Raw genomic sequence first — 115,343 nt, 5'->3', positions numbered from 1 at the left:
GCGGCTGCTGGACACCTGCGGAACGGGCGGATCGGGTATCCACAAGACTAATATTTCCACCACTTCAGCCATTATTGCCGCCGCCGCTTCGGTGCGCGTTGCCAAACACGGCAATCGTTCCGCTTCCGGCAGAACGGGCAGCGCCGATGTACTGGAAGCGCTCGGCGTTAACATTCATCTGGATGCGGAGCAGGCCAAGCGGTGTCTGGACGAGATCGGCATCTGCTTCCTCTTCGCGCAGCTCTACCATCCGTCTATGAAGCACGCCGCCGGCCCCCGCAAGGAGCTGGGCGTGCGGACGGTATTCAACGTGCTTGGTCCCCTGACGAACCCGGCCAGAGCGGACCGGCAACTTCTAGGGGTATACGATAGGGAGAAGACCGGGACACTCGCCACAGTCCTGAAGGAACTGGGCCTGAAGCGTGCGCTCGTTGTCAGCAGTCACGAAGGTCTGGACGAGATCAGCATTTCCGGACCGACCGCTGTGGCGGAGCTGCGGGATGGCGAGGTCACGACCTATGACATTACCCCGGAGCAGCTGGGGCTTTCACGCCATCCGCTTGAAGCCATTCTAGGCGGCGGCCCCGCAGAGAATGCGGCAATTATCCGTGCGGTGCTGGACGGCGCGAAGACGCCGTACCGGGATATTGTGCTTGCTAATTCCGGAGCCTGCATCTATGTTGCCGGTCTCGCCGATACACTTGCCGAAGGTGTACGGAAGGCGGCGGAAACGATTGATTCGGGCGCAGCGGCCCGCAAGCTGGAGCAGCTTATTGCTATTACGGAGGAGCTAAAACATGTATCTAGATAAAATCGTAGCCACAAAGATTATAGAGGTTGAGCTGCTCGCCCAATCCTTTTCCCTCTCCGAAGCGGAGCGACAAATCGCCGGTCTGCCGCAGACGCGCGGCTTCCGCAAGGCGCTCACACTCGGGCGGAAACGTGATATGGGGCTGATCGCCGAGGTGAAAAAGGCGTCCCCCTCCAAGGGGCTGATCCGCGCAAATTTCGATCCGGTGCAGATTGCCAAGGCTTACGAGACTGGCGGAGCGGACTGCCTCTCCGTCTTGACCGACAGCCAGTATTTCCAGGGCAGCGGCGAATATTTGCGGCAAGTCCGTGAAGCGGTGGCTCTGCCGCTCTTACGCAAGGATTTCATCATCGATGAGAAGCAAATCTATGAAGCGCGGCTGCTCGGCGCGGATGCCGTGCTGCTGATCGCTGCCATTCTGACGCCAGCCGCGCTGTCCTCACTATCGGACACGGCCGCCGGACTCGGACTTGACGTACTGATTGAGGTCCATGACCGCGGCGAATTGGAAGCCGTGCTGGATACCGGCAGAGCGGAGCTTCCCCATGTGCTGCTCGGCATCAATAACCGCAACCTGCACACGTTCGAAACCGCGCTGGCAACAACGGCCGAGCTTGCGGCGCTCGCTCCGAAAGGGGTTCCCCTGATCAGCGAGAGCGGAATCGCGGGGCCGGAGGATATCGCTTATCTACAGACGACCGGGGCTGAGGGTGTGCTGGTCGGAGAATATTTTATGAGACAGCAGGATGTGGAAAAGGCGGTCGGCAAGCTGCTCGGTCCTGTTCTGCGGGGCAAGGACCAGGTGCGCAATGGCTGAGGCAATAGTAAAAATCTGTGGACTTCAGGACGTTGAAGTGCTAAAATCTATGGTACACTTGCCGGTTGATTATATCGGCCTTGTCTTTGCTCCGAGCCGCAGGAAGGTGTCGCCGGAGCAGGCTTCGGGTCTGATATCCGTTCTGGCTGATTGGAGAACGGGCCAGGCTCCTATTGCCGCCGGGGTATTTGTTGACCCGGACATGGATGAATTATATAAGATTCTTTCCGCCGCGCCGCTTGGTGTTATTCAGCTGCACGGGACCGAAAGTCCGTCATTTTGCCGGGGGGTCAAAGAGGCCTTTCCGGGCGTTCAGGTATGGAAGGCTCTATCTGTGGCGGCTCAAAGCGGCAAGGTGAACCATGAACTGGCGCTTGAAAGCTATGCCGGAACGATTGACGCCGTTCTGCTCGATACGTACGACCCCGTGCAGCGTGGAGGTTCCGGACGAACCTTTGCCTGGGAACAGATCCCGGATTACCACAAGCGGGCAAGGGCGATCGGTGTGTCGCTGTTTGTGGCGGGGGGACTTTCTCCGGACAATGTCGGCGGTCTTATAACGGCTTACGGGCCGGATGGAGTAGACGTGTCAAGCGGCGTGGAAAGTGACGGAGTGAAAGATATAGCCAAAATCACAGCTTTTGTGGAAAGGGTGAAGCAATCATGATACAGGTGCCGGACCGGCATGGACGTTTCGGAGCTTTCGGGGGACGCTTCGTACCTGAAACCTTAATGAATGCATTGATAGAGCTGGAGGAGGCTTATAACAAGTTCTCGGCCGATCCGAAGTTTCAGGAGCAGGTCGATTATTTGCTTAAGCAGTATTCCGGACGCGAGACACCGCTGTACTACGCCGAACGGCTCAGCGCGCAGCTGGGCGGAGCGAAAATATATTTGAAGCGCGAGGACCTGAACCATACCGGAGCCCATAAGATCAATAACGCGATCGGCCAGGCCATTCTCGCCAAGATGATGGGCAAGAAGAAGGTCATTGCCGAGACGGGGGCAGGCCAGCACGGCGTCGCAACCGCAACGGTCGCCGCGCTGCTGGGTATGGAATGCAAGGTATTCATGGGCGAGGAAGATACCCGACGCCAGCAGCTTAACGTATTTCGGATGAAGCTGCTGGGTGCCGAGGTTATTCCCGTTACATCCGGATCACGGACGCTTAAGGACGCCGGCAACGAGGCGCTGCGCTACTGGGTCAGCAACGTAAACGATACTTTCTACGTTCTTGGCTCAGCTGTCGGTCCGCATCCATACCCGATGATGGTCCGCAATTTCCAGCGGGTTATCGGAGATGAGACGCGGCGGCAAATTCTGGAGGCCGAAGGAAAACTTCCGGATCTGCTGGTGGCCGCTGTCGGCGGCGGCAGCAATGCCATCGGAATGTTCTATCCTTTCCTTGAAGACGAGACAGTGGGTATGGTCGGCGTTGAAGCCGCAGGCAAAGGGGTTGATACGCCTTATCATGCCGCAACGATGAGCAAAGGAAGCCACGGTGTATTCCAGGGCTCGATGAGCTACCTGCTTCAGGATGAATACGGTCAAGTCATTGAGGCCCATTCCATCTCCGCAGGGCTCGATTATCCCGGAGTCGGACCGGAGCATTCCTATCTAAAAGATATCGAGCGCGTTAAATATGTCCCCATTACGGATCAGGAAGCGCTCGACGCTCTTAAGCTGCTGTGCGTGACGGAAGGCATTATTCCCGCCCTGGAATCGGCTCATGCCGTGGCACAGGTTGCGAAGATTGCGCCAACGCTCTCCAAGGACGATATCATCGTGATCTGTCTATCAGGCAGGGGCGACAAAGATGTGGAATCGATTATGGCTTACACGGAAGGGGAAGGGCTGAAATGACGACCGAAACGACGAACCGCATGGATTTGACATTCCGGCGGCTGAAGGAACAGGGTCGGGCGGCGCTGATTCCGTTTCTGACCGTAGGCGATCCCGATCTGGAGACCAGCCTTGCCATTATTGCCGAACTGGAAGCGGCTGGAGCGGACATTGTTGAACTGGGCGTTCCTTACTCCGATCCATTGGCCGACGGCCCTGTGATCCAGCGCGCATCATCACGGGCGCTGCGTGGGAATATACACCTGCGGACCTGCATGGAAACGGCGCTTAAGGCGCGTGAGTCTGGAAGCGAGCTGCCGTTTATTCTCTTTACCTACTACAATCCCGTGCTGCAGATGGGACTCGATACGTTTTTTGCCGAATTGAACCGGCATGAGATCAGCGGGTTGATCATTCCGGATTTGCCGGTCGAGGAGTCGGAAGAAATGCGCACCCGCAGCCGTGATGCGGGCATTAACCTGATTCCTCTTGTTGCGCCAACCTCCAGCGAGCGCATCGCGAAGATCGTTTCCGGCGCGAGCGGCTTCGTATACTGCGTATCCTCTCTTGGAGTAACAGGGGAGCGTGCTTCTTTCCATGAAGGCGTGGACCGGTTCATTGAATCCGTCCGTCAGGCGACCGATCTTCCGGTAGCCGTCGGATTTGGCATCTCCACTCCCGAGCAGGTCGCCAGATTCGCTAAAATCTGCGATGGCGTAGTCGTCGGGAGCGCTATTGTACGCAAGATCGAGGAAGTGATTATTCTTCTCGAAGATCCGGCGAAGCGCGCAGAAGGACTGTTGCAAATCCGCGATTTTGTGGCACAATTAAGACCATAGTTTTTAACACCGATAGATTATTACCGAGAGAGAGGATCGTTCATGAAGCCGAAACCCCATATCGTTGGCCTACCGGTTTACAAGCCCGGCAAGCCTATTGAAGAAGTGAAGAAGGAATACGGTCTTGAAGAGGTGATCAAGCTGGCCTCCAATGAGAATCCGTACGGTTCTTCACCAAGCGCAAAAGCCGCCATACAGGCGGAACTGGACAATCTTAGCCTGTATCCCGACGGCTCCGCCGCCGAATTGACTGCCTCACTGGCTTCCCGCCTAGGGGTAAGCAGCGATAATATCATTTTCGGCTGCGGATCGGACGAGATTATTGCGCTTATCGCCCGTGCCTTTTTCCTGCCTGGCGACGAGACGATTATGGCCGACCAGACCTTCTCCGTCTACAAGAGCAACGCAGATATCGAAGGCGCGGTGAGCATCGAGGTGCCGCTGGTTCAAGGCACCCATGATTTGGATGGAATGCTCGCCCGCATTACAGATAAGACAAAAGTGATCTGGATATGCAACCCGAATAATCCAACGGGTACGATTGTGTCCGGACCGGCGCTGACAGCCTTCCTGGACGCGGTCCCGGACCGCGTAATGGTCGTGCTTGACGAAGCCTATTGCGAGTATGTGACCGACCCGTCCTACTCCGACGGTGTCAAGCTCCTGGATCGCTATCCCAACCTAGTCGTGCTGCGTACCTTCTCCAAGATTTACGGGCTCGCGGCGCTGCGGATCGGATACGGGGTCGCCAGACCCGAAATTATTAAGCTTATTAATCAGGTGCGAGAGCCGTTCAATACTTCCCGTCTTGCACAGGCTGCCGCGGTTGCGGCTCTGGGAGACCAGGACTATGTGGAAGAATGCCGACGCCTGAACAGCGCCGGTCTGGTGCAGCTTCAGGGTGAATTCAAGCGCCTTGGGCTGGAATACTTCCCGGCGCACGGGAATTTCATTATGGTTGATGTCCGCATGTCTGCGCTTGACATTTTCGAGCTGCTGCTGCGCAAAGGCGTTATCGTGAGAGCCGGACACCGCCTTTATCCTACCTACATCCGGGTTACCATTGGCTCGCAGGAGCAGAACCAGGTCTTTATCGAGGCTTTGGAGGCCGCGCTCAAAGAGCAGGGAGTTCGGGCATAGCACGGACTGCGCAAGGAATTTACAGAAGGCGAGTTGTTTAAAGACATGACGACTAAGATTGCAATATTCGGCGTCGGGTTGATCGGCGGTTCCCTGGCTCTATGCTTTAAGGGCAGAGAAGGGCTGCATGTGGTGGGATACGCTCATCGCCCGGAGTCGGCTGCCAAATATGTAAGCAGAGGCGTAGTCGACAGCGCGACGCTGTCTTTTGAAGAGGCGGCGCTGGACGCCGACTTTATTTTTCTGTGCGTCCCGGTTGGGATGCTGGAAGATTATTTGCACAGGCTGAGCAAGCTGCCGCTTAAGAAAGGCTGCATTATTACGGATGTGGGCAGCACCAAAGAGAGCATTGCCGCCTGCGCGGCTTCGATTGACCTGCCTGACGTTCATTTTATCGGCGGTCATCCGATGGCCGGCTCGGAACGCTCCGGTGTGGAGGCTGCCTCGTCGCTGCTGTTCGAGAATGCCTATTATGTGCTCACTCCGCCGCCGGATATCCCGGAAGAGGCGTATGAGGCCCTTAAGACGCTGTTGGTACATACGAGAGCGCAGATCGTCCGGCTGGAGCCTCAGCGGCATGACGAGATTGTCGGAGCGATCAGCCATTTGCCTCATATTATCGCCGTAGCGCTCGTGAATCAGGTTCACGGGTACGACTCAGCCGATTCGCTGTACAGCACGCTGGCTGCGGGAGGATTCCGTGATATTACGCGGATTGCGTCCAGCGAGCCCGTTATTTGGCGGGATATTTTGCTGAACAACCGCTCGGTTATGCTGGGGCTGCTGAAGGACTGGAACGAAGAGATTTCTGCTTTCGTGCAAATGCTGGAGAACGGGGACGGAGAAGGCATTGAGGAAGCGTTCCAGGAAGCGGGCGGATTCCGCAGCAAGCTCCCTGACCGGCGCAAGGGCATGATTACTCCGCTGTTCGATCTGCATATCGACGTTCCCGATCATCCCGGCATCATCGGACGAATCGCAACGGAGCTGGGCGATCAGGGCATCAACCTGAGCAATGTGCAGATTATTGAGAGCCGGGAGGACGTTCCTGGTATTATGCGACTGTCTTTCCGCCAGGAAAGCGATATGGAACGCGCCAAAGTGCTGCTGCAGCGGCATGACTACACGGTTTACGTATAACGCTTAAGTAAGGCCGGGCAGACGCCCGGCTTTTTTATATCTTGCAATATACCTGAGAAAAAAGATGAGGGTGTCGTCTTGCTTGCCACGGCTGGCGGGTGTCGATGTCGCAGATCCATGCAAGGCTCAGCTGTTAAGCCAACGCTGAAAAAAGGGCAAAAAAAGACCGCTTTCAGAAAGCGGTCGCTGCTCATGCAGAGCAGAAGTCTTTTGGATAGGAGTGGAGAGAAACCATACTGTACTTTTATTATATGTATCCGTTTACATTTTGTCAACGCTTTCAACAAAAAAAGTTTTTGTGCGATATTCGGGATGCTTCACATCTGCCCGCATGCAGCCGATAAATCTAGAGTGCAGGAGACGGCTGAATGACCTCCTATCGAAACAAAAGTTCGTGAAGGAAAAATATGGACTTGCGGCATAAGTCTATTTATGTCATTGGAAACCGAATTGTGGTACAATAGGAAAAGTATTTTTATAGAGTTGCCAGCTGTAACCAAATGTCCGAAATTCCGTAGTTTATCGTTGGCCTAAATGAATATACATAGAAACTGGTATGAAAATCAGATTTTTTTCAGAAAGACCGCAACTTTTTTGGTCCTGTTCGGTAATAATGGGTACGAACGGGATATAACGCGCTATGGCGAGGAGGCAACGCCCACCATGACGGATTCCCAGTTAATCCAGCAGATCAAGCAAGGAAATACAGAACTTTATTCAGAACTCATGCGACGCTATCAACGCAAAATACTGGCATTTGTCTATCATATGTTGAAAAATTCCCAGATGGAGCTAATCGCCGAAGATCTCTGTTCGGAAACGTTCTACAAGGCCTTCCGCAGTCTTCATTCCTTTCGTGAGGTAGATGCGTCTTTCTCCACATGGCTCTACACCATCGCGCGCAATACCGTGCTAAGCGAGCTTCGCAAGAACCGTGGGGGCAATGTATCCCTTGAAGAAAGCGGCTATACACCGGTCGCGCCGCTGGAAGTGGCTCCGGAGCAGGCCGTGCTGCGCAATGAACGGATGAACCTTGTGCGTAAAGCCATCAACAATCTTCCGGAAAAACAGCGGTCCGCGCTGATTTTACGGGAGTACGACCAAATGGATTATCAGGAAATCGCAACCATCCTTGATCAGAGCGTCAGCTCGGTCAAATCGCTGCTGTTCCGTGCGAGAAGCAGCGTTAAGCTTCAGCTTGAATCCTATTTTTACGAACCCGCTTACGAACATCAGCTTGAGAGGATGAAAAGCCAATGAACTGCAGAGAAGCGCAGAATCTAATTCCGCTTCTTTGGGATGCTCCTCCCGGTAAACCGGAGCGAATAAGTCTAATGCAGCACATCTCCGGCTGCTCCTACTGTACAGCCGAATGGGAGATGTGGGAAGAAAGCAGCCGAATGATCCATGACATGAAGTCTGAGGTGAGTGAGGAACGCGCCGAGGCCGTTAACGCCCGGGTGATGGAACGGATTTATTTGGAAAGCCCCTGGCTGATGCCGGGGGACGGCAGGTCAGCAGGCAAGCCAGGTATCTTCCGGCGGCGGATCAGCTTGTGGATCGCCTGTTTTCTGGCGGTGTTCCTATGTAGCTTCCTTTACTACACAATGGTGCAGACACCGGATAACACCACCATGGCGCAGAGTGGAATTGTACCGACCGGGATTGCCGGTTCGTCAGAAGACTGGCAGTCTGTCTATCCGGTCACTTCCGGAGGCAGCCAGATTATCGAGCCACTTGTCGTTAGCATGGGGCCAACCCATCCGCAATACTGGATGGTGCTGTCGATGCTGGGAGTAGGCTTGTCCATATTTTCGCTTACCCGGCTGAACCGGTACCGCAGACATTGAAAGAGCTCTCTTAGACAGTTAAGAGGGCTCTTTTGCTGTCTTAAAACGTGCAAAATTGGAGACATTTAAGCTCATCCATGTTACAGTAAGAAAAAATATAAGGAAAAGGATGGGAGTTTACTTATGTTGATGGGCTTGATACGCCATGGCCAAACAGATTGGAACGCAGCCGGCAGGATTCAAGGACAAAGTGATATCCCGCTTAACGGCGAAGGCCGCAGACAGGCTGAGCTGCTGGCAGAGCGGCTTCTGCGCGAGCCATACCGCTGGGATTACTGCATTACAAGCAACCTTTCCCGTGCGGAAGAAACGGGGAGAATTATAGCCGGGAGACTCGGGCTTCCGCTCCTTGAGGCAGACGAGCGTATCAGAGAACGCGCATACGGACAGGTAGAGGGGCTTACAGCCGCTGAGCGTGAAGCAAGATGGGGAAAGAATTGGGATCAGCAGGAATTCGGTCAAGAGAAGGATGAACAGCTTCAGGTGCGGGGACTTGCTTTTATGCAGGACTTATCCGCGAAGCATCCGGACCGGAATGTGCTCGTTGTGTCGCACGGGGGATTTCTCGCCCAGCTCTATATCGCGCTTTATAAGGATAAATACACGCAGCGGATCGGTAATCTTTCCCTTACGATTCTGGAGAAGAAAGACAAGGAATGGAACCCGCTCCTCTATAACTGTACCCGGCATATCCTGCAAAATCAGCGTTAACCCGATCGCCTTCGGGTTATTTTTTTTGCGAAAAATGGAATAAAAAAAGCCATACATCCCATAATGGTATTAAAACGGCGAGGCGATGAAGATGAATCTGGCGGATATGCTCAGCTTTGCGGACATGAGTCAGCTGACGGCCATAGCAGGTCGTTACCGGTGCGAATGCAAGCAAAATTCCAAGCATGACCTTATTCAGACCCTGCTTATAACGCTTGGAAGCAAAGACTTTATGGAAGCGCAAGTGAGGGAATGCACACTAGACGATTTGCGGTTTCTGAATACCTTGCTGTTTGATGAAAGAAGCTATCTTACTCTTGAGGATTTGCTTGCCGCAGCGAGGGCATCGTCATTCGAGACCCAGCCTGGAAAAAACGGAGGGTTCCGTGATACGGTAACCCGGTTCAAAAACGGAGGGTGGCTCTTTAACGGGGCATCTCAGCATACCAGGTACTTGTTTCAAGTTCCGAAAGATCTTAAGGAGCGCTTCCGTGAGCGGATGGCGGCAAGGATTAAGGAAGGGCTGGAAATAAGCGGGGAACCCGACTTGTACAGAGAGGAAGGCGAACTAGCCGCCGCCGATTTGCTGACCCTTCTGCGTTTTGTCTTGGAGAACGAGCCGGAATTGAATCTGGAAGGCGCTATGTACAGAAGAAGCCAGCAGCAGCTGATGAACGGCCTGCATATTTCCGAACCGCTTCTGACAAAAGGAGGCTGGAGGTTCGGATACGGCAGAGCCTGTGAGCATTACCCGCCAAGACTGGCTCTCCTGTACGATTATGCGCGCCACCGGCGATGGATTGCGGAAGAAGGGCAGAGGCTTAAATTGACGAGCACGGGCGCGGCGGTTCTGGAGGAAGCAAAATACGAATCCCTGTTGCAGATTTTCTCCTTTTGGTTAAGACTTTATAAAGGCGCAATTCCAAATCTTCCATCACTCGTATATTGGATCAGCGTCAGCGCGTACGACTGGGTGACAGTTAAATCTTTAAAAAATGCGCTGGGCTGGCTCATTAAGCCGTTTTATTACGACGATGCGGATTCGATTTTGGAAAAACGCATTCTGCGTATGATGCTGCATCTGGGAATGCTCAGAGTGGGAGAAGCGGCAGAAGGCCCTGTAATCAAAATGACCACATGGGGTATGGAAAGAGCACAATCCCAGCAGCTTCTCCTTTAGACAAATAGGGGGCTGTGATGGATTGCCGCTTCTGCTTGAGGACGATATATCGGTCGGACACGGAGCAATCGTCCATGGCTGCAGGATAGGTAAAGGAACATTAATAGGAATGGGCGCTACCATGTTGAACGGAGCAGAGATTGGTGAATATGCTTTAGTAGGAGCCGGTTCGATTGTAACCGAAACCAAAAAAAATCCCCCCTACACCCTTTCCCTCGGATCTCCGGCCAAGGTAGTACGGGAATTGACGGACCGGGATCTGCTCCGGATGGCGCGCACGTCTGCCAGTTATGTGGAGAAAGGGAAAGAATACGGATTAACATAAACAGCGGAGGTGTATTCGAATGGACAAAATGAAGGCTACCTATGAGGTGATGTTAGGGCTCGCGGCAGAAATGGTGTGGGACGAAGCGCTGCGCAAGCGCCGGTGCGCCATCTTGTACCGTGAGATTGACACGGCGCTGGCAATCGGCGACGAGGAAGCATTCCGAAACCTGACAGAAGAACTGAAGAGTTTAGCATAAATGAGGTGCGCTTAACGGCGCATCTTTTTTTGTGAAAAGATTCTCGCTTAAAGAATATCCGAAAGTGGGGAGCGCTAGAATGAAGTTCAGCGATTTCGATAGCGGGAGCTGGGAAGAGAATGGCCATTATTATGATACTTGTCTTATTCCGTTCACAGGATTGACAGGACAGGAATCGCCGCCCCAGGCGGTGGAAAGATTGGAGAAGCTGCGCGATTATATCGATAGGATCGAACGTCCATTCAGGGGACGGATCGTAGTATACCCGGCGGTGCAGTATGATAATGATAATAAAGCGCACATAATAAATGAAATATGTCATAATGTCAAATCCAGTAATTTCCGGTATGCCATAGTGTTGGATGCCGGGGGGACATTGACTGCCGGGGATGTTTTCGAAAGCGATTTACTCATTGCTATCAAAGGGTTTTTCGACGATAATAGCGTTAGGGGGATTGCGCTTGCAACGCAAGAAATACAGGAAATGTGGCAAAAAGATATGAATCGAAAATGTGACTAGAAATCGACAATTAATTATGAAGACAGCTTTTGTTTATCCCTCGCTGCCGACGATTTCATTGACGGGTTTTGGAAGCTAAGCTATGATTAAGCTGAATGGATATAAATGTGATTTGAGTCATTGTAAACGCTTGATTGCTTCCTCCGGCGCTTTCCCAAATCCGAAACAGGGGGGTAAACGCAAAATGAGCAGCTATAACAAGCATCAGGAAAAACCGACCGAGAAACCGCCCAGCCGTAATGAGATGTCCCGCAGACAATTTCTGACTTATACGCTCGGAGGAGCCACCGCTTTTATGGGAGCTGGAGCCCTTCTGCCCATGATCCGTTTCGCCGTGGACCCGATACTACATAAGAAAGGCGGGGGAGATTTCATCAAGGTGGCGGAAGAATCCAAGATAACGGATGAGCCCCAGGAGTTCACGTTTGAGCTGAAGCAGCAGGATGGGTGGTACGCCAGCACAGCGACGCTTACCGCGTGGATCCGCAAGAACGAACGGGGAGAAATTTATGCGCTTTCACCGATCTGCAAGCATCTGGGCTGTACGGTCGGATGGAATAACAACAAGGCCACTCCGGATGAATATCACTGTCCCTGCCACGGCGCGCGTTATACCAAAGCGGGCAAGAATTTGGCCGTTGCGCCTAAGCCGCTCGATCAGTACAAGACGAAAATCGAAAATGGCTGGGTATACCTCGGCGATATCGTGCCGAATACCGAGGCCGCCAAGGAGGCGTAACTGCCGATGTTTAAAAATATCTATAACTGGATTGACGAACGTCTGGATATTACGCCGATTTGGAGAGATGTGGCAGATCACGAGGTTCCTGAGCATGTAAACCCTGCGCATCACTTTTCCGCATTCGTTTACTGCTTTGGCGGATTGACCTTTTTCATAACCGTTATTCAAATTCTGTCCGGCATGTTCCTGACAATGTACTACGTTCCCGACATTATCAACGCTTACGCCAGCGTCGAATACCTGCAGACCAAAGTCGCCTTCGGGCAAATTGTCCGCGGTATGCACCATTGGGGGGCCAGCCTTGTTATTGTCATGATGTTCCTGCATACGATGCGGGTGTTCTTCACCGGTTCGTACAAGGCGCCGCGCGAGATGAACTGGGTTGTCGGTATGCTTATTTTTTTCGTGATGCTGGGTCTAGGACTTACCGGATACTTGCTGCCCTGGGACAACAAGGCTTACTTCGCCACAAAAGTCACGCTGGAGATCGCCAATTCGACACCCGTATTGGGTCCGGTGCTGAAGGAACTGATGCAGGGCGGCGACATTGTCGGCGCGGAGACACTGACGAGATTCTTCGCTCTCCATGTATTCTTCCTCCCGGCGCTGCTGCTTATACTGCTCGTTGGACATTTCATCATGATCCGCAGACAAGGCATTTCCGGCCCTCTGTAAACGCATCCAAAGAGAGGAGGACATATGGTGGCTCATGAAGACAACTCCAAGGAAAAAATAGTCTATGTCGGCGATTCGCGCGTCAGGCGGGGAAGCGGCTTTATCCCTCCTTCCGACTATACGGCCTACCCTGGGAAATCGGAGGCGTTCATCCCGAACTTCCTCCTTAAGGAATGGATGGTCGGCGTCGTGGTGCTCGTAGGCATTCTGGTGCTGACGATCTCGGAGCCCGCGCCGCTTGGCTTTCCCGCCAACGCTGGCGCGACGGTCATCCCGGTTCCCGACTGGTATTTCCTGTTCTTGTACCAATATCTAAAGCTTCCCTATGCTTCCGGAGACTATATCGTGCTTGGGACGCTTGGGGTTACTGGCGTAGCCTTCGGTTCCCTGCTGCTGGCTCCTTTTTTGGATACAGGAAGAGAACGCAGATTTTACCGCAGACCGATCGCTTCCTCGCTGATGTTTCTGTCGCTCGCGGCGATTTTCTACCTGACGAACACAGCCTGGACGGAGCACAAGCGTGAAATGGCGGCTACCGGCCAGGTACCTGAAGATGTGCAGCGTGAGGAAAAAGCTGCCGAGAACCGCGCAAAGGGGCTTCCTACCGGCAGCGCCGCGCAGTCAAAAGAGATAGCCATCGTAGACAAGGATGATCCGGCTATGGCAGCCTTTCAGAAAGCCGGATGCGTGGCCTGCCACGCTGCCGATCTGAAGGGTGGGGCCGGACCGTCTCTACGGGGTGTCGGCGACACTCACGGTAAAGAAGCTATTCTGACTATTATTAAAGAAGGTTACAATAATAAGATGCCGCCTATGTACGATACAGCCATTAACGCTGGGTTAACCGATCAGGATATCGACCATTTAGCGGAGTGGCTTGCGAAACAAAAATCCGGACAGTAAAATAAAGGTAACATCGCATAACCTGATCGAATGGCTGCGGTCAGGTTTTTGTATGCTCTAGGGGAGGCCGATCGTGTCGATTGTTGGAATGAAATTGGACAAACTGCTCAAACACCGGGCCATAATTTGGCTGCTGCTGGCAGTCAATATCCCGGGAACGATTTACGGATACATATGGTACGGCAATCAATTGGTCTATACGGCGGCTAATTACCCAAACTGGCTTTTGCCTTTCGTGCCTGACAGCCCTACGGCAAGCTTGTTCTTCACCTTGGCGCTTATTTTGCTGCTCTATCCGCCGAGGACAACGGCAGGAATTACGGTGAGAGCCTTGATAGAGGCGCTCGCGGTTGTTACTTCCGTTAAATACGGCATATGGGCGGTATCCATCATTGCAGCGGGAGGCTATCAGGGAGGATCGATCGTTTGGCAGGATTGGATGCTGATGACTTCACACGCAGGAATGGCTGTGGAGGCACTGCTTTATGCTCGGTTTTTCGTTTGCCGGAAGATGCTTCCGCTGGCTCTGCTGTGGACCCTTCTTAACGATACGGTCGATTATTCTTACGGCGTTTATCCTTGGCTTCCAAGGGTGCTAACGGACGATGTTCCGCAGGTACGGACCTTTACCTTTCTGCTGACCCTCGTCAGCGCGGCGGCCGCTTGGCTCGCGTCTAAGGGCGTTCACTCAAGACGGGCTCAATAAATAACGTTCTAATCCTTGTCCCTGCGCATACACATAAGGCAGGAGGGAGGGATGTCCCATGCGGCACGGGAGGAATTGGATATTCATTACGCTGGTCGTACTGGTCTGGACGGCTGGATGGGATGCTTCAAGCGTGTCGGGTTACAGCGAGGCCGCTGTCGGCCGGGCGGATTCCGGCCAGGCTCAATCGCCGGAGGTGAGAATGCAATCGCCGGTTACCGCCGAAGCGAATGCTTTGAAGCTGGAGCAGCAGGCGGAGACGCTGTACGGTTACGTAACGGAAGGGAACATCAATAAGGCCAGGGAAACGACGGATGCAATTTCCAGACTGTTCGTGCTGTCTTCATTCGATGGGCTCACATCCGTGGAAGGAGTCAATGCGCTCTCGGGGGCGATTATCGATATGAAAGCGGCCGTAGCGGGAGTGAGCGTGCAGCAGGAGCGTTGGGAGACGGCTGCAGCTAGGCTGCGTCTTGCCGCCAACAGCTTGGCTCATCCCCGTCAGCCGATGTGGCTTCAATATTACAAGCTGATCCGCGAGGACTTGAACGATATGGAACAAAGCGCTGCCGGAAGCGATCTGACAGGCTGGAAAACGGCGGTTTCCCATATTGAGGAGCGTTACGATACGATCCGGCCCGCCATTATTATTGCCCGGAAGCCGGAAGAAGTGAACCGGTTCGATGCTTGGCTGTCCTATGCCGCCGGGCTTGTGTCAGGAAGCCGGCCGCCGGGACGGGAAGAGCTCATGAATGCCGTCTCACAAGGCAGGGAGGCCGCGAGAGTAATGTTCGGGAAGGAAAGGGATGAACCGGCGCTGTCACTTCCGCTCGCACCACGGGAATACGGCCTGGCGGGATGGCTGGGTGCGGGATTTATCCTGGCTGCGCTGGCCTACACCGCTTATAGGAAATATAGAGGCGAGAGAAGCCGCTGGCAGCTTTTCTGAAAATGGATTTCTAAAGGAATGCAAAATATAAAAGAGCGGCCATATGGCTGCTCTTTCCCCTTTTTATAACAGATCTGTTGCATGATTCAGATTTCCCGGAAGCCCTCTCCCTGAACGTCGTGCACATCGCTAATAATGACAAATGCCCGAGGATCAACGGATTTGACCAGCCGGCTTAATTGCCGGATTTCCTGCCGGGAAACAATGCAATATACCATATGCTTCGCCTGTTTCGAATAAGCGCCGATTGAAGGGATGAGGGTAACGCCCCGCTCCATTTCATTAGTAATCAGGTCGGCGATTTCCTGTCCGAAGTCGCTTATAATCGTAAACGCTTTGGCGGCGTACGCGCCTTCCTGGATAAAATCGATCACCCGGGAAGCGATGAATACAGCGACTAGCGTATACAAAATTTTCTCTCTCGGAATGTAGATAAGAGATAATCCGATAATAACAACATCAGTTACCAGGATGACCTGTCCCATGCTCCAGCCGAAACGGCGGCCGCATATGCGGGCCACAATGTCGACGCCGCCGGTCGTGCCGCCGAAACGGAAGACGATGCCTAATCCAAGGCCAAGGGTTACTCCCGCATAAAGAGAGGCCAGAATAAAGTCATGCTCCGTCTGAAAGGGTTCGAACCATCCTAGGGAAATCATCCGCTCGAAGAGCCACAGGAAGAACGACAGCGAGCCGATGCCGACGCCGGTATAAGCAATTTGCCTTGCGCCAAGTTCTTTCCAGCCCAGCAGAAACAGCGGAAGATTAAGCAGCAGGGTGGTAAGGAATACCGGAATACCGAAGCCGTAATTCAGCAGAATGGTAATACCGGTAATTCCTCCTTCCATGAGCTGATTGGGAATAATGAAATAAAGTAGTCCGAAAGCGTATACGGCAGTTCCCAGCATGATCGGAGCGACCGTCTTGATAATCGAAGTCAGTTTAACAGTGTTCATGGATTCCTCCGTTATGCCGTTTATTACGGCAGTTTTTCTTCCTTTACGGGAAAGTATACCTATTATCAGGGGATGAGATAATCAAAAAAGATTTGTCTTCAAAACGTCTTTACGATAACATAGGGGCAAACGAAAAGGCAATACGCGGCAGACCGAAAGGAGCGCCTTCAGGAAATGGAGAAAAGTCTCGCCGAAATACAGCGGGAAGTGGACGCTTATATAGCACAGTTCAAAGAGGGTTATTTCAGTCCGCTTTCTATGCTTGCGCGCATGTCCGAGGAAGTGGGAGAGCTGGCGCGGGAAGTCAATCATTCCTTCGGGGAGAAGCCCAAAAAGGCGGATGAGCCGGAAAATTCCATCGAACTGGAACTGGGCGATATTCTGTTTATCACCGTCTGCTTTGCCAATTCGCTCGGCATCGATTTGACGGAAGCCATGAACAAGGTCATGCATAAATTTAATACCCGGGACGCGGACCGCTGGACGAAAAAAAACACCGATTAGGCCCAGACGCATATGATGAAACATATGACGGGGGGTGGTACGCATGAGTCCCGGTGATTATGTTAAAGAAGCGTACCGCTGTATTTTGCGAAGCGATTTCGAAGAAGCGATAGTGTGCTTCGAAGCTGCGATTGCGGCCAATCCGAACGATCCGGAGGTCAGATATCGCTGCTCAATCACTTACGCACGCAGCGGGAAGCTGGAAAAGGCGGCCGAACATGCCAGAGCCGCAGTGAAGTTAGACGGCGCCAAGCCGGATTACCGTCTGCATTTGCAGCACCTGCAAGCTATGCTGCATGTACAGGTAGCCAAGCGGTTGCTTGAGGAGGCTGTCGGCTCCATGAGCAATCCCTACCGGCCGGTCACATTGCTGAAGGAAGCTGTGAAGCTTGACCCGCTTTATGGGGATGCTTATGTATGGCTGGCTATTGCCTACAGTAGAGTGAACGATCCTTTGGCGGCGATCGCGGCCATGAAAGAAGTCATTTTGCTTCATCCGGACGATGAAGGCTTGAAGGAATTGATGAAGGATCTTCAGATATCGCTGCAGAAGTACGTGCAGTAATCATTATGTAAGAAAGCGGGGGCCATATCTAATATGAAAAATAAAATCAGAGTCGTAGTTTCAGGAGCCGGCGGCCGGATGGGCAGGGAAGTCGTTAAGCTGGTTCTGCAGGATGAAGAGCTGACGCTTGCCGCCGCAGTGGACCATTCGCTGCATGATATCGATGCAGGCCTGCTGGTTGGGCTCCCGGAAGCGGGAATATCGGTAACGAGGGATCTCGAAGCCGCGCTGTCTGCCGGCGCGGATGTGCTGGTCGATTTTACGATACCGCAGTCTGCTTATTCCAACACGGCTGCGGCGATCAAATATGGTGTGAGGCCGGTTATCGGTACGACCGGCTTTACGCCCGAGCAGATTGAAGAATTGGACAAGCAGTGCCAGGAACAGGGAATAGGCGGATTGATCGCCCCGAATTTCTCAATTGGAGCGATCCTGATGATGAAGTTTGCGGCGCAGGCGGCAAAATACTTTCCTAATTTGGAGATTATTGAGTATCATGGAGACCAGAAGCTGGATGCGCCCTCAGGCACAGCCATCAAGACGGCTGAGTTGATTGCCGAGGCTCGCGAGGAACTGCGGCAGGGCAACCCGCAGGAGGAGGAAACCATCGAAGGCGCTCGTGGCGGCTACTATAACGGTTTTCGGATCCACAGCGTGCGGCTCCCGGGTGTATTTGCGCAGCAGGAGGTTGTCTTCGGCAGCTTCGGCCAGACGCTGAAGATCCGCCACGATTCCTATGAGCGTGCGGGGTATATGCCCGGGGTCAAGCTGGGGATCGAAAAAGTCATGGGATATACCGGAATAATATACGGGTTTGATCACTTTATCGAATAAACGGGGGAGAAACCGATGAAGATTGCATTTATTGCGCATGACCGGAAGAAAGATGAAATGGTTAATTTTGTAACCGCTTATGAGCATGTGTTTCAGGGGCATGAAATGTACTCGACCGGCACGACCGGGCAGCGTATTATGGAAGCGACCAGCTTAAACATTCACCGCTTCATGTCGGGCCCTCTCGGGGGCGACCAGCAGATCGGCGCTCTTGTTGCGCAGGACGAGCTGGATTTGATTATTTTTCTGCGCGATCCGCTGATGGCTCAGCCGCATGAACCGGATATTTCGGCTCTGCTGCGGTTATGTGACGTGTACGGGATTCCGGTGGCGACCAATATCGCGACTGCGGAAATTCTGGTCAAGGCGATCGACCGCGGCGATTTCGCCTGGCGGGACCTGGTGCATAAGTACAAGCCTGGTATTGAAGAATGAAGCTCGATATTCTCGTATTCGGCGCCCACGCCGACGATGCGGAGATCGGTATGGCCGGAACGATTGCCAAGCAAACGGCGGCCGGCTTTAAGGTCGGGCTTTGCGATCTGACCGCAGCGGAAATGTCTTCCAACGGTACGGTGGAGAGCCGCAAAGAGGAAGCCGCCCGGGCTGCAGGCGTGCTCGGCGCTTCATCGCGCACCAATTTGGGGCTGCCCGACCGGGGACTGCGCCTGACGGGGGATCAGCTTGAGGCGGTAACGGCGGAGATCCGCCGCTGCTCGCCGGATATCGTGTTCGCTCCCTATTGGGAAGACCGCCATCCCGACCATGTGGCCTGCAGCAGGCTCGTGGAGGAGGCGGTTTTTAATGCGAAGCTTCGCCGGTATATGCCGTCGCTGAAGGCGGTGAAGGCGCCGCAGCTTTACTTTTACTTCATCAACGATTTGGGGCGTACGGATCTTGTAGTTGATGTAACCGATAAATACGGACTCAAGGAATCCGCCTTGTCCTGCTATATTTCCCAATTTCAGAAGCTGCCGGGAGAAGATATCGTGGCGACACCGCTGAACGATGGCTATATCGAGCGGGTCCGTTCCAGAGATATGCTGGTAGGACAGCGCAGAGGATTTTCTTATGCCGAGGGCTTTGCTTCAAAAGTTCCGTATGCCGTTGATTTATTCAAGGGATAAGATGGAAACGAGGCGGGCGTCCGCACAAGCGGATGCACACGCACCAATCAGCAAATAAATAAAGGAGACGGACATATGGACCGGTTGTTGAAAATAGGCATTACCTGTTATCCGTCTCTCGGCGGTTCCGGCGTAGTGGCCACTGAACTGGGGAAGCTGCTGGCTGAAAAGGGCCATGAGGTTCATTTTATTACTCACAGCGTTCCGTTCCGTCTGGGGACGTTTCAGAAAAATATATTCTATCACGAGGTCGAAGTTAACGACTACTACGTGTTCAGGTATCCGCCCTATGATCTTGCCCTGGCGACAAAGATGGCCCAGGTAGCCAAGATGGAGAAGCTGGATCTGCTTCATGTCCACTATGCGGTTCCGCATGCCGTCTGCGCCTTTTTGGCCAAGCAAATGGTGGGCGGGCATGTCAAAGTGGTGACGACGCTTCACGGGACAGATATAACGGTGCTGGGCCAGGACGAATCGCTGAAGGATCTGATCCGGCTTGGCATCAATGAAAGCGACGCGGTAACGGCGGTGTCGCAGGATCTTATCAATGAGACGCGCCGGGTGCTTGATATTACGGACGAGATCGATCTGACCTACAATTTTGTAGACAAGCGGGTATATTATCCGAGAGATGTTTCTGATCTAAGAGGGGATTTTGCGTCTCCAAATGAAAAAATTTTGATGCATATTTCCAATTTCAGGCCGGTCAAGCGTGTTGGAGATGTGGTGGATATTTTTGCCAGAGTCGCCAAGGAAGTTCCGGCTCGTCTTCTGCTTGTCGGAGAGGGGCCTGAGCTTCCGAAGATTCAGGCTAAGATCGCGGAAATGGGAATAGAGGACAAGGTGCGGTTTCTTGGCAAGCAGGATGAAATCGCCCAGGTGATTTCGCTTGCGGATGTGCTGCTGCTTCCTTCGGAGAAAGAGAGCTTCGGGCTTGTAGCCCTGGAAGCGATGGCCTGCGGCGTGCCGACGGTCGGATCGCAGGCGGGGGGAATACCCGAATTGGTGCTGCATGGCGAGACCGGATTTCTGGGGCCGATCGGCGATACGGCAACCATGGCGGAGTACGCTGTCCGGCTGCTGTCGGACGAGGCTCTTGCACAGAGGTTCCGCAAAGCATGCCTGGAGCGTGCGAGAGAGGATTTCTGTAAGGATGCCATTACCGATCAATACGAAAGTATCTATTACCGTGTACTGGACCGCAGGGTGACGAAAGCGGTCCGATAAGAATGGAGCCGTGTCATTATGAATTGGAAAATGGCCGATCCTCTGATGGCCGAAGCTGCCGGGCGAATCATTATTCGCCTGACCGATGCCGGGCATGAAGCCTACTGGGTAGGCGGCTGTATCCGGGACGAGCTGCTGGGGCGCCCCGTTCACGATATGGATATCACCACCTCAGCCAAGCCGGAGTCGGTCATGTCGCTCTTTCCAAGATGCGTGCCCACAGGCCTGCAGCATGGAACGGTTACAGTGCTGGAGGACGATTTACCGTTTGAAGTGACTACATACCGAACCGAGAGCGGCTATGCCGATCACCGGCGACCTGAGACGGTTACTTTTGTTATGGAGGTCAAGGAGGATCTTCGCCGCCGGGACTTTACGATCAATGCGATCTGTCTCGGTCTTGACGGAAGATTGATCGATCCGTTCGGAGGGGCGGAGGATCTGCGCCGCCGGCTGATCCGCTGCGTAGGCAAGGCGGAAGACCGCTTTGACGAGGACGCGCTCCGCATGCTCCGCTGCATCCGCTTCGCGTCCACTCTGGGCTTCGGCGTCGCGAAGAACACCTGGCGCGGTCTGCTGCGCCGCCGGGACGGGCTGGCGCATATCGCCGTGGAGCGCGTCTATGCTGAGCTGACGCGCATCGTGGAAGGCCCCCGGCCGCTGACGGGCCTTGCGATGCTGGCGCGCAGCGGGCTGCTCGCGCGCGGCAAGGCCCCGTTCCCCTGGACCGGAGAAGACCTGGCGGCCGCGGCGACAGGTCTTACCGGCATCGGGGAACTGGGGAGCGCCCTCCTGCGGTGGGCGCTGCTGCTCCATGCCCTGGGGGCGACGGCCGATGCGGCCGACGGCTTGATGCGGGCATGGACGTTCCCGGGGGCGACGCGGCGCGGCGTCGCCCAGGTGCTGCGGGTCCGCGAGGCGTGGACCGCAGCGGCGGCGGAGGCGGGGCCGGGAGATGGCCCCGCGGACTTCCGGCGGCGGTTCCTCGCCGCCGTGTTGGCCTTCGGCGCGGAAGCCGCCGAAGGGTGGCTGGCGCTGCTGGCCGCCATGCCGGGCGGCGGCCCGGGCGCCGGGCTTGTTCCGTCCGCCCGGCGGTGGCTGGACGAGATGCCTGTGCGCGGGCTGGCCGATCTGGCGGTGACGGGCGGGGATTTAGCGTCCGCCCTGGACCGCCGTCCGGGGCCTTGGCTGGGTGAGCTGCTTCAGGCTTTGCTGTTGGCGGCTGCGTCCGGCGTCTTGCCTAATGACAGGACTGCTCTGATTAACGAAGCGAAAAGGATGAATCACCATGAGCAATGATAAAATAACGGCCGCAACTGCCGGAGCGGACGTACTTAGAGATACGAACTGGGCCGGAAGACTGCGTCGTTTGGATACGGTGGTGTCTACCCAGGAGGAGGCCAAGCTGCTCGCGGAGAAGGGCGTTCCCGAAGGGACCGCCGTCATGGCCGAGGAGCAGACTGGCGGACGGGGAACAAGGGGCCGGAGATGGCATTCTCCAAAAGGCAAGGGGATCTGGATGAGCGTTGTTTTGCGTCCGGCCATTCCGTTGCAGTCGACGCCCCAGTTGACGCTTCTGGCAGGCGTCGCGGTCTGCTCCGCCATCCGTAAGTTAACCGGTGTGGAAGCGGGCATCAAATGGCCGAACGATCTTCTGGCCCGCGGCAGGAAGCTGTGCGGCATTTTGCTGGAATCGAACGTCGGACCGGGAGGTCTGCAGTATGCTATCGCCGGGATTGGCATCAGCGCCAATTTGTCGGAGGAAGATTATCCGGCTGAGCTTCGCAATAATGCGACATCGCTGCTGATTGAGGGCGGCATGCCGGTTGACCGCGAGCAATTAGCCGCAGAGGTGCTTAGGGAACTGGATTACCACTATAAGCTGTACATGGATCAAGGCCTGAAACCGATCGCAAGGTTGTGGGAGGAGCAGTCGGTTACCCTTGGCAGAAGGATTGGGCTCAAGACGCCCCAGGGCTGGCTAGAAGGGACGGCCGTAGGCCTCGGCGAAGACGGCGGTCTGCTGCTTCGCGCGGATAACGGATCGGTGACGAGTGTCTGCTCCGGCGAGATCACGCTGATTTAAAATACCATACCTTGTCACATTTATATCGTGTAATTATCCAGCGGATTTGTTATACTGTTCGCAAGAGGCGGTATCTGCTGAAACAGAACTGCACTCTTGGCGTAGTAAAGCTGCTTTTGTTTATACCTTCATAACTGTATGGAACGGTTACGTTGGATTCTGCTCTGAGCCGCAAGGACCGAGACAGAAGGGACGATCGCGAGTGACTCTTTTTTGCCCTTCGGACCTTTTTAGCGGATACGCTAAAAGGTTTTTTTGTTTGCGCTGAAGTAAGCGCGGTGACTCGCAAAAGGGGAAAAGGGAATGGCTGACAAACAAGCACTGAACATTGTGAAAATGAAAAAAATGAAGGCGGAAGGCGTGCCGCTGAGCATGCTGACCGCATATGACTATCCTTCGGCCGCCTTGGCCGAAGAGGCCGGCGTCGATATGATCCTGGTCGGCGACTCGCTCGGCAATGTTGTTCTTGGATACAACTCGACTCTGCCTGTCACCATCGACGATATGGTGTACCATACGCGGGCGGTCGCCAGGGGAGCGGAGCATACGTTCATTGTGGCGGATATGCCGTTCATGACGTATCACGGCGGCATCGACGAGACCCTGAAGAATGTGCGCCGGCTAATGCAGGAGGGACATGCCCATGCAGTTAAGATGGAGGGCGGGCTTGAAATATGCGCAGCCGTATCTTCCATCGTCTCCGCGGGAGTGCCTGTGCTGGGCCACATCGGGCTTACACCGCAGTCGGTAAACACCATTGGCGGATACCGGGTGCAGGGCAAGGATCCCCAGGATGCGCAGCGGCTTATGGAAGAAGCCAAGGCGCTTGAGAAGGCGGGCGCCTTTGGCATCGTGCTGGAACTGGTGACCGAGGAAGTGGCTGAAGCGATCACTAAGGAGCTTGCCATTCCGACGATTGGAATCGGAGCGGGACGCTATTGCGACGGACAGGTGCTCGTATTTCACGATGTGCTGCGGTATGCTTCGCCTTACAGGGAGAAGCGGTTTGTTAAGGCGTATGCCGACGTCGGGGGTATTATCCGCGACGCGCTCGGACAATATGTACAGGAAGTCAAACAGCGCGCTTTTCCGGAACAGCGCCATGCGTTCGGTGCGGATGAGAGTGTGCTGGAATCATTATACGGTGCGGCCGGAAAAGGAGCGAGATCATAATGAGAGTCGTTAGAACGGTAGAGCAGCTTCGGGAAGCAATCGGGTTTATGCGGCGTACCGGACAGGGGCCTGTCGGGCTGGTTCCGACGATGGGTTATCTGCATGATGGCCATGCAAGCCTGCTGCGGCGGGCGGGAGAAATGTGCGGTACTGTCGTCATGAGTATTTTTGTCAATCCGATTCAATTCGGACCGAACGAGGATTATGAAGCCTATCCGCGCGACGAACAGCGGGATTTGGAACTTGCGGAACGCGAGGGTGCCGATATCGTGTTTATTCCGACGGTAGAGGTGATGTATCCCCGCCCAATCCGCAGTAAAATCACGGTGTCCTCGCTTACGACGAGATTATGCGGCGCCTCGCGTCCGGGCCATTTTGACGGAGTGACGACGGTAGTCGCCAAGCTGTTTAATCTGGTCCAGCCTGAATATGCTTTTTTCGGACTGAAAGACGCGCAGCAGGTGGCAGTGCTTCGGCAAATGGTGGATGACCTGAACATGAATGTGGAGATCATCCCCTGCCCTATCGTACGTGAAGGCGACGGGCTAGCCCTCAGCTCCCGCAACGTCTATTTATCGGCCGAAGAGCGCCGTCAGGCGCTGGTGCTGTCCCGCTCGCTTCAGGAGGCCCGCAAAGCGTTAGAGGAAGGACGGGCGGCCACGACCGATGAAGTCCGGGAGCTGCTGACATCCGTCATTTCCGGCTCGCCGCTTGCTGACATTGATTACGCGGAAGTCTTGACATTTCCGGAGCTTGAGCCGCTTGAAGGTAACTTCCCGCTTACGAGAGCCGAAGGGGAGATCATAATGGCGCTGGCCGTCCGGTTCGGCCGTACGCGCCTGATCGACAATGTCATCTTTACGCCGAAGGAGGTCGCAGCGCTTGTATAGACATATGATGAAATCAAAAATCCACCGGGCGACGGTCACCGAAGCCAACCTGAATTATGTCGGCAGCATCACCATTGACGAGGATCTGATGGAAGCCGCAGACCTGCTGGAGAACGAGAAGGTGCAGATTGTGGACAACAACAACGGTTCGCGTCTGGAAACCTACGTCATACCGGGTCCGCGGGGCAGCGGCGTCATTTGTCTGAACGGTGCGGCGGCGCGGCTTGTTCAGCCCGGCGATACGGTCATAATTATTTCCTATGCGATGCTGTCCCGGGAAGAGCTTGAAGAGCATAAGCCCACGGTGGTGTTTGTGGACGAGAACAACCGTCCCGTTAAGCTTGACAATAAGGAGCTTCACGCGACGATTGCCTGATTTGGGTATCGGTCCCTGGAACCATGTAATGACTGCCACGCATGAAAGGCCGGCTCCGGGCGAACAATGAAGTCAGGCAAGCTGCACTGATCTCATTTTCGCAAGGAGGGATGGCTCCTATGTTTCAACAGATGTTTGCCGAAATGAACGAAATGCTCTCCGATATTGCCAGACAGCTGCCGGAGGCTCAGGGAGTAAGGCGGCATGAGCTTTTAAGCAAATACCGTATGCTTCGCAAGATGAGCGACGAAGCGCTGGATGAATGGCTCGCTTTTGCGGAAGCGCTCAGTCTGTTTCGCCAGAAAGTGGAGCTTACTGAGGTGCCGGAGCCGGAGACGCCGCTTAGCGGGGAAGACTCCGGAATTGAGATGGAGAATTTTGCGCGCGGTCAAGGGTATTACAAGCTGTTGATGTTTCCGAAATGCATCGAGCAGTTCAGCGTCGTCATTTCCCGGTATCCCAATAATCTGGCCGCACGTCTGTATCTGGCCATGTCCCATCTTCATCAGGGCGAAGCGCCCGCGGCGCGGGTTCACTTGGAACATATGCTGCCCCTGGTTCAGAGCCGCAAGCTGAAGGCGCATTTGTATAACGCTGTTGGCTGCATTGCGGCGTCGGGCCGCCGGTTCGATGAAGCGAAGGAACTGTTCGGGCTGGCGCTGAAATACGATCCGGCACTGCCTGAGCCAGACGCCAATCTGGAGGTCTGCAGGCGCGGCAGAGGCGAGCTTCAGTTCGGATTTCAGCTGGTTTCGCTATTATAATCGGGCGTTTAATTTGGTGCGATGCAGCTGCTGCTTTCCGGCGGTGTGCATCGCCTTTTTTCGCAACTTCTGTTATGCTGATTAAGAGTCTCGAATGAAAGGGTTTAGAATACATCATGAAATTTGCCGTGCTTGATTTTGAAACGACGGGAACCCAGTCCGTAGGTGAAATTATCCAGGTCGGACTTGCCATTATAGAAGAAGACCGGTCCATTTCGCGTGTGTACGGCTCCTACGTCAAGCCCGGAGGACCGATACCCCCTTTTATTACCGGCTTAACCGGCATTAAAGACAGCGATGTGCAGGACGCGCCCGAACTCGAAGAGATGATGATGGAACTGGTGCCTCTTCTGGATGATGTCGTGCTTGTTGGGCATAACGTCGCTTTCGATTTTCATTTTCTTCAGAGCGCTCTGGACCGGTGCGGTTATTTGCCGTTTCAGGGCCGTATTCTCGATACGATCGATTTTGTAAAAATCTGCTTTCCATCGCTCACCTCCTATCAGCTTGGAACCATCAGCTCCCATTTCGGACTTCTGCATGAACGTCCGCATCAGGCGGACAGCGATGCGCTGGCAACAGCGCACGTACTGCTGAAATGTCTGGATGAGCTCTACAGCCTTCCTCTGCTTACGGTGCAGCGGCTGACCGAGCTGTTTTCCGGTGAAGACAGCGATCTGAGCTGGTTTTTTGAGGGCTTGCTGAGCGAGCGCGAGCTGGAAACCTTCCAGCCCGAAGGTGATCTTAAGTTTTACCGCCAGCTTGCGTTAGCCGTGGGCGATTGGACGGAGCTGGCTCCTCCGCGCGAGGACGGCGACAATCCGGTGGAGCATATGTCGTTTGAGGCTTACTTGAACGAGATTACCGAGCGGCTGCGGAGCATCCTGCCCCAGTACGAAAGCCGGCAGGCTCAGGAAATTATGTTCGGCGAAGTGATCAAGGCGCTGGAAGAAGAGAGGCATCTGCTGATCGAGGCTGGAACAGGAACCGGCAAGTCGCTAGGCTATTTGCTTCCAGCTATTTACCAGAGCGTCCGCACGGGGCAAAAGGTAATGGTCAGCACTCATACGATCAATCTTCAAGATCAGCTCCGTGAGCGCGATGTTCCACTCTTGACCGCAGCCGTTCCTTTTCCGTTCAAGGCTGCTGTCTTCAAGGGTAGGGGACACTATTTGTGTCTGCGCAAGTTTGAACATAAAATAAATAAAAAGGATTACGCATCCCCGAGAGAGGATACTCTAACATCGGCGCAAATGATTGTGTGGCTCACGCAGACCGAATCGGGCGACGACGAAGAGCTGAATTTAAGCGGCCGGGGCGGCGATTTCTGGGAAACGGTGGCGAGCGACACGGACTCCTGCCTGGGACGGTCTTGCCCATGGTTCCGCAAATGCTATTACCATCGCGCCAAGCATGAGGCGGGCAACGCCGACGTGGTCATTACGAACCACTCGAAGCTGTTTGCCGACATGAAAGCGGGCCATCAGCTGCTTCCTGCCTATGAGTACCTTGTGATTGACGAGGCGCATCAATTGGAGGAAGTGGCCGGCAAGCACCTGGGCATGCATATGAAGCATTTTACCGTCTCGCATACGCTGAACCGCTTGTACAAAGACAGCCGCACCGGCCAACTGCCTGCTCTCCGGCAGATCCTCCAAAGCTCGGGCAGTGAGCAGGCCACCGAGTGGAGCGGGATCATCGACCGGCTGTACCCCGACCTCCTTACCGTAAAAGAGGCGTGGGATCTGCTCAGCGATAGGCTGTATGCACTGATACCCGAACGGTCCGACTCAGCGGCGGGAGAAGCGGGACAATTGGTGCATCGTCTTCTACCCGCCAAGAAGCCCAAAGGCTGGGAAGAGCTTGTTTCACTGGAAAGTACACTAAACTTGTCTTTAAGTGATATTATCCGCAAAGGCGATAAAATGCTTTCCGAAATGCGTGACCAGGAAGGCCAGTCCTCGGCCGACAGCCTTGTAACCGATGTTGGCGGGCTATTCAAGGATTTGGCTGATATCCGCGAGCAGGTACGTTTTTTTATGGGCATGAATGACGAAAATGTTGTATATTGGCTGGAGGCAAATGGAAATTACCGCAGCAAATCACTGCAGCTGTATGCCGTGCCCGTCGATGTCAGCGCGCAGCTCAAGGAGCTTTTCTTTGATAAGAAAAAAAGCGCCGTCCTGACGTCGGCAACCTTGTCCGTCGATAAATCGTTCCAGTATATGATCGACAATCTGGGTTTAAACGAAGCCCAGGAGGAAGGAAAGCTATCGACCGTACTGCTTCCTTCTCCCTTTAGGTACCGGGATCAGGCGCTGCTGGTCATTCCGCGGGATTTTCCAAGTGTGAAGGGAACCGTCGGCGACGCCCGGTTTGTCGATACGCTCGTTCATTCCCTGGCTGAAGCCGCAGTGACGACTCGCGGGCGCATGCTTGTGCTGTTCACGTCGTATAAGATGCTCCGGCAGGTATACGACCCTCTGAAGGAGGCACTCGCCTCCGAGGATATAGCGGTGCTGGGACAAGGCGTTGAAGGAGGCAGCCGAAGCAAGCTGCTCCGCCGGTTCCAGGAGAATTCCTCTTCTGTCCTGCTGGGAACGAGCAGCTTCTGGGAAGGAGTCGATATTCCCGGCGACGCACTAACATGTCTGGCAATCGTCAGACTGCCTTTTCAGCCGCCTAATCATCCGCTCGCGGAAGCGAAGGCCGAACTGCTGCAGGCACAGAAGAAGAACCCCTTCATGAAACTGTCCGTGCCTCAGGCCGTCATCCGTTTCAAGCAGGGCTTCGGCCGCCTTGTACGGACCGCACAGGATCGTGGCATTGTTATTGTTTATGATACCAGAGTAATCGAATCTTATTACGGAAAGTATTTCCTGTATTCCTTACCGGGACCTAAAATGGAGCATATGGCGACGGAACAAATGGTCCCCCGCATCGCCGAATGGCTGAAGCAAGACGGCGTATCCTAAGCGGGATGCTCGATTGGCCATTGTACAACATAGGCCAATCATTGTCTTTGCTTTTAAGGTATTCGATCGGCCATTGTACAACATAGGCCGATCTGCCGATTTTAATCTTTATGCGGGTTATACTGTAAGTAGATTCCGCCAATTGTCAAGCGTGTCCCGTCAGGGACGAAAAGCGATCCTTCATCCGCCTGATCAAGGTCCAAGCCCAACTTTCGCTAACGCCAATTTGCCGTTAGCGGGTGTCCAGAGGGCGGCAGCCCTTGGGGCCCTCCCTTTTAGGGAGGGTTTGGGAGGGTCCTATTAAAATGTAGGAGGAGAACTCATGAAATCGGACAAAATATCTGAAGCCGTCGTGCGCAGATTGCCTGTGTATCTGCGTTTTTTGAACGACCTGCAAAAACGCGAAATCGCCACTGTTTCTTCTCAAGAACTCGGACAGCGACTGGATTTAAATCCTGCGCAAATCCGCAAGGATTTGGCCTATTTTGGCGACTTTGGCAGGAAGGGCATTGGTTATGACGTACCTTACCTGATCGAAAAAATCCGTCACATCCTGAAGCTGGACCAGCAGATTAATGTTGTTCTGGTAGGAGCCGGGAATCTGGGTCAGGCGCTGTCCAATTACAATATTTATCTAAAAGACACAATGAAAATTACGGCCGTCTTTGATTCCTACCCGCCGAAGATCGGGACCAAGATCAATACGTTGACCGTTCAGCCTATGGAAGAGCTTGCAAGCACCGTACGTGAGCAGGGCATTCGCATAGGCATTATTACTGTGCCCGAGCAGGAGGCGCAAAAAGTAGCGGATATTCTCATTGGAGCAGGCATTGAAGCCATTCTGAATTTCGCTCCGGTTATTCTGAAGACACCGCCCGAGATTCGCGTGCATGCGGCGGACTTTACGACCGACCTGCAAAGTTTGGCTTACTATCTGCATGAAGGAAAGGACGAAGAAGAGCATGGGTACTAAATGGATGATCCGAAACGGAAAATTTGCCGTGCCTGGCGCGGATAAGCCTGTTCTTGAAGGATATATGGTAATTGATAACGATTTGATTACGTACATAGGGGAAGAACCGCCCGTTCTTGAAGAAGACGTGCCTGTCTTTGAAGGCAACCGCCTGCTGTTCCTACCGGGGCTTGTCAATACGCATGGGCACGCGGCGATGTCGCTGCTGCGCGGTTATGGAGACGATCTGGCCCTTCAAGTATGGCTTCAGGAAAAAATGTGGCCAATGGAAGGGAAATTCACCGGAGACGATGTCTACTGGGGAACCGCACTCTCGGTGCTGGAAATGCTAAAGGGCGGAACAACGACGTTTCTCGATATGTATGATCATATGGACCGGGTGGCTGAGGTAGCGGAAGCATCCGGAATACGCGCAGTCCTGATGCGCGGCGTCATCGGGCTGTGCCCGGCTGAGGTGCAGAATCAGAAGCTTGCGGAAGCGGTTGCTTTTGCAAAAAAATGGCATAACGCGGCGAGCGGGCGGATTACCGCCATGATATCGCCTCATTCGCCGTATACTTGTCCTCCGGATTATATCGAGAAATTCGTTCAGGCGGCGCATGACCTTGACCTGCCTATTCATACGCATATGTCGGAAACACGGCGGGAAGTGGAACAAAATGAAGCGGATTATGGCCTTCGGCCCGTTGCCCATCTGGAGAAGCTCGGGATGTTCACCCGGCCGTCGCTTGTGGCGCACGCCGTCCATCTGAACGATGAGGAAATCGAAATTCTTGCGCGTAATCAGGTTGGCGTCTCGCATAATCCGGGCAGCAATCTGAAGCTGGCAAGCGGCGTGGCGCGCGTTCCCGAACTGCTGAAGGCCGGTGTTACGGTATCGCTCGGAACGGATGGCGCGGCAAGCAACAACAACCTGGATATGTTCGAGGAAATGCGCCTGGCCGCACTGATTCATAAAGGAGTGTCCGGTGATCCGACGGCGGTTCCCGCAGGCGAGGCCCTCCGTATAGCTACGGAGTATGGCGCAAAGTCTGTATTCCTTAATCAAGTGGGCAGGCTCGCCCCGGGAATGAAAGCCGATTTTATCGCCATCGATATCGACCAGCCCCATCTGCTGCCGCATACGGACCTGATATCTCATACGGTATACTCGGCTAGCGCGAAGGACGTAGAGCATGTATGGGTCGATGGCAAGCAGATCATTAAGCACGGGGAATGCCTGACCTTGGACGAAGAGGCGATCCGCCGCAAGGCGCAGGAAGCATTCGAGGGACTGCTGAATCGGTAAATTTATAGAGCTTTCGCTGACAGCCTGTACGACTACTGGAACAAAGGAAACAAGAGCCTCGTCACTTTGGGACGGCGTTATTGTTTCTTCCTAGAAGGAGAGCTGCACGTTGAGAAAAAGGAGAAAATGGATTTTATACGGGGTGTTTCTGGCCCTGCTCCTTCTGTTCGGATTGTATCAATTTTTTGCCTACGTGCTGAAGGACCAATGGAGCGAGCGCAGTGCAGCCGAAGCTGCGGCGATTAGCGGGGCGGGCCTAACCGAGATCGAGAAAGCGCAGAAATCGGTATGGGACGAGAACTCCATTTATTGGGTGATTACCGGCAAAAACAAGGCCGGCTCCGATGTGATGGTGTGGGTGCGTTTTACTGTTGACGGCAAGCCGGCTCAAGGAGAGAACGCCGTGCATACGCAAGAACTGTCTCAGGGAGTCTCCGAGGAAAAAATGCGGCAGATTATCGCAGCCCAGGTTCCTGGTATCAAGATCGAACGTTTGCTTCCCGGAGCGTATAACGGCGAGTACGCCTGGCAGCTTTTTTATAAAGACGGGGACCGCTATTATTACCGGTTCTACCGCTTCTCGGACGGTGAGCAGATCGGCGACGGCTACAGCCTTCCGAACCGTTAACGAGGTGTAATACGAAGAACCAGCCACAACCTTGAGAGAGTGGCTGGTTCTTTTTTTATATGATAGGGAGAAATTAGAAGGTAAAATTTTAAATATTATTCACATTTGATTCGTTCTAGTATATACACCTATGATATACTACTAGTTGTATCGAGGCATGACAAAAAACATGCCGGTCTCGGATGGAACTAGGCACGCTACTTGGAAAGCAATAAAGTTTGACATCATTAGAGAGGAGGACGTTGTTTGAAACTTCGTCTAATGCCTGTATTGTTGACTGCACTGCTGTCTGCTGCGCTTCTGTTCGGCGGGTGGTTTTTGTACCGTGAGTTTGCCGTTCAAGAACCGCTTGAACAGATGGTTAGCAGTTATGAGGGTGTTAAGCAGTCCCATATTTCTATTAACCGCAATGAAGTAACTTTGAAACTCGATTTGCAGCCGGGCACGAAGCTTCGTGAACTGGTTCAATATATAAACTCTGAAGGCAAGTCCATAATCGGAGACCGGACCGTCAAGCTTGATGTGGAGGAGCATTCGAGCCAGGAGCTGGACGATTATTGGGATCAAGCGCTGTTTTCTGTAGCTGAGGCGATGGAGAGCCGCAAATATACGGTTATTCCGGAGACGCTGAAAGAGCTGTCCGCCCAGTATAAGAATGTTGCCGTTACAACGGAAATAGACGACAAGAATGTGTATGTGAGTTTGTCGGACGGCAAAAAGAGCAAATTTATTATTTTGCCGCGCGAGCCTGAAACGATGGGGGTATGGAACAATGCCTAAATGGAGCAAAGAAGTATTGATCGGATTTGTGCCGGTGCTGCTGATTTTTCTGGCTTTTCTGGGTATTAATATCGTGCCTGTTATCGTCGCGGCCGCCATGGTCGGCGCCCTGCTGGTTATCACCCATATGCGCGGCGGCATCGCCGTTAACGCGGGTGCGGAGAAGAAGCGTAAAAAGAACGGTCCGGCCAAACTGACGTTTGAAGAAATCGGCGGCCAGGATAGCGCAAAGCAAGAACTGCGCGAGGCGCTCGATTTTCTTATCCGGCATGAAGAAATCAGCAAGTTCGGGATTCGTCCGCTCAAAGGGATTCTTCTTACCGGTCCTCCCGGGACAGGCAAGACGCTGATGGCGAAGGCTGCGGCCCATTACACGAACTCGGTATTCGTGGCGGCCTCCGGCAGTGAGTTTGTAGAAATGTATGTCGGCGTCGGCGCCGGACGCATCCGCGATTTGTTCAAGGACGCCCGCACCCGTGCCGTTAAGGAGAACCGGGAGAGTGCCATTATTTTCATCGACGAAATCGACGTGATCGGCGGCAAGCGCGAAGGCGGGCAGCAGCGGGAGTACGATCAGACCCTGAACCAGCTGCTTACCGAGATGGACGGCATTTATAACTCGGAAACTCCGCGCATTCTGTTGATCGCCGCTACGAATCGTAAGGAAATGCTTGATCCGGCACTTCTGCGTCCCGGGCGCTTTGACCGTCATATTCAAGTCGATATGCCCGACAAAAAAGGCCGCAAGTCGATACTTGAGCTGCACGCCAAGAACAAGCCGCTTCACCCCGATGTCAATTTGGATAAAATTGCGGAGGAAGCTTACGGCTTCTCCGGAGCCCAGCTCGAAAGCGTGATGAACGAAGCCGCCATCTATATGATGCGCGATAATTTGACCCAAGTTGAGGAACGCCATTTGGCAATGGCGATAGACAAGGTCATGATGGGCGAGAAGACGGACCGCGAGACGAACCAGGAAGAGAAGAAGCGGGTAGCGATTCATGAGCTGGGACATGCCATTATGGCCGAGCTTCTGCGTCCGGGCAGCGTTAGTCAGGTAACCCTCACTCCGCGCGGTCAGGCGCTCGGCTATGTGCGGCATAACCCGCAGCAGGAGCAGTATCTGTATACGAAAGACTATCTTGAGGAGCAGATTATGATTGCGCTCGGCGGAGCGGCTGCCGAAGAAATGTATTACGGCGGACGGAGCACAGGCTCCCGAGGCGACTTCGATCAGGCCCTCGGTATTGTGGAAATGATGATGAAATCCGGTCTTACTTCCCTTGGAATCGCCAAGCTGGAAATGGTAACAACGGAAGAACTGATGAAAGAGAATAGTAAAATTTTGGACGAACTGATGGAGCGAACCCGTTCGCTTTTGGAAAATAAACGAAATGTTTTCGATTATTCCCTGGATATCCTGATGAAGGAAGAAGCGCTTTCCGGAGAACAATTTCGTTGTCAATTTCGTGACAGTGTCCTTTTACCGGCATAATTATTGATGCCGGTTATTTTTTTTTACTTTTAATGCATGCTAAGATATTATTAAATGTCGGAGTATGCTGTTTTTTTCGACAGAAAAAAAGGTGCTACAAAAATGTAGAGATACCTAAAAGGATGGAGGCTTTTTATGAATTTTAAGAAAATCGGTGTCATCGGCGGAGGCACGATGGGACAAGGGATTGCCGAAATGTTGGCAGCCAAGGGTCTGGACGTCCTGCTGGTAGAGAAAACGCCGGAAAAATTGGACTACTCTTACAGCATGATCGAGACAAGTCTCGATAAACAACTGGAGAAATGGGCAATCACACAGGCGGAGAAGAAGCTTATCCTCGGCCGCATCCAAAAAGTGACACATTTCGCGGAACTAAGTGCCTGCGATATGGTCATCGAAACCATAATTGAGGATCTGGAAGAGAAGAAGAAAGTATTTAATCAGCTCGACCAGGTATGTCCGAACAATATTATTCTTGCCAGCAACACGTCCACGCTCAGCTTAACGGAGCTTGCAAGCTCCACGATGTACCCTGAACGTGTTATCGGCATGCACTTCATTTATCCAGTCGCCAAGGTGGACGTCGTAGAAATCGTACGCGGCCTTAAGACGTCTGATTCAACATTTGAGAATACCAAAGCTTTTGTCGACGATGTTGTTGAGAAGAAAGGCGTAATGATCTACGAATCCCCGGGATTTGTAACTTCACGCCTCATTTGTCTGTTCATTAATGAAGCTATGCATGTTCTGCAAGAAGGCGTCGCATCGCCGGAAGATATCGACGATGCTATGCGTATCGGCTACCAGTTCCAGTACGGCCCGCTTGAAATGGCTGACCGCTTCGGCTTGGATTCGGTACTTGCCGCTCTGGAGCGCATGTTCCGCGAGTATGGCGAACTGAAATACCGCCCGTCGACCATTCTGAAAAAGATGGTGCGCGCGGGACAACTAGGCATGAAATCGGGCGAAGGCTTCTTCAAGTATGACAAGGATGGTGACCGTGTATGAAAGTACTAGTAATTAACGCAGGTTCTTCTTCGTTGAAATATCAGCTTTATGACATGACAGATGAATCCGTGCTGGCCAAAGGCTTGGTTGAGCGCATTGGTATGGATTCCTCGATCCTGACGCACAAGCCGACAGGCAAACAGGAAGTTACCGAAGTAAGCGAAATTCTGGAACATACGACGGCAATACGTAAAGTATTGGCCAATCTGACCGACAAGGAACATGGCGTCATCGACTCCATTAAAGAGATCAATGCCGTCGGTCACCGCGTCGTTCACGGCGGCGAGACCTTTAAGGCATCGGCACTGGTAGACGGGGCGGCCAAATCGGAAATCCGCCGGCTGTTCGACCTTGCGCCGCTACATAATCCGGCGGCCGTTATGGGGATTACCGCTTCGGAAGTTAATATGCCGGGTGTTCCTCAGGTTGTCGTATTCGATACCGCCTTCCATCAAACGATGCCGGAAAAAGCTTATATGTACGCTATTCCGAGAGTGCTGTACAACAAGTATAAAGTCCGCCGCTATGGCGCGCATGGCACATCCCATGATTTTGTAAGCAAGGCTGCGGCCGAGTACCTCGGGCGTCCGCTGGAAGACCTCAAAATCATTACCTGCCATATCGGCAACGGCGCCAGCGTTACCGCCGTTCAAGGCGGAGTTTCGGTGGATACCTCGATGGGAATGACCCCGCTGGAAGGTCTCATGATGGGTACGCGCAGCGGCGACATCGACCCGGCGATCGTTCCTTATGTCATGAACAAGGAAGAGCTTACTTCCGGCGAAGCCAGCTCCATGCTCAACAAGCATAGCGGTCTGCTGGCCATTTCCGGAACGAGCAGCGACATGCGCGACATCATTGACGGCTATGAGAAGGGCGAACCGAATTCCACATTGGCCTTTGAAATGTACGAATACCGTCTTCGTAAATATATCGGTTCCTATGCGGCAGCGATGGACGGCGTTGACGTCATCGTCTTCACGGCCGGCGTAGGCGAGAATGCGTCATTGCTTCGCGAGAAGGTTCTGAGCAACCTGACCTTCCTCGGAATTGAGCTGGACAAAGAAGCGAACAAGGTCCGCTCCGGCGATCCTCGCCGCATTTCCGCCAGCGGCTCCAAGGTAGAAGTGCTTGTCGTTCCGACAAACGAAGAACTCGTTATCGCCCGCGATACGCTTCGCATCGTGCAAGAACAAGCGTAAAGAGTTACAATAGTAAATAGCAAGAGGAATCCACAGCCAAAGGCCCGTTAGCGGTCTTTGGCTGTCGGACCTTTTACCGTACTGCACTTCTATAGAGGAGAGATTGATGGCATGGCTAACAAAACGGTTATCCTGGGCGTGAAAGATCATGTCGGAGAAAGCGTCGTCATTGGCTGCTGGGTAAATAACAAACGATCCAGCGGCAAAATTCAGTTCCTGCAGCTTCGGGACGGAACCGGTTATATTCAGGGCGTCGTCGTGAAATCGGAAGTACCGGAGGAGGTCTGGAACGCAGCAAAAAGTCTGACCCAGGAAAGCTCTCTTTACGTCACTGGAATTATCCGCGAAGAACCCCGCAGCCAATCGGGATTTGAGATGACGGTGACCGGAATCGAGATTCTGCACCTGACCGAGAATTATCCAATTACACCGAAGGAGCATGGCGTCGACTTCCTGATGGATCACCGGCATCTGTGGCTCCGCTCCTCGAAGCAGCGGGCGATTCTTGTGATCCGGGCGGAAATTATCCGGGCGGTTCAGGAGTATTTCGACATTAACGGCTTTACCCTCGTCGATCCTCCGATCCTGACCCCGACATCGGCGGAGGGTACGACCAACCTGTTCCACACCAAGTATTTTGAGGAAGACGCCTATTTGACGCAGAGCGGACAGCTCTATATGGAAGCCGCGGCAATGGCGCTTGGCCGCGTATACTCGTTTGGACCGACCTTCCGTGCCGAGAAATCGAAAACCCGCCGCCACTTGATCGAGTTCTGGATGATCGAGCCGGAGATGGCGTTCACGGAGCATGAAGAAAGCCTGCGCATTCAAGAGGAGTTCATCAGTCATGTCGTGCAGTCCGTCCTGAAGAACTGCAAGACGGAGCTTGAGGCGGTGGGACGCGATATTTCCAAGCTGGAAAATATTAAGGCTCCTTTCCCGCGCATCACATATGACGATGCGATTAAATTTCTAAATGATAAAGGTTTTGACATCCCTTGGGGAGAGGACTTTGGCGCGCCGCATGAAACGGCGATTGCGGAAGAATATGATAAGCCGGTATTCATTACACATTATCCGGTCGGTATTAAGGCTTTCTACATGAAGCCTGATCCGAATCGTCCGGATGTCGTGCTGTGTGCGGATATGATTGCTCCGGAAGGATACGGGGAAATTATCGGCGGATCGCAGCGCATCGACGATCCCAAACTGCTTGAGGAGCGCTTCAAGGAGCATGAGCTGTCGCTGGATACGTACAAATGGTATATGGATCTTCGGACGTATGGCTCTGTTCCTCATTCCGGTTTCGGACTTGGTCTGGAACGGACTGTAGCCTGGATTTGCGGATTGGATCATGTGCGCGAGACCATTCCGTTCCCGCGGATGCTGTACCGTCTCTACCCTTAAGAGAGAGGAGGGGCTTATGGACGGCAAGGAAGGAAACAGTTGGAGCGGAGGCGCATCCTTTGGGCTGCAGAGCGGGATGGCCGTCATTCCATATACACTTCTTACAGCTTACCGAAAGCTGGGTTTGACAGGCAGCGAGACGCTGCTGCTCATTCATTTGCTCTCTTTCCGTCAGATTGAAGGAAAGGACTTTCCTTCACTGGAGGAGCTGCAAACCGTTACCGGACGCAGCGGATCGGTAATTGCCAGTGAGCTGCAGAAGTTGATCAAGGAAGGATTTTTGAAGATTGTTGCAGGCAGCGACGAGCGGCAGGGTATCCATTACGAACGCTATGACTTCTCGGGAATGTACGATAAGTTGGGTTCTTATCTCGCGTCCCAGAATGATTCTCCACCAGCTGATGAGAATAGAGGTTCAGTTCGAAGCGCCAGCCGGGCAATGTTACAGGAAACAGGCAGTATACTTCCCGGGGATGCGTTTGAAGAAGACGAAAGCCGCAGTCTGTTCGTTGTGTTCGAGAAGGAGTTTGGCCGTCCGCTTTCTCCGATGGAATGCGAGACGATCTCCGGATGGCTCGACCAGGACCGGTATCCCGAGGAACTGATTCTGCTCGCTCTAAAGGAATCCGTATTCGCCGGAAAGGTGCATTTTCGTTATATTGATAGGATTCTGCTGGAATGGAGCCGTAACCGGGTGAAGAACGCCCAGGACGTCAAGGCGTATTCCCAGCGGTTTCGCGGGGGAAGATAGCAGGGATAATAATAATAAGGCCGATCAAGGAATCAAACTTGATCGGCCTTATTTGCTAGGCGAAAATGTTGAATTATGGCAGATGCCAGACTTTTAGATGTCGACAATTCCAACCAAGGAATGGCCTAACAGACTATTCCTTTTCTTCGTTTGACGTGAGTTCCGCTTCCAGCGCAGCTCCCATCTCACGCGAACGTTCGGCGCAGCGGCTTACCGCCGCAATAACCGTTTCAAAAAAGTCTCCCTTGTCGAGCACTTCCAGTGCGGCCTGGGTGGAACCGCCGGGAGATGTCACCTTTTTACGGAGGGCGGCAGGTTCTTCCCCTGTCTGCTGCACCATGCGGGCAGCGCCGAGCACCGTCTGTACGGTCAATTCGGCGCTCTGCTCCTTGGACAGTCCGCCGCGGATGCCGGCGGCAATCATCGCCTCCATCATGTAATAGATGTAGGCGGGACCGCTGCCGGAGATGCCGGTCAGCGTTTCCATGCGCTCTTCATCGATCACGGTCGTAAGGCCGACCGCCTCGAAGATGTTAAGTGAAAGCCGCCGTTGTTCCTCGGATACTTCCTTAGAGAAGGCAATGCCTGTTGCGCCAAGACCGATTGAGCTAGAGGTGTTCGGCATAGTGCGGACAACAGGCTGTTTCTTGCCGAGCAGTCCCTGAATTGTGCGGATGGACAGGCCTGCGATGACGGAAACGATTAACTGCCCATCCTTGAGCAGCGGTGCGAGGTCCCGTATCGCCGCAGCCGCATCCTTAGGCTTCATGGCAAGCACAATAACCGGGGATGTACGCATATATTCGTTCTTATGTTCAGGGTCATTGCTTCCGGTTACGCCGTAGCGGGAACGCAGTTCGGCCAGACGTTCACTGCTGCTGCGGTTAAGCATAACGATATTATCGGCATAGATGACGGAGCGGGCGATCAGACCACGGACGATCGCTTCTGCCATGGAGCCGGCTCCGTGAAAAACGACCCTATGATTAATTAAAGGCTTAGCGGTTTGTTGACACATAGTCTTGTGTTCCTCCTTGGCGATAAGGGCTAGCTCCGGATTTGTCCGTTGCCGTAAATTTTGTATTTGGTAGAAGTCAGCGCAGGCAGACCCATTGGTCCGCGGGCATGCAGCTTCTGGGTGCTGATGCCGATCTCGGCGCCGTATCCGAATTCGAAGCCGTCGGTGAAGCGGGTAGACGCGTTATGGTAGACTGCGGCAGCGTCAACTTCATCTTGGAACCGTTCGGCGTTCTCTTCGTCCTCCGTCACGATGCACTCGGAATGCTTTGTGCCATACCGGGCGATATGTTCCAGCGCTTCATCAATTCCGTCTACAACTTTAATGTTGAGGATATAATCGTTATATTCTGTCGCATAATTCTCATCGGTGACCGGGAACGCCCATGGAATGAGCGTCCGTGTCCGGGAGCATCCTCGAAGCTCCACCTTGGCACTGCGGAGGGCTTCTCCGAGCGCCGTCAGATGCTCAGCCGCGAAGCTCCGGTGAACAAGCAGGGTCTCCATCGAGTTGCAGACGGAGGGACGCTGCGCTTTGGCGTTCAGGCTGATCGATTCAGCCATTGCCGGCACCGCACTGGCATCCAGATACGTATGGCAAATGCCTGCGCCCGTCTCAATGACGGGAACCGTGGCGTTCTTTACTACATTCTGAATAAGCGAGCTGCCGCCGCGCGGGATAATGACGTCAAGGAGACCGTTCAGCTTGAGCAATTCATCAACGGACGAGCGGTTCGGGTCCTCTATAAGCTGAAGCGCGTTAGGAGGGATGTTCGTCCCGGTAAGAGCCGCGTGCAGCACCTCGACGATTTTGCGGTTGGATGAAAGAGCGGCTGAGCCGCCCCGCAGCACGACTGCATTGCCCGTCTTCAAGCATAGACCGGCGGCATCGACCGTAACGTTCGGGCGGGCTTCATAAATAATGCCGATAACGCCGAGCGGCACACGGATTTTCTCAATGATCAGACCGTTGGGGCGCTCCATCGTTTCAAGAGTATCCCCGACCGGATCGGGGAGAACGGCGATTTGCTGAAGTCCCTCGGCGATTGCATCGATCCTTGCAGTATCCAGCGACAGCCGGTCCAGCATGGATTGCGGCGTACCGCCTTGTCTGCCCCGTTCAAGATCCTCGGCGTTAGCTTCGATAATCGCGGCAGCTTCCCGCCGCAGCGCGTCTGCCATTACCAGCAGCGCTTCGTTCTTCTGACCGGTAGTCAGTCTGCCGAGTGCCCCCGCCGCACTTTTTGCTAGGGACGCTTTGATTTCAACTTCACTCATCATCTTTCCCCCTTATCCAAATTGGATCATAACATTTCAGGCAAAAAGGTTTCACAGCAGATATTGTTTATTTCAACGTGATCCATTCATCCCTGTGAATGACCTCAAGCCGGTGTACTTCTTCTCCAAGCTGGCGCATGACCTCGCCGCTCGGCAGTCCCCGGATGATGCGCAGCTGAGCGTCGTCGTAATTCACGATGCCGCGGCCGAGCAGCTTGGAATCGGGGCCGAGCACTTCAACGACGTCTCCGGTATGAAAGCTGCCCTGAACCTCCCTGACGCCTACGGGGAGCAGGCTGTGCCCTCCGTGAACCAACGCTTCTTCCGCTCCGGCGTCGACAATCAACGAGCCGAGCGGGGTGGACATGAAGCCCAGCCATTGCTTCTTGACGGGCAGGGAAGACAGCGTTGTTGCAAAGTACGTGCCCTTGCCTTCATCCTTGACAGCCAGCCGCAGATCCCCGGGTTCGGTGACGCGTCCCACAAAGACGGGCACGCCTCCTCGGGTGGCGATTTTGGCGGCGTCGATCTTGGAGCGCATGCCACCTGTGCCAACGGAGGATCCGGCTCCTCCGGCAATCGAATAGATTTCCGGCGTGATCTGCTCGATAAGCCGGTAGCGCACGGCATCCGGATTATTTCGCGGATCGCTGCTGTACAAGCCATCGATATCCGTAAGCATCAGCAGGCGGGAGGCCTTGAGCAGGTTGGCGACCAGAGCGGACAGCATATCATTATCGCCGAATTTCAGTTCGTCGACGGATACCGTATCATTCTCATTAAATACCGGAATCACGCCCTGCCTCAGCAGCTCTTCGACGGTCATTGAGGCATTGTTCATCGCGCGGCGGCTGCGGAAATCCGTGCGAGTCAGCAGAATCTGTGCAGCAGTCAGACCGTGCGCGGAGAATGCTTCCTGATAGGCCTGCATTAAGAGCGCCTGGCCCACGGCTGCGGCGGCCTGCTTCTCATGCAGCTGCTTGGGACGTGCGGGGTATCCGATGCTGCGGAAGCCTGCGGCAACCGCACCGGAGGTTACCAGCAGCACTTCGCAGCCGCTACGCCTCAGATCCGCGATTTCGGACGCGAAAAAGGCGACCGCGTCGCGGTTAAGCCCGCCTTCGGCTGCGGTCAGAGAGCTGCTGCCGATTTTGACCACTAATCGTGTAGACATTGCCTTTCACTTCCTATTATCCATATTGAACAACAAAAAAGCCCCCATCCTTAGACTGAGCAAAGGACGAAAGCTTGGGTTCACTTCCGCGGTACCACCTTCATTGATGAGGGATCATCCGACTTAAGCCTCGTAACGGGAGGAACTCGTCCTGCGGGGCAGGCCGTTCGGGGGTAGGATTCGGAACGTTAGCCGCGGTAAATTCTTTCAGCCGGTCGGAATTTACTCTCTGGCGCGGTAGGCTCGTTCGTACTGGTCCCGTCTGCACGTTTACCTATTTGACAATTAGAATACCATGAGGAGCCAAGTTTGCCAAGAGAGTTCAAGCTATTGCCTTCGAAAAGACCAGTGTATGGAAAATGTTTATCCTTCCACCCGAGCGGGCAAAATAGATCTATTCCGTGTTCAGGAGGTGGAACCATTGAATAAAGAGAACCGGCAAAAGCTTGAAGAAAGAAAAGATACATTAGAGGAGCAGCGGCAGACCATGCGCGATTTTATCGAGGAAGAGACCGGCAGTCCTCATTCAAGAGGACCGGTTGACGAAGATACCTCGCATGTGCCTGATACTCAGAACCATTTCATTTCCGAGCGTAATTTCCGTAAATACCAGAACTAACGTCAACTGGAAAATATTCAAGGCCGCTCATCGCTTCCGCAGTGATGAGCGGCTTATTTTGCAGGCGTATCCGGCTTGTTGGTAACCATTGCTGGTGCTATTCCTGAGCAAGCTCGGCCACCGTCGTTTGGAACGTGTGGATAAAAGCTTCGGCTGCTTTGGACAGATAGCGTCCCTTGCGGTAGGCGACGACCAATGTCCGGCTGGGCACAGGCTCAGCTAAAGGCAAATAGACGGGTACAAACTCGCTTCGCGGTGCGCGGGAAATAAAGCGGGGAACCAGCGTCACGCCCATGCCTGCCGCCACAAGCGATTGTATGGTTTCCATATTATTGCTCTCGAAGACAATGGACGGATCAAATCCGGCCTCCCGGCACAGGTCTACTGTCATTTTACGAAAGCCCTGCCCTTCTTTAAGGACAATGAACGATTCTCCTCTTAGTTCTTCCATTGCCGTTCTCATGCCGGTGGATGCGCGCACAGCCAAAGGATGCTCCGGCGGAACCGCGAGATCAATACGCTCCTCGCCAAGAATTTCATAGGCCAGCGCAGGAATCTCCAGCGGCAGAGACAGCAGGCTGAGATCCGTCTGGCCGCTTGCGGTGAGCTTCTCCAGATTCATGGAGGAATCCTCCAACAGCGTAATCTCTATCTCCGGGTATTTATGCTTAAATACCGGCAGCACATGGGGCAGCAGGTGAGCTCCCGTAATCGGCATGCTGCCGACAACTACACGTCCTGTGCGAAGCTCCGATATATCGGTCATTTCCTGACGCAGCAGCTCTACCGCATTGATAATGATCTGCGCCTGATCCACAAATTTCGTTCCCGCATGGGTAAGCTCGACGGTGCTCGTGTTCCGCTGGAACAGCATTACGCCGAGCTCCTTCTCAAGCTTGGAAAGCTGCTGACTCAGCGAGGGCTGGGCGATATGAAGCTTCTCCGCAGCCCGGGAGAAATTCCGTTCATTTGCGATTTGCAGCACATAAAGCAGTTGTCTGAGTTCCATACTTGCGGTCTCCTTCTAAATCCATCGTCTTATAAGCATAACCTATCAAAGAGACCGAAGCTATATTAATAAAAATTGATACCCCGCTAATATTGGCAGGATGCTTAGTCAAAACAAACTGACCCTAACTTGACCCCCAGATGCCCCATTTTCATAACACTAAGAGAGCTTGAAAATGAAGCGAGAGTGAAACGCATGAGTTTTCTCCAAATAGGGAGCATGCATTTCGTTCTTTTTATTTTCCATATTAAAAAAATACACTTTACAATACTGTACGTTCAGTATATTATATAATATGTAAACTATACGTTCAGTATTTGTTTGTGGAAAATTGTAATTATTATGATGTAAAAAAATTAAGGTTATAAAAGGAGGAATTTTTAATGAAAGTTGTAGCTTTTAATGGAAGTCCTGCTAAAGCAGGAAATACTTATCATGGAATAAAAATAGTTATTGATGAACTTGAAAAAGAAGGAATAGAAACAGAAATAGTTCACGTAGGGAATAAACCTGTTAGAGGATGTATTGCTTGTAAAAATTGTACAAAAAAGAAAAATGAAAAGTGTATTATTACTACTGATCCAGTTAATGAATGGATTGAAAAGATGAAAGAAGCTGATGGAATAATTTTAGGGTCACCAGTTCACTATTCATCCATTGCTGGAACAATGAAATCATTTTTGGATAGAGCTTTTCGTGTGGCAGAAGCCAATGATAGTATGTTAAGACATAAAGTTGGTGTATCAGTTGTAGCAGTAAGACGTGCAGGTGGAATTCCAACTTTCGACCAGTTAAATAACTACATTAATCATTCTGAAATGCTTATGGCTACTTCAAATTATTGGAATGTTATTAACGGTACAGCACCTGGGGAGGCAATGCAGGATAAAGAAGGGATTCAAATAATGAGGGTACTTGGTAAAAATATGGCATGGCTTATGAAGTTGATAGAAAACGGTGAAGGAAATGTAAAGAAGCCTGAAAGAGAAGAAAAAATATTTACTAATTTTATTCGTTAAGGGGAGTGGAGTTTTATGGAAAAGTATAAATAGTGGCAGCTTTCCCGGATAATGAGCGGATACTTGGCGCCCCAGACTTCCTCGAAGCGGTCCAGTTCCAGCAGGGCGCCTTCCTCCGTTGCGGCTTTGTAAATCGGTTTCAGGTCAGCGGTCACTTTCTTGAGGTCCTTGTACGACACGAATCGGGTGAAGTTGCGGATTTGATGGATGATACTTCTGGATCTCGGTCTTTGGATAGCAAGAGGCAATCGCCTCAGATAAGCCGTTCAGGTTGTCCACCCAGATGATAAGGATATCCTGCACTCCGCGATTTTGCAGGTCATTCAGCACGCTGAGCCAGAACTTGAAGGTTTCGTTTTCGAAGAGTCCACATGCCCAGCACATTTAATAAAAATGCTGTGTAATCTTTACCACTCGTATTCTCACCTTCGCGATCACCAACCACGATGAACTAAGCTGCTTCATATAACTCGAGAAATCAGCATGCTCTAGTTTAAACAGCAAGCCATCCATCCCGGGTGTCTTTAAGGTAGCGAATAATTCATCCATCGTCTGACCGTCTGACTGGCAGTCATCAAGCTCCAATTAAGTTCAGTAAAAGTAATGGCCACTCTCGTCATTTAATTCCCGCACAATCGCTGTATGTTGCAGTGCCATATAAATACGCAAGGTTTTTATCAACTATTTTCCAAACCCTTGTATATCGTAGATTTCCCTAACAAAGCGTATCCATTCTTATAATATTTACCTATAAGAATTATAGATATTATATCTTGGCGTAATAAACAACCTCATGTTATATTTAGATCATTCCAAAGGGAAATCCATTTTTCCTTACAGATGAACGAATCTATGACGAGGTGAAATCATGGGCAAGAAAACAATGTTCGAGAAAATCTGGGACAATCACGTTATTTATCAAGAGGAAGGCAAACCTAGCATACTATATATCGACTTGCAGCTGGTGCACGAGGTTACATCGCCGCAGGCTTTTGAAGGACTTCGTCTGAGCGGACGCAAGATTCGCCGCCCGGAGCTGACTTTTGCGACGATGGATCACAACGTTCCTACCACGGACCGTTTCAATATTACGGACCCGATTTCCAAACAGCAGATTGATACACTCACAAAGAACTGTGCCGATTTCGGAGTGAAGCTGTTCGGTCTTGACGATCTTGATAATGGGGTTGTCCACGTTATGGGGCCGGAACTGGGGCTTACGCATCCCGGCAAAACGATTGTCTGCGGAGACAGCCATACTTCCACTCACGGCGCTTTCGGAGCCCTTGCTTTCGGTATCGGCACAAGCGAAGTTGAGCATGTTATGGCGACCCAGTGTTTGCAGCAGGCCAAAGCGAAGACGATGGAAGTCCGGTTTATCGGCAAACGCAACCCGGGCGTAACGGCGAAAGACATGATCCTCGGATTGATTGCCAAATACGGCACGGATTTCGCGACGGGTTATGTTATTGAATATACAGGTGAATCCATTAGCGAACTGTCGATGGAAGAGCGGATGACCGTTTGCAACATGTCGATTGAAGCCGGCGCCAGAGCGGGTATGATCGCTCCTGACGAGAAAACTTTCGAATATCTGCGCGGCCGTCAATATGTTCCGCAAGGCGCAGCATTTGACGAGGCTGTAGCTGCTTGGAAACAGCTGGTGACTGACGAAGGCGCGGAGTTCGACACGGTTGTCGAGTTTGAAGTGGACACGCTGATTCCTCAGGTGACTTGGGGCACGAGCCCGGGTATGGGTACCGACATTACGTCTACGGTGCCGAATCCGGCCGATCTTGCTACCGAGAACGAACGCAAAGCAGCTGAAAAGGCGCTTGAATACATGGATTTGAAGCCGGGAACTCCAATTTCTGAGATTGCCATCGATTATGTCTTCATCGGTTCCTGTACCAATGGACGGATCGAGGATCTGCGCGCGGCGGCCGAGGTTGCCAAGGGCCATAAGGTGTCGGAGAACGTAACGGCCATTGTCGTGCCGGGTTCGGGAAGAGTAAAGGTTCTAGCCGAGAAGGAAGGTCTGGACAAAATTTTCACGGAAGCCGGTTTTGAATGGCGCGAAGCGGGATGCAGCATGTGTCTGGCGATGAACCCTGACATTCTGCAGCCGGGAGAGCGCTGCGCGTCGACCTCCAACCGGAACTTCGAAGGCCGCCAAGGACGCGGGGGACGCACACATCTGGTCTCGCCTGCAATGGCTGCCGCGGCTGCAATTAAAGGCCGCTTCACGGATGTGCGGGATTGGAACTATAAGACGGAAGCTGTCAGCTCTTAAGAATTCGAGATAATCGGGAGGGTAATATAGATGGAAGCTTTTAAGAAATTAACCGGGATTGTCGGACCTGTCGACCGGGTCAATGTGGATACGGATGCCATTATTCCGAAGCAATTCCTCAAACGGATTGAACGGACTGGTTTCGGACAGTTTCTGTTCTTTGAATGGCGTTTTGATGAAGCGGGTAACGACAATCCGGCATTTGCGCTGAACCAGGACCGCTACAAAGGCGCGTCCATCCTGATCTCCAGAGCCAACTTCGGCTGCGGTTCCTCCAGAGAGCATGCTCCGTGGGCGATCTTGGATTATGGGTTCAAGGTGATTATCGCATCGTCATATGCCGATATTTTCTACAACAACTGCTTCAAGAACGGTATTCTTCCAATCAAGCTCTCTGAAGAGCAGGTGGAAGACCTGTTTCAGCGGACTGCAGCCCATGAAGGCTATGAGCTGACTGTCGATCTCGAGAACAAGAATATCAGCGACTCCTATGGTCTGAGTATCAACTTCGATCTTGACGAGCACCGCCGCCAGTTCTTGCTGCAAGGTCTTGACGACATCGGTCTGACGCTTCAGCATGAGGACGCAATTTCTGCTTATGAACAGAAGAATGCGGCTAAGCTTTTTGCCTAATAGGGGCTTTGGCATTACGCAGACACGAATCTCGTAAATTTTTTACACAAAACTTCCATTTCCAACACCGGAAATGGAAGTTTTTTTGCTATAATAGCAGAATGTATAAACATCAAGACTAGATTTCCCGATATTGCAAGAAAAGCTACCGCCAAAAAAGGACTCGGCTGCATCCTCGAGATACTTCGATAGGCGTTTTTCTAATAAATCGGCATAATTGCTGTTTCATGTGTAACTTTTGCCAAATACCCGCGTCAGGAGTTTATCGCAGTCTTTCTGCAATAAGGGAGTAAGGGGAGAAGAGAATGAGGAAGGTTTGTCTGAAAATGATTGCGCTGCTGCTGCCCCTGCTGGTGTTTATTGTCTGGTCCGGGCAGGACGCGGAGGCGGCGGGTAGAGGGAAAATAGTGCTGGATAACCAGGAACTGGCGCTGCCGAAAGGTATCGTGCTCGAGAACGTCAACGGAAGCGTCATGATCCCGATCCGTGTCGTCACGGAGAATCTGGGATATGAAGTGTTATGGGATCAAACGACCCGTAAAGTGACCATCCGTCAGGATTTTAAAGCGATTGAGCTGTTTGTCGGGAGCAAAAAGGCCGATGCGGACGGTGTTCCGCTCAGCCTGAACGCCGCACCTAAGCAGACTGGAGGGACGGTTCTCGTTCCGATTCGGTTCGTCGGAGAACAGTTCGGGCTTGGAGTTGGCTGGGACAACAAGGAAAAGATCGTCTATCTGTCCGGAAATTCGTCAGATTCTAGCCCGGCTGCGCCTGAAACCTGGCCGGCCTCTACGCCTTCCCCGTCGGCAAGTCCGGTCGTCAGCTCGCCTGCGCCTACACCTGCGCCGTCGCAGACTACCGGCACGGTAGCAGGGGCAGCTTCTTCACCGCCCCAATCTGCTGAGATACCTGCCGGAACCGCAGCAGGTGCGTCGGTACAGGTAAAAGGGGCGGATTTTGTCGCGAATCAGCTGATCATCGCCGTTACCGGTACCGTCAAACCGAATATTTCAACGCTGGATAATCCCAGCCGGATTGTGGTGGAGCTGCCGGGCACTTCACTGGCGGCGGATTTCGCAGGAGGAGGAACGGTCTCCGGGACGACAACTGCTCAAGGTACTCTTGATGTTTCGGAATATCCGCTAATAGCCGGTCTCAGATATTCGTTGTCAGGTACCACTCCTTCTGCCGTTAGGTTTGAAATTCAGACGACGGAAACTTTGGCTTACCGTCTAAGCGTTGACGACAGCACAGGCCTTATCACCGTGGATCTGAATGCAAGTGATACTGGAGGAACCACTAGCGCTGGCGGAGGCAAGCCTGTTATTGTGCTGGACGCCGGACATGGCGGTTCGCAGCCGGGGGCGATCAGTGCGGCGGGACGACAAGAGAAAGACTTCAATCTCGCGGTGATTCAAAAAGCCGGAGTCCTGCTGCAAAGCGATGGACGGGTGACGGTCGTGTTCACACGGATGGAGGATATTACGCTCGGTCTGCAGGATCGTGTACATATCGCGGAAGAGGCTGGAGCGAACCTCTTCGTATCGCTGCATGCGAATGCAATGCCAACGACTGCATCCAATTGGAACAAGGTTAACGGCAGTGAAACCTATTACTCCCGCAATGACAGTCTTCCGCTAGCCAGGGTTATGCATACGCATCTGGTGAAGGGAACCGGCTTTAAGGATAACGGAGTTAGGGCCAAGAGCCTGCATGTGACGAGGGAAACCTCGATGCCGGCGGTGCTGCTGGAGGCCGGTTATCTGACGAATACGTCAGAGGAATCGATGCTTTTTTCCAATGATCTTCAGGATTCACTGGCTCGGGAAATTGCGGCGGGCATTATTGAATATTTAGGAATTTAGGCTCATCCACAAGAAGGAGCAGCGATCTACTTAGACGCCGGATGGGCTGGAAATCTTTCGCAACTTTTCAGGGAGCCCGGCGTCTAATTAATGTCAAAGGTCGTCGACGGATGCCACCATAGAACGCCGTTCCGGGGCGGAATACAAGATTCCTAGAGGTGAAGAATGAAGAAATTAAGTTTTTTGCTGCTCGTGCTATTGTTCGTACTCGTTAAGCCGGAAAATGGACATGCCGCTACTGGAAACAACAAGATTTTCCTCGACGGCAAGGAATTGACCGCAGGACAAAGCGTCCCGGTCGAGAATGTGAACGGTACCGTTATGGTGCCACTACGGATGATTGTCCAAAGCTTGGGATACAAAGTGGACTGGAACCAGAACGCCAAGACGGTGACGATCAGCCAGCAAGGGAAAGTGATCTCGCTGGTGGTCGGCCAAAAAACAGCGATAGTCGACGGTAATGAGGTACCTCTTAATGAGGCCCCCGTCCTGAGGAACGATACCTCGCTTGTGCCAATCCGTTTCATTTCCGAGCAGTTCGGGTTAAAGGTGGAATGGGATAACAAGGAGAAGACCGTAACGATTACGACGCCACAGACTTCAGCTGACGACAGTTCGTCTACAGACAACACTCCATCCACAGACGGCAGTTCATCGGGAGACGGGACAAGCCCGGAAGTGCCGCTGAACGGCTCCGCAAGTAATTTAACGAAGGTTAACGGTGTAAGCTTTAGCAATAACCAGCTTCTCATCGCGATATCCGGTGATTCGGCGCCAAAGCTTTCCGTTCTGGATGGTCCCGCTCGAATCGTGGTCGATATTCCAAATGCTTCCTTCTCCGATTCGTTCGCGTCTGGACAGAACCTGCCGCCCGATCAGAAGAGCACGCTTGATGCGACAGGATACCCGGATGTTAAGGAAATCCGCTATTCCTTATACAGCAGCAATCCTTATATGGTGCGGTTCGTCATCGAACTGAGTGGGTCAAAAGATTTCGGTTACAGCTTATCCGCGACCGATTCGTCGTCGAAGCTGGCCATCATTGACCTGAATGGCACAGGGGGGCTGGCTGCTGCTGCTGCCGGAACCGGGGCGGATGTAACCACGGGCCCTCCTGACAGGGGAGGCAAGAAGCTCGTTGTACTGGATGCCGGGCACGGTGCCAAGGATTCCGGCGCGGTCGGGGTCACAGGGAAATACGAGAAGAACTTCAATCTGGCGGTAGTCCTCAAAGCAGAGGCGCTGCTGAAGCAGGAGGCAAATATCGAAGTTGTGCTGACGCGCAGCGATGATACTTTCCTTGAACTCAAGGACCGGGCGGCTATCGCCAATAACTTGAACGCAGACCTGTTCATTTCGGTTCATGCCAACAGCAGCCCCACTACAGCTGCCAGCGGCACAGAGACGTATTATAAGCGGGATGAGAGCAAGGCGTTTGCCGCTGTTATGCATAAATATTTGGTGCAGGCAACCGGTTTGAGTGACCGGGGCGTGCAGTACGGCAATTTTCATGTTATTCGTGAAACGAAGATGCCGGCGATTCTGCTGGAAGCCGGCTATCTCAGCAACAAAAAAGACGAAGCTCTCCTATTTACGGAAGCTTTGCAAGATAAGGTGGCCGCAGCGATTGTGAGCGGAATCAAGGAGTACCTGGGCATCAGCTAACAGCCTCGCGGCAGACTGACGCCGTAAAGTCAGGCTTCTGCCCATGCAGGGATAGAGGATGATTTTCGGATAGGTCTGCCCCTTCTTATAGATTTACAAGATTTGCACACTGCATAATTCTACAGGGAGGCGTTGAAATGTTGAATAAAAAAATGGGGATCATCGGTATAGCGTCGGCTCTTCTGCTTGTGCTGGCAGGATGCGGCGACAAGCCATCTGCAGCGCCTGCAAATGAGGGAGGCATCGCTTCACCTGCTATTGTCAGCGGTGCTGAAGGGAATGTTGAAGCTTCGCAGCAGCCTATGGACAGTGCTGTTCCGGATATAACGGAGCAGCCGACGGCAGGAAATGAGAGTCCTTCAGCTGAGCCGTCACCGAGCGTTGCGCCGGCGGAGGATAAGCAGAGCCAAACTATCGATGTCTATTACACGGATTCTCAAATGATGGATCTGAAGCCGGCAAAGGCGGACATTGCTTATAAGAACGACACCGAAAAATACACCGAAGCTTTCAAAGCGCTGCAAAAAAGCGATAACACGGACCTGATCTCTCTATGGGGCAAAATGGAACTGAAGTCTCTGAAGTTCGAGAACGGGCAAATCGTGATGGATATTCACAAACCGGCAGAGGCTCAGCTAGGGGCCGGAGGCGAATCTTTCGCCCTCAGCGCGCTGACTAAGACGCTGTTCCAATTTCAGGAGGTTCAGAGCATTGAACTGCTGGTTGATGGGGAGCAGGTTGAAAGCCTGATGGGCCATGCAGATCTGCTGCATCCGATGACCAGAGAGAACAGTCAGTAAGCCAACGCAGGAAAAGGGCGGCGGCATGTCGAATTCGCTAATGACAGGGACGGTTTATCTATTTGCAGAGAGGGGAACATTCCAAATTGTCTGGACTTAACAAGTACAACTATTACTGTAAGGGATATACTAAGAAAGCTATATCCGTCCTGCTCGCCGGGGCGATTGCGTTTGGCGGTGCGGGGACGGTATTGGCAGACAGTGCACCCGCCGGGAACACAGCTGTGGCCGCATCGACGCCGAGTGCAGTGAGGACAGGAGCTTTCTCCGATGTAAACTCCGGCTTTTGGGCTGAGAAGCATATCTACAAATTGGCCGCACAGGAAATCATTATAGGCAACAACGGAAAGTTTCGTCCGGGGGACCCAGTTACCCAACAGGAAGCTGTGCTAATGGCTTTGCGTTTCATGAAGCTGGACGACCAGGCTTCGGGCGGGACGGCGACGGCGCTGCCGACCGGCTTTGACGTCTCCAATTATTACAAGCCTTATGTCGTGCTGGCCTTCCAGCGGAACGTGCTGGACAAAACGACGGAAATGGCTGCCGAGAATCTGAAGACGTCCTGGGGTACACGCAAGGCTACCCGCGAATGGATCGCCGAGCTGTTGATCCGTGCCCTCGGCAAGACGTCAGATGCGCAGGCAGTCGCCAGCGAACCATCGGGGTTTGCGGATGACGCCAAGATTTCCATCGATAAACGGGGATATATCAACGCTGCCATCGACCTTGGACTGACGAACGGGCTGAGCGGGAATATTTTCAATCCACAGGGAGAAGTTACGCGGGCACAGCTCGCCACCTTCTTCAGCCGGGCGGAAGCTCATTCGGCGGCGGTCTACAATAATACGTCAAGCGGTATCGTAACCGAAGTAAAAGAAGGCAAAATGACACTATATAGCGGTGCCTCCAATGCCGTGTACTCCTTGAACTCCGGGACGGCTTATTTCAGCAGCGCCGCCGAAACGGCGATCTCGCTGAACAATATCCAGCCTTATACTAAAGTCACGGTCATTGGCAAGAACGGAACGGCTTCCTATGTAGAACTGAATGATCCGAAACCGCAGGTCGAGACAATTCAAGGCACATTCGCGAGATTGTCTGTAAGCAGCAATAAGCTGTGGCTGAAAAATGCCGACGGATATCCGGAGTATGCCTTCGATAATGCCACTTCCTTCGTGGATGCGGGGGGCAGCGCCATTGCAGCTTCTTCGATTTCGGAGGATAGTATCGTGGCGATTACACGAGAGACATTTACAGGACAGAACAAGATTCTTAAAGTTCAGGTCACTTCGGGAGTCGTCAACAAAACCGCATCCGGAACGCTCAAAAGCATTGACCTTACCGCCAAGACGATAACCTTCACGAACGCTTCCGGAACGGATGAAACATTCAAATGGGCGGACAGCGCCCTATTCAGCTATCAGAAGGCCATTCTGGTGCCTTCTGAACTGAAAGCGGGCTCTGCGGTTAATTATAAGATTGTGGACAATCTGATCGTTTCCGTTGAGGTGACGCAGGCGGTAGAACGGACGGTACAGGGAATGCTCACTGATCTGAACGGTTCCTCCGTAGTCTACAAGAAAGCGGATGGCACGCGCGGCGTCCAACTGCTTGCGGCTAGCACCGCCATCGTCATCCCGGGCTATGCCAAACCGGCTACGTCGGATCTCATTGCCGACGCGACATACGGCGACACTGTGGAACTGACATTAAACGGCAGCGACCAGGTAACAAAGATCGCCGTAGTCGGCCGCAAGCTGGAGCAGCTGTTCGGAACGTCGGTCGTCAGCTACAACTTCAAGACCAAACTGCTGACGGTCATGGGCAGCAACAATCAAGCGCGTGTCTATCAGCTCGATGAGAATACAAAGTTCATCAACGATTTCGGTAATGTGCCAACGCTGAGCAATATTGCTTCGATGCTCACAGAGAACCAAAAGCTGAATATTAGCGCACTTGGCCAGCGAACGCTTTCCCTGGAAATTGTAAGTAAATATGAAGGTACCTTAGCCTCGGTCAATACCTCTACAAGAACGCTTGTACTGAAAACGACTGACGGCCGTTCCTTGACCCTGCCGTATCCGCCGATTGTCGAGATGTTCGGACGGACTGGTCTATCCATTACCGACGTATCTGTTGGCAGTGTCGTAACCGGCTTCCTCATGCCAAGCCAGGATGTCCTGACTTCATTGAAAGTGAAGACATCCCAGCAGCTTCAACTTGCGTATGTCGACGCGGCGAACAACAAATTGGGCGTCAAGACATCCGGAGGGAATATCGATATTTACACGCTCGCCATTCCGCTGACCGACGAGACCGGACAGACGATCAAGCTGAGCGATCTCAAAGCCGGAGACTATGTGAATGTCAGCGCGCTTGGAAGTTCCCCATTGTCGATTCAATCCGTAAAGCTGACGACAGGCCAGGTAACAGCCATTGACGCCGCAGCCGGGACATTGAGCGTTAAAGACTATACGGGCGCAGCCCAAGCCTTCGGAACGGGGGGGAGTGTCAAAATTGTCCGAGATAATGGCACTTCCACAGCACTGGGGTCACTGTCTTTATCCGAAAGAGCGGAGGTCCGCAAGGATGCTGACGGAACGACGATTGTGCGCATACTGCCCGTTCAGACCCGCTACTTTTCGAGCTATGATGCAGCCGCTGGCCGTATTGTCGTCAAGCGAGATAACGTAAATGACGAAAATTACCGGTTTATCCTGTCGCCTAACGTATACATTCACCAAGGCGACACGACTTTGTCCGTGCAATCTCTCAAAGAAAATGATAAAATTGCAGTATATTTGAATAACAATGTCGTGGTTGAAATTGTGAAGCAGTAAGGAATGGCGGCTTTCCGCGAGAGATACCGTCCTGACGCATGGCTTCCCTGCGTCGGGACGTTTTTTTGAGGAAGAGGATACAATCTTGTAATGTATGGGACCACCCGGCTATAATACATACTTCATTGGTCTTTCCTTGAATAAGTTGGTGCAACCATTTATACTAGCAGAGCGATAACCTGACGCGTGAGGTACATCATATGAAGATTTCAGATGTCCGCCACATTCTGGATACGATCGGCGAAATGTTTCCGGATGCTGACTGTGAGCTGAACCACAGCAATGCGTTCGAGCTGACGATTGCCGTGCTGCTGTCGGCCCAGTGCACGGACGCAACCGTAAACAAAGTCACTGCGGACTTATTCCGGAAGTATAAAGCTCCGCTGGATTATGTTTCCGTCCCGCTGGAGGAGCTGGAGCAAGACATACGCCGGATCGGGCTTTACCGCAATAAGGCTAAGCATATTCAGAATTTGTGCTCAATTCTGATTGATCAGTATGGCGGGGAAGTGCCGCAGGCCCATGATCAGTTGGTAACACTTCCGGGAGTGGGCCGCAAGACAGCCAATGTGGTCGTTTCCAACGCCTTCGGCGTGCCTGCGATTGCCGTGGATACGCATGTTGAGAGGGTATCTAAGCGCCTGGGGCTGGCAGGCTGGAAGGATTCCGTGCTAGAAGTCGAGAAGAAGCTGATGAAGGCCGTCCCGATGAATGAATGGACGCTGACGCATCACCGGTTGATTTTTTTTGGGAGATATCACTGCAAGGCGCAAAATCCGAAATGCCAGGTATGCCCGCTTCTGGATGTATGCCGCGAAGGAAAAAAACGTATGAAAACCTCGCAGGTAAGTAAAGCTAAGAAATAGTGAAGCGCGGCCGCTTTAAGTCAGATATGAAGAAGAGGATGGGATTAGAATGAAATGCATTTCCGTATACACAGATAATTTTGAGCTGTTCTCGGATATTTTTGACCGTGTAGTGGACAGTTCGATGGAAGAGAACGAGGAGCAGGAAGTAGAGGGCGTAACGATCAGCCATTCCGGCGACGTACCCGAACATTACCTGGAGCGCATGGCGCAAAAGCCCGAAGTCGTGGTTATGAAAGACAAATCCCGCGGACTGACGATCCTTCAGCATGGCAAGGTATTTGAAATTCTGCTGCCGGTGCTCGAGAGCGCCTAAGCGGCTAAACGGCGGAGTTCCCGATGAGGGGACTCCGCTTTTTTTACGAGTGTGACCTTTTTCGTTAATCAAAATGATTCAGATAGGAGCGAATGGCTGCCAGGTATACTTTGGCAATGGGCTTGTATGACTGCTTGAATGGCAGTTCTGCAAGCCTTTTTTGGTTTAGTGAAGATCGGATTTTGAAATATGAATTGTTTTTTTAAAGTATTGTTTTCAAGAATGATTTTACCGATATAAACCATAGTGTTTGTAGAAAATCAAACCGAAAATGGGGATTTTTGCTTTTACAGAAATGAGGGGGATGGGTTTCGTTGAAAACAAAGTATGGCATGAAGTGGAATTTTCATTCGGTCAAAAGCAAGCTGATTTTGTCTTTTTTATGTATTTTGCTTTTGCCCAGTCTGGCGATAGGTGGCGCTTCTTATTTTACCGCACGAAACAAAGTGGATAATGACTTAAAGCATTCGGCATACTCCAATGTGGATCTGCTGAATCAAATGATTGAGAAGAACATTCGTGAAAAAATGAGCGCCATCGATTTTTTATCTCAACAAGTGTCCGCCAATGCCTTGGGCTCTACACCGGGTGCAGAAAATGCTGAAGTGAAGGAGTTACTTGCCAGCTTCAAAGCGCTGTATCCCGACCTGGAGAGCGTATATGCCGCCAATGATCAAGGCGTTATGCTCAATGCAACCAATGTCACGCTGCCTAAAGGTTTCGATCCGAGGAAGAGGCCATTCTTTATCAAGGCTATGGAGAATAAAGGCAAGGTCATTGTAACGGACACCTTCATCTCCGCATCAACGAATAATGCGGTTGTATCTATAGCCAAAACGACGGAAGACGGACGGGGAGTCGTGGGAACAAGCCTCAGTCTGGCGGCGTTAAGCGAATCGGTGAAAGGTGCGACAATTGGCAGACAGGGTTATGTCATTATGATCGACAACCAAAAGAAATATCTGGTAGCACCGGGTGTAACCATCGGTGATACAGCTAAAATAGGGATTATCGATCCTATGTTCAAATCCGGTTCGGGCGAACTGAAATATGTTAACGAAAGGGACGGAAAGACTAAGAAATTGATATTTGTCACCAATGCTCTGACCGGATGGAAAGTAGCAGGCACATGGTACATAGATGAAGTGAAGCAGGAGGCTGCCCCGATTTTCCGAACGACGCTCATTGTTCTAATAGCCGCAATGGCGGCGGGTTTGGCCGTTATTTTGTATATTATCCGTTCGATCACTTCTCCGCTGAGTTTACTCAAGGAAGCGTCCGAGAAACTCGCCGAGGGAGACTTGTCGACTCACGTGCAGGTGAAATCGAAGGATGAGCTGGGGCAGCTTGGAGCGACCTTCAATCTTATGATCGATTCACTGAGAGGAGTGCTTATTGAAGTAAGGGATTTGTCCGATCAGTTGGCAGCTTCGGCGGAGCAGCTCTCGGTGAGTTCGGAGCAGACCGTCAAGGCTACCGAGCATATTGCCGGAGCGACGGAGAAAATGTCGGATGGGGCTGACAAACAGGTCGGAACGGTGGAACAAGGGGTTCAGACCGTTTATGAAATAACCGCCCGCATCCAGGAAATCGCCGCTGCCGCCCAATTGGTCGCGGACACCTCGAACAAGACGGCGACGTTGTCGGCGGAAGGCACTCAAGCCATCGGAAACGCCGCAGAACAGATGGATTCCATCGACAGTTCAGTTGAAAATTTGGCGCGGCTTATTCAAGTATTATCCCAAACTTCGCAAAAGATCGGTGAAGTGACGCAGGCAATTACCCAATTTTCCGGACAAACGGGCATGCTCTCACTGAATGCTTCCATCGAAGCGGCCAGAGCGGGTGAGCATGGGCGGGGGTTTGCGGTGGTAGCGAGTGAAGTGAAGAAGCTGTCCGACCAGTCGGCACGGTCGGCGCAAGAGATCTCCTTGCTGGTCGGCAATATTCAGGAAGAGATTATCAACGTTCAGGCCTCTATGGACGCTTCTACAAAAGAAGTTAAAGGAGGAATGCTTACAGTGGGAACCGCCGGCAGTCTGTTCTCGCAGATCGAGCGGTTTGTGGACGAAGTGAATGATCAAATCGGCGGGGTCTCATCAACCGTGCTGCAAATTTCCGATGGGGCGTCGGAAATGAACGAGGCCATTGATGCCATCGCTAGCGTTGCCCGGTCCAATGCGACCGAAACGGAGAATATCTCTGCCGCCGCCCAGGAGCAGCTCGCTTCTATGGAAGAAATATCGTCCTCATCGGCGGATTTATCCAGAATGGCGGAGGAAATGCACGGGCTGGTTGATCGATTCAAGCTGTAATTTCGACGAGGCTTTCCCTTTTGCCGGATCGGTGACGGGGATAGCCTCGCTTTGATATTTTCGGCAAAATCGGCCTGAAAACGGTGGATGCCAATACGGCTGCCGCGATTCGGGCTGTAGTTATGGCGGTCTTCCTGTTCGGAGTCATCGCCGCTCAGGGGAAATTAAACCTGATTCCTTCCATTGTTTCGAACCGGAGAACCTTCTCATTTATTATGTGGCTTTTAGCTAAATCGATGTGCTATAAACGGACGCAGTTTTATTCTCCAAGCATATTTGATTTGTGCCAATCCGATGATAAAATGGAATTATTCTGTTCTTGTAAAAATACTAACCGGATACCGACTGGCATGACTGACGGATGACCATTACATGGCGGCAGAGGTGAATAACATATGGGTGCGGAGCGGGAGAGAATATACAGCAATGTGAATAGAGCGTCAAAATGGAATCTGGCAAGGCTCTCAGAATGGGCAGAGCTGCAAGGAGACAGAGATACAGGTCGTATTTTCGCGGATTTACTCGAAAAAGAGAAGTCCGGAGAGCTGGTCTTCGCCTTTTGCGGCCATTTTTCGGCAGGAAAATCAAGCATGATCAACGCTCTATGCGGAATAGACATTCTTCCTTCGGGACCGCTGCCTACGAGCGCCAATGCCGTCTCGATTCGCCGTGGAACCCCGCGAACGCTGATCTATAGAGGGAATGGCGAAACCCGCTTGGGAGAATCTATTGAAGCGTCGGCGAAGCAGCTCCGGGAATACTGCCGCCTTGGAAACGATTACACCGCAATCGAGGTGTGGGAGGATGTGCCGCTTCTGGGGCTGCATGGCGTGCTCATGGATACGCCTGGGGTGGATTCCACGGAGGAAGGGCATCAAAGCGCAACCCATTCGGCGCTGCATCTGGCGGATATCGTATTCTACATTATGGATTACAATCATGTGCAATCCGAGATTAATCTCGCGTTCGCCAAAAATTTGAGCGATTGGGGCAAGCCGCTGTATCTGATCATCAACCAGATCGACAAGCATCGGGAACAGGAGATAAGCATAGAGGATTACCGAAAGCAAGTGGAAAGCGCTTTCCATGATTGGGGCGTGAAGTTTTCCGGCCTGCTGTTTACTTCGCTGAAAGAAAAAGAACATCCTCTGAGCGGCCTGGAAATCCTTCCCCGCCTGATTACAGAACTGCTGGAACGGAAGGAAGCGCTTCTGGAATACAGTCTGTCCGGCTCGATCGAGCATACGGCCGAGGCTTACTTGTCCTCGCTGCGTGAAGGACAGCGGGAGGAAAGAGAATCGCTGCTGGAAGAACTGGGCGGTGAAGATCCCGTAAATCTGGAACGAGAGCTGGCCGACACGGCAGAAAAAGAGAAGGACCTGGAAACGCTGCCTGAACGTGCACGGCATAAGCTTCGCGCCAGTCTGGACGGTCTTCTCAGCAATGCGAACCTGATGCCCGCTGATATCCGGGAAGCGGTAAGCCGCTACGCCGACAGCCTTAAGCCGGGCTTCCGGACAGGGCTGCTGACTACGGCGGCCAAGCGGGAGAGGGAACGGTCAAGCCGGTTATCCCTGCTGGCAGATTCTCTGGAACGACAGGTATCGGCGCAGCTTGAAGGGCATGTGCTCTCGCTCTTGCGCTCATGGGGCGGGGAACTGGAGCTGTGGAGCGATGCCGATGAGGTGGAGCTTAAGAACGCCTTTCCGCAGACGGGAGCGCAGTGGCTGGCGGAAGCGGTGAAGCCGGGAACGCCCGTGGAGGGCGAGGCGCTGCTTCAATTCTGCCGCGTCCTGGCGGCGGAGATCCGGAGCGGCTACCGCCGCGCCGCCCTCGGCGCAGCCGACGGGCTGCTGGCGAAGCTGCCGCCGCTCCTCGAAGAGCGGCGCGCGCAGCTTGCGCGCCGCAAGGCCGCCTGCGCCCGGCAGGCGCATGCCGCCGCCGCGCTGGCGGCCCTTACCCGCGCGTACGAAGCCCGCGCGGCCGAACTCGCGGCGCTGCTGCCGCCGCGACATGCGCTCACCCCCGGCCTCCTGCCGGAGGTGAGCGCCCTCCCGCGGGCGGCCCGTTCCGGGGCCGCCCCGCAGGAGCGTCCGCCGCTTCGCTTGGCGGACGCAGGACCGGCCGCGCAGGGCGCCGCGGCCGGTCCTACGCCGGCGTTGGGACGCCGCCGGCTGGGCGAAGCCGCGCAGCTGCTGGCGGGCGCGGCTTCGCTGCTGAGCGGCGAGCCGGCGATGGGGTCGGCGGCGCGCAGCCTGACGGCGCGCGCGGCGGACCTCGCCGGCGGCCGGTTCACACTGGCGCTATTCGGAGCATTCAGCGCCGGCAAATCCTCCTTCGCCAATGCGCTGCTTGGCGAAGAGGTGCTGCCCGTGTCTCCCCATCCCGCCACGGCAGCGGTAAACCGTATCCTGGCGCCGGCAGGACCGTTCCGGCATGCCACGGCCGAAGTGACCATGAAGAACCATGAAGAGGTATGGGACGATATACGCCATTCCTTCGGAGTGCTTCAGCTCGGAGAACCGTCGCCCGGAGCTTGGGCGGACGCGGTGTCTGAGCTGCCCGCACGGGGCTTGCACCCGTCGGCGCTGCCGCATGCCGGATTTCTGAGGGCGGCGGCAAGAGGTTGGAACGAGGCGGGACCTCTTCTGGGAACAGTACGGACGGTAGAGCTTGATGAGTACCGCAAGCTGGTCGCTGAAGAGAGCCGGGCCTGCTTTGTGAGGGGTATCGACCTGTACTACGCCTGCCCGCTGACGGAAAGCGGAATTGTGTTGGTCGACACGCCTGGGGCCGATTCCCTGCACGCCCGGCACACCGGCGTCACCTTCTCCTATATGAAGGAAGCGGACGCGATTTGTTTCGTTACCTACTACAATCACGCTTTTTCCAAGGCCGACCGCCAGTTGCTGTCGCAGCTCGGCCGGATCAGGGAGAGCGGTGCGTTGGACAAAATGTTTGTCATCGTCAACGCCTCCGACCTTGCATCGGATGAGGCTGAGTTGGCGGAAGTCAAGGAGCATGTCGCCGGCAACCTGCGCTCTGCGGGGCTGACGAACCCACGTATTTTCGCACTCTCCAGCCTGCAGGCGCTGGAGGGCAAGACGGGGGGAGATCGCCCGTTCTATGAAGCTTCCCGGTTTGCCGCGTTTGAGGCGGCGCTGTGGCGATTCGCCGGTGAAGAATTGCCTGCTCTATCGCTGAAGGCGGCGATGGACAGTCTCGCATCCGTCCGCCGCCAGGCAGAGGAATGGCTGGACATGGCGCTTAAAGCCGAATCGGAGCGGGAGGATGAGATCCGCCGCATGGAAGTACACCGCCGCGCAGCGGACATAAGGCTTGCACAGTTGGAAACCGAAGAGCGTCCCGCGCGTGACCTGCGCCGCGAGGGAGGAGATCTGCTGTACCATGTGCATCAGAGGCTCGGGTTCTCGTTTGGCCGGATGTTCCAGGAATCCTTCCATCCATCGCTGCTGCGTGACGATGGCGGCGGTCTGAAGGATATCTTCGCCGCCTGCGGACGTGAATTGTGGCGTACTGCGGGCCGGGAACTGGAAGGTGAGCTGTGGGCAACGACGCTTCGGCTCACGGCCGCCGGCCGCCGGCTGGTCCGCGAGGCTGCTGTGGCTGCGGCTTTGGAGCTTGGCCTCCCCCATGAACTGCCGTCTTCCGGGGTGGCGGAGGATAACGCCTGGCCGGCGCCAGAAGGCCTCGAAGGCGATTTGCCTCCTGCGGATTGGGGAAGATTGTGGGGGCTGTTCAAATCGCCGAAGCACTTCTTTGAAGGCGGCGGGCGGGACGCGTTAAGGAACGCGGTGGAGCCGCAGCTTAAGGAAGCGCTGGCCTCGGCTGCATCGAAGCGGGAGAAGCTTCTGCTTGATCATTACGAATCGCTAACGCTACAGGTACTGGCTAGAGCGTCCGAAGCGCTGAGGGAGATGCTGGAAGAGAAGGATCTGGCAATGTCCGCAATGCGGGAAGGGGGTGATTCGGCTGGGCGCTGGAGCCGGCTCATCCGCAGTCTGCGTGACCATGAAACCGCTTTTGGCGACCTCATAAAAATTAAAGTGTGAAGTTTGCAGGAAATTGTCGAAGAATACTTGCAATCTGCCGCGTCTTGGAAGAAAATAAAGAAGCCTGAAAATTTGCAGAGAAACTGCTGCTTTTTGCATGGAAATTGCAGGAAGGAGCGGATTTTGCCGAAAGAGGTTGAATACCGACATGTGGGGATCTCCCTATTCTGCTTACAGCCGCAAGCTGCTGCTGCTGGGCAGCGGAGAATTGGGCAAGGAAGTGATCATTGAAGCCCAGAGGTTGGGCATAGAGACGGTAGCCGTAGACCGTTACGACGGCGCTCCCGCGATGGGGGTTGCCCACCGTTCCTTTGTGCTTGATATGCTGGATGGAGAAGCGCTTAAGGAGCTTATCCGCTCCGAGAAACCCGATGTTATCGTTCCGGAGATTGAAGCCATTGCCACGGACGCTCTTTTGGAATTGGAAGAAGAAGGGTTTTGTGTCGTGCCGACCGCGCGCGCAACCAAGCTGACCATGGATCGGGAAGGCATCCGCCGGCTCGCCGCGGAGAAGCTTGGTTTTCCTACGGCCGATTACCGGTTCGCGGATAGTCTTGAAGAGCTCCGGCAGGCGGTGCAGGAACTTGGAACACCGTGCGTGATCAAGCCGATTATGAGCTCCTCCGGCAAAGGACAGAGTGTCTGCCGGAAACCCGAGGATGTGGACAGCTGCTGGAACACGGCTCTTGAGGGAGCCAGAGCCAAAGGAACGCGGGTCATTGTGGAATCTTTCGTCGTCTTCGAGAGCGAGATTACGCTGTTGACCGTTCGCTCCTCCTCCGGGACGGTGTTCTGTCCGCCGATCGGGCATATCCAGAAGGATGGGGACTATGTGGAATCCTGGCAGCCGCATGAAATGACGGAAGAACAGCTCGCCCAGGCGCAGAGAATCGCGCGTAACGTAACGGACGAGCTCGGAGGTTACGGCATCTTTGGCGTTGAGCTGTTCCTGACGCGGGAAGGCGTTCTGTTTAGTGAAGTAAGCCCGAGACCGCATGACACCGGAATGGTGACGATGGTTACACAGGATTTATCGGAGTTTGCTCTGCATGTCAGAGCAGTTCTCGGTTTCCCGCTTGAGCCGGTGGAATTGTTGTCACCGGGAGCGTCGGCGACGCTCAAAGCGGGGAAAGATGCTGTCGGACAGGCTTATGCCGTTACCGGACTGGATGAAGCGCTGCGGCTTCCCCGTACGCAGGTCCGTGTATTCGGCAAACCGGAGGTCCGCCCGGGACGGCGGATGGCGGTCGCGCTGAGTGCGGCCGATAATGTGGAAAAAGCGCGGGCGACAGCCAAAGAGGCGGCGTCACTGCTAAAAGTGGAGGTATGCAAGGATGAACAGTAGTACTCAGGCACCGGTACTGCAGATTCGCAACATCGATCTGAACGATCTGGGGACAATTACGGCACTGCTGAGAGGATTCGGCTATCCGACAACCCTTAATGTGATGAAAGAGAGACTGGAGGCCGTGGAGAATGATCCGGCCTACTGCACGCTCGTCGCTGAAGTGAACGGTCAAACGGTCGGAATGATTGAACTCCGTCAGGTTATCTCCTATTGCAAGGAGCAGGAATCCGTCGCCGAGCTTACCGCCATTATTGTCGAGGAGTCTCTCAGAAGAAGCGGGCTTGGCAAACGGCTGATAGCCGCCGGAGAAGATTGGGCGCGCGGCCGTCAATGCAAGCAGATTTTCCTTAGCAGCGGCAATCGCGTCGAACGAGCGCCGGCACACGCTTTTTACCGCCATCTTGGATTCGAACAGAACGGTTATCGCTTTTGCAAATCGCTGTTATAAATCTTTTTGCAGCATAACGTATACTTTACCGAGCATCCATCCCCATCCCGGTTTCAGCAGGGGTGGTTTTTTTTTGAGAGACAGCAAAAGCTAAAAGGATCTTTCCGTCCAATACAATATTTTCATTTAAACATCCGGCGGAGGATTGCTGTTTGAATTATGGACTCGTCAGCCTTACAATAAAAATGAAAGCGCATACTTTGACGTTTATGAGGAGGATTATGATTTTGTACAAATTGATTTTGGCTGAAGATGAAGAGGATGTCAGAGAGGGGATTATCGGGCAGATCGACTGGGAACGCTACGGCTTTGAGGTAGTGGACCAGGCGGAGAACGGCAAAGAAGCGGCGGACCTCATCGACCGGTTGCTGCCCGACGTTGTCGTCACTGATATTCAGATGCCGTTTATGAACGGACTGCAGCTGGCTGAATATACCCGCAGCCGTTACCCGGGCACCAAAATCATTATTTTGACGGGATATGACGAATTCGAGTATGCGCAGCGTGCCATTAAGCTGCAAATTGATGAATATATTTTGAAACCGTTCTCTTCTCAGGAACTGATCGATGTGCTGCTGAAGGTCAAGGGAACCCTTGATTCGGAAATCTCCGAAAAGGAAAACATTCATGTGCTCAGCGAACATTACCGCAAAAGTCTGCCGGTACTGCGTGAACAGTTTCTTTCCTCGCTCGTGTCGCGCAGACTTCGGCCGGAAGAGATTGCGGTGAAGAGCAGAGAGTACGGCATTTCTCTCTCCGGAGACTGGTTTCAGCCTTCCGTTATCAGTCTGGACTATATTCGCGAACCGGAAGCTTCGGACCCAAATCATCCGGTCTCCCTGCGCGATACCGGCGACCGCAATCTCCAGCTGTTCGCCGTACTTAACATTGCCGAAGAAATCTGCGGAAAGCACGGCTTCGGCAGAGTGTTTATCCACCGCGACGATCTGGTCATGCTGTCTTCCCGTACGGGAACGGATGAAAGCGAGATTACCGGCAGGACTCTGGCCATTCTGGAGGAAATCCGCCAGAACGTGCAGCGCTTTTTGAAGCTGACCGTCACCATCGGCGCGGGAACGGTCTGCCGGACGCCGGAGATGCTGTTCCACTCGTTCGCGGATGCGCTTCAGGCGCTGGATTACCGGCTTATCCTCGGGAACAACCGGGTGATCTGGATTGAAGACGTCGAGTCACGTACCAGCCGCCTGCCCGTCTATGACGAATTGACCGAGCAGTCGCTTATCCGGACCGTCAAGCTGGGTACCGTACAGGAGCTGACGGAGATCATCAATGAATTGTTCGGAACGCTTGACGGAAGTCAGGTGACCGCGAACGAATACCGCATTTTTCTGCTGGAGATCATCACCTCTATTTTGCGGATGGCCAAAGAGTCCGGAGGTGAGACGAACGAGCTGTTCGGCTCTGGCATCATGTCCCTGACGGATATGAACAAATTCAACAATATGGAGGAAGCGAAGCAGTGGATTATCGATATCTGCACCCGGCTGATGAACCATATCGCTCTGGAGCGGCAGTCCAGCTACAAGCATCTGGTTGAGCAGGCGAAGAATTTTATCAAGAGCCATTACCAGGAAACCGATATTTCCATCGGAAAGGTGTGCCGGCATTTGCATATCAGCACCGGGTATTTCAGCAGTATTTTCAAAAGAGAAACTAAAATGACGTTCGTGAACTATCTGCTGCTAATCCGGCTTGAAGCGGCCAAGGAGCTGCTGCGTACGACAGAGCTAAAGGCTTTTGAAATCGCGGAAAAAATCGGCTTTGCCGATCCGAACTATTTCAGCTTCTGCTTCCGGAAGAAATTCGGCCAGTCGCCTAAAGAATACAAGAATGGCGCCAGAGGGGGGTAATCCATGCCCAAAGAGCGGGCTAATCTCTTTCCATTTCGTCCGCAGGGGCGCGGCAAACGCAGGGGCAAATTCACCTCCAAGCTTGCCAGCATTCAGGTGATTCTGACGGTAACCCTGACTTCGATCGCCGTGCTTGTAACGGTTATCGTCAGCTTTGCGCTGTACAACAAGTTCGCGAAGACGGCAGAGGAGAATGCGAGCCTGAATATGCAGCAGATCATTGAGCAGGTCAATTACAACCTGGGGCTGTACGTGAACGGCATGCGAAATATTTATGAGAAAGCGGAGACACAGATTGAGCAGAATGCGTCCATTGATTCCCCGATGCTGCATGAAAGCCTGTCCACTTTGCTCGAATCGCGGGAGGATTTGGTATCCTTTGCCGTCTTCACGCCGGGCGGCAGTCTGGTGCTGGACGTTCCGTCCGCGCCGATGAGGCGCAACACCCGGATGGGAGAGCAAAGCTGGTTTACCGCCCCCGGGAAGACGGGAGAGATATCTTTTTCCCAGCCGCATGTCCAGAATTTATTCAAGAAGCGTTACACCTGGGTGGTATCCATGAGCAAAATGATCGCTTACACAGACCATGGAACAAGAAAAAAAGGGATATTGCTTGTCGACTTCAATTTTCGCACCATCGACGAGCTGAGCAAGCAGGTCAAGCTGGGAAAAAGAGGATATGCCTATATTTTGGACTCTCTAGGGAATATCGTCTACCATCCGCAGCAGCAGCTCATTTACGCCGGGCTGAAATATGAAAATGTGGAGCCGGTGCTGGAGTACGCCTACCGCAGCTATCTTGACGAATCCACGGGAGAGAAGCGGTTCATCACCGTGCGCACGCTGAATCAGACCGGCTGGAAAATCGTCGGCGTCGCCTATTATGACGAGATTGTGACGACCAAACGGGATCTCAATCAATTCATGATGCTGTTCCTCCCACTATCCATCCTATGCGTCATCGTGGTATCTGTGCTGCTGTCCGCCAAAATTGCCCGCCCGATCTCCAAGCTGGAGCGAACTGTTCAGCAGGTTGTGGAGGGGGATTTGAATACCTCGATCAACGTCCGCGGCCCTTACGAGGTGGAGCAGCTGTCCAAACGGTTCAATCTGATGCTCCAGCACATCCGCAAATTGATGGACCAGATTATTTACGAGCAGGAAACGAAGCGTAAGGGCGAACTGGAAGTGCTGCAATCCCAGATTAATCCGCATTTTTTGTACAATACGCTTAATTCCGTCATTCGGTTGGCCGAACGCGGCAAGAATGAGGAGGTTGTGACAATGATCCAGTCGCTCTCCAAGTTTTTTCGCATCAGTCTCAGCAAGGGAAGGAATATTATTACGCTCCGGGAGGAGCTCGATCATATCCGCCATTATCTTGTCATCCAAAGCTTCCGGTTCAAAAATAAATTCCGTTACGAGATTAAGGCGCAGCCGGAAGTGCTGAATTGCCTCACGGTCAAGCTGATTCTCCAGCCGATAGTCGAGAATGCGCTGTATCACGGCATCGAAATGATGCCCGATGAGGGGTTGATTGAAATCTCGGCTGAGCTGCGGAACGGTCTGGTCGTGATTACGGTCAGCGACAACGGTCTCGGAATGAGCGGGGACACGCTGAAAAATATTTTAAAGGGCGGCGTAAAAATCGGGGGCGGGTCTGGCGTCGGCGTACGCAATGTGCATGAGCGAATCCGCTTGTACTATGGGCGTGAGTACGGGCTATCTTTCGAGAGCGAGCTTGAAGAAGGCACTACGGTTACGGTTACTTTTCCGGCTCATGATGGAGACGATGGTGAAACGGCGAAGGAGGGGGCGAAATCCCTATGAAAAGGATACGGGTATGGCTGACTTTGTTTCTCTACATCCTTATGGCGGCGGCGTTGTCCTCCTGTTTGGGATCGTCCCCGCCGCACATCGCCATCGACAAGAACCGCAATATTCACATGATCGTGAAAATGAACAAGGGCGAGTACTGGAACACGGTTAAAATGGGTGCGGAGGCCGCCGCCAAGGAATTCAACGTGAAGCTGACCTTCAAGGCCCCCGATTCGGAGAGCGATGTGAAGGAGCAGATCGCCATGGTCGAAGATTCCATCAAGGAGCAGGCGGACGTAATCATTCTGGCGGCAAGCAGCTATATGGGTCTGGCCCAGGTTGTCGACAAAGCGGCCTATAACCGGATTCCGGTCATTTCCGTCGACGCCGAGGTCGGATCGGCCAGGGTGACGGCTAATATCGGCTCCAACGGCTACCAAGCGGGTCAGAAATCCGCCGAACGGCTCGTTCAGCTGCTGAACGGCTCCGGCGACATTGGCATTCTGAACTTTACGAACACTTCGGATAAGCAAGCGAGCGGATCGGAGAGCGACTTCGATTACGGAGCGCGGGACGCCGACGAGCGGGAAAAGGGATTTTTGGATTACGTAGCCCGTTACCCGTCCGTGCATGTGGTGGACATTTCCTATACGCCCTCTGTTACGGCGGAAGCCGAAGAGCTTACACGGCTGATGCTGTTGAGGCATCCGAACCTGCGCGGCATCGCGGCATTGAACGAGACGGCGTCGCAGGGAGCTGCGACAGTGCTTCAAGAGCGCGGTCTCCGCAGCATCCAGATGGTCGCTTTCGACAGTTCCCCTGCCATGATGGAGCAGATTCAGGAAGGTATTGTGCAGGCCGCCGTTATCCAGAACCCGTTCAGCAACGGTTATCTGGCGGTCAAGAATGCAGTGGAAATCCTTCAGGGCATTAAGGTGCCGGAGCGAGTCGATACGGGTACGAAGCTGATTGATCTGGGTAATATGCTGTGGCCGGAAAATCAAAAGCTGCTGTTCCCGTTCGTGCGGTAAATTTCATTGATAGATTTGCAGCTTTCATGCTAGAATTTCGCTACGCAGTTCCGCATCAAAGCGGCTGTATGCCGTGCGGAGTTTCCATGGAAGGCCGGCAGGCGGCAAATTAGGAAGGAGAATACAGAATGTCTTACAAACTGGCGGTAGGAAGCAGCGACGGGGAGCTTGTCGATCAGCATTTCGGAAGAAGCGAGCGGTTTTATATCTATGAAGTCAGCGATGAAGGGAAATGGGCGCTGCTGGAAGTCCGCGACAACGTAACAACGCGGGCGGAGGGAGAGCATCACACCGATGAACTCAGCCGGACGGTCGATATGCTGAAGGACTGCAGCAAGGTGCTTGTGCTTCAGATCGGAACGGGTGCGCAGCAAAGGCTGAAGCAGCTCGGAATTACGGTGTATTCCAGCAGGGGGACGGTCGATGACGCGCTGGGCAAGCTGATCGCGTTCGAGAGCAAACGGAAGAACCGGACGTTTCTGGACCGCGATCAGGCGGAATAACGTAAGGCAGCCGCAGACGTACAGGGCGGCGGACAGAGATAGGTTTGGGCGGACGCAAGAGTCTGCCCAAACCTTTTTTTGCGTAAAAGTCCGCTCCACCCGTACAATTACCCCTGAAAAAGCCGTTTTTTGTATGCGTAAGGAGGACAAGCTTAGGAATTTCATATGAGAATTTTGCTAAAACAGAGGAGTATTTTATATTCGCAAGCGCTTACATTTCCTGCATAATAAGAATGTGCCCGGGAGCGACGGGGCAAGGAGCAAAAAAGATAATAAACCAGGAGGTCAAATTTCCATGAAAAAAATTACTTCCGTATTACTCGCAAGCGCATTACTCGGTGCTGCCCTGGCTGGCTGCGGTGGCAATAATAATTCGGGAAACTCCGGCAGCGCGGCGGCAACGAATTCCGGCACTTCCGCAAATGGCGGCGATTCGGCCACAACGCCTAAAGTCGGCGTAGCCATTTATAAATTCGACGACACCTTTATGACGGGCGTCCGCAACGCGATCGAGGAATCAGCCAAAGGCATCGCCGAGGTGGATATCGTGGACAGCCAGAACTCCCAGCCTACACAGAACGATAAGGTCGATCTGTTCCTTACGAAGAAATACAGCGGCATGCTGATCAACCCGGTCGACCGGACGGCGGCGGGCGTCATTATCGATAAAGCGAAAGCGGCCAACACTCCGGTCGTGTTCCTGAACCGTGAACCGCTTCCTGAAGATATGAAGAAGTGGGATAAGGTCTACTATGTAGGCGCCAAAGCGGAGGAGTCCGGAACACTTGAAGGCCAGCTTATCGTCGACTACTGGACAGCTCATCCGGAAGCCGACAAGAACAAAGACGGCGTGCTGCAGTATGTGATGCTCAAAGGCGAACCGGGACACCAAGACGCCGAGCTGCGCACGAAGTATTCGATTCAAGCAATTGAAGACGCCGGCATCAAGGTTGAGAAGCTGGCCGAAGATACCGCAATGTGGGACCGCGTAAAAGGCCAAGAGAAAATGGCCGCATTCCTCGGCTCGCATGGCGACAAGATTGAAGCCGTACTGGCCAACAACGACGATATGGCGCTTGGCGCGATCGAAGCTTTGAAAGCCGCGGGCTACTTCAGCGGCGACAAATTCATGCCGGTTGTAGGCGTTGACGCTACCGCTCCTGCCGTGCAGGCGCTGGGAGAAGGAACGATGCTCGGAACCGTGCTTAACGATGCGAAGAGCCAAGGCAAGGCCGCAATCACTCTGGCCGCTCTGCTGGCCGGTGGTGAAACTCCGACCAAGGATAATGTGGGCTTCGACATTTCCGACAACCAGTATGTATGGATCTCCTACAAAAAGATCACGAAAGACAACGCGTCTGAAGTTAAATAAGCCTTTTGCGGCTAGGGCATAGGCAGATTGCAAGTCGGGGAGCGGACCGCCGCTCTCCGGTATTCCTTTCGGGCAGGAAGCAGGATGGAACCACTGTGCCTCTCTTGGAAAAGAAAAAAACGTAGGGGGCGTAAGACTATGGCTCAAAACGAATTTTTGCTGGAGATGAACAATATCACCAAGGAATTTCCTGGCGTCAAGGCGCTGGACGGCGTGAACCTTAAGGTCAGACCAGGCAGCGTTCATGCCCTGATGGGCGAGAACGGGGCCGGCAAATCCACACTGATGAAATGCCTATTCGGCATTTACTCGCCGGACGGAGGCGAGATTTTTCTGGACGGTCAGAAGACGGTCATCCACAATTCGAACGATGCGCTTAACAACGGTATTTCGATGATTCATCAGGAGCTGCACCCGGTGCCGCACCGCAGCGTTATGGAAAATATTTGGCTGGGACGCTTCCCGACCAAAGGGCTGGGCCCGCTTCAATTCATTGACCACAAAAAAATGTATACGGATACAGAAAAGCTGTTCAAGGATCTGGATATCGATCTGCATCCGGAAACCTTGGTAGGAAAGTTATCCGTATCCAAAATCCAATCCATCGAAATCGCGAAAGCCGTCTCTTTCAACTCCCGCGTCATTGTTATGGACGAACCGACGTCTTCCCTGACAAGCGTGGAAGTGCAGCATTTGTTCCGGATTATCCGGGACCTTAGACAAAGAGGCGTTGCCATTATTTATATATCCCACAAAATGGAAGAGATCCTGGAAATCTCAGACGAGGTTACGATCATGCGCGACGGCAAAAAAATCGGCACCTGGCCGGCGGAGGAAATGACGACCGATCTGATTATTTCCCGGATGGTCGGGCGCGACCTAACCAACCGTTTTCCCGAACGCTTCAACGTTGCGGGCGAAGTATTTTTGAAGGCCGAAGGACTTACTTCCACGGACCCGAGATCGTTCAAGGATGTCTCCTTCGAGCTTAAGAGAGGGGAAATTCTTGGCGTAGGCGGTCTGGTGGGAGCGCAGCGAACCGAGGTTGTCGAAGCGCTGTTCGGTTTGCGTGCGCTTAAGTCCGGAACCATCTCCATCGGAGGCAGACCGGTTAAGATCCATTCTCCGCAGGATGCGAAAAAATACGGTCTTGCCCTGCTGACGGAGGAACGGCGTGTTACCGGCATTTTCCCGGTGTTGTCCGTGCATGAGAACGGCGCCATCGCCAATCTGGACCGTTATCAGAAACTGTACCTGCTGCTGAACGGGAAGAAGAAAAAAGCGGAAGTGGACAAGATGATCGAAAAGCTCCGCACGAAAACGCCGACCACGAAAACGCAGATTATGAATCTGTCGGGGGGCAATCAGCAAAAAGTGCTGCTGGCCAGATGGCTGCTTACCGAGCCGGAGATCCTTCTGCTGGACGAACCGACGCGCGGGATTGATGTCGGGGCCAAATTCGAAATTTACACCATTATCGCCGATCTGGCGAAGTCGGGAAAGAGCATCATTATGATTTCCTCCGAAATGCCCGAGCTGCTTGGAATGTCGGACCGTGTCATGGTGATGTCGGAGGGCAGGCTGACCGGCATACTGGACGGCGCCGCCGCAACGGAAACCGAAGTGATGCGCCTGGCCGCCCAGCATTGATTCAGGACCATCTATGAGGAGGAAAATCTAATGAATGCCAAAAAAGCGCAAAGCTTTATTACCCAAAATGCCATCTATCTCGTACTCGTTATCCTGATTCTCGGTATCGCCGTTTACGAGCCGAGCTTCATGTCGGTCAATACGCTTCGCGATATTCTGATTCAATCGTCCACACGGGTGATTATTGCCTTGGGTGTTGCCTTTATTCTGATCACGGCCGGCACGGACTTGTCCGCAGGCCGGGTCGTGGGCCTAACGGCGGTTATCTCTGCCTCGATGCTCCAAATCCCGGATTATTCGCGCCGTTTCTTCCCGGATCTGCCTCAAATGTGGCTGATCGTTCCGATTGTCATCGCCATTCTGGCCGGTCTGTTGTGCGGTCTGATCAACGGCTTGATTGTTTCCAAGCTCAATGTTCCGCCTTTTATCGCGACGCTCGGCACGATGGTTATGGTATACGGTATCAACTCGTTGTACTTTGATATGAAACCGAACCAATCCCAGCCGATCGGCGGCTTGCGTCCCGATTTCACCAATATAGGCTCCGGCTTTATCGGCAAGGGACAGTATTCCATCCCGTATATTGTCATTATCGCCATTATCGTAGCGATCATAGTCTGGGTCGTCTTCAACAAAACGAAGCTCGGCAAAAACATGTACGCCATCGGCGGCAATATACAGGCCGCTAAAGTATCCGGTATCAATGTTTCCAAGAACCTGATTTATATCTACGCTATCGCCGGCGCCCTGTACGGTCTTGCAGGCGTGCTGGAAGCCGCCAGAACGGGCGGCGCAACGAACAACTATGGCAACATGTACGAACTTGACGCTATCGCTGCCTGCGTTGTCGGCGGCGTATCCACCACAGGCGGCATCGGCACAGTGCCGGGGGTATTGGTCGGCGTAGTCATTTTCACCCTGATCAACTATGGCCTGACCTTTATCGGCGTCAGCCCTTACTGGCAGCTCATTATCAAAGGCCTCATCATCGTGGCCGCGGTTGCCTTCGACATGCGGAAATACGCCGCGAAGAAATAAGCTGGCAATTCATAAAACAATAACCCAATATCATGAATCCAAGCCGCTTTCCGGGCCGTCGGAATTTTTTTCGCCGCCCGGAGCGGCTTTTCGTCGTCAGCCCTCACAAAATGGGCGGTTATTCCATATTCTATGGGCAAACGCCTTATGTCAGGGGGAGCGGAACATGTTGAAAATCGACTTGCGAGATACGCGAGGAGCAAAGAAGGATGCATGGAGGACGGCGGAAGTTTGGAAATGGGACGGCAGCGGATGGAACGAGCGTATTTCCCAGCCGGTGCAGGATACCCGGAACCCGGAGATTGCCTATGCCGTTGTGCCGTCTGAACCCGGCTGGTACCGAATCGATATCCACAGCGGGGATGCGGATGTGACTGAAGAGGATGAATTTCAAGGCGGAGCCGAATTGCGGGCTACTTCCCTTCACCCGGCGCCGTTCAGGCTTAAGGAAGGGGTGCTCTGGGGATACATTGGCGACAACGGCCGAACGGCCATTGAACCCCGCTTCGACTATGCCGAAGAATTCCAGGAGAACGGTCTTGCCGTCATTTCGATTAAGGATCACAGCGGCTTGATCAACATGGCGGGAAAAGAAGTGGTTAAGCCGGTTTACATGTTTATCGGCTCTTTTGAAGAAGGACGCGCGGTCGCGAGTGACAGCAGGGGGTATTTTTTAATTGATGAGAAGGGAAAGCCGTTAACGGGACGCAGATACGACTATCTGAACTCCCTACAGGAAGGGCGTGCGCTGTTCTACAAGCAAGTGGAAGGTCAAGGTTCCAGATACGGCTATTTGGACCGTGACGGCCGGGAAGCCATTCCGGCCCAATACGAAGATGCGTCCGACTTTAAAGATGGAAAGGCGCTGGTCAAGCTCCGCGTAGAAGAATTTGCGCTGATCGGGAAGAACGGTGAAGTTTTGCACACCTACCATCACCCTTTTGTGGGGAATCCGGGTGACGGCTTGCTGGCTTTTCAGGCAGAGGAGAACGGCAGGTACGGATACATCGATGAGGAAGGAAAGACGGTAATTAAGCCGCAGTTTACGTCGGCGCTGCCTTTTTCGGAAGGAAGGGCAGTTGTTAACATGGCGGAGAACTATCAGAATGCGTATGGCTTGATCGACAAGAACGGGAACTTCGTCATCCCGGCACGCTATGAGGAGGTGCAGCAGCTCGGGGAGAACCGTGTCGCGCTCGGTACGCCCCTGAATCCGGCTGAACCGTTCCGGGGCTCCTCGTATACCATTGCCGATGCTGCAAACGGCCGGATCCTTAACACCCATCCCCTGCGCGGAGTGAACCGTTACAGTGACGGTCTCGCCTCCGTATATGATGAACGCGAGACTTATTTCATCGACCGAAGCGGGAACCGCGCCGCTGGGATGCCGGTTGTTCCGGGCTCGGGCACCCTTTCATTCAGCGGTAGACTGATCAGAGCGGATGTCGATCAGCGCACCAGTTATTATGATCGGAACGGAAGACAGGTGTGGAAGGAAAATACGCTCATTCCCCTTCGGCTTCCCTACGCCGTGGAAGAGCGGAAGTTTAAACCGGACTTCAATTACCTCGTCTATTACCCGTATGTCCAGGGATTTTCCGATTCAAGCGTGTCCGCCCGGGTCAATGACAGACTGAAAGAGCTTTCGCTAGTAAATGAGGTTATCCCCGAAGATAAGCGGGATTACAGCTACACGGGTGATTTTTCCGTTTCCTTTTTTCGAAAAAATCTGCTGCAGCTTGAGCTAAACGGTTACCGTTACCCTTATGGAGCCGCCCATGGAATGCCTACCCGTATTTTTACGCCCATTGATTTGCGATCCGGCAAATTCTATGAGCTACAAGATTTGTTCAAGCCGGCGATCAACTACACGGATAGGCTCAGCGAAATTGTTGCCCGGCAGATCGAAAATGATCCCCAATATTCCTATGTATTTGAGGGTGCCTTCAAAGGCATAGCTCCCGACCAGCCGTTCTATGTCGATGGAGAGGCACTCTATCTTTACTTCGCTCCTTATGAGATTGCCCCTTATGCTGCAGGCTTCCCGACTTTCCGTATCCCTTTTGCGGAAATTATGGGCCTCATCAACACTGAGGGAGCGTTCTGGCGGTCTTTTCACTAAATATAACGGCTCATAGCACCGATAGGAAGATTACAAAGACAGACCGAATTTGGCAGAAATTAACGCCACATAACGGGTGAGTAGTATGTTACAATGACCAAGGAACATATTACAACTTTGTAATCTTTGCCGCTATTCTCTTAATACGGCATAGAGACACAACTAGAAGAGGAGATGGCGGAATGAAGAGCAACATGGTAAAAGCACTACTTAGCGGAAGCGTAGCGGCGGTAATGGCGCTTGGCATATCCTTACCATCACAGGCACAGGCTGCTTCGGCGCAGGTGACGGTCAAGGAGGGAATCAGCTACGAACAGCTGATACAATATTTGCAGCAGCATTATGGAAAAGCGATCACGATAGATTTGACAGGCGATAATGCTGCCAAGCCGGTCGAGGCTAAGCCGGTAGCAGCTCCGGCGGCAAAGCCTGTAGCAGCGCCGGCGGAAAAGCCGGCTGTAGCGAAACCGGCGGCACCGCCAGCGGCCCAGCCTGCGCCACCGGTGCAAAAAGCTCCTGAGGCTGCCCAGTCTGACAAAGCCTCATTTGTCAAACAAGTAGTAGACTTGGTGAACCAGGAACGCGCGAAAGCCGGTCTTGCGCCGCTGACTGCGCTTGACAGCCTGAACAAGGTTGCGGCAGCCAAAGCGACGGATATGCGGAGCAACAATTATTTCTCGCATACGTCTCCTACGTACGGCTCGCCTTTTGATATGATGCGCTCTTTTGGCGTTACTTATAACTATGCCGGAGAGAATATCGCAAAAGGGCAGCGCACGCCGGAAGAAGTCATGACGGCCTGGATGAACAGTCCGGGACACAAAGCCAACATACTGAACAAAAATTTCAACTATATCGGAGTGGGCTTTGATAATTACTACTGGGCTCAAGAGTTTATCGGAAAATAATACCTTCGCGTTACCGGGTTACATCGAGAGACCGCCTTTCTTCCACTGTGGAGAAGGGTGGTCTTTCTTATATTTCTCTATGTTTCAGTACATTTGCAAAATAAGGATAGAAGAATTATGTTTAAATACAGCACATATTATCGAACGGATGGAGGGGTAGGTTTGAACGATTTCAAATGGACCTGGCGGGGTTTAAGCCTTCTGTCCATTGCAGCCACGCTGCTGCTGGTCATCGGCTTCATTTATGCAGCCAGAGATATTATGTCCCCCCGGGGAACCAGTTTCTCCGCAGAGGTCCCTCAGAATACGGCAGCTCCCGCCGAAGAATCAGGCGTCCTTAAGGTTGCGGCAGTCGGTGATTCGCTGGCCAAGGGTACGGGGGATAATACGGGCGAGGGCTTTGTGCGGCGGGCCGTGGCAGGCTTGTCCGCAGACGGAACGAAGACCGAGCTAGTCGGGAACCTCGGCATTAACGGCCTGACAACAGCCGGGCTGCGGGACAAGCTGAAAGAGGAAGGCGTGCAGTACGTACTCCGTCAAGCCAATATTATTCTCGTTTCGATTGGCGGCAATGATTTGTTTCAGGGAGCGCAGCGCATGCTGAACGAAGCGGAGGGAGGAACGGCTGCGAGCGGGGAAGCCGCGTCTGGGTCTCCAGATGTTCAAGTGGGTTCCGGCGGCAGCAAAGGTGCCGCTGCGGTTCCCGGCAGCGGTTCCCCGGAGAACGCTGCGTTAAAGGATCTGAATCCTGTACAGCTGCTTGCAAATCTTCCCGGCGCCTCGAAGCGGCTGGAGGATATTCTAACCGCGATATCCAAGATCAATCCGCAAGCCCGGATTTACTATATAGGTCTGTACAATCCTTTCGGGGATCTTCGGGAGATGCTTATTCCGGGCAATCAGGCCGTCACATCTTGGAACAATGCGGCGATGGATATCATCAACCGCAATACCGGCATGACACTTGTTCCGACGCTCGATTTGTTTAACGGACATCTCGGCAAATATTTGTCCAGCGACCATTTTCATCCGAACGGCGATGGGTACCAGCGGATGGCGGACCGGATTGTTCAGGCGGTAAGGTAGAGGAAAGAGGTGGAATGCATGATAGCACATGACAACAAAAGCAACTCCGGAACCGTCGTTTTATCCGTTGACGGCGTCCGCAAAAAAATAGGACGGAAGTGGATTATCGACAACGTTACTTTTGACGTTCGGGAAGGCGAGATTTTCGGCTTTCTCGGTCCGAACGGGGCAGGAAAGACGACAACGATCCGCATGCTCGTCGATTTGATACGGCCAAGCGAAGGTTCCATTACCGTATGCGGCTATAATGTCAACAAACAGCCCGAGAAGGCGCTGCAGTATGTCGGCTCCATCGTCGAAAATCCTGAAGTCTATTCATATTTGACCGGCTGGGAGAATTTGCAGCATTTCGCCCGCATGCAGCCGGGAGTGGACGAGGAGCGGATCGCCGAGGTTGCCCGGACCGTCCGGCTAGACCAGCGTATACATGACAAGGTGAGAACTTACTCACTCGGCATGCGCCAGCGTCTGGGGATCGCACAGGCGCTTCTCGGACGCCCGCGGCTGCTCATTCTGGATGAGCCAACGAACGGTCTCGATCCCAAGGGCATCAAAGAAATGCGGGAATTCATCCGCAGGCTGGCGGATGAGGGAATGGCCGTGTTCGTATCCAGCCATCTGTTGAGCGAAATTCAACTGCTTTGCGACCGCGTCGCTATCATCAGCAGAGGGCGCGTGCTGGCCGTTGGCGGCGTGAGCGAACTTGTCGCCCGCAATTCGCCTTATGTGTTGTGGGAACTGGAGCCGTACGAACGGGGCGCCGCCCTGCTGGAATCAAGAGCGGGAATCCGGCTTGCGGACCCGGCCGAGCTTTCGCTGGATGATACAGTCATTGCGAATCTGAGGAGCGGGTCCGCAGTGACGATTATGGATGATGATGCCGTGCCGGATACCGTCGCCGCGCTCGTCGCCTCAGGAGTCGAGGTCAGAGCCGTGCATAAAATCAACCCGACACTGGAACAGCTATTCTTGAAACTGACGGAGGGTGAGACTATTGAATAGCCTGCTGCCGCTCATCCGCAATGAGTGTATGAAAATAATCAAGAAGAAACGCTTCTATGTCATTTTGCTTATTCTAGTCGTGCTTGTTCCGATGTTCACTTATGCCCAGATGCGATCGGCTGAACGAAACAGGGAGAAGTTTAGTTCCGATTGGCGGCTGGAATTGCAGCAGCAGATTACCGATAACGAAAATTCGCTCAGCAGCAGCCGGATTCCAGAAGAGTGGAAGACGTACCGGCGGATTTTTATACAGCAGATGCAGTATTATCTCGATCATGATGTGAATCCGAACGAACCGAGCGGCGTAACCTTTACCCGCGAATTTCTGGACAACTCGATTTCACTGTTCATCCCGCTAATGATCATGGCGGTTGCTTCCGATATTGTATCCGGAGAACGTACGACGGGAACTATTAAAATGCTGTTGACCCGGCCCGTCAAGCGCTGGAAGGTGCTCATGAGCAAATTGATCGCGCTGCTGATGTTTGTGTCTCTGATTATTTTATCTGCCTTTCTGGTAAGCTACCTTATCTCCGGACTGGCCTTCGGTTACAGCGGCTTTAACGCGCCGATCTTCACCGGCTTCCAGCTAAGCGGCGACTCGGTCGATATGTCTGCGGTTCATGCGGTGCCGCAGTGGGAATATATGCTGATGCAGTGCGGTCTCATCTGGTTTGTCAGCGTAGTTGTGGCCCTGCTCGCCTTTATGGTTTCGGTGCTGTTCCGCAGTACGGCGGCCAGCATCGTCGTGATGATGGCTGCGTTGATTGCCGGCACGATCCTAACCAATATGGCATCGGCTTGGACTTCGGCCAAGTACCTGTTCATGGTTAACCTGGGCCTGACCAATTATCTGTCCGGGTCTCCGGCGCCGATTGAAGGGATGTCACTGCCTTTTTCTATTGCGGTTCTGGGCATTTGGGGGATAGTATCCGTAATCATTTCATTCGCCGTCTTTACGAAAAGGGATATTTTGAATTAGAATGTACAAAGTAACCAAAACATTTGTTTGCATTTTGGGATTAGAGAAGAGAAGGGGGAACATGAATGTTCGAACAGGTCGATATGTTCGCTGAAGTCTCGAAGAACGGCGCAGCAGACCGGACTGGATACGATGCTGACGACATTCAGGTGCTTGAAGGTCTAGTTGCGGTTCGCAAACGGCCCGGCATGTATATCGGCAGTACGAGTTCCTCGGGACTGCACCATTTGGTATGGGAAATCGTAGATAATGCAGTGGATGAGCATCTGGCGAAGTATTGCACGAAAATCGATATCGTGCTGCGCAAAGACGGCTCGGTGACCGTCACCGACAATGGTCGGGGAATTCCGACAGGCATGCACAAAACGGGGGTTCCGACGCCGCAAGTCGTATTCACCATCCTGCATGCCGGCGGCAAGTTCGGAGGCTCGGGATACAAGAAATCGGGCGGACTGCACGGCGTCGGCGCTTCGGTGACGAACGCTCTGTCGGAATGGCTTGAGGTTGAGATCTACCGGGAAGGCAAGATACACCGCCAGCGTTTTGAATATTGGGTCGGTAAAGACGGTAAAGAACATGTCGGAGAACCCGTTACGGGTCTTGAGATATTGGGCAATACGAACAAAACCGGCTCGAAGATCTCATTCAAGCCGGATATTCGCGTGTTCCAGGGCGGCATCTCGCTGAACTATGATACGCTTGCTGAACGGCTTCAGGAGATCGCATTCCTCAACTCCGGACTGCGCATCACGCTGACGGACGAACGGGGCGGACGCCAGGACGAGTATTATTATGAGGGCGGAGCCAGCGAATTTGTTCGTTATCTGAACGAAGGCAAGGATGTGCTGCATGACGTCATCCATTTCAGTGCAGAGAAGGACGAAATCGAGGTGGAAGTGGCGATCCAATATAACGGCGGCTACACCGAAACGATCGCTTCGTTTGTAAACTCGATTCCGACCCGCAGCGGCGGTACGCACGAGACCGGATTTAAGACGGCGTATACGCGCGTCATGAATGATTACGCCCGGCGCACGGGGCTGCTGAAAGAGAAAGATAAGAATCTGGATGGCAGCGACCTGCGGGAGGGCATGATGGCGGTAATCAGCATCAAAATGTCCGAGGTCGAATTCGTCGGCCAGACGAAGGACCAGCTCGGCAGCGCCTCGGCGCGAAGCGCGGTTGATTTTATCGTCTCCGAGAATATGCAGCGCTTTCTTGAAGAAAATCCACAGGTGGCGCAGAGTCTGCTGAAGAAATCCATCCAAGCGGCCAAAGCGCGTGAAGCGGCCCGCAAGGCGCGGGATGAAATACGCAGCGGCAAAAAGCGCAGCGAAGGCTCGAACCTGGGCGGCAAGCTGTCTCCAGCGCAATCCAAAGACATTTCCCGCACCGAGCTGTTTATTGTGGAAGGCGATTCCGCAGGCGGCTCAGCCAAGCAGGGACGCGATTCGAAGATTCAGGCGATTCTGCCCCTTAAGGGCAAGCCGATGAACCCCGAGAAGGCAAAATTGCCGGAAATACTGAAGAACGACGAATACCGGGCGATCATTTCCGCGATTGGCGCAGGGATAGGCTCGGATTTCGCAGTCGAAGACTGCAATTATTCCAAAATCATCATCATGACCGACGCGGATACCGACGGCGCGCATATTCAAGTGCTGCTGCTGACGTTCTTCTACCGGTACATGAAGCCGCTGATCGATGCAGGGAAGGTATATATCGCCCAGCCTCCGCTGTATAAGCTGACCCGCAAATCGGGCAAGCTGGAAACGGTCAGATACGCCTGGACGGATGAGCAGCTTCAGAACTATTTGAAAGAGTTCGGCAAGAACTTTGAGCTTCAGCGCTACAAAGGGCTCGGCGAAATGAACCCCGATCAGCTGTGGGAAACGACAATGAATCCCGAGTCGCGGACCATGCTTCAGGTGCAGATTGAGGATGCCGCCAAGGCGGAGCGCCGTGTGTCTACGCTGATGGGCGACAAGGTCGACCCGCGTAAGCGCTGGATTGTCGAGAATGTCGATTTCACCGAGATTGTGGAGTAGTGACGAGAATTTCGATGTTTAAATGTTTTGGCGTTTTGCGAAGCAGAGCGAAAGGTTTGGAACTGGAGGAGCGTTAGCGTCCGCCTTTGTCTCCGGATTCCCCCCTTTAGGGTTAATTCCAGGGAATCTGGAGACAACAGCGGCCGGAAGTCCAAACCGTCGCGCAGCACCCGCGCAAATCACCAAATCTTTTATAAAGGCGACAGTTTGAGGAACAGAAGGTGAATGCATGAGCAGTTTATCCGAACAATTTTTGCCGGCATTTCTGGAAGAGGTCGTCGGCGACCGCTTCGGCCGGTATTCCAAATATATCATTCAGGACCGGGCCATTCCCGACGTCCGCGACGGGCTGAAGCCCGTGCAGCGCCGAATACTGTACGCTATGTATGATTCGGGCAATACACCGGATAAGCCGTACCGCAAGTCGGCCAAGACAGTCGGGGATGTAATGGGGAACTACCATCCGCACGGCGATTCGTCGATCTATGAAGGCATGGTAAGAATGGCGCAGCCGTGGAAAATGGGGCATGTGCTTGTTGACGGACACGGCAACTGGGGCTCGATGGACGATGATCCTGCGGCAGCCATGCGTTATACGGAGGCCCGGCTGTCACCGATCGCCATGGAGATGATGCGCGACATCGAGAAGCGCACCGTCCTGTTCAAGGACAACTTCGACAACACGGCCAAGGAACCGGTCGTGGTTCCGTCGCGGTACCCGAATTTGCTAGTGAACGGCACGAGCGGAATCTCGGCCGGCTTTGCCACCGAAATCCCGCCGCATAATCTGCGTGAGACTATTGATGCTTGTATCGCGGTCATGCAGAAGCCGGAGATCGAGCTTGAGGAAATTATGACCTTCATGAAAGGGCCGGATTTTCCGACAGGCGGGCTTATTATGGGCGGCGACGGAATTATGGACGCTTACCGGACAGGCAAAGGGCGTATCTATCTGCGTTCCAAGACGGAGATTGAGAACCTGCGCGGCGGCAAGCAGCAGATCGTCATTACCGAAATCCCATTCCAGGTCGTCAAATCGCGTCTGGTTACCGCCATGGAGAATATCCGCCTTGAGAAAAAAGTTGAAGGCATCGCGGAAGTACGCGACGAAAGCGGCCGCGAAGGTCTGCGGATCGTAATCGAACTGAAGAAAGAAGCCGATGCGCAGGGGATTCTGGCCTACTTGCTCAAGAAGACCGATCTGCAGATCACCTATAATTTCAACATGGTTGCTATTGTCAATAAAGCGCCGCAGCAGCTAGGCCTAAAGGCCATCCTTGAGGCTTATATCGCCCATCAGCGTGAAGTCGTAACGCACCGTACACAGTTCGACCTGGAGCGGGCGGAGGACCGGGCTCACGTATTGGAAGGTCTGGTCAAGGCACTTAATATTCTGGATGAAGTAATCGCAGCCATCAAAGCATCCAAGAACCGTCAGGACGCCCAGAACAATCTTGTCTGGATGTTCGGATTCAGCGAAAGACAAGCCGATTCGATCCTGACTCTCCAGCTGTATCGTCTGACCAATCTGGAGATCAAGACGCTGGAGAAAGAACTGGAAGAGACGCAGAAAAAGATTGCTGCCTTGCGCAGCATCCTGGAAAGCGACAAGAAGCTGATTGGTGTCATTCGCAAGGAACTGATGGAGATCCGTGATAAATACGGCATCGACCGCCGGTCCGACATTCAGGTCGAGGTGGAAGAGCTTAAGGTAAGCATTGAGGCGCTGGTTAACGCGGAGGATGTACTTGTTGCGCTGTCTGGGGACGGCTATATCAAGCGGACAAGTATGCTCTCCTTCACCCGCTCAGGCGGAGAACGGAATTCGTCCGGCGTCAAGGAAGGCGACTATATCACCAACCTGTTAGATGTCAATACGCGGGACAGTTTGCTGGTATTTACGCGCAAGGGACAATATTTCCTGCTTCCCGTTCATCAAATCCCAGAGTTCAAATGGAAGGATCCCGGCACCGCGATTGTAAATGTGATCGGTCTGGGCAAGGGAGATGGTATATCCGGAATTATTCCTATAGGCAATTTCGAAGAGCCTGACCAAAGCCTGTTCTTTATCACCCGCAAGGGTCAGGTGAAGCGCACCGAGCTGAAGGAATATTCCACAAGCCGCAGCGGGGCCATCGCCGCATGCAAGGTTGGGGCAGAAGATGAAGTGCTGTCGGTCATGCTGAGCGGAGGGGACAAGGACCTTATGCTTGTCACCAAGGAAGGCATGAGCATTCGTTTCCGCGAGAGCGAAGTCAACCCGATGGGCCGCGTAGCCGCCGGCGTAAAAGGGATTCAGCTTCGCGAAGGCGATGAGGTGGTATCCTGCTTCCGCGTCTCGGACGACGAGGGAGAGGTTCTGGCTGTGACTGAACTGGGCTACGGCAAGCGCAGTCTGCTGCTGGATTATATGCCGCAGAGCCGGGGCGGCAAAGGATTGCCGACATTTGAATTCAAGGAAGGCAAGCGCGTCCGTCCGAACGGCAGCCACATTGCCGGCGCATTCTACTGTAGAGAACCGTTTGAACTGACCGCCATTACTCGCGAAGGTGCGCTGCACCATTTCTCTTCGGAAGCCGCGCCAATCGCCGAACGGCGTTCGACCGGCAAGCTTCTAGTTCCGCTTGAGAAGAAAGACGAGATCATCAGCTTGCAAATTTCCGTGAAATAAAGCGGATTTTATCGAATACAGGTTATGTTTGTAGCAGACATCCGCGTCCCTTTTTCGACAGGGCGCGGATGTCTTTTTATACATGGCGTGTCGTGTCGAAAAAATGACCATAATCATCACAAACGAGGAGAGGACCCATTGTTTTTACCTGCCGATAAAAGTTCACGGAGTTATTTATTTTTTTCCACTTGCAGGAAAAAGAAACTCTTCCGCGAACATATCTTAATAACGGATCTTTCGCCAAGAAAGGAAGGAACAACTGTGAACTCCTTTGAATTCAGTAAAATATGGCATAAAATTCTTAAAGACTATAAGGTTCATATGGATACAAAGCTGGCTCCCACGCTTACCGACGCACAGCTTACGGTGCTTGAGCTAGTTCAGGAACGGGGAGCCGCCAAGCCCTCCGATTTGGCTCCGCATTTGGCTACCAGTCCTGCTGCGGTTACCATGCTTCTCGACCGGATGGAGCGGGGCGGACTGATTATCAGAGACAGAGATGCCTCTGACCGCCGGATCGTTTGGGTCAGCATAACCGATGTCGGCCGAAAGGAAACCGCGCGCGGCCTTAAGGTCCGCAGCGATTTTTTCGCGGAAGTGCTGGACCATATTTCGGCCCACAATCAGCAGCTTCTGCTGTATTTGATGGGTAAACTCGTAGCGCCGGGAAACGAAGCCACTCCTGTGGAAATGAGCAGATAACCTGAAATTAGCGGGGCGGAGATAACAAAAGCAGGTCTATCCCAGGGAGGGATGGCCTGCTTCTTGCAATTGTCAGCGGAATGCTGACATGGGCTTATTGAGCGAACACCCCGCTGCATAACCAGCGACGCTGCTTCTACCGGATGGCCCGCTCCTGAAGCTCCGTGCTCCACAGGTCCCAAGGATATTGACGCGGAGGCAAGGAGATCAGTTCAACTTCCTGCTTAGTAACGGGATGCGGGAATCCGACAAGCGAGGACCACAGCGCGATTTGCTGTCCGGGCTTGTTGACGGACGCTCCGTATTTTTGGTCTCCGTACAGAGGACAGCCGGCATGGGCTAGCTGAACGCGAATTTGATGAGAACGTCCGGTGAGCAGGTCGACCTTTACAAGGCTGAGGCCTTCGGTGCTGCCCAGCACGGTATAATCCAGAATGGCTTCCTTGCCGCCTGGCGTGCCTTCCCGGACAACGGTGACCGTGTTCGTCTTGGCGTTTTTGAGCAGGATATTTCTCAATCGGCCGTGCTCAGCAGGAAGCCGTCCGTGTACGACGGTCAAATAACCTTTGCGGAAGCTCCGGCTGCGGACGCTCTCCGACAACCGTGAAGCCGCCTTGGAGGTCTTAGCGAACACCATAGCTCCGCCAACGGGGCGGTCCAGCCGGTGAACGAGGCCCATATAGACGTTGCCGGGCTTGTCATAACGCCGCTTGATGTCCTCTTTCAGCAGGGTGAGCAGATCGGCATCTCCCGTGGCATCCTCCTGTACGGGAATGTTAACCGGCTTAACGACCCCAAGAAGATGGTTATCCTCATACAAAATCTGAAAGGAACCCGGCGTTTGTCCATCTTCCTGTCCACCGTTCAGGCTCTGCGCCATGTCTCTACGACTCCCAGCGGCCGAGGATGCCGCAGGGCAGATTCAGTCCGGAGGAAGTGATCGGCAGGCCGATTTCTCCGGAGCTGAGCTTACCTCCATAACGCGATTTCATCGTCATGGCCAGCATGTTCTCCAGAACGGTCGGGGAAATGCCGGTCGTATAGGAATTGATGAGCAGGAAGAGCGGGTTATCGCTCAGAATGTCCATGCAGCTTTCCAGAAAAGGATACAAGTTCTGCTCCAGCTTCCACATCTCGCCGCCTGGACCTCTTCCGTAGGAGGGAGGGTCCATAATAATCGCGTCGTACTTATTGCCCCGGCGCTGTTCGCGCTGAACAAATTTGAAGACGTCGTCGGTGATGAACCGGACCGGACGCTCTCCGAGGCCGGACAGCTGCACGTTTTCTTTTGCCCATTGAACCATGCCCTTGGCCGCATCGACATGAACGACGGAAGCGCCCGCACTGGCTGCCGCAACGGTGGCACCGCCTGTATAAGCGAACAGGTTCAGCACCTGTATTTTACGTCCCGCGCCCCCAATCTTGTCCATCATCCAGCTCCAGTTGGCCGCTTGCTCCGGGAACAGTCCCGTATGCTTGAAGTTGGTAGGACGAAGATGGAATTTAAGCTTGCCGTAGCTGATGCTCCAGCTATCCGGTATGCTTTTTTTCATTTCCCATTGGCCGCCGCCCGATGAGCTGCGATGATAATGTCCGTGAACATCCTTCCACCGCGATGTTTCCTTTGGTAGCGGCCATATAATTTGCGGGTCCGGCCGCCGAAGAATAATATCTCCCCAGCGCTCCAGCTTTTCTCCGCCTCCTGTATCGATGATCTCATAATCCTTCCAGTCCCGAGCCATGTACATGTCTAACCCATCCTTCAAAAAAATTCATTTAGCCTATATTGTACATCATTTTGCCGGTTTATAACAAACGGTTCGAGCGGTAATGCCAATCGCGGAAAGACCATTTTTCATATGTCCGTCTGTAAAATGTCCTGCGAGCCGAGACATTATCTCAGCGCTTTATACATTAGAATCAAATCGACATAATGGTCAATGCCAAGCTTGATTTGTTTAAGTCGTCTCCCTTCCTCTTGAAAGCCGAAACTGCGGTATAGCTGAATGGCATTTTCGTTGGAAGAGAACACTTCGAGGCAGATTTTTTCAATAGCAGAGCATGCGGTGGCCCAATCCAACATCGTTGAAATCAACTTTTTCCCAATCCTTTGTCCTCTCCAACCGGGAGATAACATTATGCCGAACTCACGTATGTGAGAACGTCTTTCGAGCGAAGGAGAGTATAGGATCAGCCAACCGACCACATTCTCTTCTGCTGCGGCAACCACAAAAAGCTCGCTCGGATGATCGCCAGCCGCACGGATTAATTCTTGATAGCTTTCTTTCGTCTTATGAAACTCATGGTGTGCAGTCATAACGTATTTATTCTCTTCTACAACCTCGCGATGAATGGATAGGACAGCGGTAGCATCGGTCGAAACCGCTGATCTGATGATAACGGATAATCCTAAATCTTCTAATTCATACTCTTGTGTCTGCAAAATGGCCATTTCAGTCCCCCTAATCTATAAAAGTTATTATAAAGTAAGCCGTTTAGCAGGGCTGTGAGAAACGTAGACAAGATATTCTGCTGCAAAATATCATTGACATTGATAATCATTATCAATAGAATGGGTTTATATCGCACACCGCTACCGGGGAAGGGATGCTTTCAATGACGGTTTTCTTTAATATGGGGGAGGATATGAAACATGGCTAAAATATTAGTGGTATATGCCAGCCTGACCGGCAATACAGAGGAAATAGCGGAACTGATCGCAGAGGGAATCCGCCAGTCGGGAGGCGAAGCGGTTATGAAATCGGTCACCGACTGCAACGCCTTCGATATAGCATCGTATGATGGTGCGGTCTTGGGGGCCTACACCTGGGGAGACGGAGAACTGCCGGATGAATTCCTCGATTTCTATGAGGAGCTGAATGAAATAGACTTAGCGGGCAGCAAAGCCGCCGTGTTCGGAAGCGGCGACACCGGGTATGACATCTACTGCGGTGCGGTTGACCTGATTGAAGAAAAGCTGAAGGAAAGAGGCGCAGCCACCCTGCAGACGAGTCTGAAAATTGAATATGGGCCGACTGCTGCGGAGAAAGAGGAGTGCCGCAAATTCGGACAGCGTTTTGCCGAGGCCTGTGCGGCGGTGTCTTAAGATGAGTACGGCATGCGGTGCAGCGGCTAATCCGGCCTCCCGACTTCCAAAATTTCACGATTATATTGTAGAACGTGCTCTACTTGATATGGCGGAGGTAAGTTGCGGTGGAAAAGAACTGCCATTGTGGCGGCAACAGGTGCAGTATGCGGTCGGTCATACGTTAAATGATTATTACATCTTGACGCCTGAGGTGCGCAGTCAGACGCCTATTCAGTTTCTCCTGGAACGGAGATGGCCTCAGAGGTCCATGTGCTTCCCTTCTCTTATGCACTATTGGGAGGTTAAAAATACGATAGGCGATGCGCTGGTCCGCCTAGTTAGCAGCTGTCATGAGAGAGAGGTTCCGTTCATGCTGTATGAACAGTGGTATGTTCCCGTACCTGAACTGCAAATGGACTTGTCCATCATCTTTCAATTGGTGTGGCACTCCGGCAAAAGAGGAGACGGACTGAATGTGCAGAAGTTCATGGTATGCGGAAATGAGGATGTTGCCCGGGGGTTTATACATATGGCCAATGTATTCTGCCGCAAGACTTATGGCGCGCCGCCCGAGAGTGTGGAGATTCATTTTCTGTTGGAGGGGGAGAGGCGCCTCTACGACGGAAATGCCTATACGATGGAAGCCTCGCTCGATTACTTAAGGCTGCTGGCCGTATTGAATGGCGAGCGAAGCAGCGGAGGCGCAGACTGTGAGTCAAGGGCAGAAAGGCGGAATATACCCGGAGAGGACAGCTTATCAAGGAATCTCCTGATGTGACCTGCCTGCTGCGTTTTGACAAAAAACGAGACCCTTTGGACCGTCACCGGACCAGAGGGTCTTCATGCCACCGGTTTCCCGGCGGATCTTTCACGCTTGTTAGTCACCTTACCGGGTCTAGCCGATATAACGATAGTAATCCTGCTTATTGGTTATGACGAATCCGCAGCTTTCGTATAGTCCGAGCGCATTGGGGTTGTCCAGTGCGACTTCCAGATTAATTCCGTTGCCGCTGCGTCTTTCCCGCAGAATCGTCTGAATGAGGGCGCTGCGTCCGATGCCTCTGCCACGCATTTTTTCATCTACGGTAAAGGCGTAGATCCAGGTTTCGTGATGCTCTGTCCACAGCCGCATTTTGCCTACGGGCTGCCCGTCAAGCTCAATAATGATATGCTCATTGCTGCTTTCCCCATCCAGCTCATCATACATTTCTACCGCCTCTTCCAGCGACGTGTTGAAGCCCTTGCTGTCGAGAACGGCGAGCAGTCTCTTCTCATCGGCACGGGCGGGACGAAGGATCACCATGTCATCAGGCAGGATCTTGTTCTCAAAAGCCGAACGCTCCTCGGCCTTCTTATGGTCCCATTTCATCTGATACTCCGCATGATTGAGCTCGAGAGGCAGGGTCTTCAGAAAACCGGCGGCGGATTTGGAAGCCGCAGGCGCGTTGAGCAGGATGCTCTTCGCCTTTTTGCGGATGATCTGTTTATGGGCCTGCTCCCACAGAGAGGTGAAGATGCCGCGGCGGCGGTAGCCGGGGCGCACCATTCCGCAAACTTCAACTTCGCTGCCGAAGCTGTACAGCCCAATAAATCCGGCAAGCAGCCCCTCCTCGTAAGTATAGAACCACACAGCGCCTCCAGACCCCGGCTCGCTTCGGAGCGAGTTCCAGTTGAGCTTCAGCGATATGCCATCATAATCTTCGCAGCGGCGCTGCAATTCCTCTATTTCGCGCAAAGTTTCTTGTGTCGTCAAACCCGTTTCCTCCTAATCATTGGAATCGCAGCCCGGGTGGACATTTCGCTGCGAATAACGGGCAGTTTGTTTAAGACAGACCGCTCCCGTTCTCTTTCAGCACGTCCCCGTACTCGGGATGCTTCTTGAATTGATGGGCGGCGTAGGAGCACTGAGGGATAATGGATAGTCCCTCGTTTCTTGCTTTATCTACTACCGCTTTGACCAGTTGTTCGCCTGCTCCCTGACCCCGCAGTTGTTCCGATACATACGTATGATCAACGATCATTGTCATGGAATCGACCAACTTGTATGTAATTTCAGCAAGGTCTTCTCCATCTCCGGCAATGTAAAACCGTCCATCTTCTGAAGAAATTTGCCGCATATTCATCACTCCTGTTTCATGGATTACCGTTATTTTACTCTCTCTCCGGACAAAAAGCGAGTTAGCCCCGAATAATATTGAACAGAGGCAAAAAAGCGCGAATTTTGGATGAATATGGTTAAATAGACAATTTTGACTCTCGTTTTCGGGAGTGCTATACTGGTTCCACGCACAGCAATATGGTTAATAAGAGACTGATTAGAATTAGATCTAATCGGTCTTATGTTTTTTGAATCCATACTTAGGAGGAATTGGTAATGAGTGAAGCAGTACGTTTGATGGAAAGAACCGGGAAGCCTTCCGCACAGCGGAGACAGGGCCTGGTGCCTGTTGTCATCTACGGTGCGGGTTCGGAATCCCTTTCCCTTAGCGCGGATGCAAAAACGATAGACAATATTCTGGGCAAAAATCCGCGGGCGATTTTAAAGGCGGAGCTGCCGGCATCCGGCACCAAAGATGTGATTATTCAAGACGTGCAGCGCCAGCCTTTGACCAAGAAGCTGCTGCATATCGACTTCCATGTCATTGATATGAAAGCCGAGCTGGACACCAAGGTAGCCCTGCATTTTACCGGTACGCCGGAGGGGGTTAAGGCCGGAGGAGTGCAGACGGTTGAGCTGCATGAGCTGGATATCCGCACACTGCCGGATAAGCTGGAATCCGTATTCGAAGTAGACGTCAGCAATCTGGAAATCGGCGATCATCTGCTGGTTTCAGACCTGCCGAAGCATGAGGGATGGGAAGTGCTGACAGATCCTGAAACGCTGGTCGTTAAGATCGCGCCGCCTGCCGTCCAGGCAGAGCCTGCGGCCGAAGAAGGGGCTGCGGAACCGGCGGCCGAAGAGGTTGCCGAAGGAGCGAAAGCCTGATTGCGGGCTAGCAGTTGAAATATATACAATTAGAGCGCGTCCTCTCCGGGTCGGAGGGAACGCGCTCTTGTGTGATCAGGCGCTTATATTGGCTTACCGCCTTTTATTCATCGGCTACAACAAGCTTGATATTGTTCTCCTCGGCAAACTGCTGGTAATCGCTCCCCGGAATGCTGTCGGTAACCAAATAATCGATGTCTTCCAGCTTGCAGTAGGTCATGAGTGCATGCTTGCCAAATTTGTTGTGGTCTACAAGCAAGAACACTTCCTGGCAGCGTTCGACTACGATTTGCTTGATTTCGCTTTCGAGCGGAGATGAATTGGTTACGCCGCTCAAGATCGAGATGCCGGTTGAAGCCATAAAGGCTTTATTTATATTATAAGCTTTCAGCAGGTCCATGTTTTTGAAGCTGGCAAACGATTTTGTCTTGCGCTCCAGGACACCGCCTGTCGAAATGACATTCAAGTTGCCATAAGGCAGAGAACCAAGGATGAAATCAAGATTGCTCGTAATAACGGTCAGGTTAATATGCTTAATATATTCAATCATCTCAAGTGTGGTTGTTCCGGAATCAATGTAAATAATATCCCCGTCGGTTACATACTCGGCTGCAGCTTTGGCAATTCTCTGTTTTTCGCTGTGGTTCTGCGACCTTCTGTCGTTAAAAGAAATGAGAGGCGGGTTTACCGCGGCTACACCGCCATAAACCTTCTTAACTTCCCCTCCTTCGACCAGTTCCTGGATATCCCGTCTAATCGTATTTTTGGAAACATCAAATACAGTAACGAGTTCGTCGAGCGACACGGTGTTGTGTTCAATGACATAATCCTGAATTTGCTTAATGCGTTTGGTCTTTAGCATGTCGATCCATCCTTAGTATATCGAATAATATTACTGCACTTATCCTTTAAGAACATTATACCAACAAAACACCAATAGTTAACCATTTATATTGAATTTCATGCCTCAACTCTGTTTTACAACGTAACAGTGTTATGTTACAATGTTTTTGTGAGGTGAGAAGAAGATGGAGGATGATTTAATATCGAAAAAAGAGCTCCTGGATCTTACCGGGATTTCATACGGCCAGCTTTACCGCTGGAAACGCAAGCAGCTCATTCCGGAAGAATGGTTTATCCGCAAATCCACGTTTACCGGGCAGGAAACCTTTTTTCCAAGGATGCTTATTCAAGCCCGAGTTCGTAATATCTTAAATATGAAGGATGATCTCTCGCTTGATGAACTCGCCAGCAGACTGTCCGATACGGAGGGGTTCAGCGAGATCCGCTTGACCAAAGAGGCTATAGTAGAACGAAACATTGTTACGGAGATTGCGATGTCTGTGTATGGACCGGCGGTTGAGAGCAAGGAGGGCTTGTATTCCTTCGAGCAGCTTCTGCATTTGTATGCGGCGGACACTTTACTTTCTAAAGGGGACATGAGTCTGGATGAAGGAAGGATTCTGCTGCGTACGCTGGAGAAGCATGCCGGCGCGCTGACAGGTAAGCCTTGCGAACTTTATTTTGTCCGGAAAATGGGTGTTGCCTTATTTCTGCTTGCGCCGTCGCCGGTGGAGCTCTACTTCGATGAGGGCGTTCGGCTGGTTGCGAAAGTGGCGCTCGGAGATTTGGTTGAACAGTTGAAAGGGAGGTTATCGTAGATGACAGAGGAAGATAAGGAGCCAGGGCATCTTTCGGATCTTATCATTAATGGGGTCGGCAGTGCCGCAGGAGGGACTTACGACAAAGTCCTTATAGACGGAGTGGGGAAAGTCGAGGGTTCGCTAACTGCGCGGATATTCAAGGCGAACGGTCAGATTCGGGTGAAAGGCGAGCTGGAGACCGTAGAAATGGAAGTCAATGGCATAATGAACCTTGAAGGCCCTCTGCGGGTCAATACCATGAAATTGGATGGCATCCTCCATGTCGATGGCGGCGTTACAGGAGAGAACTGTGCTCTGAACGGACTGATGACCGCAAAGGGGGATTGTGAGCTGGAGGAATTCAGAGGCGTGGGCGGATTCACGATTGAGGGTCTGCTGAACGCGGGTCGTATGGATATCCGACTGGCTGGAGCGGGGCAGGCTCATGAGATCGGAGTGGAGACCCTGAAGGTCCGTCAGGGGGATAAGAGCCTATGGAACCGGTTATTGGGCGGAATTATTCCGAAACTGAAGTCGGAACTTACCGCTAAGGTCATCGAGGGAGATGATCTGGACTTGGAATATACAAATGCGGATGTCGTCAGAGGGAATTATGTTATTATCGGAGTGGGTTGTTCCGTCGAGCTGGTGGAATACCGAACCGGATTAACGGTCCACCCCGGAGCCCGCATTGGAAAGGAAGTGAAGACCGGTGACTGATACGGTTCGCGGTAATCTCAAAATAATGGGCACAACATCATCCGCAGGAGGTTCGTTCCAAAATGTAGGTATAACGGGTGAGTGCAGGTTTACGGGAAATGTGGACTGTGTAAAGTTCGGCTTGACCGGGAATTCGGAAATTGATGGCAGCTTGAAGGCGGAAGAAGTCAAGCTGACCGGCGAATGCGGAGTGCGGGGCCGTATCGATGCCTTGTCCGTAAAAGGACGCGGAGAACTGACGAGTGATTCCGGGATAAGGGCTGAGCGGCTTTCGTTTGAAGGACACATCGGTGTCAAGGAGGATTGCGAGGTGGGAGAATTCCGGCTTACCGGCGTGGTGGAGATCGGCGGACTGCTGAGCGGAGATCAACTGGATATCGGCCTGATCGGGTGCAGCCGGGCGGGAGATGTCGGAGGTGGCAAGATCCGGATCAAGCGCAGCAAGGGGTATTTACTGATGAAGATGGTCAAGCCGAGCCAGGAAGCCCGCTTCGAGGGAAGAACAATTGAAGGGGACTTCGTGGAGCTTGAGCATGTGGCGGCCGAAACCGTAAGGGGCGGAAATGTCATTATCGGACCTGGCTGCGAGATTAAAACGGTAGAATACCGGGAATCGCTGGAGATACACAAGAGCGCGAAGGTGTTGCGCCAGGTTAAATTGTAAGCAGGAAACCTATAGAGAAACGGAAGTGGAGACTATATGAGCGATAAAAAAAATAACCGTCTGGGACTGGTCATCGCCGGGCTTTTGCTGGGCATTCTGATGGCATCCATGGATAGTACGATAGTGGCAACGGCCATGGGTAACATCGTTGGGGAATTGGGCGGAATGGACAAATTCGTCTGGGTTACCTCGGCCTATCTCGTCGCCGAGATGGCGGGCATGCCGATCTTCGGCAAATTGTCGGATATGTACGGCCGCAAGAAATTTTTCGTGTTTGGCCTTCTGGTGTTTATGGGAGGGTCCGCGCTGTGCGGAACGGCGGACAGCATTACTGAGTTGGCCATTTACCGGGCGGTTCAAGGAATAGGGGGCGGAGCGCTGGTGCCGATCGCCTTCACGATTATGTTCGACGCGGTGCCGCTTGAGACCAGAGGGAAGCTGGGCGGCGCATTTGGCGCGGTATTCGGGCTGTCCAGCATATTCGGTCCGCTGCTCGGCGCCTACATAACGGACCATATCGCCTGGCAGTGGATATTTTACATTAACCTGCCGCTCGGAGTCCTTGCGTTTGTGCTGGTCGCGTTCTTTTACAAGGAATCGCATGAGCATTCCAAGCAGCCGATTGACTGGCTTGGTGCGGGTACGCTGCTTGGTGCGGTGATCTGCTTGATGTTTGCGCTGGAGCTGGGCGGCAAAGAATATCCATGGAATTCTCCCTTGATTCTCGGCCTGTTCGGCGCGGCGGCGGTACTTGCGGCGGTATTTCTGTATGCGGAGACGAAGGCGGAGGAGCCGATTATCTCCTTCGCGCTGTTCCGCCGGCGGCTGTATGCCTTCAGCATTCTGATCGCCTTATTTAGCGGAGCGGCGTTCATCGTCGCCTCGGTCTATATCCCGATCTTTATCCAAGGTGTGCTCGGAGGCTCGGCCACCAATTCCGGCCTGGTGCTTCTGCCGATGATGGTGGGTTCCGTGATCACGGCAACCGCAGGTGGTTTCCTGATGACTAAATTCAGCTACCGCAGCCTGATGATTCCAACCCTTGCGCTGCTGGCTCTCGGAACCTGGCTTGCTTCCACACTTTCGCCGGATGCGACGCGGCTGATCGTTACTCTGTATATGATCCTTATCGGCCTTGGCGTCGGCGCGTCTTTCTCGGTTCTGAGCAACGCCGCCATAGACGGCCTGTCCGCCCGGCAGCGTGGATCGGCAAGCGCAACCCTTAATTTCCTCCGGTCTTTGGGCATGACGGTGGGCATCACCACCTTCGGCATCATCCAGAGCCATTATTTGGCGGACCGGCTGGGTAATCTGTTTGGAGCTTCAGGTGCCGGCCAGGGCGGGGCAGGGTCGCTTGATCTGTCGGATCCCCATACTTTGCTGTCCCCGGATACGCGGGCGCTGATTCCACCGGAGATTTTGAGCAAAATCTCGGAGGGACTGTCTGGCTCCATCACGTATACGTTCGCCTGGGCCGTTATACCAGCGGTGTTAGCCCTGCTCGCCTCGCTGTTCATGGGGAGCAGCAAAATGGTCGGCACGGAAGAAGAACAAAAGGCCGCCGGGCATTAACCCGGCAAGTCCTTATTCCCAGTTCTTGCAGACGTCGACCCATGCCTTGCCGCCCGAGTATTGCTCCAGTTCGGCGCAGGTCAATTCAATAGCGGAATTCGAGCTGCCGCAGGCGGGGAAGAGGGTGTCGAAGCGCTTCATGGAGATATCGAGATAGACCTCCAGGTCATTGGCCAGTCCGAACGGGCAAACGCCGCCGACGGCATGTCCGGTTTGCTCCAGCACTTCCTCCGGAGACAGCATTTTCGGCTTGAATCCGAATTCGTTTCGAAATTTTTTGTTGTCGACCTTGGTGTCGCCAGCGGCCACGACCAGGATTGCAGCTTCGCCTTCGCCGTAAAAGGACAGCGTCTTGGCTATACGGGCGGGGATGACGCCGATCGTCTCTGCAGCTGTCTCTACAGTAGCGCTGGATGATTCAAATTCCATGATATGCTGCTCTCTTCCAGCGGCGCGGAAGTGTGCTTTTACATTTTCGATAGACATGACAAAGGGTTCCTTTCCACATAAAAATAAAGTTTTTGCGATAATTAATCATTGTAACGGCTAATTTGATATGTAGCAAAAGATTCTGTTTCGGCACATCAACAAAGCGGCGCTCCTCAAGATTCTGCCGCCGACCGTAACGGAAGAGCCCGCAGCCGTGGAAGAAGCTGCCGAGGGTTCGGAAGACGAGGAAGCCTGATTTCGTACGGCTGTGGCTAACACTAAAGGAGCAGACCGTCCCTTGCTGCAAGGAGCGGTCTGCTCCTTTTGTGTGCATTCAAGGAGGGAACTGACGGATGAGGACCGGTGGAGCCGAGGATTCCGGGCAGCCGAAGAGGAATGACGGAAACTTGAAGCCGGATTACCGCTGCTCGAAAGGGACGGTAAGTGGCCGAAGAACAGTGAATCGTATCCAATGACAGGCAGAGCCGCCCCGGGGCGGCTCTGCCTGTTCTGCCAAGCATTGCTTGCGCTCTTCTCTTGCGAACTTCTCCCGCAAATGCTCGGCGGCCTCAAATGTATGTTCGGTCTCTATATACATGCTCGGTGACCGCCTGCGGCCGTTTCGAACGGACAGGCAATTGGTACAAAGTTCCAATGTTTAGTGAAGCTGTGACGCTTCTTTCCATACCAGAAAGCGCTTTTTCAGTCTGGCGAACAACAGGTTGATGATAATGCCCAGCACGGTGATGAACAGGACGATGCCGTACATGAGCGGTAGATCATAGCGGGCGGTAGAGTTGATGTAATACCATCCGAGTCCCGTGCTGGCACCGATTACTTCAGATGCGATAATCATGAAGAACGATAGCTGGGCGGCAAATTCAATACCGATAAAAATATTGGGTGCGGTGTACGGCAGGACGACCTTGGTAAACAGCTCTCTGCGCGTAGCTCCCATGGACCGTGCCGCCCGCAGCAGGTTGTAATCGATATCCTTGGCTCCGGCCATCGTATTAAACAGTACGGGCCAGAGCGCAGACCAGAAGATGACGACCACCTTTTCCGAAGTTCCGATTCCGAAGAAGATCATGAAAATCGGAATGATCGCGAAAGGGTTCAGCTTCTCGCAGGTGCGAAAGAAAGGCAGCAACGCTTTTTCCGCCGAACTAAAGAAGGTGCCGAGCAAAAATCCGAGCGGAATACCGATAATCAGCGAGAGCAAGAACCCGAGCAGCACGCGGTACAGGCTGATTAGCGTCTGCTCCAGCAGTATGTCGGAAAATGCTGAGCGGAAGATGGCGACGATCGCGTCGCTGGGAGGCGAGATGACGCCCTCCGGAATGATTCGGGCGCCGCCCTCCCAGAAGATGAAGAACAACAGGATCGGGATGCTGCCGATGCCGATTTTTTTAAGCTTGATTGCGGTGGAATTCATGGAACTCGTCTCGTCCTCCTTTGCTTAAGATAAGATCCGGCTAAGCTGCGGCTTTATTGCTTGAATCAGGAGCCTGCCGCCATTGCAGCACTGCACTCTCCAGGTATTCAAGCACATAATTGAGCGCCAGACCGACGCCTGCAACCATAACGGCTCCAAGGTAAATGCGCTCGACAAACCCCATGCTTTGGGCATTGTGGATCATCCAGCCCATACCGGAATCGGCGCCCATGCTCTCCGAACCGATCAGCATGAAGAAACTCATGGTCAGTCCGGTACGGAGTCCGGTGATCAATGTCGGCGAGGCGCCGGGCAGGATCACCTTTGTGAAGATCACCAGCTTGCCCGCATTCATGGATTTGGCCGACCGGATCAGCAGCGGATCGACATTCTGAATACCGGCTATGGTCGTGAACAATATCGGCCAGAACGACGACCAGAAGATAACCGTATAGATGCCCCCCTCGCCGATTCCGATAATGATAACGAAGACCGGAAATAGAATAAACGGCGGGATGCTGGAGAGAAATTTGGTCAGAGGGTGGAGAAATGCGGCCAGCTTCGGCATGGCTCCGGCCAGAATAAAGCCAAGCGGCAGGGCCAAAACGGTAGCCAGGACAAAGCCGACAAACACTCTTTTCAGGCTGATGGAAATGTAGAGAAAAATGTTCGTCAGTCCCAGTTCGATTCCGGTCTCCACGATCCGCGAGAAGGGCGGGACAAATACGTTGCTAACGAGTCCCAGCCTCGGCGCAAGCTCCCAAACGATCAGCACCAGGAAAAAAAGATAAAAGCTTAACAATTTCCGATGAACCGAAATGATCCATTTCATCTGTTATCCGTCCTCCTTACTTAGGGGCTTGCGTCTGCAGAGCCGTCTCCTCATCCTCCACCACACCGAAATCAATCAGCAGCCGTTCCAGTTCGTCCATATCGATCGGAGTGGGAACGGTCAGCTTCTCGTTGAGGATGCCTCCGAAGCCGGAGGACACCACGTCCTCCAACTCCAGGTCTTCTACGCTTCCGAGTTTGGCGGCGAGATCAAGCACGGTCTGCTGCGCTTTGGTGTTCAGAATCAGGCGCGTGGAGTCGGCTTTCGGATCGCAGCCCACGATCATAATTCTTTGGCCGAAATTGACGGCTAACTGAGCCAGGGTGTTTTGAGAAGTGGTGGATTTGCCGATTCCTCCTTTGCCGTAAAATGCGATTTGTCTCAGTTTTTTAGTCATAATCGGGCTCACCCCCGCTATTGGTTGTAATGAAGCGGCGAATAAACGCCGATTTCCCTTTGCATGATGGCATTTCAGCTAGGGTCAAACTGGGTGGTGATCAGGTCGTTGATATGAAGCTGATCCTTCTTCAAGGCTCCGGATACGACGAGGTCATCAATCCAAGGCTGGATCAGCTTGTCCTGGAATCCTTTGCCGGTGTAGTAGTAGTGCACGGCGTTTACCGGTTGGCCGATATAGTCGCCGGTTAGCTTGATCGCTTCTTCCTCATGCGCCGGGTTGACGATCCAGTCCTGCGCTTTCTTAATCGCGTTGACAAAGCCCTGGACTGCTTCGGGATTATCCTTGATAAATTGATCCGTGAAGTAGTAGAAGGTTGTACCTGCCGCTTCGCCGAGCCCGGTATCCGCCGTGTCGAAAATTTCGATCAGACCGGAGTCCTTTGCCAGCTTGTAAAAGGGTGGATGGACGCCGACGATGTCAATATTGCCCTGCTGGTTGGCCTGCAAGGCCGCCGTGTCGCTTTCGAAAGCGACAAACTTGATTTGATCACGATCGAAGCCCAGATGGTCGAATGCGTTGGTGGCGATAAAGGTTGTGCAGCTCGGTACGGTGCCGTTGATCGTAATTTTCTCCCCGTTCTTCTTCTTGATTAGCTCTTCCAGGGAAGAAACGCCCTGCTTGGGGCTGACATAGAATTTCATGTGATGATATTTATCATCCACGTCCGGTGTCGGTTCAGACCCGCCGATCGTAACACCCTTGATTTTGGCGCCGCCGGCGATATAGGTGGCGATATTGTTAACATGGGCGGAGGAGACATTGTTCGTTCCGTTCAAGATGGAGGGAAGCACTTGTGCGGTAGTCAGCTCGCCGGTATATTCCACATTGATTCCTTCCTCTGCGAAAAAGCCTTTTTTCTCAGCAATCACCCATGGTGTGGAGGAGCAATTGACCTTGGTGTCGGTTTTGATGGTGTACACTTTTTTGCCGGATTTGGCCGGGTCAAACCCTGCGTTCTTTAAGGTCGATAACCCTGCGGCACCTTGGATGCCGATTCCTTTCTTCGTTTGCCCCAAGTAGCTGCCCACACCGATTCCTCCTACCACCAATACGGCGACTACGGATATAATAATCCATTTCTTTTTACCAGCTGCCATTTTTTCACACTCCTAAAAATTTTAATTTAAGTTAAATTTTAACATATAAAGATGCAACTATTCAGCCCTCCATCACCTGCCTCGGTATAGTATAAAAAAAGAGACTAAGCGAACTTCCCGAGGGGAAGAACGTTAGTCTCCAGCTAACTGGTCAACTTTCTTTAATCCGATAATTCTTATGAGATTTATAGATTAAAGCTTATTCTAAGACTTTCATGATTGTCAACGCATGAATTTACATAAAACGTCCAGTTCGAAAATTTGTAACATTTTATTTTGAATGTCATTTTATAGCGGGATGGCCTAGCCATTTGCCTGCCGCTGACATGATTCCGTCCAGCACGATGGCCAGGACCGCAATAATCAAAACTCCGGAGAACATCTTCACAATCTGATAATTGGCTTGCGCCGTATAAATCATGAAGCCCAGGCCGGAGCTGGATCCCATCATTTCAGCCGCGATCAGAAACAGCAGCGCATAGCCCGCAGCTAGACGTGTTCCGGTCAAGATGGAAGGGAAGGCTAAGGGAAGCAGGACTTTCGTTGTCAGCCGAAGGCGGCTTAGCCTAAATGAACGCGCCGCTTTGACAATGTCTGCATCGGCATGGATCAACCCGGACAATGTGCTGAACATAATCGGCCAAATGCAAGCCCAGGCGATAATCGAGACTTTCGTGGGCTCGCCGGCTCCCATGAATACGATGATGATGTGAAACACAACAAACGGATTGATGTGAGAGAGCCATTCCAGCACCGGCTCGGTGGCAATACGGATCTTGTAGGGCCAGCCGGCCAGGGCTATTCCGAGCGGCACACCTGCAATCAGGGCGATGGCCAGTCCTCCGGCGGCGCGCCCCAGGCTAATCAGCAGATGGTGCGCCAGCGCTCCTGTTGCCGCCTGTTCGCCGATGAACTGAAGCACCCGCGTGAGAGGAGGAATGAATTGGGGGTCTACCCATTCGAACCTTACACTGGCTTCCCACAGGACGAGGAAGGCGATTACGGCAATATAACGCTTGCTAAGCTTGGTTAGCACATTCACTTACGTTCCTCCCGACACAATTTATTGTCGCCAGGTCTGTCACGGATGTCCGGACTGAACCGGTGAAGCGGATGGCGCAGTATGGCCTGAATGACCGGATTGCCCGGCGGCAGGCAACGAATGCTCATGAGACATGTGGCCGCTGTGCCCGCTGGCGGAGGGCTGAGGCACATCACCCTCTCCCGAGAAGCTGCCGTTAGTTCTGCTCAGCCGGCTTGTCGACGCGCCACCAGCCACGAGAAGCAGCAACATAGCGGACAATACGGTAACCGCAAAAATACGGTTTGGCCTGCTTCGCAGCGTCCGGGGGGTGGGGGCTGCACTCCATGCGGATTCAAGAGGCTTCCAGAAAAACAGATCGCGTTCCAGTTTGCGCAATACGGCGCTCAGAGCGACGCCAATCAGGGAAATACATAGCCCAACGGCAAAGATTGGCGTCGTGGCATACGGGGACGAGTAATAATTGCTGGACCAATGAAGCAGCCAGCCGAGACCGGCCAAGCCTCCCAGCATTTCTCCGGCCACCAGAATAGCCAACAGCAATATAATCGACGTACGGACCCCCAGCAAAATAGAGGGAGCCGCCCCCGGCAATATGATCCGCAGGAATAGCCGCGAGGGAGAGGTTCCCATACTGCGCGCCGCTTTCAGCAAGTCCGCATCTATATTCTGCACACCGCCAATGACATGGTGAAGCAGAGGCCAGAACGCCACCCAGGCGACGATGATCAGCTTCGCCTTTTCCCCGATCCCGAAGAACAGCAGAAATACAGTCATTAGCGAAAAGGGATTGACCTGGGCCAGAATGCGGAACAGCGGGTTCAGTCCAGCAGCCAGACCGGGCAGCCAGTACCCGAGAATCGCACCTGCCGGCACGGCTAGCAATGCTGCCAGCACAATGCCTGCAACCACCCGCCACAGTGTGGCTATCGTATGGCCAAGGAGATGCTGGTCCCGCAGAAGAGCTGCGATCTCCTGCAGCACCGCGGACAACGGCGGGAAGAAAGTCGGATTCACCAGCCCGCTTCTCGGCAAAACCTCCCACAGAATACAAAGCAGGGCGATGCCGGATAAACGCAAGCAAACGAGCAGCAAAACCGGGATATTCCTGGTTGCCATGAAAGTATAACCCCCTGTTCGTTCAATAAATCCTATTTTTCTCATAAGTTTTGTATAGTTTAGATTTGTCATCTATTTTTTGTCAATAGATTTACTGGCTGGATAAGAATCCAAATTTGACGGAATCAAGAACATTCATCAGTCACTGATCGCCGCTTGCAGCTGCTTTTCCATGGATTTGTTACTTTCGCAGATTTGTTACTTTAGGCGTTGACAGAAACTGGGGCTCGTTCTATAATACTCAAAACATATAGGGATTATGGGATAACGAACACGGCCGACCGAATGTAAGGAAGCCGGATGACTGCAGCGGCAGTTGTCCGGCTTTTGTCGCTCTAGCGGGTTATCGGATTCCAGATGATGTTGCTCTATCGAGAATGCTTCGGCGACTTTGTATGGAAACAGCGTGCCGATCCGGAACGGAATGTGAAGTGATCGTCGAATGAGATGCCCGCTTCCGTGGGAAATGATCGGAACGATCCGGTCGCTCCCGCGGGCGATACATTATGCATTTCTTGTTTGGCTGCGGCGGACAATCGCCGCCAAGCTCTAACGTACCGGATCGGGGTATCGTCTTCGCGATGAAGGGAGACGCTGGACAAATTGAAGGAAAGGTGGTGTTCGCGTTGGCGAATGAATCACGCCATCCTTGTTACGATGAGATGGCGCATCATTATTTTGCCCGCATGCATGTGGCGGTGGCGCCGAAATGCAATATCAACTGCAATTATTGCAATATCAAATATGACTGCGTCACCGAGAGTCGCCCCGGCGTCGTCAGTAAGGTGCTTACGCCGCAGGAGGCTTACGCCAAGGTGCGCAGTACGCTGGCTTCGCTGCCGCAGCTGACCGTGGTCGGCATCGCGGGACCTGGCGATCCGCTGGCCAATCCGCGGGAGACGTTCGAAACCTTCGGCCTGCTGTCCGAAGGCCTGCCCGAGCTGCAGCTGTGCCTCAGTACCAACGGGCTGAAGCTGCCCGATTATTCGGAGGATATCGTCAGGCATCGCATCGCCCATGTGACCGTCACGGTCAATGCTGTCGATCCGCAGATCGGGGCGGAGGTATACCGCGGCGTGTTCTTCCGAGGCAAGGCCTACAGGGGCAGGGACGCTGCAGAACTGTTACTGCACAACCAGCTGGAGGGCATCCGGCGGATCGCAGAGCGCGGCGTAAAGGTCAAAGTCAATTCCGTGCTGATTCCCGGCGTTAATGACAGCCATCTGATCAAGGTGACCGAGGCGGTCAAGGTGGCAGGCGCTTTCTCTCATAATATTATGCCGCTGATTCTCTCGACGGGCAGCGTATATGAGAAGGAAGGACGCAAGGAGCCCGCTCCTTCGCTGACGCTTCAGGTGCAGGCGCGCAGCGAGGCGGTTATGCCGGTCATGCGGCATTGCCGCCAATGCCGCGCCGACGCGGTCGGGCTGATTGGCGATGATCTTGGCGTCAAGACCGAAAACGCGCTGGCCCGGGAATACAACCCGGCAGCCCGCGAGGAGCTGCTTATCCGGCTGGACCGGACGGCCGCGGAGCGCAAGCGGCGCGAAGCCAATCCGGGAGAGCAAGGAGAGCGCGGCAGTATGCGCATCGCCGTGGCGACGCGCGGCGGGGGCCAGGTGAATGTGCATTTCGGCCATGCACGCGAGTTTCTTGTCTACGAGGTGTCCGGGCAAGGCCAGAAGCTGCTGGGCGTTCGGCGGATTCAGGCTTACTGCAACGGCAAGGCCGAATGCGGGGAAGCGGACAAGGAGGCGATTCTGGATGAGACGGTGGCGCTGCTGCAGGATTGCTCCATCGTTCTCTGCGCCGCGATCGGTCCCGGACCGGCCGAGCGGCTGGCCCGCGCCGGTCTGACAGCGCTGGTGCGAAAGGGAGAGATCGGCAAGCTGCTAGAGCAGTGCGCCAAATATCACCGCTTCTTCACCTCCATCTCCCGCTCCCCGTCGGAATTTTGCCCGTCCGCTGCGCAGCAGCGGTGACGGTCCAGGAATATTAAGCGGGCTTCGTGGCTTAACCGGCCGAGGGGCCCGCTTCGTATATGAGGTCAACCCCTTTTTGAAGTGCCCCCAGTCAAGGCTGATCAGAACGCGGTGAACGAGGACACGATCGAAGTGCTGGATTTATATGTGTACAACATTGCGTTCGCCAACAACTTCCCGTTCGCAAGAATATCATCTACGCACGAAGCCCTATGTGAACGGACTCGACGCGGTATTCAGCGCTATTCAAGCTTTCCCCATGAACTGGATGAAGGACGTCAGCACCGGAAAGGCGGTATACGGCTCCATTACGCCCGAGACGAAAGAAAGCGGCGGCGCATAAATAACGGACAAAGGACGGAATCCTAAGGATTCCGTCCTTTGTCTTAATGCTTGCGAAATGTCGGTTCCCTGCCAGCCTTCCCCGGTCAGGAGGCTTGTCCGCTGTCGGACTCCGATAAGGTGTCCCAGTCTTTGCATACATCCACCCAAGCGAGGCCGCCGGAGTATTCCTCCAGCTCCCCGAGTGTCAGTTCGATGGCGGAGTTCTTGCTTCCACAGGCGGGAAAAACGGTCTCAAAGCGCTTCATCGACACGTCGAGGTAGACTTCAAGCTTGCGCGTAAGCCCGAAGGGGCAGACGCCGCCGACGGCGTGGCCGGTCTGTTCCAGCACTTCGTCCGGGCTCAGCATTCTCGGCTTGAAGCCGAACTGCGAGCGGAACTTCTTGTTGTCGACTTTGGTATCGCCGGCGGCCACAACCAGTATGGCGGCCTCGCCTTCACCCTGGAACGAGAGGGTCTTGGCGATGCGAGCGGGGATGACGCCGATGGTAGCGGCGGCTTCGCCGACCGTGGCGTTGGACGTTTCGAATTCCCGGATATCGTTCTCTCGTCCGAAGGAACGAAAGTGGGCTTTTACCTGTTCGATGGACATGGCTTCAATCTCCTTCCAGGATATAGGCTCAAAAATCGAGCCTTATTTTCTGAAGCAGCAGGATGAGCTGCCGCTCCTCTTCATCGGTCAAATCCCGCGTCATCTTGGCGTTCGAATCATCCAGGAAGCGCTGAAGCACCGGCTGGAATTCCAGCGCCTTGGGCGTAGGATACAGCAGATAGCTGCGTCTGTCGTCCGGATCGGTGCGGCGTTCAATATACCCGGCTTCCTCAAGCTGCTTCACCGAGCGGGCCGTGGTGGCTTTATCGAATTTGAGATTGCAGGTCAGCTGCTCCTGAGTCGTCCCCGGCGATTGGAGAATCGCTTTGAGGAAGCTGTACTGTCCGCCTCCGCCGATGCCGTATTCCCCTAGCGAGCGGGACAGGTACTTCTGCTGGGAGCGGTGAATATAGGAGATCAGCCGTCCAATCGGTTCTTTTCTGAAGGTGTCGTTCGGATTCATGGAGGGCTCCTTTGTTCTGAGGGCGAAAGTGCGCCCGGGTAGGCGCGATGTTTACCGGCCTCAGCCAGTGGTGATGGTATAGATACGTTATCAAAAATTCTACCGCAAATCAGTTGCGTACGCAACCAAATTGGAGTACACTGTGGAGGTCGAATAGTTGCGCGTGCAACTAAATATCGCGAGTGCGGGTTAACGGGGTGGTAGAATGAGTTCGGTACATCAGGCGACCTATCAGGAAGATGCAAGCGTGCAGAAGCGGCGCTGGCTGATTCTGATCGTCCTCAATTTGTTTACATTCATGTCAACGTTGGACGGAAGCATTGTGAACATCGCGCTTCCGGTGCTGTCCGTAAAATTAGGACTGCCGATGGCCCAGGTGGCATGGGTCACGACCGGCTATTTAATGGCGATCTGTTCGTTCATTCTGTTCTTCGGTAGATTGGGCGATATCGCGGGAAAGATCCGGATTTTCAAGCTCGGAACGGTGGTCTTCATTGTTGGTTCGCTGCTCTGCGGCTTCAGCGGCACACTGCCGTTGCTGGTTGTCTCACGGGTTATTCAAGCCCTAGGCGCGTCGATGACCATGGCGAACAGCCAGGGGATTGTGACAGATTTATTCCCGGCGAACGAGAGAGGGAAGGCGCTCGGTCTGATCGGCACCTTCGTCTCGCTCGGCAGCATAGCCGGTCCCAGTCTCGGAGGCATTATTGTCGCGAATCTTGGCTGGGAATATATATTCTGGGTTAACGTGCCTATCGGCCTGATTGCGATCGGCCTTGGCTATAGGCTTCTCCCGAAGGATCTGGTCCGGGTTAAAGCCCGAATCGACATCACCGGCAGCATGCTGTTCGCCGTCTTAATCGTCTCCCTGTTCGCCGGTCTGCTGCTCGGCCAGGAGAGCGGCTACGGCAATCCCGGCATCATCTTGTCGCTTTTCGCCGCGGCGGCGGCCTTTGCGGCTTTTCTCCGGGTGGAGCTGCGGAAGCCCGAGCCGCTGCTGCAATTGAATCTGTTCAAGAATCCGCTGTTCTCGCTCAGCATTCTTTGCGGGTTTCTCGTATTTGCCGCGAACTTCTGCTTTAACATTATTTCGCCGTTCTACACGCAGAGCATGCTTGGTTTGTCTCCGTCATCGGCGGGCTTTCTGCTCATGCTGTTTCCGATAAGCATGGTCGTGATCGCTCCGCTCAGCGGCGCTTTGTCGGACAAGATCGGATCAGAGTTTCTAACATTTGTCGGTCTGGTCGTTATGGTAATTGCCCAATTTGGATTGGCTCAGCTTCATAATGGAAGTCCGGTCGGGCTCGTGGGCGTATGGATCGCGATGCTCGGGATCGGCGGTGGCCTGTTTCAGTCCCCGAACAATTCCTTGATCATGTCGACGGTGCCCCGCACCCAGCTCGGTTCTGCGGGCAGCGTGAATTCACTAGTGCGCAATATTGGCATGGTCGTCGGCATTACCATAGCCACAACCACCTTGTTCAATGTGATGAGCGGCAAGGCCGGCCATCGCGTCACCGGTTTGATCCCGGACCGGCCCGATATTTTTCTGGCCGGCATGCATGTCGTGTTTACCACTTCGGCAACGATCTGCCTGGCGGCTGCTTTGCTGACGGGCTGGCGGTTCGTACGCGCGAGACGGGTTCGCGTAGAGGTAAGGCAGCAAAGACCGGGAGAGGGCAGAGGCTGAGCGGGAATTCACGAGCGGAGCCGGATAAGGATATTCGGAAGAAGGGGCTGTTCAAAGCTATTAAATGGCTGAGGGATAGCTCCTTTTGGTATTTTTGTTGCAAATTTTGTATTATTATAGAATTTACAGTGTATGGACTGTTACAATCAAAACTTTATAAAATGTGGGGGGGTAATATTGAATTCATCAAGTTCATCCAGCGGGGATCATGTTCAAACTAAGATGAGCAGTAGAAGGGTTTATATTCTTTTGGCGCTTCTGGTGGTGTTTATTTGGGGGTTTAACTTTATTGTCGCAGATAAAGCAGTATCCCAAATACCGCCTTTTTTGCTGGTTGCGATGCGCTACTTTGTAGTGGCCCTTATCTTCCTTCCTTTTACTAAACGCAACGGCTTGCCGTGGAAGTATCTTATTCTGGTAGGATTCTTTGGTGGCGTAGTCCAGTTTTCCGGCTTATTCTGGGGGTTAAGCCTCGGGGTGAGCTCGGGCGTAGCCGCAACCCTTATTCAAAGCCAGGCCATATTCACCATCTTGCTAGCAACTTTATTTATCAATGAAAAATTCTCATGGTTTCAATGGGCAGGACTTTTGGCCGGTGCGGCCGGACTGGTGCTGATTGCCGCGTCCGGGGATGCTTCGGCCCCGATAGTCGGGGTGCTGTGGGTGCTGCTCGGTGGTCTGGGCTGGGCATGCTCAAATATTGTGCTGAAGAAGGCTGGGAAGATTTCCCCATGGACATTGACGGTTTGGCAATCTACAACAGTCATTCCAATTATGCTGGTGCTTTCCCTGATATTCGAATCCGGTGATTACGCGCAATTAAGCAATATCACATTACAGGGAGTCGGTTCGGTTATTTACATTGCCTTATTGGCTACAGGGCTGGGCAACTTTATCTGGTATTATCTCGTCCAGCAGTTTGGCCCTTCCAACACGGCCCCATTCTCCTTATTGGTTCCTGTCGTTGCGATTGTATCTGGATGGCTGGTTTTGGGTGAAAGCCTGACCTCGATACAGGCTGCGGGTATTGTCATCATCCTGGTGGGACTAACACTTATTCAACTCAGCTCGCGCTTTAAGAGAATAAAACTAATAAATGTTAGTAAATCGGAAAGGCTTCAGGCTAAAGAGGAGCATTTTAATTAACTCATGTTGAAGGAATTGAAGAGGCGGAAAAATGATTCAAAAGGCTTATGACCAGGGAATCCAGCAATGTGCAATAGGCATCCACAGAGTGCAGATATAGCACGCATAGGAAAAAGAACGCCTCCGTTCCATCGCTAATCGCGAGTGGGAAGGAGGCGTTTAATCTTTCGATGCATCATTCCAGCAGCCGAACCGCTCATTAAACTGCGGCGCCGGCGCGTCTGCCGGCCATATTAATTCTTGAAGCTGTGGATCGGCGCGGGAATCCGGCCGCCCCGGTCGATAAAGTCGGCGCAGTTAAAGGAGTTGACAGGCATGATCGGAGCATAGCCGAGCAGACCGCCAAACTCAACCATCTCGCCGACTCCTTTGCCAATCACGGGAATGAGGCGAACGGCCGTCGTCTTGTTGTTAACCATGCCGATAGCGGCTTCGTCGGCGATGATTCCGGAGATCGTCTCTTTGGACGTGTCGCCTGGGATGGCGATCATATCGAGGCCCACCGAGCAGACACAGGTCATCGCTTCGAGCTTCTCCAGCGTCAGCGCGCCGCGCTGCACAGCTTGAATCATGCCATGGTCTTCACTGACAGGAATGAATGCGCCGCTAAGTCCGCCTACATAGGAAGAAGCCATGACGCCGCCTTTCTTGACGTTGTCATTGAGGATGGCGAGCGCCGCCGTCGTTCCGGGCGCTCCCGCTTCTTCAAGGCCCATCACCTGGAAGATTTCCGCGATGGAATCCCCGATCAGCGGTGTTGGCGCCAGCGACAGGTCGATAATGCCGAACGGAACGCCGAGACGCTTCGATGCTTCCTGCGCAACGAGCTGGCCGACACGGGTCACCTTGAAGGCGGTCCGCTTAATCGTCTCGCACAGTGTCTCGAAGTCCCTGCCCTTAACTTCCTCCAGGGCCCGTTTGACAACGCCGGGGCCGCTGACCCCTACGTTAATGACGCATTCCCGTTCGCCTACGCCATGGAAAGCGCCGGCCATGAACGGGTTGTCCTCAACGGCGTTGCAGAATACGACCAGCTTCGCGCAGCCAATGGAATCGCGGTCCGCTGTACGCTCCGCGGTCTGGCGGATAATATCACCCATCAGCTTGACGGCGTCCATGTTGATGCCGCTGCGCGATGAGCCGACGTTTACGGAGGAGCATACTCTTTCCGTTACGGCAAGCGCTTCGGGAATGCTCTCGATCAGCTTGCGGTCGCCCGTGGTGCAGCCCTTTTGCACAAGCGCGGAGAATCCGCCGATGAAGTTGACTCCAACTTCCTTGGCCGCCTTGTCCAAAGTTTCTGCAACCGGAACATAGCTGTCCGTGTTCAGGGAACCCGCCGCAATGGAAATGGGCGTAACTGAAATCCGTTTATTGACAATAGGAACGCCGAACTGTTTTTCCAGATCTTCACCGGTCTTTACCAGCTTCTCGGCGGATTTGGTGATCTTGTCATAGATCTTCTGGTTAAACACGCTCAAATCCGTATGCGCGCAATCCATCAGGCTGATGCCCATGGTAATGGTCCGCACGTCAAGGTTCATCTCGCGGATCATTTTATTCGTTTCTTGTACTTCCACCAGTGAAATCATGGTAACCCTCCCGCTTGCGTTTATCGTTAAAAAGTCTGTATGGATCGGCTCAGCGCCTTAAATACGGTGCATAATATTGAAAATATCCTCATGCTGCAGCTTGATTTCCACGCCAATCTCCTCGCCGATATGCTGCAGTTCTTCTACTAGAACCTCGGTGGATTTCGCCGCCTGCGAAATATCAACAATCATCATCATGTTGAAGTAATCTTGGACAATCGTCTGGGAAATATCCAGTATGTTCACATTTCGTTCTGCCAGATACGTGCATACCTTAGCAATAATGCCCACCTTGTCTTTTCCGAGTACAGTAATGATTCCTTTCAATGCTGCTTCCCCCTTGTCTCCAATGCTTTCCGCCCTTGAAAGGACGTAATTGTTTATTTAACTCATTATGTCAAAAGGAGGTGCAAGCTTCAACCAAATGTTTTACTTGAATTGTGACATTGCGGAGGATATTCCGGAAAAAACTCGAATAATACAACCCGTAATTTAAGAAAAAGAAAATACAAAAGAGTTCTGGAGCCTTCGGAAGCGGAATTTCGAATCATCCGATCTCCAGAAGCAGGGGGCAATCAAATGGTAATATCTATACTGTTATTTATTTTGGCGGGACTTGCGGAAATCGGCGGCGGCTACCTGGTGTGGCTGTGGCTGCGTGAATCAAGGCCGCTCTGGTTCGGCATTGCCGGAGCGCTGATCCTTGTCGTGTACGGCATCATTCCAACCTTCCAGCGCTTCCCCGGCTTTGGACGCGTGTATGCGGCCTATGGCGGTGTCTTTATTGTGCTGGCTGTGTTATGGGGATGGCTTGTCGATAAAAAGATACCCGACCTGTACGATTGGATCGGCGCAGCGGTCTGTATGGCCGGAGTTTGCATCATGCTGTGGGCGCCTCGGACCTGAAGATCCATTTGACGATCAGCCGGAAGGCGAAGAAGAGAAACAGGATGCCGGTCAGAAAGTTCAGCCCTTGTGCGAACGCAGGCGTAACGAGAGGGTGAGCCAACTGTCCCAGCAGCGCAATCGCCGTCAGAAACAGGACGGTCGCCAGAAGGCAGCCCAGCCCGAATTGAATCAGCTCGCCGCTCCGCAGCTTAAGCTCAGCCATCTTTGCCGAAAAAATTCCGGTCCAGAAGAGAAGAGTCAGCGGATTTGATGCGGTCAGCAGAAAGGCGCGGACAAACATGCCGTCTGTGCCGGAGCCGTCCGCAATGGGGATGACGGGAAGAAGGCTGTAACCGAATATTCCTGCGATCATATTCAAGCCGAACACCAGAAGCGTGCCTGCTCCGAGCACATAAAGAATACCGCCGGGCTTCCGCCCTGCGCCAAGCAGGGTAACCCCCCGCAGCGCGGCAAGAATGAACAGACCGTCAGCCACCGATACGCCGGCGACTCCTGCCTCGGCGGCGGAGAAGCCGCGCAGCGAGGCGGCGTGAAAGATAAACAAACAAACCGGACCGACGGCAAGCTGAAGCAGAAGGCCCAATTTTAATCCCCTAAATATCATGTGTTCCCCCCGTTCATCTGTTCCATTTCTCTTTAAGTGAAGACATGGAAATCATCGTATTGCTCCTAATGACTCCCGGCACGCTTTTCAACGTATCGGATAAAAATTTCTCCAGCTCCCCGGTGTCCTCCACAAGCACCTTCAGCAAGTAGTCGTATTCGCCTGCAAGGTGGTGGCACTCCAGCACCTCGACGCAGTCTGATATGAATGCGCGAAAGGCGGGAATTTGCTCCGTCCGGTCGATGACGACCAGCACGAACGCCAGCAGCTTATAGCCTGCTTTGGCCCGGTTGATCTTGACGGTGTATTCTTCGATCATTCCGGACTCGTCCATTTTACGGATTCTCTCCGTCACTGCGGGGATAGAGAGCTTCACTCTTTTGCTGATATCGGAAATGGTCATCCGGCTGTTCTCCTTCAGCGCTTCCAGAATACTGCGGTCGATTTCGTCCATGGTTTCCCCTCCTTCCCGTCGATGATATGAAGTTGATTTTAGAATAAACTTTAACAATCGTAAATATTTATTCTAAATACAGTAAAATATAAAGAAGTTCCTCCAATTTACCGAAAATTATTAATTGTGAATTTTTCTGTACGAACGGGGAAACGTCCCGTTAATTCTCAATAGGGAGTTAACTACAGCCAATACTAGCAACTTTTTCTAGTATGTATCGTCTAAACAAGAGCTAGGAACAAAGCAGAAAAGGGGAGGATATTCATGAAAAGATGGATGTATTGCATTTGTCTGACATTATTATTTTCAATGGCGGTACCCGTAACCAGTCAAGCCGCATCCATTAAAAGCACCGGGAGAGTACATATGAAGATCAATCAATACTATGTGCTGTATACAACCCCGAAATCGCCTTATTTGGATAATGGCAAGCTGTATCTGCCGCTGCGCGCCGTGAGCGAATTACTTGGGGGAAAGGCAGTGTATGATTCCAAAACAAAGCTGGCCAAAATTGAGATGAATAACCATGTGCTTGAAATCAATACGGCAACGAATCAAACGACCTATGATGGCGAAGGCGTGCAAACCGATATTAAGCCGCAAATCCATCAACAAAGTCTATTTGTACCGATTCGTACCTTGGTTGAGGGTTTAAAGGTGAATGGAAAATGGGATCAGAAACAACAAATGTTCATAGTGACCGATGACAGCCTTCAAAAGACCCCGACTTTTCTCACGATTCATGAGTTCGATGCGACAACGATTCATGAACAAGAGGCCTTTTTTCCTCTGTTCTACACATTTGAAAATAAGAAAGAGAACGATCTTTTTGCCATGTCATTGACCGTTAAAGCTCAAAACATTACTGGAGCCGATATACCCGCAGGAGAGGAAAATCTGCATCCTACTTATTTATTACAGAACGGCGGTGTGACCTACATTCCGGATAGGGATACCCGGCCTGCGGTAAAGAAGGATGCGATAGTTACTAGGACTTGGAAGAGAACGGAGTCGAATCATGTGCAATACATTCTCTTTGAAGGCAGAACGGGTAAAGACCGCACCATTATTCTTCCTTAAGATTGCCGCCTATTGCCGGGCGGTTTTCTTTTGCCCAAAATGAGCTTTGTCGGGGCCTCAAAGGCCTCGGCGATTAGTATAGAAGGGATTCCCTATTCACAGCATTGCCTTTCCAGCCGTTAATGAGTATGTAGGAGAAACAAAATTACGGCAGGATGAAAGGTTGATATGGATGAAAAAGTGGCAAAAAAAGCTTATACTTATTGTTACTTTCAGTTTGATTTTTATCTTGCCGTACATAGGAAGTGTAGTGAAGTGGAAGGGGCTTCCGCCAGGGTATGGCGATTTTCCCGCTCAGAAGGTTGAGGCGGACCCGGGCTTCAATCTGCTGTATTTTACCTTGGCTTCAATGGTGGCGTTATTCATCGCTCTGTTCCTGATCTTCCCCGGACTATTCGGCTTTAAGAAGACTGAGGATGAACGCACCGCTCCCGATAAGCAGACGCCGTTTCCCGTGTGGTTCTGGTGGAGCCTGCCTGTGCTTGGAGTGAGCTGGTTGTTCATGTGGGGACGCGTTCACTATTTTATTTCCTTTGAATATTATACATTCGTTCCGTTATGGTGGGCCTTTATACTGATTCTGGACGGTATTGTGTATAAGCGGAATAACGGGAATTCCATCATCTCCAAAAAACCGCAGGTCATGCAGCTGCTTGCCGTCGTTTCCTGCTTCAGCTGGTTCGCCTTTGAGTTTCTGAATTTCTTTGTCATCGAGAACTGGTATTATCCAAATAATGAAGTGTTTACGAACTTCGGGAATGTATTTTGGTTCTCTTTATCTTACACTACCGTTCTGCCCGCCATTTTTGAATGGTATTTGCTGCTAAGGACGTTCAAAGGGTTTAGACACCGGTACCGGAACGGCCCCAAATTTTCGGTGAACCGAAAATTTCTTCTCGTATACTATGTTCTGGGCTTGGGGCTGGCCTTCGGGATGGGGTACTATCCATATGCGCTGTTCTGGGTGCTTTGGGTCGCGCTTGTTCCTCTTCTTTCCGCGGCTATGGCTTTGACGGGATACTGGACTCCTTTTACTCCGATAAAAAATGGCAACTGGTCTCCACTCATTCTGATCGCCCTGGCTACCCTGTTTAATGGTTTCTTCTGGGAATTTTGGAATTTCGGAAGCGAATGGTTTCATGATTCTTTGCCTACCAACCCGAATTATTGGAAGTACTCCGTTCCCTATCTTGACAAAATACATATTTTTTCGGAGATGCCCATTCTGGGGTATTTCGGATATTTGTTCTTTGGCGTAAACTGCTGGATAATATGGCTTATTGCAGCGTATATTTTTGACTTTGATGCCGATTTCGAAGTGTAGGGGATAACGCTTAAAAGGTGGACTGGGTATGACAGCGATTGAGAATTATCTAATACTGGAAACGATCTCCGATAATGATAGAAAATCGGTTTACAGATGCAGAGATACTGTCTCCCAGGATACGGTTATATTAAAGGTCCTGAAATCCGAATTTACCGGACATGAAGAGGTCATGCGGTTCAAGCAGGAATACAAGATGCTCCGGGAATTAAGCGGATGCGTCGAAGGCGTGATCAAACCCCTAAAGCTGGAAGAGCGGAACGGCTTCTTTATCATGGTTCTGGAAGATATACAGGGGCGTTCTCTGAAACGGATTATGGCTGATGACAAGCCGGATCAGGAAACTCTTGTACGGTTGGTGATCAAGATCGTCGACATCATTGGCGCCATCCATGAACACCACATCATACATAAAGATATCAAACCTTCAAATATTGTATGGGACCGGGAAAAAGATGTTGTGCAGGTCATCGATTTCGATCTGGCGGTTAAGCTGCCGAAAGAAAAGCGGGAATTCCAAAACAGCGGCGTGCTGGAAGGAAGCCTGCTGTATGTCTCTCCGGAACAGACCGGCCGGATGAACCGGAACATTGATTACCGGACGGATTTTTACTCACTGGGCGTTGTGCTGTATGAGATGATCACAGGCGTTAAACCCTTCGAGTCTGGCGACATGCTGGATCAAATTTACTCCATTATTGCAAAAGAAGCCGTCTCCCCCTATCAGTTAACTGGGGGCAGGGTATCCTGGGCGTTGTCCGGAGTCATAATGAAGCTGATGGAGAAATCGCCGGAAGACAGATACAGAAGCGCCTATGGTATCAGAGCCGATTTGCAGAAATGTTTAGCCGGTTACGGTGATTTTGAGCTGGCGCAAGAGGATAAACGGAATATCTTTCGGATTTCGCAAAAAATCTACGGCAGGGAAGAGGAACTAACCCGCCTGGCAGAAGCTTTTAGAACAAGCCTGAGAGGCAACCCGCAAATCATGCTGATCTCCGGGGATGCAGGCGTAGGCAAGACCGCTCTGGTAAATGAGCTTCACCAATATATAAGTCAGGAAAAAGGGCTGTTTGCGTCAGGAAAGTTCGATCAATATAACCAGAACATTCCATACAGCGCGATGATCCAGGCTTTCGGAACATTGATCAATCAGCTGGTTGACAGCCCTGATGAAGATTATAAGAAAAATCTGGAGAAGTCTCTGAGAACCGCTTTGGGCGGCAATGGAGTCCTAATTACGAATATCATACCGGAACTCGAGAAGCTGATTGGCGTTCAGCCGGAAATTGAGCCCCTGAATCCGGTGGAGGAGATCAACCGGTTCTTTCTGACCT

General features: G+C 52.9%; 110 protein-coding genes and 2 pseudogenes (2 of these 112 cut by a window edge). 86 read left to right on the top strand and 26 right to left on the bottom strand.

Translation table 11 applies throughout. The annotated features are described in order from the left end of the window. The 19 genes and pseudogenes from trpD to KP014_RS22190 form a co-directional block, all read left to right on the top strand. Positions 1–811: the 3' portion of an anthranilate phosphoribosyltransferase gene (trpD, locus tag KP014_RS22280; protein WP_036598636.1), read on the top strand. The gene continues 239 nt to the left of window position 1, outside the view; 811 of the gene's 1,050 nt are visible here — the last part of the coding sequence; the start codon falls outside the window, past its left edge; its stop codon occupies positions 809–811. Next, entirely contained in the window at positions 798–1,628 is an 831-nt protein-coding gene (gene trpC, locus KP014_RS22275) for an indole-3-glycerol phosphate synthase TrpC (protein ID WP_036598638.1), read from the top strand. The genes trpD and trpC overlap by 14 nt, the downstream gene beginning before the upstream one ends. Next, positions 1,621–2,295 (top strand): phosphoribosylanthranilate isomerase, encoded by a 675-nt coding sequence (locus KP014_RS22270; protein ID WP_036598640.1) that lies wholly within the window; start codon positions 1,621–1,623, stop codon positions 2,293–2,295. Before trpC ends, KP014_RS22270 begins: the two co-directional genes overlap by 8 nt. Then, positions 2,292–3,491 carry a tryptophan synthase subunit beta gene (trpB, locus tag KP014_RS22265; protein ID WP_036598642.1) on the top strand — a complete coding sequence of 400 codons (1,200 nt, stop codon included), beginning with the start codon at positions 2,292–2,294 and terminating at the stop codon, positions 3,489–3,491. Before KP014_RS22270 ends, trpB begins: the two co-directional genes overlap by 4 nt. Next, entirely contained in the window at positions 3,488–4,309 is an 822-nt protein-coding gene (gene trpA / locus KP014_RS22260) for a tryptophan synthase subunit alpha (RefSeq protein WP_036598644.1), read from the top strand. The genes trpB and trpA overlap by 4 nt, the downstream gene beginning before the upstream one ends. Positions 4,310–4,351: 42 nt before the next feature. Beyond that, positions 4,352–5,449: a histidinol-phosphate transaminase gene (gene hisC / locus KP014_RS22255; RefSeq protein WP_036598647.1), complete on the top strand. Its 1,098-nt coding sequence runs from the start codon at positions 4,352–4,354 to the stop codon at positions 5,447–5,449. 45 nt (positions 5,450–5,494) lie between these two features. Then, positions 5,495–6,589: a prephenate dehydrogenase gene (locus KP014_RS22250; RefSeq protein WP_036598648.1), complete on the top strand. Its 1,095-nt coding sequence runs from the start codon at positions 5,495–5,497 to the stop codon at positions 6,587–6,589. A gap of 663 nt (positions 6,590–7,252) precedes the next feature. After that, positions 7,253–7,849 carry an RNA polymerase sigma factor gene (locus tag KP014_RS22245; protein WP_036598651.1) on the top strand — a complete coding sequence of 199 codons (597 nt, stop codon included), beginning with the start codon at positions 7,253–7,255 and terminating at the stop codon, positions 7,847–7,849. Beyond that, positions 7,846–8,439: a hypothetical protein gene (locus tag KP014_RS22240; RefSeq protein ID WP_090834176.1), complete on the top strand. Its 594-nt coding sequence runs from the start codon at positions 7,846–7,848 to the stop codon at positions 8,437–8,439. Before KP014_RS22245 ends, KP014_RS22240 begins: the two co-directional genes overlap by 4 nt. Before the next feature lie 123 nt (positions 8,440–8,562). After that, complete coding sequence (locus KP014_RS22235; RefSeq protein ID WP_090834177.1) at positions 8,563–9,150, top strand: histidine phosphatase family protein; 588 nt, start codon at positions 8,563–8,565, stop codon at positions 9,148–9,150. Positions 9,151–9,241: 91 nt separating this feature from the next. Beyond that, on the top strand, positions 9,242–10,330 hold the full coding sequence (locus tag KP014_RS22230; protein WP_036594342.1) for a hypothetical protein: 1,089 nt from the start codon (positions 9,242–9,244) through the stop codon (positions 10,328–10,330). A gap of 25 nt (positions 10,331–10,355) precedes the next feature. Continuing rightward, positions 10,356–10,655 (top strand): annotated as a pseudogene (locus tag KP014_RS22225) (gamma carbonic anhydrase family protein); the annotation flags it as partial. Between the two features lie 19 nt (positions 10,656–10,674). After that, a complete protein-coding gene (locus tag KP014_RS22220; protein ID WP_036594344.1) occupies positions 10,675–10,854 on the top strand; it encodes an IDEAL domain-containing protein in 180 nt (59 codons plus the stop codon). A gap of 79 nt (positions 10,855–10,933) precedes the next feature. Next, positions 10,934–11,374 carry a DUF2487 family protein gene (locus KP014_RS22215; protein WP_036594346.1) on the top strand — a complete coding sequence of 147 codons (441 nt, stop codon included), beginning with the start codon at positions 10,934–10,936 and terminating at the stop codon, positions 11,372–11,374. A gap of 184 nt (positions 11,375–11,558) precedes the next feature. Then, positions 11,559–12,113, top strand: coding sequence for a QcrA and Rieske domain-containing protein (locus KP014_RS22210; RefSeq protein WP_036594360.1), 555 nt, complete (start codon positions 11,559–11,561; stop codon positions 12,111–12,113). Between the two features lie 6 nt (positions 12,114–12,119). After that, the gene (gene qcrB, locus KP014_RS22205) at positions 12,120–12,791 is read left to right on the top strand and encodes a menaquinol-cytochrome c reductase cytochrome b subunit (RefSeq protein WP_025692687.1); all 672 of its coding nucleotides are present in this window, start codon (positions 12,120–12,122) and stop codon (positions 12,789–12,791) included. A gap of 27 nt (positions 12,792–12,818) precedes the next feature. Continuing rightward, positions 12,819–13,694: a menaquinol-cytochrome c reductase cytochrome b/c subunit gene (locus tag KP014_RS22200; protein WP_036594361.1), complete on the top strand. Its 876-nt coding sequence runs from the start codon at positions 12,819–12,821 to the stop codon at positions 13,692–13,694. An 88-nt stretch (positions 13,695–13,782) separates the two neighbouring features. Then, positions 13,783–14,400 carry a DUF1405 domain-containing protein gene (locus KP014_RS22195; RefSeq protein WP_090834199.1) on the top strand — a complete coding sequence of 206 codons (618 nt, stop codon included), beginning with the start codon at positions 13,783–13,785 and terminating at the stop codon, positions 14,398–14,400. Positions 14,401–14,458: 58 nt separating this feature from the next. Continuing rightward, entirely contained in the window at positions 14,459–15,349 is an 891-nt protein-coding gene (locus KP014_RS22190; RefSeq protein WP_051499923.1) for a sporulation protein YpjB, read from the top strand. Positions 15,350–15,435: 86 nt separating this feature from the next. Here KP014_RS22190 and KP014_RS22185 read toward each other — a convergent pair whose 3' ends face one another. After that, positions 15,436–16,305 carry a YitT family protein gene (locus KP014_RS22185; RefSeq protein WP_036594351.1) on the bottom strand — a complete coding sequence of 290 codons (870 nt, stop codon included), beginning with the start codon at positions 16,303–16,305 and terminating at the stop codon, positions 15,436–15,438. A 174-nt stretch (positions 16,306–16,479) separates the two neighbouring features. On the opposite strand from KP014_RS22185, the gene KP014_RS22180 reads away from it, so the two are divergent. From KP014_RS22180 to KP014_RS22075, 22 genes are all read left to right on the top strand, one after another. Continuing rightward, positions 16,480–16,809 (top strand): nucleotide pyrophosphohydrolase, encoded by a 330-nt coding sequence (locus tag KP014_RS22180; RefSeq protein WP_036594352.1) that lies wholly within the window; start codon positions 16,480–16,482, stop codon positions 16,807–16,809. Positions 16,810–16,852: 43 nt separating this feature from the next. Then, on the top strand, positions 16,853–17,374 hold the full coding sequence (locus tag KP014_RS22175) for a tetratricopeptide repeat protein (protein WP_036594353.1): 522 nt from the start codon (positions 16,853–16,855) through the stop codon (positions 17,372–17,374). A gap of 33 nt (positions 17,375–17,407) precedes the next feature. Then, positions 17,408–18,208 carry a 4-hydroxy-tetrahydrodipicolinate reductase gene (gene dapB / locus KP014_RS22170; RefSeq protein ID WP_036594354.1) on the top strand — a complete coding sequence of 267 codons (801 nt, stop codon included), beginning with the start codon at positions 17,408–17,410 and terminating at the stop codon, positions 18,206–18,208. Positions 18,209–18,223: 15 nt separating this feature from the next. Beyond that, positions 18,224–18,643 (top strand): methylglyoxal synthase, encoded by a 420-nt coding sequence (gene mgsA / locus KP014_RS22165; RefSeq protein ID WP_036594355.1) that lies wholly within the window; start codon positions 18,224–18,226, stop codon positions 18,641–18,643. Further along, the gene (gene bshB1 / locus KP014_RS22160) at positions 18,640–19,335 is read left to right on the top strand and encodes a bacillithiol biosynthesis deacetylase BshB1 (protein WP_036594356.1); all 696 of its coding nucleotides are present in this window, start codon (positions 18,640–18,642) and stop codon (positions 19,333–19,335) included. Before mgsA ends, bshB1 begins: the two co-directional genes overlap by 4 nt. A 75-nt stretch (positions 19,336–19,410) precedes the next feature. Next, a complete protein-coding gene (gene bshA / locus KP014_RS22155) occupies positions 19,411–20,562 on the top strand; it encodes an N-acetyl-alpha-D-glucosaminyl L-malate synthase BshA (RefSeq protein WP_036594357.1) in 1,152 nt (383 codons plus the stop codon). 18 nt (positions 20,563–20,580) lie between these two features. After that, entirely contained in the window at positions 20,581–21,861 is a 1,281-nt protein-coding gene (locus KP014_RS22150) for a CCA tRNA nucleotidyltransferase (RefSeq protein WP_090834178.1), read from the top strand. Beyond that, complete coding sequence (locus KP014_RS22145; protein WP_090834179.1) at positions 21,851–22,648, top strand: biotin--[acetyl-CoA-carboxylase] ligase; 798 nt, start codon at positions 21,851–21,853, stop codon at positions 22,646–22,648. The genes KP014_RS22150 and KP014_RS22145 overlap by 11 nt, the downstream gene beginning before the upstream one ends. 303 nt (positions 22,649–22,951) lie before the next feature. Then, positions 22,952–23,821: a 3-methyl-2-oxobutanoate hydroxymethyltransferase gene (gene panB, locus KP014_RS22140; protein ID WP_036589795.1), complete on the top strand. Its 870-nt coding sequence runs from the start codon at positions 22,952–22,954 to the stop codon at positions 23,819–23,821. Then, entirely contained in the window at positions 23,821–24,711 is an 891-nt protein-coding gene (panC, locus tag KP014_RS22135) for a pantoate--beta-alanine ligase (RefSeq protein ID WP_036589797.1), read from the top strand. Before panB ends, panC begins: the two co-directional genes overlap by 1 nt. Further along, positions 24,704–25,087, top strand: coding sequence for an aspartate 1-decarboxylase (panD, locus tag KP014_RS22130; RefSeq protein ID WP_036589798.1), 384 nt, complete (start codon positions 24,704–24,706; stop codon positions 25,085–25,087). The genes panC and panD overlap by 8 nt, the downstream gene beginning before the upstream one ends. A 119-nt stretch (positions 25,088–25,206) precedes the next feature. After that, complete coding sequence (locus KP014_RS22125; protein WP_036589799.1) at positions 25,207–25,851, top strand: tetratricopeptide repeat protein; 645 nt, start codon at positions 25,207–25,209, stop codon at positions 25,849–25,851. A 116-nt stretch (positions 25,852–25,967) separates the two neighbouring features. Further along, positions 25,968–28,826 carry an ATP-dependent DNA helicase DinG gene (gene dinG / locus KP014_RS22120; RefSeq protein ID WP_036589800.1) on the top strand — a complete coding sequence of 953 codons (2,859 nt, stop codon included), beginning with the start codon at positions 25,968–25,970 and terminating at the stop codon, positions 28,824–28,826. Between the two features lie 322 nt (positions 28,827–29,148). After that, positions 29,149–29,799: a redox-sensing transcriptional repressor Rex gene (locus KP014_RS22115; RefSeq protein ID WP_036589802.1), complete on the top strand. Its 651-nt coding sequence runs from the start codon at positions 29,149–29,151 to the stop codon at positions 29,797–29,799. Further along, positions 29,789–31,087 (top strand): amidohydrolase, encoded by a 1,299-nt coding sequence (locus tag KP014_RS22110; RefSeq protein ID WP_036589804.1) that lies wholly within the window; start codon positions 29,789–29,791, stop codon positions 31,085–31,087. Before KP014_RS22115 ends, KP014_RS22110 begins: the two co-directional genes overlap by 11 nt. Before the next feature lie 109 nt (positions 31,088–31,196). After that, positions 31,197–31,715, top strand: coding sequence for a cell wall elongation regulator TseB-like domain-containing protein (locus KP014_RS22105; RefSeq protein WP_036589805.1), 519 nt, complete (start codon positions 31,197–31,199; stop codon positions 31,713–31,715). A gap of 246 nt (positions 31,716–31,961) precedes the next feature. Continuing rightward, positions 31,962–32,495 (top strand): hypothetical protein, encoded by a 534-nt coding sequence (locus KP014_RS22100; protein ID WP_036604665.1) that lies wholly within the window; start codon positions 31,962–31,964, stop codon positions 32,493–32,495. Then, on the top strand, positions 32,488–33,990 hold the full coding sequence (locus tag KP014_RS22095; RefSeq protein ID WP_036604667.1) for an AAA family ATPase: 1,503 nt from the start codon (positions 32,488–32,490) through the stop codon (positions 33,988–33,990). The genes KP014_RS22100 and KP014_RS22095 overlap by 8 nt, the downstream gene beginning before the upstream one ends. A 135-nt stretch (positions 33,991–34,125) precedes the next feature. Next, on the top strand, positions 34,126–34,998 hold the full coding sequence (locus KP014_RS22090) for a 3-hydroxyacyl-CoA dehydrogenase family protein (RefSeq protein WP_036604668.1): 873 nt from the start codon (positions 34,126–34,128) through the stop codon (positions 34,996–34,998). Continuing rightward, positions 34,995–36,200, top strand: coding sequence for an acetate/propionate family kinase (locus KP014_RS22085; RefSeq protein WP_036604669.1), 1,206 nt, complete (start codon positions 34,995–34,997; stop codon positions 36,198–36,200). Before KP014_RS22090 ends, KP014_RS22085 begins: the two co-directional genes overlap by 4 nt. Positions 36,201–36,311: 111 nt before the next feature. Beyond that, entirely contained in the window at positions 36,312–37,607 is a 1,296-nt protein-coding gene (gene asnS, locus KP014_RS22080; protein WP_036604670.1) for an asparagine--tRNA ligase, read from the top strand. A 16-nt stretch (positions 37,608–37,623) separates the two neighbouring features. Beyond that, positions 37,624–38,358: a DnaD domain protein gene (locus KP014_RS22075; protein WP_036604672.1), complete on the top strand. Its 735-nt coding sequence runs from the start codon at positions 37,624–37,626 to the stop codon at positions 38,356–38,358. Positions 38,359–38,491: 133 nt separating this feature from the next. Here KP014_RS22075 and proC read toward each other — a convergent pair whose 3' ends face one another. From proC to proB, 3 genes are all read right to left on the bottom strand, one after another. Next, positions 38,492–39,376, bottom strand: coding sequence for a pyrroline-5-carboxylate reductase (proC, locus tag KP014_RS22070; RefSeq protein ID WP_036604673.1), 885 nt, complete (start codon positions 39,374–39,376; stop codon positions 38,492–38,494). 29 nt (positions 39,377–39,405) lie between these two features. Continuing rightward, the gene (locus tag KP014_RS22065; RefSeq protein ID WP_036604674.1) at positions 39,406–40,653 is read right to left on the bottom strand and encodes a glutamate-5-semialdehyde dehydrogenase; all 1,248 of its coding nucleotides are present in this window, start codon (positions 40,651–40,653) and stop codon (positions 39,406–39,408) included. 67 nt (positions 40,654–40,720) lie between these two features. Then, positions 40,721–41,827: a glutamate 5-kinase gene (proB, locus tag KP014_RS22060; RefSeq protein WP_090834180.1), complete on the bottom strand. Its 1,107-nt coding sequence runs from the start codon at positions 41,825–41,827 to the stop codon at positions 40,721–40,723. A gap of 421 nt (positions 41,828–42,248) precedes the next feature. On the opposite strand from proB, the gene KP014_RS22055 reads away from it, so the two are divergent. Continuing rightward, entirely contained in the window at positions 42,249–42,446 is a 198-nt protein-coding gene (locus KP014_RS22055) for a hypothetical protein (RefSeq protein WP_090834181.1), read from the top strand. Positions 42,447–42,543: 97 nt separating this feature from the next. On the opposite strand, the gene KP014_RS22050 is transcribed toward KP014_RS22055, so the two are convergent. Next, entirely contained in the window at positions 42,544–43,455 is a 912-nt protein-coding gene (locus KP014_RS22050; RefSeq protein WP_036596115.1) for a LysR family transcriptional regulator, read from the bottom strand. A 383-nt stretch (positions 43,456–43,838) separates the two neighbouring features. Here KP014_RS22050 and KP014_RS22045 point away from each other — a divergent pair, with 383 nt between their 5' ends. Next, positions 43,839–44,474 carry a flavodoxin family protein gene (locus KP014_RS22045; RefSeq protein WP_036596118.1) on the top strand — a complete coding sequence of 212 codons (636 nt, stop codon included), beginning with the start codon at positions 43,839–43,841 and terminating at the stop codon, positions 44,472–44,474. Between the two features lie 44 nt (positions 44,475–44,518). Here KP014_RS22045 and KP014_RS22040 read toward each other — a convergent pair. Next, positions 44,519–44,846, bottom strand: a pseudogene (locus KP014_RS22040) (transposase); the annotation flags it as partial. A gap of 496 nt (positions 44,847–45,342) precedes the next feature. On the opposite strand from KP014_RS22040, the gene leuC reads away from it, so the two are divergent. The 27 genes from leuC (at position 45,343) to KP014_RS21905 (ending at position 84,740) form a co-directional block, all read left to right on the top strand. Further along, a complete protein-coding gene (gene leuC, locus KP014_RS22035; RefSeq protein WP_036596122.1) occupies positions 45,343–46,767 on the top strand; it encodes a 3-isopropylmalate dehydratase large subunit in 1,425 nt (474 codons plus the stop codon). Between the two features lie 30 nt (positions 46,768–46,797). Next, positions 46,798–47,400: a 3-isopropylmalate dehydratase small subunit gene (gene leuD / locus KP014_RS22030; protein WP_036596125.1), complete on the top strand. Its 603-nt coding sequence runs from the start codon at positions 46,798–46,800 to the stop codon at positions 47,398–47,400. A gap of 305 nt (positions 47,401–47,705) precedes the next feature. Further along, positions 47,706–49,265, top strand: a complete 1,560-nt coding sequence (locus tag KP014_RS22025; RefSeq protein ID WP_036596128.1) for an N-acetylmuramoyl-L-alanine amidase — start codon at positions 47,706–47,708, stop codon at positions 49,263–49,265. Between the two features lie 165 nt (positions 49,266–49,430). Continuing rightward, a complete protein-coding gene (locus tag KP014_RS22020) occupies positions 49,431–50,930 on the top strand; it encodes an N-acetylmuramoyl-L-alanine amidase family protein (protein ID WP_036596132.1) in 1,500 nt (499 codons plus the stop codon). A 137-nt stretch (positions 50,931–51,067) separates the two neighbouring features. Beyond that, positions 51,068–51,730, top strand: a complete 663-nt coding sequence (locus KP014_RS22015) for a GerMN domain-containing protein (protein WP_246590566.1) — start codon at positions 51,068–51,070, stop codon at positions 51,728–51,730. A gap of 86 nt (positions 51,731–51,816) precedes the next feature. Further along, the gene (locus KP014_RS22010) at positions 51,817–54,570 is read left to right on the top strand and encodes an S-layer homology domain-containing protein (RefSeq protein ID WP_051500159.1); all 2,754 of its coding nucleotides are present in this window, start codon (positions 51,817–51,819) and stop codon (positions 54,568–54,570) included. A 200-nt stretch (positions 54,571–54,770) separates the two neighbouring features. Continuing rightward, on the top strand, positions 54,771–55,436 hold the full coding sequence (gene nth, locus KP014_RS22005; protein WP_036596134.1) for an endonuclease III: 666 nt from the start codon (positions 54,771–54,773) through the stop codon (positions 55,434–55,436). A 49-nt stretch (positions 55,437–55,485) separates the two neighbouring features. After that, on the top strand, positions 55,486–55,752 hold the full coding sequence (locus tag KP014_RS22000) for a hypothetical protein (protein ID WP_025700831.1): 267 nt from the start codon (positions 55,486–55,488) through the stop codon (positions 55,750–55,752). 314 nt (positions 55,753–56,066) lie between these two features. Then, a complete protein-coding gene (locus KP014_RS21995; RefSeq protein ID WP_051500160.1) occupies positions 56,067–58,067 on the top strand; it encodes a methyl-accepting chemotaxis protein in 2,001 nt (666 codons plus the stop codon). Positions 58,068–58,462: 395 nt separating this feature from the next. Next, positions 58,463–62,140: a dynamin family protein gene (locus tag KP014_RS21990; protein WP_090834183.1), complete on the top strand. Its 3,678-nt coding sequence runs from the start codon at positions 58,463–58,465 to the stop codon at positions 62,138–62,140. A gap of 148 nt (positions 62,141–62,288) precedes the next feature. Further along, positions 62,289–63,485 (top strand): formate-dependent phosphoribosylglycinamide formyltransferase, encoded by a 1,197-nt coding sequence (purT, locus tag KP014_RS21985; RefSeq protein WP_036604684.1) that lies wholly within the window; start codon positions 62,289–62,291, stop codon positions 63,483–63,485. Next, positions 63,475–63,936: a GNAT family N-acetyltransferase gene (locus tag KP014_RS21980; RefSeq protein WP_036604685.1), complete on the top strand. Its 462-nt coding sequence runs from the start codon at positions 63,475–63,477 to the stop codon at positions 63,934–63,936. The genes purT and KP014_RS21980 overlap by 11 nt, the downstream gene beginning before the upstream one ends. 227 nt (positions 63,937–64,163) lie before the next feature. Next, a complete protein-coding gene (locus tag KP014_RS21975) occupies positions 64,164–65,807 on the top strand; it encodes a response regulator transcription factor (protein ID WP_036604688.1) in 1,644 nt (547 codons plus the stop codon). 3 nt (positions 65,808–65,810) lie between these two features. Then, positions 65,811–67,637, top strand: coding sequence for a sensor histidine kinase (locus KP014_RS21970; protein WP_090834184.1), 1,827 nt, complete (start codon positions 65,811–65,813; stop codon positions 67,635–67,637). Continuing rightward, positions 67,634–68,656 carry a substrate-binding domain-containing protein gene (locus KP014_RS21965; protein ID WP_090834185.1) on the top strand — a complete coding sequence of 341 codons (1,023 nt, stop codon included), beginning with the start codon at positions 67,634–67,636 and terminating at the stop codon, positions 68,654–68,656. Before KP014_RS21970 ends, KP014_RS21965 begins: the two co-directional genes overlap by 4 nt. Before the next feature lie 128 nt (positions 68,657–68,784). Next, on the top strand, positions 68,785–69,159 hold the full coding sequence (locus KP014_RS21960; protein ID WP_036596177.1) for a NifB/NifX family molybdenum-iron cluster-binding protein: 375 nt from the start codon (positions 68,785–68,787) through the stop codon (positions 69,157–69,159). A 295-nt stretch (positions 69,160–69,454) separates the two neighbouring features. After that, positions 69,455–70,531 (top strand): galactose ABC transporter substrate-binding protein, encoded by a 1,077-nt coding sequence (locus KP014_RS21955; RefSeq protein ID WP_036596179.1) that lies wholly within the window; start codon positions 69,455–69,457, stop codon positions 70,529–70,531. Positions 70,532–70,669: 138 nt separating this feature from the next. After that, entirely contained in the window at positions 70,670–72,181 is a 1,512-nt protein-coding gene (locus tag KP014_RS21950; protein WP_036596181.1) for a sugar ABC transporter ATP-binding protein, read from the top strand. Positions 72,182–72,211: 30 nt separating this feature from the next. Then, entirely contained in the window at positions 72,212–73,219 is a 1,008-nt protein-coding gene (gene mglC, locus KP014_RS21945) for a galactose/methyl galactoside ABC transporter permease MglC (RefSeq protein WP_090834186.1), read from the top strand. A gap of 166 nt (positions 73,220–73,385) precedes the next feature. Further along, entirely contained in the window at positions 73,386–75,341 is a 1,956-nt protein-coding gene (locus tag KP014_RS21940; RefSeq protein ID WP_036594223.1) for a WG repeat-containing protein, read from the top strand. Positions 75,342–75,523: 182 nt separating this feature from the next. Next, complete coding sequence (locus KP014_RS21935; RefSeq protein WP_036594225.1) at positions 75,524–76,249, top strand: CAP domain-containing protein; 726 nt, start codon at positions 75,524–75,526, stop codon at positions 76,247–76,249. Between the two features lie 162 nt (positions 76,250–76,411). Then, positions 76,412–77,335, top strand: a complete 924-nt coding sequence (locus KP014_RS21930; RefSeq protein WP_051499919.1) for a GDSL-type esterase/lipase family protein — start codon at positions 76,412–76,414, stop codon at positions 77,333–77,335. A gap of 18 nt (positions 77,336–77,353) precedes the next feature. Beyond that, a complete protein-coding gene (locus KP014_RS21925; protein ID WP_051499915.1) occupies positions 77,354–78,337 on the top strand; it encodes an ABC transporter ATP-binding protein in 984 nt (327 codons plus the stop codon). Further along, positions 78,330–79,319 (top strand): ABC transporter permease, encoded by a 990-nt coding sequence (locus tag KP014_RS21920; RefSeq protein ID WP_036594226.1) that lies wholly within the window; start codon positions 78,330–78,332, stop codon positions 79,317–79,319. The genes KP014_RS21925 and KP014_RS21920 overlap by 8 nt, the downstream gene beginning before the upstream one ends. A 65-nt stretch (positions 79,320–79,384) precedes the next feature. Then, on the top strand, positions 79,385–81,367 hold the full coding sequence (gene parE, locus KP014_RS21915; protein WP_036594227.1) for a DNA topoisomerase IV subunit B: 1,983 nt from the start codon (positions 79,385–79,387) through the stop codon (positions 81,365–81,367). 229 nt (positions 81,368–81,596) lie between these two features. Next, on the top strand, positions 81,597–84,038 hold the full coding sequence (gene gyrA, locus KP014_RS21910; protein ID WP_036594228.1) for a DNA gyrase subunit A: 2,442 nt from the start codon (positions 81,597–81,599) through the stop codon (positions 84,036–84,038). Between the two features lie 261 nt (positions 84,039–84,299). Then, positions 84,300–84,740 (top strand): MarR family winged helix-turn-helix transcriptional regulator, encoded by a 441-nt coding sequence (locus KP014_RS21905; RefSeq protein WP_036594230.1) that lies wholly within the window; start codon positions 84,300–84,302, stop codon positions 84,738–84,740. Between the two features lie 136 nt (positions 84,741–84,876). On the opposite strand, the gene KP014_RS21900 is transcribed toward KP014_RS21905, so the two are convergent. From KP014_RS21900 to KP014_RS21890, 3 genes are all read right to left on the bottom strand, one after another. Then, complete coding sequence (locus KP014_RS21900) at positions 84,877–85,620, bottom strand: RluA family pseudouridine synthase (protein WP_051499916.1); 744 nt, start codon at positions 85,618–85,620, stop codon at positions 84,877–84,879. Positions 85,621–85,624: 4 nt separating this feature from the next. After that, on the bottom strand, positions 85,625–86,488 hold the full coding sequence (locus KP014_RS21895) for a class I SAM-dependent methyltransferase (RefSeq protein WP_090834187.1): 864 nt from the start codon (positions 86,486–86,488) through the stop codon (positions 85,625–85,627). A gap of 146 nt (positions 86,489–86,634) precedes the next feature. Continuing rightward, positions 86,635–87,192, bottom strand: coding sequence for a GNAT family N-acetyltransferase (locus KP014_RS21890; protein ID WP_051500668.1), 558 nt, complete (start codon positions 87,190–87,192; stop codon positions 86,635–86,637). A 201-nt stretch (positions 87,193–87,393) separates the two neighbouring features. Here KP014_RS21890 and KP014_RS21885 point away from each other — a divergent pair, with 201 nt between their 5' ends. Continuing rightward, the gene (locus tag KP014_RS21885; RefSeq protein WP_036604568.1) at positions 87,394–87,846 is read left to right on the top strand and encodes a flavodoxin; all 453 of its coding nucleotides are present in this window, start codon (positions 87,394–87,396) and stop codon (positions 87,844–87,846) included. 88 nt (positions 87,847–87,934) lie between these two features. Beyond that, on the top strand, positions 87,935–88,606 hold the full coding sequence (locus KP014_RS21880) for a hypothetical protein (RefSeq protein ID WP_139210593.1): 672 nt from the start codon (positions 87,935–87,937) through the stop codon (positions 88,604–88,606). A gap of 117 nt (positions 88,607–88,723) precedes the next feature. On the opposite strand, the gene KP014_RS21875 is transcribed toward KP014_RS21880, so the two are convergent. Then, complete coding sequence (locus KP014_RS21875; RefSeq protein ID WP_036604570.1) at positions 88,724–89,581, bottom strand: GNAT family N-acetyltransferase; 858 nt, start codon at positions 89,579–89,581, stop codon at positions 88,724–88,726. Positions 89,582–89,651: 70 nt separating this feature from the next. After that, entirely contained in the window at positions 89,652–89,945 is a 294-nt protein-coding gene (locus KP014_RS21870; protein WP_036604572.1) for a GNAT family N-acetyltransferase, read from the bottom strand. A 257-nt stretch (positions 89,946–90,202) separates the two neighbouring features. On the opposite strand from KP014_RS21870, the gene KP014_RS21865 reads away from it, so the two are divergent. After that, complete coding sequence (locus KP014_RS21865) at positions 90,203–90,814, top strand: 50S ribosomal protein L25 (RefSeq protein WP_036604574.1); 612 nt, start codon at positions 90,203–90,205, stop codon at positions 90,812–90,814. Positions 90,815–90,917: 103 nt separating this feature from the next. Here the strand turns inward: KP014_RS21865 and KP014_RS21860 are convergent, their stop codons facing one another. Continuing rightward, positions 90,918–91,676 carry a DeoR/GlpR family DNA-binding transcription regulator gene (locus KP014_RS21860; protein WP_036604576.1) on the bottom strand — a complete coding sequence of 253 codons (759 nt, stop codon included), beginning with the start codon at positions 91,674–91,676 and terminating at the stop codon, positions 90,918–90,920. A 166-nt stretch (positions 91,677–91,842) separates the two neighbouring features. On the opposite strand from KP014_RS21860, the gene KP014_RS21855 reads away from it, so the two are divergent. Genes KP014_RS21855 through KP014_RS21840 form a run of 4 tightly spaced genes read left to right on the top strand, consistent with a single transcriptional unit; the run spans position 91,843 to position 95,413 of the window. Further along, positions 91,843–92,475: a YhbD family protein gene (locus KP014_RS21855; protein WP_036604578.1), complete on the top strand. Its 633-nt coding sequence runs from the start codon at positions 91,843–91,845 to the stop codon at positions 92,473–92,475. Then, a complete protein-coding gene (locus tag KP014_RS21850) occupies positions 92,476–93,177 on the top strand; it encodes a hypothetical protein (RefSeq protein WP_051500670.1) in 702 nt (233 codons plus the stop codon). Beyond that, the gene (locus tag KP014_RS21845) at positions 93,170–93,841 is read left to right on the top strand and encodes a hypothetical protein (RefSeq protein WP_036604580.1); all 672 of its coding nucleotides are present in this window, start codon (positions 93,170–93,172) and stop codon (positions 93,839–93,841) included. Before KP014_RS21850 ends, KP014_RS21845 begins: the two co-directional genes overlap by 8 nt. A 36-nt stretch (positions 93,842–93,877) precedes the next feature. Beyond that, positions 93,878–95,413, top strand: coding sequence for an MDR family MFS transporter (locus KP014_RS21840; protein ID WP_036604582.1), 1,536 nt, complete (start codon positions 93,878–93,880; stop codon positions 95,411–95,413). 12 nt (positions 95,414–95,425) lie between these two features. Here KP014_RS21840 and KP014_RS21835 read toward each other — a convergent pair whose 3' ends face one another. Beyond that, positions 95,426–95,899, bottom strand: coding sequence for a YbaK/EbsC family protein (locus tag KP014_RS21835; protein ID WP_036604584.1), 474 nt, complete (start codon positions 95,897–95,899; stop codon positions 95,426–95,428). A gap of 211 nt (positions 95,900–96,110) precedes the next feature. Here KP014_RS21835 and KP014_RS29160 point away from each other — a divergent pair, with 211 nt between their 5' ends. Beyond that, a complete protein-coding gene (locus KP014_RS29160) occupies positions 96,111–96,242 on the top strand; it encodes a hypothetical protein (protein ID WP_281426425.1) in 132 nt (43 codons plus the stop codon). 18 nt (positions 96,243–96,260) lie between these two features. Here the strand turns inward: KP014_RS29160 and KP014_RS21830 are convergent, their stop codons facing one another. The 7 genes from KP014_RS21830 to KP014_RS21800 all read right to left on the bottom strand — a co-directional run bounded on the left by KP014_RS21830 (position 96,261) and on the right by KP014_RS21800 (position 101,827). Then, complete coding sequence (locus tag KP014_RS21830; protein ID WP_175491853.1) at positions 96,261–96,440, bottom strand: hypothetical protein; 180 nt, start codon at positions 96,438–96,440, stop codon at positions 96,261–96,263. Positions 96,441–96,500: 60 nt separating this feature from the next. Further along, the gene (locus KP014_RS21825) at positions 96,501–97,277 is read right to left on the bottom strand and encodes an ABC transporter permease (protein ID WP_036602176.1); all 777 of its coding nucleotides are present in this window, start codon (positions 97,275–97,277) and stop codon (positions 96,501–96,503) included. Positions 97,278–97,317: 40 nt separating this feature from the next. Further along, on the bottom strand, positions 97,318–98,109 hold the full coding sequence (locus tag KP014_RS21820; protein ID WP_036602179.1) for an ABC transporter permease: 792 nt from the start codon (positions 98,107–98,109) through the stop codon (positions 97,318–97,320). Between the two features lie 16 nt (positions 98,110–98,125). Beyond that, on the bottom strand, positions 98,126–98,506 hold the full coding sequence (locus KP014_RS21815) for an AAA family ATPase (RefSeq protein WP_246590565.1): 381 nt from the start codon (positions 98,504–98,506) through the stop codon (positions 98,126–98,128). Positions 98,507–98,580: 74 nt separating this feature from the next. Next, positions 98,581–99,666: an ABC transporter substrate-binding protein gene (locus tag KP014_RS21810; protein ID WP_036602181.1), complete on the bottom strand. Its 1,086-nt coding sequence runs from the start codon at positions 99,664–99,666 to the stop codon at positions 98,581–98,583. A gap of 283 nt (positions 99,667–99,949) precedes the next feature. Continuing rightward, entirely contained in the window at positions 99,950–100,708 is a 759-nt protein-coding gene (locus tag KP014_RS21805; RefSeq protein ID WP_051500526.1) for an ABC transporter permease, read from the bottom strand. A gap of 39 nt (positions 100,709–100,747) precedes the next feature. Further along, positions 100,748–101,827, bottom strand: coding sequence for an ABC transporter permease (locus tag KP014_RS21800; protein WP_175491854.1), 1,080 nt, complete (start codon positions 101,825–101,827; stop codon positions 100,748–100,750). Positions 101,828–102,333: 506 nt separating this feature from the next. Between KP014_RS21800 and nifB the strand changes: the two genes are divergently transcribed. Then, on the top strand, positions 102,334–103,809 hold the full coding sequence (gene nifB / locus KP014_RS21795) for a nitrogenase cofactor biosynthesis protein NifB (RefSeq protein WP_246590564.1): 1,476 nt from the start codon (positions 102,334–102,336) through the stop codon (positions 103,807–103,809). A 145-nt stretch (positions 103,810–103,954) separates the two neighbouring features. Further along, positions 103,955–104,152 (top strand): hypothetical protein, encoded by a 198-nt coding sequence (locus KP014_RS21790; RefSeq protein WP_175491855.1) that lies wholly within the window; start codon positions 103,955–103,957, stop codon positions 104,150–104,152. 85 nt (positions 104,153–104,237) lie between these two features. On the opposite strand, the gene KP014_RS21785 is transcribed toward KP014_RS21790, so the two are convergent. Continuing rightward, complete coding sequence (locus KP014_RS21785) at positions 104,238–104,744, bottom strand: YbaK/EbsC family protein (protein WP_090834189.1); 507 nt, start codon at positions 104,742–104,744, stop codon at positions 104,238–104,240. A 28-nt stretch (positions 104,745–104,772) separates the two neighbouring features. Beyond that, positions 104,773–105,207: a MarR family winged helix-turn-helix transcriptional regulator gene (locus tag KP014_RS21780; RefSeq protein ID WP_036602194.1), complete on the bottom strand. Its 435-nt coding sequence runs from the start codon at positions 105,205–105,207 to the stop codon at positions 104,773–104,775. A 205-nt stretch (positions 105,208–105,412) separates the two neighbouring features. Between KP014_RS21780 and KP014_RS21775 the strand changes: the two genes are divergently transcribed. Together KP014_RS21775 and KP014_RS21770 are read left to right on the top strand one after the other, a co-directional pair. Then, a complete protein-coding gene (locus KP014_RS21775) occupies positions 105,413–106,897 on the top strand; it encodes an MFS transporter (protein WP_036602197.1) in 1,485 nt (494 codons plus the stop codon). Between the two features lie 177 nt (positions 106,898–107,074). Next, complete coding sequence (locus tag KP014_RS21770; RefSeq protein ID WP_175491856.1) at positions 107,075–108,043, top strand: DMT family transporter; 969 nt, start codon at positions 107,075–107,077, stop codon at positions 108,041–108,043. Positions 108,044–108,276: 233 nt separating this feature from the next. Here KP014_RS21770 and KP014_RS21765 read toward each other — a convergent pair whose 3' ends face one another. Next, the gene (locus KP014_RS21765) at positions 108,277–109,635 is read right to left on the bottom strand and encodes a PFL family protein (RefSeq protein WP_036602200.1); all 1,359 of its coding nucleotides are present in this window, start codon (positions 109,633–109,635) and stop codon (positions 108,277–108,279) included. A gap of 57 nt (positions 109,636–109,692) precedes the next feature. Further along, positions 109,693–109,962 (bottom strand): ACT domain-containing protein, encoded by a 270-nt coding sequence (locus KP014_RS21760; protein WP_036602202.1) that lies wholly within the window; start codon positions 109,960–109,962, stop codon positions 109,693–109,695. A 252-nt stretch (positions 109,963–110,214) separates the two neighbouring features. Between KP014_RS21760 and KP014_RS21755 the strand changes: the two genes are divergently transcribed. After that, positions 110,215–110,541 (top strand): YnfA family protein, encoded by a 327-nt coding sequence (locus KP014_RS21755; protein ID WP_036602205.1) that lies wholly within the window; start codon positions 110,215–110,217, stop codon positions 110,539–110,541. On the opposite strand, the gene KP014_RS21750 is transcribed toward KP014_RS21755, so the two are convergent. Continuing rightward, positions 110,516–111,127 carry a LysE family translocator gene (locus KP014_RS21750; protein WP_051500528.1) on the bottom strand — a complete coding sequence of 204 codons (612 nt, stop codon included), beginning with the start codon at positions 111,125–111,127 and terminating at the stop codon, positions 110,516–110,518. The genes KP014_RS21755 and KP014_RS21750 overlap by 26 nt on opposite strands. A gap of 34 nt (positions 111,128–111,161) precedes the next feature. After that, the gene (locus KP014_RS21745; RefSeq protein WP_036602211.1) at positions 111,162–111,602 is read right to left on the bottom strand and encodes an Lrp/AsnC family transcriptional regulator; all 441 of its coding nucleotides are present in this window, start codon (positions 111,600–111,602) and stop codon (positions 111,162–111,164) included. Positions 111,603–111,968: 366 nt separating this feature from the next. Between KP014_RS21745 and KP014_RS21740 the strand changes: the two genes are divergently transcribed. The 3 genes from KP014_RS21740 to KP014_RS21730 form a co-directional block, all read left to right on the top strand. Further along, positions 111,969–112,682 (top strand): copper amine oxidase N-terminal domain-containing protein, encoded by a 714-nt coding sequence (locus KP014_RS21740; RefSeq protein WP_175491857.1) that lies wholly within the window; start codon positions 111,969–111,971, stop codon positions 112,680–112,682. 229 nt (positions 112,683–112,911) lie between these two features. Further along, entirely contained in the window at positions 112,912–114,006 is a 1,095-nt protein-coding gene (locus KP014_RS21735; protein WP_246590563.1) for a small-conductance mechanosensitive channel, read from the top strand. Positions 114,007–114,034: 28 nt separating this feature from the next. Further along, positions 114,035–115,343 carry the start of a diguanylate cyclase gene (locus KP014_RS21730; protein ID WP_036602216.1) on the top strand. It continues 4,109 nt past the right edge of the window, so 1,309 of the gene's 5,418 nt are visible here — the first part of the coding sequence; its start codon is at positions 114,035–114,037; the stop codon falls past the right edge of the window.

Origin of the sequence: Paenibacillus sophorae (genome assembly GCF_018966525.1) — a bacterium.
GTDB lineage: Bacteria > Bacillota > Bacilli > Paenibacillales > Paenibacillaceae > Paenibacillus_AQ > Paenibacillus_AQ sophorae.
This window is presented reverse-complemented; position numbering and strand designations above follow the sequence as displayed.

Bases quoted from the DNA above. Each gene is read 5' to 3' on its own strand.
- KP014_RS21970 (WP_090834184.1), top strand. From the start codon at position 65,811: ATGCCCAAAGAGCGGGCTAATCTCTTTCCATTTCGTCCGCAGGGGCGC.
- KP014_RS21980 (WP_036604685.1), top strand. From the start codon at position 63,475: ATGAACAGTAGTACTCAGGCACCGGTACTGCAGATTCGCAACATCGAT.
- KP014_RS22025 (WP_036596128.1), top strand. From the start codon at position 47,706: ATGAGGAAGGTTTGTCTGAAAATGATTGCGCTGCTGCTGCCCCTGCTG.
- mgsA (WP_036594355.1), top strand. From the start codon at position 18,224: ATGAAGATTGCATTTATTGCGCATGACCGGAAGAAAGATGAAATGGTT.
- KP014_RS21900 (WP_051499916.1), bottom strand. From the start codon at position 85,620: ATGGCGCAGAGCCTGAACGGTGGACAGGAAGATGGACAAACGCCGGGT.
- proC (WP_036604673.1), bottom strand. From the start codon at position 39,376: ATGTGTCAACAAACCGCTAAGCCTTTAATTAATCATAGGGTCGTTTTT.
- KP014_RS21775 (WP_036602197.1), top strand. From the start codon at position 105,413: ATGAGTTCGGTACATCAGGCGACCTATCAGGAAGATGCAAGCGTGCAG.
- trpC (WP_036598638.1), top strand. From the start codon at position 798: ATGTATCTAGATAAAATCGTAGCCACAAAGATTATAGAGGTTGAGCTG.
- dapB (WP_036594354.1), top strand. From the start codon at position 17,408: ATGAAAAATAAAATCAGAGTCGTAGTTTCAGGAGCCGGCGGCCGGATG.
- bshA (WP_036594357.1), top strand. From the start codon at position 19,411: ATGGACCGGTTGTTGAAAATAGGCATTACCTGTTATCCGTCTCTCGGC.
- KP014_RS22240 (WP_090834176.1), top strand. From the start codon at position 7,846: ATGAACTGCAGAGAAGCGCAGAATCTAATTCCGCTTCTTTGGGATGCT.
- KP014_RS21800 (WP_175491854.1), bottom strand. From the start codon at position 101,827: ATGGCAACCAGGAATATCCCGGTTTTGCTGCTCGTTTGCTTGCGTTTA.
- KP014_RS21895 (WP_090834187.1), bottom strand. From the start codon at position 86,488: ATGTACATGGCTCGGGACTGGAAGGATTATGAGATCATCGATACAGGA.
- leuC (WP_036596122.1), top strand. From the start codon at position 45,343: ATGGGCAAGAAAACAATGTTCGAGAAAATCTGGGACAATCACGTTATT.
- gyrA (WP_036594228.1), top strand. From the start codon at position 81,597: ATGAGCAGTTTATCCGAACAATTTTTGCCGGCATTTCTGGAAGAGGTC.
- KP014_RS22180 (WP_036594352.1), top strand. From the start codon at position 16,480: ATGGAGAAAAGTCTCGCCGAAATACAGCGGGAAGTGGACGCTTATATA.
- KP014_RS22110 (WP_036589804.1), top strand. From the start codon at position 29,789: ATGGGTACTAAATGGATGATCCGAAACGGAAAATTTGCCGTGCCTGGC.
- KP014_RS22115 (WP_036589802.1), top strand. From the start codon at position 29,149: ATGAAATCGGACAAAATATCTGAAGCCGTCGTGCGCAGATTGCCTGTG.
- KP014_RS21840 (WP_036604582.1), top strand. From the start codon at position 93,878: ATGAGCGATAAAAAAAATAACCGTCTGGGACTGGTCATCGCCGGGCTT.
- KP014_RS22230 (WP_036594342.1), top strand. From the start codon at position 9,242: ATGAATCTGGCGGATATGCTCAGCTTTGCGGACATGAGTCAGCTGACG.
- KP014_RS21855 (WP_036604578.1), top strand. From the start codon at position 91,843: ATGGAGGATGATTTAATATCGAAAAAAGAGCTCCTGGATCTTACCGGG.
- KP014_RS21860 (WP_036604576.1), bottom strand. From the start codon at position 91,676: ATGCTAAAGACCAAACGCATTAAGCAAATTCAGGATTATGTCATTGAA.
- KP014_RS21815 (WP_246590565.1), bottom strand. From the start codon at position 98,506: ATGACTAAAAAACTGAGACAAATCGCATTTTACGGCAAAGGAGGAATC.
- KP014_RS22145 (WP_090834179.1), top strand. From the start codon at position 21,851: ATGAGCAATGATAAAATAACGGCCGCAACTGCCGGAGCGGACGTACTT.
- parE (WP_036594227.1), top strand. From the start codon at position 79,385: ATGTTCGAACAGGTCGATATGTTCGCTGAAGTCTCGAAGAACGGCGCA.
- KP014_RS21925 (WP_051499915.1), top strand. From the start codon at position 77,354: ATGATAGCACATGACAACAAAAGCAACTCCGGAACCGTCGTTTTATCC.
- hisC (WP_036598647.1), top strand. From the start codon at position 4,352: ATGAAGCCGAAACCCCATATCGTTGGCCTACCGGTTTACAAGCCCGGC.
- KP014_RS22150 (WP_090834178.1), top strand. From the start codon at position 20,581: ATGAATTGGAAAATGGCCGATCCTCTGATGGCCGAAGCTGCCGGGCGA.
- KP014_RS21965 (WP_090834185.1), top strand. From the start codon at position 67,634: ATGAAAAGGATACGGGTATGGCTGACTTTGTTTCTCTACATCCTTATG.
- bshB1 (WP_036594356.1), top strand. From the start codon at position 18,640: ATGAAGCTCGATATTCTCGTATTCGGCGCCCACGCCGACGATGCGGAG.
- KP014_RS22250 (WP_036598648.1), top strand. From the start codon at position 5,495: ATGACGACTAAGATTGCAATATTCGGCGTCGGGTTGATCGGCGGTTCC.
- KP014_RS21835 (WP_036604584.1), bottom strand. From the start codon at position 95,899: ATGTCTATCGAAAATGTAAAAGCACACTTCCGCGCCGCTGGAAGAGAG.
- KP014_RS21790 (WP_175491855.1), top strand. From the start codon at position 103,955: ATGTGTACAACATTGCGTTCGCCAACAACTTCCCGTTCGCAAGAATAT.
- KP014_RS22245 (WP_036598651.1), top strand. From the start codon at position 7,253: ATGACGGATTCCCAGTTAATCCAGCAGATCAAGCAAGGAAATACAGAA.
- qcrB (WP_025692687.1), top strand. From the start codon at position 12,120: ATGTTTAAAAATATCTATAACTGGATTGACGAACGTCTGGATATTACG.
- KP014_RS22235 (WP_090834177.1), top strand. From the start codon at position 8,563: ATGTTGATGGGCTTGATACGCCATGGCCAAACAGATTGGAACGCAGCC.
- KP014_RS22075 (WP_036604672.1), top strand. From the start codon at position 37,624: ATGGACGGCAAGGAAGGAAACAGTTGGAGCGGAGGCGCATCCTTTGGG.
- KP014_RS21990 (WP_090834183.1), top strand. From the start codon at position 58,463: ATGGGTGCGGAGCGGGAGAGAATATACAGCAATGTGAATAGAGCGTCA.
- KP014_RS21755 (WP_036602205.1), top strand. From the start codon at position 110,215: ATGGTAATATCTATACTGTTATTTATTTTGGCGGGACTTGCGGAAATC.
- KP014_RS22190 (WP_051499923.1), top strand. From the start codon at position 14,459: ATGCGGCACGGGAGGAATTGGATATTCATTACGCTGGTCGTACTGGTC.
- KP014_RS21745 (WP_036602211.1), bottom strand. From the start codon at position 111,602: ATGGACGAAATCGACCGCAGTATTCTGGAAGCGCTGAAGGAGAACAGC.
- KP014_RS21765 (WP_036602200.1), bottom strand. From the start codon at position 109,635: ATGATTTCACTGGTGGAAGTACAAGAAACGAATAAAATGATCCGCGAG.
- KP014_RS22095 (WP_036604667.1), top strand. From the start codon at position 32,488: ATGCCTAAATGGAGCAAAGAAGTATTGATCGGATTTGTGCCGGTGCTG.
- KP014_RS21885 (WP_036604568.1), top strand. From the start codon at position 87,394: ATGGCTAAAATATTAGTGGTATATGCCAGCCTGACCGGCAATACAGAG.
- KP014_RS22000 (WP_025700831.1), top strand. From the start codon at position 55,486: ATGAAATGCATTTCCGTATACACAGATAATTTTGAGCTGTTCTCGGAT.
- KP014_RS21830 (WP_175491853.1), bottom strand. From the start codon at position 96,440: ATGTATATAGAGACCGAACATACATTTGAGGCCGCCGAGCATTTGCGG.
- KP014_RS22270 (WP_036598640.1), top strand. From the start codon at position 1,621: ATGGCTGAGGCAATAGTAAAAATCTGTGGACTTCAGGACGTTGAAGTG.
- panC (WP_036589797.1), top strand. From the start codon at position 23,821: ATGAGAGTCGTTAGAACGGTAGAGCAGCTTCGGGAAGCAATCGGGTTT.
- KP014_RS22015 (WP_246590566.1), top strand. From the start codon at position 51,068: ATGTTGAATAAAAAAATGGGGATCATCGGTATAGCGTCGGCTCTTCTG.
- KP014_RS22065 (WP_036604674.1), bottom strand. From the start codon at position 40,653: ATGAGTGAAGTTGAAATCAAAGCGTCCCTAGCAAAAAGTGCGGCGGGG.
- KP014_RS22185 (WP_036594351.1), bottom strand. From the start codon at position 16,305: ATGAACACTGTTAAACTGACTTCGATTATCAAGACGGTCGCTCCGATC.
- leuD (WP_036596125.1), top strand. From the start codon at position 46,798: ATGGAAGCTTTTAAGAAATTAACCGGGATTGTCGGACCTGTCGACCGG.
- KP014_RS22085 (WP_036604669.1), top strand. From the start codon at position 34,995: ATGAAAGTACTAGTAATTAACGCAGGTTCTTCTTCGTTGAAATATCAG.
- nifB (WP_246590564.1), top strand. From the start codon at position 102,334: ATGCATTTCTTGTTTGGCTGCGGCGGACAATCGCCGCCAAGCTCTAAC.
- KP014_RS21825 (WP_036602176.1), bottom strand. From the start codon at position 97,277: ATGAATTCCACCGCAATCAAGCTTAAAAAAATCGGCATCGGCAGCATC.
- KP014_RS21890 (WP_051500668.1), bottom strand. From the start codon at position 87,192: ATGGCCATTTTGCAGACACAAGAGTATGAATTAGAAGATTTAGGATTA.
- KP014_RS22175 (WP_036594353.1), top strand. From the start codon at position 16,853: ATGAGTCCCGGTGATTATGTTAAAGAAGCGTACCGCTGTATTTTGCGA.
- KP014_RS22045 (WP_036596118.1), top strand. From the start codon at position 43,839: ATGAAAGTTGTAGCTTTTAATGGAAGTCCTGCTAAAGCAGGAAATACT.
- proB (WP_090834180.1), bottom strand. From the start codon at position 41,827: ATGTCTACACGATTAGTGGTCAAAATCGGCAGCAGCTCTCTGACCGCA.
- KP014_RS22020 (WP_036596132.1), top strand. From the start codon at position 49,431: ATGAAGAAATTAAGTTTTTTGCTGCTCGTGCTATTGTTCGTACTCGTT.
- KP014_RS21880 (WP_139210593.1), top strand. From the start codon at position 87,935: ATGGCGGAGGTAAGTTGCGGTGGAAAAGAACTGCCATTGTGGCGGCAA.
- KP014_RS21785 (WP_090834189.1), bottom strand. From the start codon at position 104,744: ATGTCCATCGAACAGGTAAAAGCCCACTTTCGTTCCTTCGGACGAGAG.
- dinG (WP_036589800.1), top strand. From the start codon at position 25,968: ATGAAATTTGCCGTGCTTGATTTTGAAACGACGGGAACCCAGTCCGTA.
- KP014_RS21810 (WP_036602181.1), bottom strand. From the start codon at position 99,666: ATGGCAGCTGGTAAAAAGAAATGGATTATTATATCCGTAGTCGCCGTA.
- KP014_RS22125 (WP_036589799.1), top strand. From the start codon at position 25,207: ATGTTTCAACAGATGTTTGCCGAAATGAACGAAATGCTCTCCGATATT.
- KP014_RS22050 (WP_036596115.1), bottom strand. From the start codon at position 43,455: ATGGAACTCAGACAACTGCTTTATGTGCTGCAAATCGCAAATGAACGG.
- KP014_RS21850 (WP_051500670.1), top strand. From the start codon at position 92,476: ATGACAGAGGAAGATAAGGAGCCAGGGCATCTTTCGGATCTTATCATT.
- KP014_RS21960 (WP_036596177.1), top strand. From the start codon at position 68,785: ATGTCTTACAAACTGGCGGTAGGAAGCAGCGACGGGGAGCTTGTCGAT.
- mglC (WP_090834186.1), top strand. From the start codon at position 72,212: ATGAATGCCAAAAAAGCGCAAAGCTTTATTACCCAAAATGCCATCTAT.
- trpA (WP_036598644.1), top strand. From the start codon at position 3,488: ATGACGACCGAAACGACGAACCGCATGGATTTGACATTCCGGCGGCTG.
- KP014_RS22210 (WP_036594360.1), top strand. From the start codon at position 11,559: ATGAGCAGCTATAACAAGCATCAGGAAAAACCGACCGAGAAACCGCCC.
- KP014_RS21870 (WP_036604572.1), bottom strand. From the start codon at position 89,945: ATGCGGCAAATTTCTTCAGAAGATGGACGGTTTTACATTGCCGGAGAT.
- KP014_RS22090 (WP_036604668.1), top strand. From the start codon at position 34,126: ATGAATTTTAAGAAAATCGGTGTCATCGGCGGAGGCACGATGGGACAA.
- KP014_RS21950 (WP_036596181.1), top strand. From the start codon at position 70,670: ATGGCTCAAAACGAATTTTTGCTGGAGATGAACAATATCACCAAGGAA.
- KP014_RS21955 (WP_036596179.1), top strand. From the start codon at position 69,455: ATGAAAAAAATTACTTCCGTATTACTCGCAAGCGCATTACTCGGTGCT.
- KP014_RS22195 (WP_090834199.1), top strand. From the start codon at position 13,783: ATGAAATTGGACAAACTGCTCAAACACCGGGCCATAATTTGGCTGCTG.
- nth (WP_036596134.1), top strand. From the start codon at position 54,771: ATGAAGATTTCAGATGTCCGCCACATTCTGGATACGATCGGCGAAATG.
- KP014_RS21820 (WP_036602179.1), bottom strand. From the start codon at position 98,109: ATGAAATGGATCATTTCGGTTCATCGGAAATTGTTAAGCTTTTATCTT.
- KP014_RS21940 (WP_036594223.1), top strand. From the start codon at position 73,386: ATGTTGAAAATCGACTTGCGAGATACGCGAGGAGCAAAGAAGGATGCA.
- asnS (WP_036604670.1), top strand. From the start codon at position 36,312: ATGGCTAACAAAACGGTTATCCTGGGCGTGAAAGATCATGTCGGAGAA.
- KP014_RS21780 (WP_036602194.1), bottom strand. From the start codon at position 105,207: ATGAATCCGAACGACACCTTCAGAAAAGAACCGATTGGACGGCTGATC.
- KP014_RS21740 (WP_175491857.1), top strand. From the start codon at position 111,969: ATGAAGATCAATCAATACTATGTGCTGTATACAACCCCGAAATCGCCT.
- trpB (WP_036598642.1), top strand. From the start codon at position 2,292: ATGATACAGGTGCCGGACCGGCATGGACGTTTCGGAGCTTTCGGGGGA.
- KP014_RS22215 (WP_036594346.1), top strand. From the start codon at position 10,934: ATGAAGTTCAGCGATTTCGATAGCGGGAGCTGGGAAGAGAATGGCCAT.
- KP014_RS21865 (WP_036604574.1), top strand. From the start codon at position 90,203: ATGAGTGAAGCAGTACGTTTGATGGAAAGAACCGGGAAGCCTTCCGCA.
- panB (WP_036589795.1), top strand. From the start codon at position 22,952: ATGGCTGACAAACAAGCACTGAACATTGTGAAAATGAAAAAAATGAAG.
- KP014_RS22220 (WP_036594344.1), top strand. From the start codon at position 10,675: ATGGACAAAATGAAGGCTACCTATGAGGTGATGTTAGGGCTCGCGGCA.
- KP014_RS21935 (WP_036594225.1), top strand. From the start codon at position 75,524: ATGAAGAGCAACATGGTAAAAGCACTACTTAGCGGAAGCGTAGCGGCG.
- purT (WP_036604684.1), top strand. From the start codon at position 62,289: ATGTGGGGATCTCCCTATTCTGCTTACAGCCGCAAGCTGCTGCTGCTG.